We start from the raw sequence: 115,343 nt of genomic DNA on the forward strand, positions 1-115,343 counted from the left end.
CTCAGGAACTGCTGGCGCACGTGCGCGATCCGGCCACACAACCTCATAGCATTAACCTCACCCAACTCCCGGTTAGTGATGCGGATCGCCAGTTCCTCTCCCGCCTGTGTGGCGAAGGGAGTATTCAGATCCGTACCATCGGCTACGGCGAGAGCCAAATCGACGCCACGGCGCTGCGCCATGTCTGGCATCTGCGCTGTCTGGATACCCTGAAAGGGCTTCTGCTCGAGAGTTATGAGATCTGTCCATTACCGGAACTGGTACTGGCTGCTCCAGAGGATCTGCTCGACTCGCTCCAGCGCCTGGATGAAGTCTGTAGCTGGCTGGCATCCGGCCCGCCGGCCTGATCCCTTCTCCCGACCCGCATACTTTTCTGCTGCGGGTCTGGCGTTTTCTTCCTTATCTATTCACTCTCTAATGCCTGATGGAGTTCGCATGTGGGACGTCATTGACTTATCGCGCTGGCAGTTTGCGCTGACCGCGCTGTACCATTTTCTGTTTGTTCCCCTGACGCTGGGGCTGATTTTTTTGCTGGCCATCATGGAAACCCTGTTCGTGGTGACGGGCAAAACAGTCTACCGCGACATGACGCGTTTCTGGGGAAAGTTATTCGGTATTAACTTTGCGCTCGGTGTGGCGACCGGCCTGACCATGGAGTTTCAGTTCGGGACTAACTGGTCGCTCTATTCCAACTATGTGGGCGATATTTTCGGTGCTCCGCTGGCGATGGAAGCCTTGATGGCTTTCTTTCTTGAATCCACATTCGTGGGGCTGTTCTTCTTCGGCTGGCAGCACTTAAACAAGTACCAGCATTTATTGGTGACCTGGCTGGTAGCGTTTGGCTCCAATATCTCGGCCCTGTGGATCCTCAACGCCAACGGCTGGATGCAATATCCAACAGGCGCTCACTTTAATATTGATACCCTGCGCATGGAGATGAGCAGCTTTAGCGAGCTGGTTTTTAACCCCATCAGCCAGGTGAAATTTGTGCATACCGTGATGTCCGGTTATGTCACAGGCGCCATGTTTGTGATGTCCATCAGCGCCTGGTATCTGCTGCGTGGTCGCGCTCGCGAGTTCGCCCTGCGCTCCTTCGCGGTAGGTTCCGTCTTTGGCACACTGGCTATCCTCGGCACTGTGCAACTGGGAGATAGCTCAGCCTATGAGGTCGCCCAACGCCAACCGGTAAAACTGGCGGCAATGGAAGGGGAATGGCAAACCGAACCGGCACCTGCGCCCTTTCATGTGATAGCCTGGCCGCAGCAGGAGCAAGAGCGTAACGCCTTTTCCGTGAAGATACCGGCCCTGCTGGGTATCCTGGCGACTCACTCTTTAGATACGCCAGTTCCGGGGCTGAAGAACCTGATGGCAGACGCGCTACCCCGCCTGCAGCGGGGCCGGGAAGCATGGTTGCTGATGCAGGAAATCGCCAAAGGTAACCGCACGCCTCAGCTACTGCACGCTTTTCACGCCGTGGAAAAAGATCTGGGTTACGGCATCCTGTTGGCCAACTACGCCCCTGACATGAACCATGTCACGCCAGCGCAATATCAGGCCGCACAACGCGGCGCTATTCCGCAAGTCGCCCCCGTGTTCTGGAGCTTTCGCATCATGATTGGATGCGGTTCCCTTCTGCTGCTGGTGATGGCGATTGCGCTGATACAGACCTTACGCTGGCGTATCGACCAGCATCGCTGGGTACTGCACATAACGCTGTGGAGCCTGCCGCTACCGTGGATTGCCATTGAAGCAGGCTGGTTTATGACGGAGTTTGGCCGCCAGCCGTGGGCGATTCAGGATATTTTGCCGACCTGGTACGCCCACTCTGCGCTGAGCGCGGGCCAACTGGCCTTCTCCATGGGGCTAATCCTCACACTTTACACCCTGTTTTTAATTGCCGAAGTCTACCTGATGCAAAAATACGCGCGTCTTGGTCCAGATGCGATGCAACGTCAACAACCGGCACAACAACAGGAATAAAGGAGAGCATCATGTTGGATTATGAAACGTTGCGGCTCATTTGGTGGCTGCTGATTGGCATTATTCTGGTGGCCTTTATGGTCACTGACGGGTTTGATATGGGGGTCGGCTGCCTGTTACCGCTGATCGCGCACAACGATGATGAACGTCGGGTGTTAATCAATAGCGTAGGGGCGCACTGGGAAGGTAACCAGGTGTGGCTCATTCTGGCGGGCGGCGCATTATTCGCAGCCTGGCCGCGCGTCTATGCTGCCGCATTTTCGGGGTTTTATGTGGCGATGATTCTGGTGCTGTGCGCCCTTTTCTTTCGTCCGTTGGCCTTTGATTATCGCGGTAAAATAGCGAATGCACGCTGGCGCGCCATGTGGGACACCGGGTTGGTTATCGGCAGCCTGGTGCCACCGGTTATCTTCGGCGTCGCCTTCGGCAATCTGTTCCTGGGGGTGCCTTTTGTGTTCACACCACAATTACACGTGCAATATCTGGGCACTTTCTGGGATTTGCTCTCTCCTTTTGCCCTACTGTGCGGCGCATTAAGCCTGATGTTGGTCATTATGCAGGGGGGCGTTTGGCTCCAGTTGAAAACCGACGGCCTTCTTCACCTGCGCGCGCTGTCTGCCACCCGCCGCAGCGCGATGTTAGTGGTGCTCTGCTTCCTGTTAGCCGGGTACTGGCTGTGGACGGGGATCGACGGCTATGTGCTGCTTAGCCAGGATCCTAATGGTCCGTCCAACCCGCTATTAAAGGCAGTAACGACCGCACCGGGGGCGTGGATGGCGCACTTTGAAAATTCACCACTACTGTTGGTTATTCCGCTGTTGGGCATGATTTTTCCAATGCTCGCGATCTATGCCTGCGGGCAACGTCGGGCCGTGTGGGGATTTCTGTTTGCTTCATTGACCCAGACCTGCGTGATCTTCACCGCTGGAATCACCCTGTTTCCATTTGTGATGCCATCCAGCGCATATCCACTCTCTAGCCTGACGGTGTGGGACAGTACCTCCAGCCAGATGACGCTCAGTATCATGCTGGTTATCGTGCTGATTTTCCTACCGATAGTTCTGCTTTATACCTTGTGGAGTTATTACAAGATGCTGGGACGAATCAACGTAGAAACTATCCGCCGCCACAACCACGAACTTTATTAGGGAGGACTGTACGATGTGGTATCTGTTTTGGTTTGTCGGCATTCTGCTGATGTGCACGCTCTCCACGATGGCGCTGGTCTGGCTTGAGTCACGGCAGAAATAGCCCTGCTCGTGCGTTACGCTTCCTGGCTCCCTTGTTTATTCGGGGAATCTTTATTCGTTCACACAAAAGCAGCATGGCTGTACCCAACCCCTGGTTAGCACCAAGCTTATCTATAAACCGCAGAGTGGTGCTGCAATGGAAGGGTTCGAAGAGCGGAAAGGAAACGAGAGGTTATAGAATGCTAAACAAGTACGCGAGAAGAAAATCAGAGAGTTTTACTGAAGAGACTGGATTATAACTGCTTGAGAGATAATAGGAACATAACAAACCCTACATAACCATTGATAAATATACATATTTCTTTGTTTCATCTTTACAAATGCCCCCTTTTGTGCCCCCATCTTGTTTTTCATGGGACTCAATGAATCTTTCATCGAGTCGCCAATCTCACTAATTTCTTCACAGACTGTGCAAACCTTCTAGGCTCCTGGAGCCCTCCTCACTGCCGCGATCGGCTAAGAACAATATTACTTACTTCCCGATACGAACAACTGTTCATTAATCCGCATGCTCTCCTGGCATGAAGGATATCTGTCACGGTCAAATATGGCGCTTGTTCCTGTGAGGTAAATCCTGTGCGATCGAGACGTACTAACTCATACTTTTCCACCAGAAAGTTAACGGCATTAGCCAGAGTGATACCGGCATCGATATGTTCCTGTATAACGGTTTCATTACAGAACGGCGTATCGTTCAGGGTCAGGCCATAGCTGCCAAATTTACGAAGACCAAAGAAGAAGATGGGCAGGACTACAGGCCTTGGCCGCGCAACATGCGTGACTACCTTTCTCGAGAGATGAAGAACGAATATGGTTTACGCTACTTCATTTTGGATGAGGCTCAGCTCAAGACGGAGAGAGCCGGTGCGACCAGCACGCCTAAAGAGTTTATCGGTGATACTGAGCGCTCTGGGCACACCATAATCAACTCGCTTATTAAAGTAGATTTTCTTAGCGCGCAGCGCCATCTGAGCGATGGGAACGCTCAGGCCAGAACAGAAGACCTCTCGAAACGACTGAGCCGGTTTTACACTCGAAATCAGAAACAACGAGAAGATAATCACAGTGCTTTGAGAGCACTTGCCCTCTCTGAAGAAGAACTAACCAAACACTTTGCCGATGTATTCAGCGACACCTTTAAGTCGCTACGTAAACTTGGCTATCCGGGATTAGCAAACCCTGCACTCGAGATTCGAGCAGCACTCAATTTGGGACGCCTCATGGGCGACCAACAGGCGAAAGTACACTATCTTCTGGAAGAGGCGACTGCTGAAGTTGAAGCTCTTGCACTCCCTGATAGCTATAACGGGCTTGGCTTCAAGAACCTTATTTACATGGGCGTTGAACTACTAGATCTTCACTCGGCTTGGTCCACCACGGAGGAAGGTGAGGAGGAGAAGCGACAGCCGATCCACCTAGTATTCATCGAGGAGCCAGAGGCGCACATGCACGCCCAGCTCCAACAGGCATTTGTTCGTAAACTTACAGATTTGATCTCCCCCATGGGGGATAACGGCTTTATGACACAATTTGTGATCTCGACACACTCACCGCACATCCTTTATGAGCGGGGTTTCCAGCCCATTCGTTACTTCAGGCGCTCATCGGAAAGTGGTTCGAAGCAAAGCTCAACCGTATTCAATCTGTCGATTTTCTACGATAATAACGAGCCAGATCGAGATTTCCTCCAGCGCTATATGAAATTGACTCATTGCGACCTCTTTTTCGCAGATGCGGCCATTCTGGTTGAAGGAAACGTTGAGCGCCTCCTCCTCCCACTGATGATTGCACGAGGCTCCAAGAGGCTCAGCTCTTCCTATTTAAGTATTCTTGAAGTGGGTGGAGCTTTCGCCTTCCGCTTCCGTAAACTGATCGAGTTTCTCGGACTGCCTACACTGATCGTGACTGACCTTGACAGTGTGTATCCAGCATTACCTAAGAAAGACAATACCGCTACAGCTGAAGACAGCGCGACCGTCGAAGCGACGGAGGACTCTGATTATGAAGATGATCAAAGCGAAGACGAAGATGAAGACGAAGACAATGGGGGTCAAGATTCCGATGGTGTGAAGAAACCTAAACCAAGGTCAAAATGCCCCGCTAGCACCCCTGGAGCGATTTCTGCGAACCAGACCTTGTGTCAATGGCTTCCTGGCAAGTCATTGGTCGAAGAACTGCTAGCTGCATCAATAGAGGAGAAACTTCAGCAACCTACGGATGATGGTGGCGCACATGTGATGGTTACATATCAGTGTCCAATAAATGCCACATGGGGAACGGAAACACTCGAGCTTAAAAGCCGCACGCTTGAGGAAGCCTTCGCTTATGAGAATCTCGCATGGTGTCAAAAAAAGGACAACCGAGATGTTGGGCTACGCTGGTCCAAATCATCCACGATGTCACTTGAAACTCTTGCATCCAAAATCCACAAACGGGTTAAAGGCGAAGGTTTCAAGAAGACGAACTTCGCACTTGGGCTTCTTGCCAGCAGCGATAAAGACTGGCTTGTTCCAACCTATATCCTAGAGGGGTTAAATTGGCTAGCAACGCATGTCACTGTCGGTGATACCGAACCTGTAGATGCTATGCTTGAACATTCTCCTGATGCAGCTCTTACAGCTGTTGAGGAAAAAAATGACTAATCGAGCAGACAAACCGGATACACCGGCTGATATTGAACTTCGGGCTCTTCTCGACGATGATGCTACTACTGGATTTGTCATGGTTGCTGGTGCGGGGTCAGGGAAAACCACATCGATTGTCAAGGCACTAGATCACCTTCGTAAAACACGGGGGCTCTTTCTTCGTCAACGGGCAAAGAAGATTGCTTGTATTACTTACACAGAGGTCGCTGTTGGCGAGATATGGGGAGACGTCGGAAACGATCCTCTTTTTCATGTTTCAACCATTCACAGCTTTCTCTGGGCAGTTCTAAAACCTTTTCAGACGGACATTGCAAACTGGGTCGACCTACGGCTTGATCAAAAAATTACTGACACCGAAGCAAAAATCACTGCATTCTCAAGTCGCACACATCAAAAGACGCGGATTCAGGCTGATGCTGATATTGAGCGCTTCCGTAAGCAGAAATTGGAGGTCAGCAACGTTGTACGTTTTACCTACGGCGTTGGTAGTAATTACTCAAAAGGGATCTTGGGACATAACGATATAATTAGTTTATCCACTGAACTAATTCGCACTTCTCCTCTCATTGCTAAGGTCGTCGGACAGAAATTCCCATTCCTTTTCGTTGATGAAAGCCAAGACACGTCTCCTGATATAGTCACGGCGTTCAAAACAATTTCAGAAGTGCTAGGTTCTAAGTTCTGCTTAGGGTTTATAGGCGACCCAATGCAGAAAATTTACACTGCTGGTGCAGGTGCGATCGAACCGCTCACAGGATGGAGCAATATAGGGAAACCAGAAAATTTTCGGTGCCCTTCAGCGGTTCTAAACGTCATCAATAATATCAGGGCTGGTGGTGACGATCTGGTCCAAACCGGCGGAAAAACTGAATTCATTGATGGTGAAGGGAGAAAGCCCGTTCAGGGTACAGCAAAACTTCTCATTGTTCCCAAGGATGACCGAAGCAGTCGTTTAAGCGCTGCACGCCAATGGCTATCCGAAAAACATGCGGACCCTCTCTGGCTGAGCGACGAACCTGAAGCCGACGTAAAAGTATTAGTGATTGCTCACCGTATGGCCGCTAATCGTTTAGGCTTTGGCTGTATCTATGAGGCCTTCCACGACAAAACATCAGAAGTAATGAAGAGTTGTTTTGATGATGGCTCACATTGGTCTATGCAACCATTTTTGAAACTTCTAATGCCACTTGTTATCGCAAAAGAAATTGGTAATCAGTTTGAGGTAATGAATCTATTACGTCGGTTCGCACCTTCACTTCAACGTCAGCATGTTCGCACGAACGCATTACCATCAATCCTAAAGGACTTGGACATGCGTGTTAACGAAATGACCTCCTCGTGTGGTCCCTCCTCTACAGTTGTTGCTTACGAGGCCTTGACACATCTTCGGGATGGAGGGATGTACAAGTTGGATGATCGCCTTCTAACGGCTATGAACGAGTACAATTCATCCGGTTCACCGACTGAACATGGGGATGAAGCAACTTTGGGGCTATCGAACCTACATTGAGGAACTATCCCCCTTCGAGACTCATCAGGGTGTTAAGGGTGCTGAGTTTAGCCGCGTATTAATAGTTCTCGATGATGAGGAAGGCCGTCATAACCAGTTCTGTTATGGGAAACTCTTCGGTATTACGCCATTATCTGATACTGATGAAGACAATCGGAGTGGGGGGAAAGAGAGCATTCTAGACCGTACACGGCGCTTGCTGTACGTTTGCTGTTCTCGTGCAGGTAAGGATTTGGCAGTGGTTTTCTTCGCGGATGATCCAGTTACTGCGCATGCTGCTATAACAGGTCTTGGGTTGTTCCCGAACGAAGATGTACATAATCTGATGAGCTAGACATCATTTCATTAATATTTAAAAGTTAACGGAGACATAATGGCTCGCATTGCTTGTCTTGGGTGGGGTTCCCTAATTTGGGAGCCAAAGGACTTACCTGTACAGGGAAAGTGGTTCAATGAAGGTCCACTGATATCCGTTGAATTCGCAAGACAATCGAATAATGGACGGATTACACTTGTGCTGGTTGAAACCGAATGCTTGGTTCATTCCTTATGGGCATTAATGAAAACACAGGATCTCCCCTCTGCCATTGAAGCTTTAGTCGTACGTGAAGGAATCCCGCCAAAAAACGCGGACAAGCACATTGGTAGATGGTCAACTGGTCAACCGTCCCCAAAATTGATTCCAACCCTTTCGGAATGGGCACAAGCCAACAATTTGGATCATGTAATATGGACTGGTCTCCCTCCTAAATTCAATAAGATGGATATAATTCCTACAGCCGAACAAGTTGTCGAATACCTCAAAAAACTTTCTGGTGAATCTCGAAAGGTAGCCGAACAATACATTCGCCTTACCCCGCAGCAGATTGCTACCAGGTATAGACACTGCATTGAGTCATCACTCCACTGGTACCCAATGGACGTTGATTAGAAAGCAAGAATCCAAACGACCTGCTACACATTGATGAAGATGTTGCTAACAATAACATGCCTTTATCTTAATCAGACCCTTCCCCTAACGAACACATATTCAGGAGCAGGGTCAATTAAGCTGCAATTATAGGAACAAATTCATCGATGTCCACAAACGGCAATTTTATCAAACAAAGGACATCCATTCATGCATGTCGATTTATGACCACATGGACCACAACGATCTGAACTAAAATAATTGCGAAATGCTTGCATATTCAGAGAATTAGTCCAAATATCCAAAAGTGAAGATTTATTATCAAATAAATCCCCGGTGGCCAAACCACTCTGAAAAGAGCAAGGGTATACCTTAAGGTCCTCAGAAACATACATGGAGAATCGGCCTGCATCACACGCGTCTACCATTAAGGAGTTAGCATTTGTTCTTGCAAATACACCACTTACGCAACAAGCATCAAAACCAACCTTAAGTTTTCTCCGTGAAGATGTCGCTAATTTAAAAAACTCATCTAATCTCGAACTATTACGTAACATTCTTTTTTCAAATATTTTTCGGCCAGATGGTTTGTAATTTAAAAAAATAATAGCATTGATGTTAGAAAGAAATTCTGGTGGTTCGGTGAGCCATTCAATCGCAGTATTAATGCTTGTTGCGTCTAAAATAAAATGTACGTTGACTTTGATATTTTTTGCAACGAGTTTGGCGATCGTTTTAGCAGCTTCGTGATAGGGAGGATATGCTGAAACAGCTACCGCGCCACAGAACTTTCGCGTTGCCTCAAGTATTTCATCACTCAATCCACGTCCATTAGTTGTGAAGTTTGGGACAACTCCCTTGGATGCTGTATATTCGAGTATCTCGATGAAATCAGGGTGTTGATTTGGATTTCCTCCACCTAAAGCTACTTGAAAGGTTCCCATTGCTGCAGCCTGGTCAATTATCTTCTTGTAATCACAAACATCCATATGCTCACCACGAATAGTCGATGATTTATAACAAAAAGAGCATCCTTTATCGCACCAGTTGGTTATAGATATATCCATCAACTCTGGTCCGTGAGGAGACCAGAATGGCTCGGGTTTGCCCTTTTCAGGCACACGAGCAAAGAATCCAGTATCTGGATTAAAAAAAGTTGCATATCCCAATGATTTGTACTGAATGGCTTTTAGCATATGGCTACCAATAATTATTGTAAGCATTGATATAGAAATGGTCTGAATCGATCTCAAACATAGCCATGCATAGTACTGATTCCGCTAAAGAGCCATCACTGCTTAACGTTGAAGTGATGACGCGCTTTCCCTGATCAATTGCAACCTTCATTTTTTCAATAACTTCTGGGGTGAATTCGTGCGATCCTGAAAATTTATCAGCTGCAATTTTAGTCGTAATCTGCTCCCCATATTGTTGGAGCGACGTACTTATTTCGTAAAACATCTGACTAAATAAATCCCCCACAGGACCATCTCTATCTACACCTGCAGCGCGAAGAAAAACTTCTTCAGTCAATTCATCGTCCGAAATGTATACAAATGACGTTGATGAGCTATTCGAAACGAAGTCAAGTTTAAGCTTCACTTTGTTCTCCTCCTAATTTTGTAATACATTCAATTACAGCATCTAACTTGTTATCTTCATATGCCTTGTCAATGACCTGCGGAAGCCAAGTCACAATGAATATTCGGTCAGCGTCTATATCACGTTCGCTCAAAACTTCACCGTAACGAATTTCCACATATTCAGCTAAATGTGCATATTCTACAGAATAGTACCGATGGAACTCGTCTTTGATTTCAATAGATGATAGGAATAAAGCATCATAGACGGGGCCGAATAACTGTTCGCCAAGCCCGCCATTAGTCACTCCCAATGCTGAAAGGAAATCTTTTAGATCGGGCTTCCACGAAGTAGGAAGGACTAATTTTACCTCATCCTTCATAGCCTAACTCTCCTTTAAATATTTCTTTCAAACAGTTCTGTACTTTAACTGATACTGCATTTGTACACGTATTCATAGCAGCAATAATCTCTTTTTCATTTTTAAACCTCACGAAAAAATTAGTTACCGCCTCACTTTCAGACCAAAGTGCATATGGTAAGAAAAACAATACAAGTGACAGAGATGGAGCTCCCAATTGCAGTTTTTTTTCTTCACTTAGATTTAGAAAACCAGAGAGAAAACTGCTAACGCTACTTCGCCAACTTTCACTACTATAACCAAAAGAACCCGAGAATATTGATTTAATGAAAACCCCTGACTCTGATTCATTTAGCTTATTAAGGCAGTGAAGTAATATACTTACATTCAAACACTCAGATTCATCTCTTTTTTTGAAAAGAAACCAGAAAACCTGCCGAAGTTCTCTATCTGTAGACTCGCCCATTAACACAGCTTCCAACCGCGCTACATCCTGATGCGTCTGAATATCTGCCGATAGAAGATGAAGGTTATTTAAATAATGAGTTTTGAAATCATCAAATTTTTCACAAGCAGATTGAATACATTCATTTTTTTGCTTTCTTGCCAATAAATAGACATAACGGAAAAAACCTTCATAGATAGGCCAACCTGATACTTCCCCCATTATTTCATTTACTTTTTCTGCATGTGATACTGCCAACTCAGAAACAACATAGTAAGCCAATAAAAAATCCCGCAATTCATCATATGTAAACGAGATATTTTCAATCCCTATGGATGAGAGTCCGATGGAAGGGACTTCTCTGCGTAGAATAATGTCTTCCCCTATTAATTTTTCAACAATTTGTTTTTCCGATTCATCAAAGCGTTCTATCGATACCTGGGAAAAGTTTTTACTATTCAGCATTTGAGAGCAAATTTTATATATTGACCTTAAAGCTTTTTGCTGCGAAACATTTGGGAATTCTTTAAGCTTCATAATCAAATACTGCTCAAACATATCCCCTTTATAGATATCAGACACATAACCAATATTTTTCCCTTGGTTAATCTCGCAGAAAATTCGCAGTAAGATAAGATCGTTTTTCAAAAAATCTTTTGCATGACCGGAAAGTTTAGATTTAATTTTAAAATGTTCAATATAAGATTTTAGTAATCTCGACTTATTATTTTCTGACATTTCCTTTCGAAGATTTTTTACTCGATAAAGATACGTGGAAAATTGCGGTTCAAAAACATCAGAAAATTTGTGATCAAAAAATTCATTTCTACAAGTTATTAATATTTTTACAAAATCATACTGAACTAACGCTTCCAAAAATACTCTTAACTCAGCAACAAATCCGTTCAAATCCCCAATTTCATTTATTCCATCTATAGCTATTATAAATGGTTTTTTACACTCTTCAGCAACACTATTAAGCAAATTAAATAGATCGTGTATGTGTGAAATGCTTGGAGCGAATCTATTATTTGTTATGTATGACAAAATACGATTTGGTCCAGCATAGTCATTCAATGAGCGTGCAGGAATGAATATTGTGGGAATTTCAAATGCTCTAAACTGATGCTCAACTAAATCACAAATGAAGTTTGTTTTTCCTTGCCCTGCCATGCCGGTGATCAAAAAAATCTTTGCCTGAGCAATAATAATTTTTTTCAAGATATTTTCAAGCGCGCGATATATACCACTTCCGCCAGACTGGATTCCTAATCTAAACACCTCCCAATAATCACTTGAATCCTCACTTGATTCATACCTTTCAGCCTGTTCACCATACCATGAAAATGGGGATACAAATTTATGAATCTCATTAATTAAATCGTATTGCTCTAAAAAACGCGTCCTAATATCATATAGATCTGTGGGCTTTTTTAGGTTTGATATTTTATATAAATCATCGGTAATGGGCATTATTTTTGCCATTATCAACAATTCATTTAATTTAGTTAAGTTAATATTTCGAAGATCATCATCAATTTTTCTGTAAAAAAACATTGGATTTGCGAAATACCGCATTTCTTCCTTTGTTTCCGACGTTTCTACAAAGATCGAAGGTATATATTTTTTTGTTAATTTTTCATCTTCTATTTTTTTCTGGCTAACCTCCATAAATTCAACCAAATTGGCGTGAAATTTTAATTTTGAATCTGCTGTTCGGAATCCCTCTTCAAGATAGTCATTGATATTTTTAATTTTCTCGATAGTGAGTTCTTCAAATTTCTTCGCCAAGTCTCGAAAATCGAGAATGTTGTAAGATGTATCAAAATCAATTGAGAGTTTACTTACTAGTAATGCCAAGCTTTTAGAAGTGTACGAATTTTGCTTCTCAGAAATGACATACACGTAGAGTCTGTCGAAATCGTTATGGAGGTTGTGAGAATCAAATTTTTTCAGTGTTTCACACACCTTACTACTCGAGGGGTCTGATGTTATTTGAATTGATGTTCTGCTTGTTTTACAACCTAAGTCTACTGCTGGAAAATTCATTTGAATACGGTTTTGATTGCACAAATCAGGACAATCATAAGCCACTGAGAATACAGGAATTAGAAAATCTTCCGCGAGGGTGTTTATGTCAAATAAACCCATTGCATTTGAGACCTTCACCTCGTGAGCAAAACGCCCCAGTAGAGAGATGGTTCTTTGTAAAAGTTCTTGCCGTATCATATTTATGTCAATTCATTCAAGTTCTTAGTTTCGTTGTTTATATATGTTCATTTAAGAACACGCCAAAATTCTCACTGACATGCTAAAGAGGTGTTGGTGATCTTGCAACATCGCAATCGTTGTACTGCTGCCCTAGGCAGAAAAATTTACATTTGGCATAAATCATTATTATTTAATTGATTTAGATCAAACTTCTGATTATTCACCCTATTATTTTATTATCTAGTAGTTTCAATGGTTAAATGCGATGGAGTTTTATTAACATGGATAATCAGAATGTTAATTTATATTAAGTTAATCTTTATGTTAAATATCATTTCTTATCATACACATGAAATCATATATTAAGCCTTATCATAGCCTTCTATTCAATTTTGATATCATCATGTTTTACTCGTTGAGTTCTTGAGAGCATGTTATTGAAATCAATTGATCTTTCTTAAATTCATTGAATTGAGAAGCAGATGATTTTGATAGTAATACATTAACTACTTTTATATCACTAGAATCCGGTTTTAAGAATAAAAACACGTACCCTGATAAAACCATAAACAATGTCGTTATGACGTTCATTAACCATGCGATATTAAACTGACCAGCGGTATAACCCCATCCATTACTTCCTAGAAATAACAAAAGAAAACCACCTACAACGAATATACATATGCACATACGCAGCCAGGACTCATAAGCTTTCTTATTAAATATTAGTTTATTTTCACCGACATCAATAAAACGGATACATTTGAATATCGAATCATCGATATGTAACTCCTCTTTAGCCGACAGATGCATTAAATAGTAACATAGCGCTCTATATCTATCTTTTACACCGTTTGTTGCTAAAGATAATGCAGCCCCACGAAGTCGGTTGTTGATAATATCCATGTCATGAGAGCTTGAATTCCCTGATAACTCTAATAATAATTTAGCTTCTTTTAACTGCTCAGAATGATGGCGTTTAATTTTATGATAACAATCTATTACATCCTTAAATTTAAATACAAAAAAAACAAACCCTATAAATAAAATAAAATCTGGTTTAATTGATGATAACTTATCCCAGGCCTTAAAAAAATCTTCGAAACTCATCGAAACCCTCTTGGACTTAAATTGTTGATAGTACGGTTAGTATAATTTATCATGAGTAAAAGAACACCTCATAACTGGTTTAAATTTTAATTTAGTGATATGTAATGATTGTCTTAAATTATTAACCCAAAGCCTACACTTGGTGCTTGCTGACGATTCTATTTACATTTACAAATTATTAAAACACAACATCTTTTTGTTAAATTGTTTAGAAGAAAGAGGTTAAAAGTTAGAATCTATTTACATGAAGGCCGGGATAAAACCGGCCTATATCCCCTTAGACGCCTGACACTATTTTTGTCAGAATAGAAGTCGTACTATGTTCAAACCCATCCACATAATCTCCATACCACTGCATCATCTCCCTCCGCCCTTCCAGATACAACGCATGGTTGTACGTCCCACGAATCGCATTCTTATCAACATGCGCAAGCTGGGTTTCAATCCATGCCGTATTAAACCCTTCCTCATGCAAAATTGTTCTCATCGTGTGCCTAAAACCATGTCCAGTAACCTTCCCCGTATATCCAATCCGCTTAAACACCTGATTAATACTCGCTTCGCTCATCGTTTTGCGGGGATCATTCCGCCCTGGGAATACCAGAGGATATTGTCCAGACATCACTTTGAGCTGCTGTACAATTTCCAGCGCTTGGGTAGAGAGGGGGACAAGGTGAGGCCGTTTCATCTTCATTCGCTCTGCAGGTATTTCCCACGTAAGCGTGCAGTGAGAACCGTATTGACGAAGTGAAGCTGGTCAGGCAGGCAGAGTAACCCGCCACGGGAGCAGAGCACCCACCCGGTTCACAGGCCAGTCGGCGATGACATCAAGTACATAATGCAGATAGCGTTCCGGATCCACGCCGTTTAATTTGCACGTCCCGATAAGACTGTACAGTGACGCACCGCGCTCACCACCATGATCCGAGCCGAAGAACAGCCAGTTTTTTCTCCCCAGACTGACCCGTCGTAGGGCGTTTTCGGCAATGTTATTATCCACCTCCACCCAGCCATCTTCTGCATAGCGGATCAGCGCCGGCCACTGGTTCAGCGCATACCCGAACGCCTTCGCCAGTTCTGAGTGCCTTGAGAGGGTTTTCTGTTTCTCCCGCAGCCACCCCTCCAGTGACGCCAGCAGCGGCAGCACTTTTTGGTGCCGGACTGCCTGCCGTTCCTCTGCTCTTTTACCTCTGATCTCCGACTCGATGGCATACAGCTCGCCGATCCGTTTCAGCGCCTCCTCCGTCAGGACTGACGGGGTACGGACGTGAACATCGTGGATTTTTCGGCGGGCATGGGCCCAGCACGCGGCTTCCTTTATATGGCCGTCGCGGTAGAGCTCGTTGAACCCGGCGTAGGCATCAGCCTGCAGTACGCCACTGAAGCCTGCAAGATGGGTCTGAGGGTGGATACCTTTTCTGTCCGGGCTGTAAGCGAACCACACTGCGGGGGCCAGCGCTGATCCGGCGTTGCGGTCGTCTCGAACGTACGTCCATAAGCGCCCGGTCTTCGTCTTCTTATTGCCCGGCAACAGCACCGGGACAGGCGTATCGTCAGCATGGAGTTTGCCGTCGGTCAGGACATAGTGCTGAAGGGCTTCATCCAGCGGTGCCAGCAGACGACAACACGCATCCACCCAGCCCGACAGTACAGAACGACTCAACACTACACCCTGGCGGGCATAGATCTCCGACTGGCGATACAGCGGTGTGTGCTCTGCATACTTTGAGGTCAGCACTCGGGCCAGCAGCCCCGGTCCGGCGATCCCCCGTTCGATGGGGCGCGAAGGAGCCGGGGCCTGAACGATGCGATCGCACCGACGGCAGGCATGCTTTTCACGGACTGTCCGGATAACCCGGAAGGCGCTGCGCATCAGCTCCAGCTGTTCGGCGGCATCCTCACCCAGGTAACTCAGCGAACCACCGCACTCCGGGCAACACGGCTCAGTCGGCAGCAGCCGCTTCTCATCCCGTGGGAGTGACTCAGGGAACGGTTTGCGGGTGCGGGTCTGACGCAGCGGGCGCTGCACTGCCGGGTCATCCACCCGGCCGGTCAGCGTATCGCTTTCCTGCTGCAGCAGGTTCAGGTCAGCTTCCATTTGCGCGATACGGCGGGATACCTTTTCGGAACGACTGCCGAAGTTCATCCGGCGCAGCTTATCCAGTTGCGCCTGCAGATGGTCTATTTCGCGTTCCCGGTTGCTCAGCTTTTCCTGCAGGGCGTGGATCAACGCTTCCTGTTCGGCCAGGCGCTGTTTCAGCAGAAGGATGTCGTCAGAAGAGGTATCGTTCATAAGCCTGTATTTTACCAGGCTTATTCTGCGACAACCAGGATAAAGAGCGCTACAACATGGTCAGGGATGTCAGTAACCGCTTTGGCTGTCGCCAGTCGATACCTTCCATCAGCATCGCCAGTTGCGCCGGCGTCAGGAACACTTTGCCATCGCGGGCTGAGGGCCAGGCGAAGCGACCACGTTCCAGTCGCTTTGTCAGCAGGCACAGACCATCGCCGGTGGACCAGAGCAGTTTTACCTGACTGCCGCTGCGTCCCCGGAAGATGAAGACGTGGCCGGACATCGGGTCATCTTTCAGCGCGGTCTGCACCTTTGCGGCGAGGCCATTGAAGCCGTTGCGCATATCGGTGATACCGGCAACCAGCCAGATTTTTGTGCCTGCGGGAAGATTTATCATACCGGCCCCCGCATCAGTTCGCGCAGGACAGTGCTCATGAGTTCAGCAGAGGGATGAGTCAGTGTTATTTCTCCTCCCCGACATTTTATGTGGCAGGTAGCGGGAGGAGAGCAGGATGGTAGTTCGAAGGTTGGGAGAGAAGAGCCCGCCTGAAGCTGCACGGGTATCAGGGCAGGAAGCGACGATGAGTTTTTTCGGGGCCGACAGACCCGCCCTTCACGCTGCCAGAGCCTTATCCATTTAAAGAGCAGGTTATCATTGACGTCATGTTTCCGGGCCAGTGCGGCAATACTGCCTTCTTCTTCAAGAGCCAGCCTGACCAGTTCCATTTTGAATTCAGGGGAATAGTGTTTCCGGGGAAGTCTTTCTTTAGCGCGCATGAGGTGTCCACCTGCAAAATAAGTGGGTGCTTAAGTTACAGGATCCTGGATTCGGGACCAGACGGTACTCAGACGACGCTTACTTTCCCACACCGCTTTCTCAAGATCAAACTCACTCCAGAAAGCCCCCCGAAGCTCGCCGGTACGAACTCCCGTAAGGATTAGCAAGCGTGCGGCAAGAACAACTAACGGGCTTCCTGTATAGCTGGATAGGGCTTTAAAGAAGTCTGGTAACTCTTCAACAGTCAGGAAGGGGTAATGCTTCGATTCATGCCCTGACATCGCGCTAGTAAGATCCGCTGCAGGATTGTATTCCGCACGACCGGTAACTATGGCGTAACGAAAGACTTCGCTGCAGCGCTGGCGAACCTTCTTGGCCTTCTCTGTCGCGCCACGGCTTTCCATACGACGCAGCACATTAAGCAGAACCAGCGGTTTGATTTCATTCACCGGCTGTTGGCCAATATAGGGGAAAATATCTTTATTGAAGGCTTCGATAATGTCCGAGGCATAACCTTCTGACCAGCGGCTCACCTTCGTTCCGTGCCATTCAAGCGCCACTGCCTGAAACGTATTATTGAGCTGCACATCCCGAACCAGCTTTTCTTCTTTCTTGGCAAACGATGGATCGATACCTTCGGCCAGTTTTTTCTTGACTTCATCACGTAGTGCCCTCGCTTGTGCAAGAGACACTGCTGGATAAACACCGAAAGCCATACGCTTCTCTTTTCCATTGAAGCGATATTTCATCCGCCAGTATCGAGAACCAGAGGGAACGACTTCAAGATACAAACCAGCACCATCTGCCAGCTTATAGGCTTTCTCTCTGGGTTTAGCTGCATCTACCTGTCGCGCATTTAGCTTCATTGGGGGCATCTCCCTGGACCGAACACAGAATGCCCCCACTTATGCCCCCAACTGTGACTTGATTCTGGTTGAGTACAGTTGATAACAGGAGATAAGATACGGGCTAGGAACCTCAGTATACGGGCTTTTAATTGAGTTCGGTAGACCTGGGAGGAGTTTGAAATGGTGCCGATAATAGGAGTCGAACCTACGACCTTCGCATTACGAATGCGAAGTTTTTATATTTTAACTGCTTGAACAACCATCAGAAATCACAAATTTATCATTTTAAATCATAATATTAAAACAAAAAACCTGTTGATGTAAATTGATGAGTGTTGATGTTTATCCTTTCAATTTACTTACACCAGCCGTTACATTACTGTAAACCGTAATCCCCAACAGGAACCCTAAAAATGGCGCTTTCAAGACAAAAACTAACCTTCGAACGAATTCGAAGATTTACTTTACCTGAAGGGAAAAACCAAGTTTTCCTTTGGGATACGGACGTAACAAGCTTGGCATGTCGAGCAACTCGTGGAGCAAAAGCCTTTGTATTCCAAAGCCTGTATGCGGGAAAAACCCTTCGCATGACCATTGGCAACATTAACGATTGGAGGATTGATGATGCGAGGGCCGAAGCCAGGCGACTGCAAACATTAATCGATACTGGGATAGATCCGCGTATAGCTAAGGCGGAAAAAATTGCTGAAGCGGAATCACAGCAGGCTGAATCTCGTAAAACGAAGGCAACCTTTTCAAGCGCTTGGGAAGATTATCTTGATGAATTGAGAACCGGAATCAGCGCAAAAACTAAACGCCCCTACTCTGCACGCTACATTGCCGATCACGTTAACTTGTCCAGTCGTGGAGGCGAAAGTAAAAAAAGAGGCCGGGGCCCAACCTCACCTGGGCCACTGGCTAGCCTGCTCGACCGACCATTATCAGAACTAACACCAGAGAACATTGCCGAATGGCTAAGTACAGAGAGACAAAATCGGCCTACCGTCACTGCTCATGCCTACCGTCTGTTGCGTGCATTCATCAAATGGGCTAATTACCAGAAAAAATATCAGGGAATAATCGATGGCGATCTTGCACAAGATCATAACGTGAGAAAAATGGTTCCAATATCAGCGAGCAAAGCGGGAGATTGCTTACAAAAAGAACAGCTCAAAAGCTGGTTCAGTGCCGTGCGTAGCCTCAATAATCCCATTGCATCAGCCTATCTCCAAGTGCTTTTGCTCACCGGTGCACGGCGTGAAGAAATTTCCTCACTTCGCTGGTCTGACATAGATTTCAAATGGTCAAGCATGAGAATTAAAGACAAGATCGAAGGCGAGCGAATTATCCCCCTCACTCCCTATGTTTCTGACTTGTTACGCTCACTGATGGAGATCCCCAATCGTGGTACAAACGAGGAGAATTGGGTTTTCAGAAGTAACAGCAAAAGTGGCAAAATTATTGAACCGCGTTCAGCACATAATAGAGCATTAACTCGCGCGGAGTTACCACATATCAGCTTGCACGGATTGCGCCGTAGTTTTGGGACCCTCGCTGAATGGGTCGAAGTACCAACAGGTATTGTTGCGCAGATTATGGGCCATAAGCCTAGCGCTCTTGCTGAAAAGCACTATCGCCGCCGTCCATTAGATTTGCTAAGAAAATGGCATGAAAAAGTTGAATTATGGATCTTAGAAGAAGCAAAAATAAAAAACAACGTTGATAAGCGTTGATTTTATCAAATATCAACAACTTACATAAAATCACATGTGTTGACAGAAATTTTTTTTCAGTTATCTTTTATTACTGCTAACTACATTCACTCACTAAGCAGGAGATTAACTACAGTGACTAACCCAATAACTGTATCAAGAGAAGACCGAAGTGCGGAAATCAGAGCGAGATGGGGTTTACATCCGACTAAAAACAAAAGTTCTAATTTTTGGGAAACAACAATTCAGCGTTTTAATAATAGTAGTACTGACCGAATACTACCTCTTTGGCACCGTGTTTCAAAACTTTTAGTTGCTATTAGGAATGTAGTCAATACTATAACATGCCTTTTTCCACCAAAGGGGAATACTTCCCGCTCACGCCGAAGTTCAACAACGTCATCAAAAAACTCATCATCATCTTCATCGGATGGTAGTAGTAGCGACCCCGATCCCGATAGAGACCCCATATTCACCCCTTTTCATTTCATTCTTTCATCTCTGTTAAAAACAATGATCGTCTTATTTGCCCACATATCAAATGTTGGGGTGATGAAATGAGCGATATCAAACATCAAAAACCCTCTCAGTCACAACTAATTTCTACCCGCGAGTTAGCTAATATTATTGGCTATGAAGTACAAACTATTCGAGCTTGGCTTTGCAAAGACAAACTGCCTAATGGTTTACCGCGACCGAAGAAAATTAAAAACCGACACTATTGGTCACGTAAAGACATTGATAGATACCTATTAACCTTCTCAGTATATAGTAACTAATAGAGGCCTCCCCCGGCTATTCTAAAGAATAGCCGGGTTAGTTAATACAAACCTTCCATTAACAATGGGGGGAGATTAATACTATTTATCACATCTCACATTAACAAAATTCAAGGTCACATATGAAAAAACGCATCACTTTCAGCGTAAACAATAGTTCTACTATTGATGCAATTGACGACTATAGCAATGCAAAAGGATACTCCAGGTCAGAGGTGATATCATTTTTATTAAACGCCACAGTCCCAGCATTGAATAAAATAACATCGCAATATCATATAGCTCAAACTTTGGAGTCAACATTAGGCTGTATTTTTGAAGAGAAGGTCCCGTCAATAGCACGGGGGGAGCCAAAATTAACTTACGAAGAGTTTTTTCATTCCGTCTGGAACACTCACATTCGACACCGGAACGAGGTTGTCGATCAAGATTTTTATGCGCACAAAATACCTCATGATAAGATGGGTAAGAGCGAAAAAAAATTAATTCATGAAAAGCTCTCATACATTATAAAAAGTTTCAATGTAAAAAAAGCAATTTTTATTTACACAGATCGGCGCGTGAACCACAAACATCTCATTGCAGGAGGGTTATCTAATATCATACTGATAAAGGAAACAGTCTACGATGGTTGTTTTTTTGATTTGAGCAGCATTGTGATTATGCCAATCTTTGAACTTATTACATTTGGAGTTGAAGCAGTATTGAAAAGAAATAAAACTCCCCCTAAACAATCATGCTATTGCTGGATACCAATTTATTACACAAATGATCTAGCGGTAATGGTCCCTGTGATTGCCGAAGGCGATACACCTCAAAAGGCGATGAAAGGAGGAGATGCCATCATTATTAACCCCTTTAACGGTGAAGTAAGCCATACTTTCTGATACCAATGTTAAGCATAACCACTTAGTTGCATACATCTCGACAGTATGGAGTTAGTACCTAATAGCTTGATGAGGGTAAAAGATGCCTACTAACAAAGCAAAATCAAAGAAAATTCTAGGAAGGCCTGAAGGAAGTAAATATTCCCATTTAATTCAGAGTGAGAAGGCTAAGCATTACTCTCAATCCAAGGTGGCAAAGATCTTAGGAATAAGTATTTCCACGGTAAAAAGACACTGGGATAACGGCATCTTTGGGTGATTATAATTGCAGAGTTGCTTTTTAATTATTTTACTGCATGGGTAATGGGTTGATAACAAGTTTTATTGTTGGAAAGGTATTATATAACAGTCATTACTATTAATAGTTAATTAATATAACTAACCACAGACATTCAGCTATGTCTGATCATATTACTATATACGGCTATCCAAAGCCGTAGGGCTAACGACAGGATCGAAACATGGAATTATATCATGGTTCCCATGGTGAGCATGTGCTCGCCTATAAAAAACATATTGAACGAGTCGTCAATGATGCTATCAGTGAATTCCCCAGAACAATGGCGTTACGTGTTGATGTTCATTATCCACCCATTTTAGACAGAGGTGACACTGTTTGCTGTTTTCCTAATCTAGAGCCTGGTGCCATATCCCGTTTCCGTAATGCATTAAATGCCATGTTGGAGGCCAATGAGAGAACCAGAGCAGCTAACGGCAAAAGAATATATCCAAACCGTGTTCGTCATGTTTGGGCACGGGAGTTTTCCGAAGAAGGAAAATGTCACTTTCACCTTGGTCTTTTTTTTAATAAAGATGCTTATTACCATTTAGGTGATTATGAGGCTGAAAGAAATTTAAGGATGATGATTGTAAGAGCATGGTATAGCGCACTGGGATTGGAACTGGATGATTATCCGGGATTGGTTCACTACCCTGAAAATTGTCGTTATATTTTAGACGTCAATGATTTTAACTTTGAAGGAGAATACAATAAATTACTGAATCGTCTCGACTACCTAGCTAAACTCGATACAAAAGCATATGGAGATGGCGACCGTAGCTTCGGCTGCAGTCGCGGGTAATTTATTTTTTACAGCAATGGCCTTTCTTATGGATGGAAAGGCCAGACCTTATATATCAAGAAGATGGTGAGCGATAAAGTATTGTTTTCAAGTAATCATCTGTTGCAGTAAACTCAGGGAGTTGGCCACTCATGGCCTGTGTTAGTGGAATAATCTTTGTCCTGACTCCCATCCCCCTGAAATCAACGTAACCATAATCACGTAAGACTTCCATAATAATCGTATTGCGTGGTGATCGCTGACCTGTAACCATCTTTTCAATCGACATCGAATTATTCAGCGCCCCTGGGCTAATAACTTCAAATCGATTGCTATACAAGCCAATCTCTATCTCAACAAAGCGTGTCCAGTCACGATGAGCCAGTGCATTTACAACAGTTTCGCGAATAGCTTCCAGTGGATAATACCAGGTTGTTTCCCGACGTAGATGCGTATCGGGTAGAGGGGCCTCTGAAGTGATAAAGGGCATGATAGTTGACATCAAACGCTCAATCAATCCACCATCGATCAAAGCCTTTCCGGCTTCCTCAGTATCAAAACGCCCAACCATTGGACCATCCAGAATATCATCGAGTAACGGTTGGTACTCCTTATCCTCGCTGGCAAACGCAAAGACTCGGATATCTGGTCGATGCGAGAGTTCAACCATTTTGATTTTGAACTCAACGGGATAATTAGGGCTTTTTTTACGCACTGTGGTTAATGATTTCATGGATAGTGTCCACCATATTTGGTGTCCACTATCCTCTCAGGAATTTCAGGATCTGCCAGACGGTGCTGAGACGACGCTTACGAATGTTATACCCCCTGCTGCAGTGGAAAGACGTGGTGACAGATACCCCTTCCCCACATTCAGGCAGCAACTCTTTCATCAGTAGCAGGCGGGAATCAATATGAGCAGGATCGGTGTGGTTAAAACGATGAAGGAGCGATTTTGTCCGCAAAGAATCCGCTTTTATGGCGGGTTCAGCAGGGAAAAAGTAATCCCCATCTTTAAGACGGACACGTTCCACCCTGGTATCAGCGCAGGGCGGCAATTTATCATTCATTAATTCTGTTTCCTCCGTATGCAGCGTGGAGCCTTTCCTGTTACCGGTTTTATCCGGATGTATGCTGTCCCGTGAAGTGGCGGGCAAACTCACTTCTAAAAAATTACGGCCAGATCTTGTCATGCCTATCACAAAGTATCATAACCGAGCATTGTGTAAAGATGAAAACCGTCAAATTGAGCGCAATCGAGCTGCATGATATGATCAGAACCCTACTAAATCAGAAGTATTGGGTATGAGATTACTTTTGAGGAAGCACGTAAATGAAACGAGTGGTTCTGTTTTCATGTGGGAGCGCTTGTCGCTCCCTGAATAGTCCATGTGACAATGAAGATTAAACAGCATCATAACCAGCATGATGCCGTTGCATTTCTTGCATATCGGCAGACTACATCAGAACCCGGTAACCTTGGATGCTGGGATAATGGCAGAGAAGAGGCACTTACTGTATCTACGGTAAAAAGCGGTTTTGTCGATGAAGTTTTAAAGGAAACCCTCCAGAAACGCTGATGAAATTGCGCAGTTTCGCTGGCCTGATGCGACAACAACTCGCCAGTAGAATGGGTATTTCTTACAAATACCTGCGCAGCATAGAAGCAAACCCATCCAGAGCGAGCATTACTACACTTAACCATTATGCCAAGAAGTGTGGTGTTAAAAGCCCTTTGATTTATCTGTAAATAAGATAAAACATGATAATTTCATCAAGTTGCATGGTAATTTATCCAGGATCCATTTGTGTCCAGGACGTAAGTCTTCACAGCTGTCGAATCAATTCTATTTCGTAAGGCGGCTCACGTTTTTATGCCCTGAGCAGTGCTTTTCCGGCTGGAACTTTCCCCCACTCATTCACTGTGATTTAATATGCTAAACCGGTTTAATTAAGTTTAGCCTTGGAGGGTTTTAGCATGAAAGCAAAAGTTTGGGTTCTGGGCGACGCAGTGGTGGACCTGCTACCGGAGAGTGAAGGGCGCTTGCTACAGTGCCCTGGAGGCGCGCCGGCTAACGTGGCGGTAGGGGTTGCCCGCCTTGGCGGCAACAGCGGATTTATCGGCCGCGTCGGCGGTGACCCGTTTGGCCGCTACATGCGTCATACCCTGCAACAGGAGCAGGTCGACGTCAGCCATATGTATCTTGACGATCATCACCGCACGTCCACTGTGGTGGTCGACCTTGATGACCAAGGTGAACGCACCTTTACCTTTATGGTACGCCCCAGCGCTGACCTGTTCCTGGCTGAAGAAGACCTGCCACAGTTTGCCGCCGGACAGTGGTTGCACATCTGCTCCATCGCGCTCAGCGCCGAGCCCAGCCGCAGTGCTACCTTCGCGGCTATGGAGAACATCAAACGTGCCGGTGGCCGGGTGAGCTTTGACCCTAATATCCGCCTGGATCTCTGGCAAGATCAGAACCTGTTGCACGCCTGTCTCGACCGCGCCCTGCGTCTGGCGAACGTGGTGAAACTGTCCGAAGAAGAGCTGATACTCATCAGCGGGAGTAATGATATCGCGCAGGGGATCGCCAGCATCACTGAGCGTTATCAGCCTGAATTACTGCTGGTGACTCAGGGTAAAGCGGGCGTCATCGCCGCATTCCAGCAGCAGTTTATCCATTTCAGCGCTAAACCGGTTGTCAGCGTGGATACCACCGGTGCGGGCGATGCGTTTGTCGCCGGACTGCTTGCCAGCCTTGCTGCCAACGGGATGCCGGCGGATATCAATGCCCTGGAGCCAACGCTCGCTCTGGCGCAAACCTGCGGTGCCCTGGCAACCCTGGCGAAAGGCGCGATGACTGCCCTGCCATACCAGCGCGATCTACACCGCCAGATTTGATCCTAAATACCGTCGTACGCGGTCCACTTTGTTGCATCCATCACACTTATTAAACCGGTTTAGCAAAATCAATTTCAAAATGTTAAATGTCGTGCTTAACATTGCAACTAAACCGGTTTAGTAAAAACACACAATTTTTTATTTTCCTTTTGGGATGCAATCAATATGTTCAGAAAAAGCACACTCGCGGTTCTTATCGCTTTGCTAACCGGCGCCGCCTCAGCCCATGCACAAACGGATCTCAGCAGTATCGAAGCCCGTTTAATTGCGCTGGAAAAACGCTTACAGGATGCCGAAAACAGAGCGCAAACGGCAGAAACCCGCGCAGAGTCGGCAGAGAAGAAAGTACAGCAGCTCACGACACAGCAACAAAAAACCCAGGACAGCACTCAGGAAGTGGCTCAGCGTACCGCCAAACTGGAGAAAAAAGCCGATGAGAAAAGCGGGTTTGAGTTCCACGGCTACGCCCGCTCCGGCGTGATAATGAATGACTCCGGCGCCAGCACCAAATCCGGAGCCTACATGACGCCAGCAGGGGAAACCGGTGGGGCTATTGGCCGCCTGGGAAACCAGGCCGATACCTATGTTGAAATGAATCTTGAACATAAGCAGACCCTGGATAACGGGGCAACGACCCGCTTCAAAGTCATGGTCGCCGACGGTCAAACCACTTATAACGACTGGACGGCGAGCACCAGTGATTTGAACGTGCGTCAGGCCTTTGTTGAACTGGGCAACTTGCCCACCTTCGACGGGCCGTTTAAAGGCTCCACCCTGTGGGCCGGGAAACGCTTTGACCGGGATAACTTTGACATTCACTGGATCGACTCGGATGTCGTGTTCCTCGCCGGTACCGGCGGCGGTATTTACGATGTCAGGTGGAACGACAGCGTTCGCAGCAACTTCTCTCTTTACGGGCGTAACTTCGGCGATATTGCTGATACCAGCAACAGTGTGCAGAACTACATCGTCAGCATGAACAATTTCATCGGGCCGGTGCAGATGATGGTCAGCGGGATGCGGGCAAAAGACAACGACGAACGCCAGGATACCAACGGTAATCCGGTCAAAGGCGATGCGGCAAATACCGGTGTACATGCGCTGCTCGGGTTGCACAACGACAGTTTTTACGGCCTGCGTGAAGGTGCCAGCAAAACCGCCCTGCTCTACGGTCACGGACTGGGTGCCGAAGTTAAAGGTGTCGGCTCTGACGGCGCGTTACGCTCGGGGGCTAACACCTGGCGCTTCGCCAGCTACGGCACCACGCCACTGAGCAAGAACTGGTTTATCGCCCCGGCGATACTGGCACAAACCAGTAAAGACCGTTATGTCGATGGCGACAGCTACCAGTGGGCAACCCTCAACATGCGTCTGATCCAGGAGATCAATCAAAACTTCGCCCTCGCTTATGAAGGCAGTTACCAGTATATGGATCTCAAACCTGAAGGTTATAACGATCGCCATGCGGTAAACGGCAGCTTCTACAAGCTCACCTTCGCCCCGACCTTTAAGGTTGGCGACATCGGCGATTTCTTCAGCCGTCCTGAAATCCGTCTTTACACCTCGTGGATGGACTGGAGCAAAAAACTCAATAATTACGCCAGCGATGACGCGCTGGGCAGCAGTGGTTTTAAATCGGGCGGCGAATGGTCGTTCGGGATGCAGATGGAAACCTGGTTTTGATGGTTAACACCTGGCGACAGTAACCGCCGGGGCGACAAAATACGTTTCGTCGCCCCGGACACAATAACAACGAAGAGAATGCGCTCCGGCTACCACGGGACGACAACTCGAAAATCAATACGCATTCAGAGGGTACTATGGATTTTGAACAGATTTCCCGCTCGCTACTTCCGCTTCTGGGAGGCAAGGAAAATATCGCCAGCGCCGCGCACTGTGCCACACGCCTGCGCCTGGTGCTGGTCGATGACTCACTGGCCGATCAGCAGGCCATCGGCAAAATTGATGGGGTGAAGGGCTGTTTCCGTAACGCCGGACAGATGCAGATTATCTTCGGCACCGGGGTGGTGAACAAAGTCTACGCCGCCTTTATCCAGGCGGCAGGGATTGGCGAATCCAGCAAATCGGAAGCTGCCGACATTGCGGCGAAAAAACTGAATCCTTTCCAGCGCATTGCCCGCCTGTTGTCGAACATCTTTGTGCCGATCATCCCGGCTATCGTCGCCTCCGGCCTGTTGATGGGCCTTCTGGGGATGGTTAAAACGTACGGCTGGGTCGACCCGGGTAACGCCATCTACATCATGCTGGATATGTGCAGCTCAGCGGCGTTTATTATTCTGCCGATCCTGATTGGCTTCACCGCCGCCCGCGAGTTCGGTGGTAATCCTTATCTTGGCGCGACGCTTGGCGGCATCCTGACTCACCCGGCGCTCACCAACGCCTGGGGTGTGGCCGCCGGTTTCCACACCATGAACTTCTTCGGCCTTGAGATTGCCATGATCGGCTATCAGGGCACGGTGTTCCCGGTGCTGCTGGCGGTGTGGTTTATGAGCATCGTTGAGAAACAGCTGCGTCGCGTGATCCCCGATGCACTGGATCTGATCCTGACGCCGTTCCTGACGGTGATCATTTCCGGTTTTATCGCCCTGCTGATTATCGGCCCGGCTGGTCGCGCGCTTGGCGACGGTATTTCGTTTGTCCTTAGCACCCTGATTACCCACGCCGGTTGGCTGGCCGGACTGCTGTTTGGCGGTCTCTATTCGGTTATCGTCATTACCGGTATTCACCACAGCTTCCACGCCATCGAAGCGGGACTGCTGGGCAACCCATCCATCGGCGTCAACTTCCTGCTGCCGATTTGGGCGATGGCCAACGTCGCTCAGGGCGGTGCTTGTCTGGCGGTGTGGTTCAAAACGAAAGATGCCAAAATCAAAGCCATTACCCTGCCCTCGGCGTTTTCTGCCATGCTCGGCATCACCGAAGCGGCGATTTTTGGTATTAACTTACGCTTTGTAAAACCGTTTATCGCAGCCCTGATTGGCGGCGCGGTGGGCGGCGCGTGGGTGGTATCCATGCATGTTTACATGACCGCGGTGGGCCTGACGGCTATCCCTGGCATGGCTATCGTGCAGGCCAGCTCGCTGCTGAACTACATTATCGGGATGGTTATCGCCTTTGGCGTCGCCTTTGTCGTCTCCCTGGTACTGAAATACAAAACGGACGCTGAATAATGTCACATCCATCACGCCTGCCTGCGATTTTGCAGGCTGTTATGCAGGGCCAGCCGCGCGCGCTGGCCGACAGCCACTATCCCCGCTGGCACCATGCGCCGGTGACCGGGCTGATGAACGATCCCAACGGCTTTATTGAATTTGCCGGACGTTATCACCTGTTTTATCAGTGGAACCCGCTCGCCTGCGATCATAAGTTCAAGTGCTGGGGGCACTGGAGCTCTGCCGACCTGCTGCACTGGCAACATGAGCCGATCGCGCTCATGCCGGATGAAGAGTATGACCGCAACGGCTGCTACTCCGGAAGCGCCGTGGATAGTCAGGGCACGCTCACCCTGTGCTATACCGGCAACGTAAAATTTGACGACGGCAGCCGAACCGCGTGGCAGTGCCTGGCGACGGAAAATGCCGACGGCACGTTTACCAAACTCGGCCCGGTATTACCGCTGCCGGAGGGCTATACCGGCCACGTGCGTGACCCGAAAGTCTGGCAGCACGAAGGTCGCTGGTACATGGTGCTGGGCGCACAGGATTTGCAAAAGCGTGGCAAGGTGTTGTTATTCAGCTCAGCGGACCTTCATGAGTGGACGAGTCAGGGCGAAATCGCCGGTTATGGCATCAATGGCCTGGACGACGCGGGCTATATGTGGGAATGCCCGGACCTGTTTGCCCTCGGCGACCAGCATGTCCTGATTTGCTGCCCGCAGGGCGTGCCTCGTGAGAAAGAGCGCTATCTCAACACCTACCCGGCAGTGTGGATGAGCGGCGATTTCGACTACCACCGCGCGGCCTTCGAGCATGGCGAACTGCACGAATTGGACGCAGGGTTTGAGTTCTACGCCCCGCAAACCATGCTTACCAGTGATGGCCGCCGTCTGCTGGTCGGCTGGATGGGCGTGCCGGAGGGCGAAGAGATGCTTCAACCGACCCTCACCAACGGCTGGATCCATCAGATGACCTGCCTGCGTGAGCTGGAGTTTATCGATGGTCAGCTATACCAACGTCCTCTACGAGAGCTGAGCGCCCTGCGCGGCGAAGCGCACGGCTGGGCAGGGAACTCCCTGCCGCTGGCACCGATGGAAATCGTTCTACAAACCACTGGGGACGATATTTTGAGCCTCGATTTTGACGGCGCATTAATCCTTGAACGCGATGCCAGCGGGATCCGCCTGGCCCGACCCAGTCTGGCCAGCGACGAGAAGCATTATCGTTACTGGCGCGGAGACGTCCGCTCGCTGCATATTTTCATCGACCAGTCTAGCGTGGAGATTTTCATCAACGGCGGCGAAGGAGTGATGAGCTGCCGCTACTTCCCGGCCTGTTCAGGGCAGCTAATGTTCTCTGGCATCACACCGGACGCATTCTGCTACTGGCCGCTGCGAACTTGCATGGTAGAATAAGCGTTTTGCCTCAAGCTCATGGCGTCGTAATGAAAACTAAACGCGTAACCATTAAAGATATCGCCGAACAGGCTGGCGTCTCAAAAGCGACCGCCAGCCTAGTACTGAACGGTCGTGGTAAGGAGCTGCGTGTGGCGCAGGAAACGCGTGAGCGAGTACTGGCGATTGCCCGTGAGCAGCACTATCAGCCAAGCATTCACGCCCGCTCGCTGCGCGACAACCGCAGCCACACCATCGGACTGGTGGTGCCGGAGATCACCAACCACGGCTTTGCGGTCTTTTCACATGAGCTGGAAATGCTGTGCCGCGAAGCAGGCGTCCAGCTATTGATCTCTTGTACTGATGAAAACCCCGGTCAGGAGAGCGTGGTGGTCAATAACATGATTTCCCGCCAGGTTGACGGTCTGATCGTCGCTTCATGTATGCACAACGATGCCGACTATCTTAAGCTCAGCCAACAACTGCCAGTAGTGCTGTTTGACCGTTGTCCTAATGAAAGCCTGCTGCCGCTGGTGATGACTGATTCGATTACCCCAACGGCGGAACTGATTTCCCGCATTGCACCTAAGCATAGCGATGAGTTCTGGTTTTTAGGCGGTCAGTCGCGTCTGTCGCCTTCACGCGATCGTCTGACCGGCTTCACGCAGGGTTTGGCTCAGGCGGGTATTGCACTGCGCCCGGAATGGGTGATTAACGGTAACTACCACCCGAGCTCAGGCTATGAGATGTTCGCCGCACTCTGCGCGCGACTTGGGCGGCCGCCTAAGGCGCTGTTCACTGCCGCCTGTGGACTGCTCGAAGGGGTACTGCGCTATATGAGCCAGCACCATTTACTCGACTCAGATATCCATCTGACGAGCTTTGACGATCACTATCTTTATGATTCGCTGTCGCTGCGTATCGATACCGTACAGCAGGATAACCGCCAGTTGGCCTGGCACTGCTATGATCTGATAAGCCAATTGATCGAGGGCGATACGCCCGAAACGCTACAACGCTACCTGCCCGCAACGCTGCAGTTTAGGCATCAGTAATAACTGAGCATTTTTGAATACCCTACAGAGGTGAAATCTGGTGCGAATCCAACAATCAAAAATCAATATTTGTAGTGATGTGATGCGGAAAGGTCTTCACTGCATCAGTAATCACACCAATCGGGTTAAACGGCAAACTGAGTGGTGGTAAAGACTGACACCGGCATTATTACTGTCACTGTGGAACATCACTCCGGCGGGTTTACCGCAAGCTTCCCACGCAATTTCCAGCGCTTTGATGTCAGCTTGCTGTCCGGTGAGAATGACATTGCCCAACCCTCAGGTTTCCTTGCGAACAGATCGAGAACAACAGCAAGGTAAGCCCAACGCTTGCCTGTCCAGAGTAGAGTAAGAGGCAGGGCGTAGTCGGACTATTTCCCTGCCTCTCCTCCCCGAACCGGACGTGCACCTTTCAGCGCATCCGGCTCTCCATTTAAATGCTGGCGAACGCCATTGCCACTTCTGTAAAGCGCGATGTATACGTGTTTCTGGTCTCCGTCCTCAGATAGGGATTACCTTCGGGTAGCCGCCAGCGGAACAGCTTCTTGCCTTGCCCCACCAACCGGTACAGTATTTCGCCGCTGAGCTTGCCGTGATTGGTTTTACCAAATAAAACCCACGTTTTGCTCTGACCCGGTTTCGGTGATTTACACCACCACCTCATCAGGGAAGCGATACCTGTACGGTATTTGCGGGCCAGCCAGTGAGCCAGCTTCCAGAACACGACACGGTCGATATAACTGAAGACTTTGGCCTTAAAATCAACGAACTGATAGAACATGGCCCAGCCTTTCAGTTTTCGGTTGAGTTGTTCAGCCATATCGACTTTGCTTTCACTGTAGTTGCCTGATAACAGTGCTGTCAGCGATGCGGCGAAGTTTCTGGCTTTCTCCTGCGGGATCGTTGAGACCACTCGCATCTCGCCATAACGACTGCGTTTGCGAATGATCCTGTGCCCCAGAAAGATAAAGCCGTCATTAACATGGGTGATTTTAGTCTTATCCATGTTCAGCCTGAGTTTCAGACTGCCTTCGAGCACACCCCGACACTCCTCCCTGATGGCTTCCGCCTGTGCTTTGGTGCCTTTGACGATGAGGACAAAATCATCGGCATAGCGGCAGTACGCCACCGCGGGTTTCCACTGCCAGTTTTCTCTGACCGCCGTACTTCGGCCCCGTTGGATACTGTTATTCCAGTACCACCGATCTTTTCTGGCTTTCCCGCTCAGGTAGCGCTCATGCAGGTATTGATCGAACTCATTCAGCATGATGTTCGATAATAGCGGCGATATAACACCGCCCTGTGGCACACCTTCACTGGCCGCCCGAAAGAGACCGACATCGATATGTCCCGCCTTGATGGTTTTCCACAGCAGAGTCATGAAACGTGCGTCACTGATCCTGCGGCGTACAGCCTTCATCAGCAGTCGATGATGTACGGTGTCGAAGTAACTGGACAGGTCGCCTTCAATCACCCAGCGTCCCCGGGTTTCACCACAGTCTGTGAGCTGTAATTTCACCGTGCGGATCGCGTGGTGGACACTGCGCTCAGGCCGGAAGCCATATGAGAGCGTATGAAAATCACTCTCCCATATCGGCTCCATCGCCATCAGCATGGCCCGCTGAACAATACGATCCCGCAACGCGGGGATACCCAGTGGTCGCAGTTTGCCGTTGCTTTTAGGGATGTAAACCCGTCTGGCGGGCAAGGGCTGGTAGTGGCCTGAGAGTAATTCATCCCTGAGGATTTGCAGCTCAACAGCCAGTCTGGCCTGTAGCATTGTTTTGTTCACGCCATCAACGCCGGGGGTATGGGCCCCCTTTGATGAAAGCGTGATCCGCGCCGCTTCAGCCAGCCATTCTGGTTGTGTTATCAGACGCAGCAGCCGTTGAATCCGTAGGGACGGATCGGTGACTGCCCATGTGGCAAGCTTGCGTTGCATTTCGCTGATTATCAAAGGTCTTCACCTCGTTAGGTCAGTTAATTCACGTCGCAAACACATTCAAACTGCTTCCCTTCGCCATGTAATGGGCTTTCCCCATCGCGGACTACTACGGAAGCTCCGCCAGCCAGCGCGTCATCGGAGCCATGCCCCCTTAACATCCGTCGCTGACCTTCCCCGGTTTACCTGCCTGGACTCAGGCATACTGAGGAGGCTGCCCGTCGCACTCTTTATCCTTGCTTGCCGCAAGTTGGCAGAGGTCAGCAACGCAAGCGTGATAGACGCTGCTGCCCCGGTGTTTCGCATACATGTCAAAACACCTTCGACCGGCAGTGCTTACGTATCACTGCCAGTTCCTCCTGCACGGCCTGTCAGATCACGTAGGCCGTGGTGACGTTTTCAACCCACAGAGGCGGATTAACGGGTTCATGTTCTTCAGCCTTTCAGTACTTAACCTTGAGGATCATCTCGGCTTAGTGATCTCGCCTCAATCCCCGTTGTCAGCGGGTTACATCACCCTGCGGGCATGCCGCAGGTCACTGCCGCTCAGGTTCTCCACCGTCACACCCGGTGGGATTGTTGGGTTTCTCATCGTGAGTTACCGGTTCAATATTCCAGACAGACTCGCGGTTCATTTAAGCATCCATGCCCGCCCTGAACTCCGGGCACACTATAGGTCACATCACCGCACCACACCTGATTTGGCTCGGTCACGGCGAACTGCCGTTCAAGGTAGTTAGGGATAGCAACATGTTCATGACCACCACGTTTATACCGGTGAGTCGGCTGCTGACAGCTGACCAGCCCCAGCTCTTTCATGAGCCTGCCAGCAAGCCAGCGTCCCATCTGGTAGCCTCTCCGGGTTGCCATTGTGGCAATGCTTCTTCCTCCGGCCGAACCGTGGCTGATGCCATGTAGCTCAAGTACCTGACTGCGTAATACAGCCCGTCTGCCGTCTGGTTTTTCAGGACGGTTTTTCCAGTATCTGTAGCTGCTGCGATGAACCCCGAACACATGGCAGAGTGTGGCCACAGGATAATGCGCTCTGAGTTTCCCGATTATCGAGAACTGTTCAGGGAGTCTGACATCAAGAGCGCGGTTGTAGATTCAATCTGTCAATGCAACACCCCTTTCAATTATCTCTTTCGGTGTTTTGAACTTCAGTGTCTTTCTCGGTCTGTTGTTTAGCTGAGCAGCAACCAGATCTAGTTCATGTTGAGTATATTGGGCAAGACATGTCTTTTTAGGAAAGTACTGCCGAATTAGCCCATTTGTGTTCTCATTTGTTCCCCGCTGCCAAGGACTCTGAGGATCGCAGAAGTAAACTTTAACGCCGGTGCTGACAGTAAATTCTAGATGTCTGGCCAGTTCCATTCCTCTGTCCCATGTCAGTGATTTTCTGAGTTCTGACGGTAAACTCAGGAATTTGTCGGTAAGAGCCTGATTTACTGAGACAGAATCTTTGCCCCTGAGTCTGAGGATGATCGTATAACGTGATTTTCGGTCTACAAGTGTGGCTATATGAGAGTTTTTTGTACCTGAGACTAAATCGCCCTCCCAATGCCCCAGAGAGCGTCTGTTATCGATATTTCGGGAACGTTCGTGAATTGGTGTTCCGTTCACTATGTTAATCGTACCTCTTTCGCCTTTGCGGGTATGACGCCTGCCATGGCGAAGGCTATGCGACCGTCGCAGATGCTGTATATTCAGGTGGTGTAGCGCTTCACGGCTACGAAAGTACAGCGTTTTATAAATTGTCTCAGGTGATATTCGCAGCGTTTTTTGACGTGGTTTTGTTCGCCTTAACCATCCTGATATTTGCTCTGGAGACCATTTCATCTCCAGCTTTTCCAGAACAAGCTTTCGCAATGGTAAATTTTGATCCAGTAAGCACGGTTTTGGCCTTTTCGCCATTCTGTTGGCTCGGTTATTAGCATCAACAGCTTTGTAATAGCGTCTGCCCCGATTACGCTGAACTTCACGTGAGATCGTCGAAGGACTGCGATTCAGCGCAGTAGCTATCGCACGAATGCTCATTTTGGCTGACAAACCAGCTCGTATCTCCTCGCGCTCAGACAGTGTCAGGTGAGCTACAGCCCGCTTACGCTCATGGGGTTTTATGCCGCCAGTATCCCTTAACATAGTGAAGATCGTTCCGGGTTTTGAACCCAGGATATTCGCTATTTCACTGAAGCCTGTTCCGTTCTTCCATAGTTCAAAAACAGAGGCTTTTTCCTCTGCTGTAAATGTTCGTCTCATTCAAAAAACCTCCGCAACCCCATGTTTTCACATAACTGTTGCGTTGACCAATTGAATCTACAGTAGCCTTTTTTAATATCGTATTTTGCTCCTCCAGACGGCGAACCTGCTTTTCCAGCTCGCGGATACGTTGCTGGTCTGGAGTAATGGGTGTGGCAGAGGGCGTAATCCCCTGGCGCTCTCTCCTGAGCTGGCGTACCCAGCTCTCAAGCGTAGTAGAACCCACATTCATCGCTTCACTGGCCTGTCGATATGAGTAGCCCTTATCAACAATCAGCTGTGCACATTCCAGCCTGAACTCAGGGGTGAAACTACGTTTGGTTTTCTTGTTCATTAAGTCACCTGTTTTGTGTTGAGGTGAGAATATCACCTTTAATCAGGTGGCCAAATTTACTGTGCCACTACAAGCCACCTTATATTCACCAGCAGGTTTTTCATCAGTGAAATGGCGCGTCCCACAGAGAGAATTTCAATAAACAGGTTAAGGTCGTTTTGTTTCAGGTAGTTCAGGAAGTCTGGCTCACTGAGACTTTCCCCTGCCTCCTCGTAAAAGCAGGCAATCGCTTCCATGTTATTCATGTAGGTGCTGATTGCGGCGTACTCGTGTCCTTCCATCTGTTCAAGGATGACCCTGACAGACTGCATCCGGTCGGTCAGTTTCGCATGTATGTCTGCATATTTAGCCTGACGGGGATTTATTTCACTCATTATTACTGTCGCCTGTAAATAACCGGCACAGTGCGAACACCATGCCGGGAGATTATGGCTGACAAAACGGGAACGACAGGATCCCGCTGTTGTCGGGGGTCAGAAGGTTTCCCAGTTCTCGCTGGCGTGTTGTTCCGTTTCACGAACGGACTTTACCGCTTTAACCTTACTCTGCGGGCTGGTGTTGCTGATTGTCGGTACTATGGTATTTTTTCGTTCAGCATCGCGTTTTTTATTATCACGGAGACGAAATACGCTCACCTTCTCCTGCAGAATCCGTGACTGATTCTGCAACGAAGCGGCAGTGGCTGCAGACTGTTCCACCAGAGCTGCATTTTGTTGGGTGGTGCTGTCTATCTGGCCCATGGCGCTGTTAATCTGGGCAATACCATCTCCCTGCTCACGACTGGCCTTGGCTATTTCCTCAATCAGCCCTTCCATGCTCTGGACGTTACTGATGATATCCTCCATTTCCCTGTCTGCTTTTTCAACCAGGGTACGGCCGGATGCAATGCGGGAAACGGAGTCATCAATGAGCTCTTTTATTTCCCGCGCGGCAGAAGCACTGCGCTGAGCCAGATTACGAACCTCTCCGGCCACAACCGCAAATCCACGGCCGGACTCGCCGGCGCGTGCGGCTTCCACGGCAGCATTAAGCGCGAGAATGTTGGTCTGGAAGGCAATCCCGTCGATGACCTGGATGATGGCTGTCATTTCAGACGAGGTGTCGTAAATCTCCTGCATCCGGGAAGACACCTCACTCATGACCACTCCATTCTGTTTCACAATGGCCGTTGTTTCTGTCACAAACTGGTAAACCTGTGCTGTATTGCCGGCAGTATTGTTTATGGTGGCCGTCAGTTGTTCCAGAGTGGCCGCCGTCTGTTCCACACCGGCAGCCTGCTCTTCGGTGCGGGCTGACAGGTCTGTATTACCACTGCTGATTTCTGCTGCAGTCAGCGCAATATTGTCCGCTCCCTGACGTACTTCCCGGACGGTGTTACTCAGACTCCCGCACATATCACGCAGTGCCTGCATCAGTTGCCCCAGCTGGTCCTGTGAGTCCACTTTAATCTCCACACACAGGTTACCTTCCGCCACTTCCCGGGCAATCCGGACGGCTGAAATCAACGGACTGGTAATGCTTCTGGTGATCAGCCATGCCAGCACACCTCCCAGAAGAAGCGCCATACACCCAGTGATGATCAGTGTCAGTATGGCTGCCGTACCATTATCAGCGATAACTTCACCCGCTTTATCTATGCTTGTTTTTTCGTATTCCACCAGTGCCTGCAGACTGGCCATGTAGTCATTTATGATCGGTAATTGCTGTGACCGAATGAAGCGGTTCAGGGCTTCACGGTCCCCCTGCTCACTGATCTGAAGAGCTTTTACCAGGGTATCTGCATACACCTGACGCTTTTCACCAATGGTTTTCAGCAGCTTAATACCCTGCTCTGAAGTAAGCTCCCTGTTAAATTTATCCTGCAGTATATCCACGCGAGCACGGGTTTTCTCTATCCGCTGCTGTGCATATGTCCTGATATCCGGGTCCCCCGACGTCAGCAGAACCAGTCCAAGCGCACCGTTTGATTCAATACCGGTCTGCCATTCATTCGCCATACGCTCCTGCAGAAGATAATTATTCATCACGCGTTCGGTGGAAGTGAGCATAGAGTTCAGGTACCCCACTCCGGTCACTGTCATGATCATGATAAGAACCAGAATTAGGCTGAAGCTGCCAGCCAGCCTGATACCCACACTAAAGTCTTTGATTTTCATTTTATTACCCGTGAATGAAGCTGGTTATTTCGGACCCCGGTGTCCCTGACAAATAACTGGTGCCTCCAGACTTATTTATGAGGAATCATATTTTGATTAACGAGATCTGTTATCGGTATCAGTGTGCCTGAATGGAGTATGTCAGACACGACCACTTAATACCCCGAAGCGTCCTGCCAAAAAAGACCAGACGGTGAGGGCTGGTCTGAAATCTGACAATGTCTATGGGGTCTACCGTTGCGTAGATCACAACGTTAATAAGATTATCGGCAACAGTCCGGTAAACTTTAACGGCACTGTTGCAAATAGTCGGTGGTGATAAACTTATCATCCCCTTTTGCTGATGGAGCTGCACATGAACCCATTCAAAGGCCGGCATTTTCAGCGTGACATCATTCTGTGGGCCGTACGCTGGTACTGCAAATACGGCATCAGTTACCGTGAGCTGCAGGAGATGCTGGCTGAACGCGGAGTGAATGTCGATCACTCCACGATTTACCGCTGGGTTCAGCGTTATGCGCCTGAAATGGAAAAACGGCTGCGCTGGTACTGGCGTAACCCTTCCGATCTTTGCCCGTGGCACATGGATGAAACCTACGTGAAGGTCAATGGCCGCTGGGCGTATCTGTACCGGGCCGTCGACAGCCGGGGCCGCACTGTCGATTTTTATCTCTCCTCCCGTCGTAACAGCAAAGCTGCATACCGGTTTCTGGGTAAAATCCTCAACAACGTGAAGAAGTGGCAGATCCCGCGATTCATCAACACGGATAAAGCGCCCGCCTATGGTCGCGCGCTTGCTCTGCTCAAACGCGAAGGCCGGTGCCCGTCTGACGTTGAACACCGACAGATTAAGTACCGGAACAACGTGATTGAATGCGATCATGGCAAACTGAAACGGATAATCGGCGCCACGCTGGGATTTAAATCCATGAAGACGGCTTACGCCACCATCAAAGGTATTGAGGTGATGCGTGCACTACGCAAAGGCCAGGCCTCAGCATTTTATTATGGTGATCCCCTGGGCGAAATGCGCCTGGTAAGCAGAGTTTTTGAAATGTAAGGCCTTTGAATAAGACAAAAGGCTGCCTCATCGCTAACTTTGCAACAGTGCCCAGAGGATTTCTTCGCCATTCTCGGCATCCCGCTAAAACAGGTTTACCGGGAACGCGCCAGGCTGCTTAAGGCCAACCCGGAAGAAATCATATCCTCCGGGGATGTCCGGTTAATCGCTATCAAGGTTGAGAACTGGACGCGTAAGGCCGCTGCCGGGTTAGCCAGGATGAAAGCGAAGCGTGAAGTGGCTCGCCAGCGCAAACAGGAATACTACTCCCTAACCTTTGCCTGATCCCCGCCTACTACCGCCTTAGCTGGCGGGGATTCTGCACGTCTGCAATAAACCTCAGTACAAAAAACAGCCTTAACGAATGGAAGGGACTTCCCCTGGATATGCGCCTGATTAACTCTTGTGCAATCATGGGGTAAACATAGCCCCGGAGGGATTCGTTATGACCATCACGACTGTCGGTATCGCTCTTGCTAAAAATGTGTTCGCTGTTCACTGCGTTGACCAACACGGTAAAACTGTTCTGGTTAAACCCAAAGTATCGCGTGCTGCCCTTCCTGAGCTGATTGCCAGTTTACCTCCCTGTGTTATCGGGATGGAGGCATGCTCCGGGGCTCACTACTGGGCAAGGTTGTTTCGGCAATATGGTCATGAACCACGGCTGATGGCTGCTAAATTTGTATCTCCTTACCGCATGGCCGGTAAATCAGGCAAAAATGATGCAGCTGATGCTCAGGCTATCTGTGAAGCAGTTCGTCGCCCGCATATGCGGTTTGTACCAGTGAAGGATGAGAGCCAGCAGGCGATGCAATGCCTACACCGTATCAGACAGGGTTTTATCGAAGAGAAAACAGCAACATATAACCGATTGAGAGGTTTGATATCGGAATTCGGTGTCATCGCCCCACAAAGTACAGATGCCCTGCGTCACATGGTTTCTGAGCAGAAGAGTTCTTTGCCACTTCAGGTTCAACAATGTGTTAATGACCTGCTGGAACACATTGATCGTATTGAAGATAATATTACTGAATATGACCGGATTTTGTCCCGCATGGCAAAAACAGATCACCGCAGCCAGCGATTGATGGAACTGAAAGGGATTGGTCCCACAACGGCCTGTGCGCTGGTCGCCAGTATCGGTAATGCACACGATTTTAAAAATGGGCGACAACTGGCAGCCTGGCTGGGACTAACGCCATCGCAGTACAGCAGTGGTGGGAAATCAAAGCTTGGCAGGATAACTAAAGCTGGCGATTCGTATCTGCGAACGCTACTGGTTCAGGGGGCTCGTTCGGTTCTGATTGGTGCCGAGAAAAGGACTGATTTATTCAGTCGTTGGGTCTGTTCACTGGTCGATCGCAGAGGATACTGGCGTGCCGTTGTAGCCATCGCCGCCAAAAACGCAAGGCTGTGCTGGGCATCATTGCATTACGGTGATGATTTCAGGCTGTACTCAGCCAGCTAAAGCACGAAACAAAATAACCATCTGACCTGCAATTCGTTGATGATAAAGGGTTAGACCCCGTGAGGCCTATCTGGCTATTGTACAGGATATACGTATCCGCTTAACGAACAAGAACCTCACGCGCGTCTTTCATCAGGGTCCGAATCGATGACGATTCATCATGGCCGTTTATAGTACCGCAGTCTCTCCCCTTTATTTTTACTGAAGAGCAGACAGAAACCATAAACACCGGCGTTGACACGCCGGGGAAGCCCTTATAGTACAATAATTTTCGAAATCCAACCCATCCCGCCTACAGGAATGACGGATTTTTCGGCGGTTCCGGCGTAGACCCACCACAACTGCTGTATAGCTTGTGGGTAAGTGATAATGAAGTGCAAACGAGATGGCGCAAATACTCTTTTGGTTTATCTTTTAATTACTTACGTATTAAAAGATAAACCAAAAAAAATAAAAGACATTACTGTTATCCCCTTTAAAAAGTGGATAACCGAACAGCATCGGCGCGAGCGCCTCAAAAGTAGCTCCCCACGCTAAAGCGCGGGGCATTCAGAACGGAATCCCTCGATGGCTAACAGCTCGCCTGTTAGCCATCGAGGGATTGGACAAATCCGGCCACGCCGGATACGTCAGCAAATATCGCTGAAGAATTAGCTTACACGCTCGTAAGCGGCTCTTACGACCCGCTAACGAGGAGATACGCCCCAACTGCGGCTTCGCCTTGTTGTGACCACTCCGACCGCGCACAAAAGCCTCTGAGCCGCTTTTAGCGGAATATGGCTTTGCAGGGTGAAGGGATGGATAGGCGATCCCTTTCGATCCCTCACTGGTATCGGCGGCTAACCCTCGGTGCTACCTGTCATTTCATCCTGCCGCCTTACATGCGCTAACGCGCATAAATCCCCGTTCCTCAGTGGAACGAAAACTCACGCTAACAGGGTAGTGACCGGGTAGCCACGATAACTGCCAACAAAATTAGCTTATAGGTTAATTCTACCTTGTCTGAAATTAGCCTATAGGTTAATATTAATAGAAATGGGAGGTCACATGTTTAGCGTTGTTTATCACCCGGAAGCCAGGGAAGAAGCCACAGCATTACCCGTAAAAATCAGGGTGAAGTTTGACCGTCTCATCGGCAAACTGGAGTATGACGCCCGATTACTGCGGGAGCCGGACACGAAGCCCCTGGGCGATGGACTTTTTGAGATCCGCACGATGGGGACGGACATAGCCAGGGGAATCTGGGTATACCACAAAGGCAATACCATCATCATGCTCCGTGTTTTCATCAAGAAGTCACAGAAAACGCCAGCGAAAGAAATCGATCTCGCCAAAAAGCGGTTAGCGGAGGTACTTAATGAAACTGGTAAGCCATAAAGAACTGCATAACGAGTGGATGCAGGACGATGAATATCGCGCTGCATGGCAGGAAGAAGAACGTAAGGAAAAGCTCAGGGAGCTGCTTGCTGAATGGCGCAAGCATGACAACCTGACAAAAGCGCAGGTTGCTGAACGCATGGGGGTTACACCTCCGGTTATTTCTCGCCTGGAAAACAACATCACCAAAGCCAGCATCGACACACTGACCCGCTACGCTCACGCCTGCGGCATCAAGAAACCTGTCATTGCCCTGTACTGAATAGCCAGCCCTCCGGGGCTGGCCTTTTTGTTTCGGTCAGTCCCAAAATTTTGTTAAGGAAGGTGCGAACAAGTTCCTGATATGAGATCATCATATTCATCCGGAGCACATCCCAGATGGACATCATGAGCCATCAACTCACCTTCGCCGATAGTGAATTCAGCACTAAGCGCCGTCAGACCCGAAAAGAGATTTTCCTCTCCCGCATGGAGCAGATTCTGCCATGGCAGAATATGACCGCTGTCATCGAGCCGTTTTATCCCAAGGCGGGCAATGGCCGACGGCCCTATCCGCTGGAGACCATGCTGCGTATTCACCGCATGCAGCATTGGTACAACCTGAGCGACGGTGCCATGGAAGATGCCCTGTACGAAATCGCCTCCATGCGCCTGTTTGCCCGATTATCCCTGGATAGCGCCCTGCCGGATCGCACCACCATCATGAATTTCCGCCACCTGCTCGAGCTGCATCAACTGGCCCGTCAATTGTTCAAGACCATCAATCGCTGGCTGGCCGAAGCAGGCGTCATGATGACCCAAGGCACTTTGGTGGATGCCACCATCATTGAGGCACCCAGCTCTACCAAGAACAAAGAGCAGCAACGCGATCCGGAGATGCATCAGACCAAGAAAGGCAATCAGTGGCACTTTGGCATGAAGGCCCACATTGGTGTCGATGCCAAGAGTGGCCTGACCCACAGCCTAGTCACCACCGCGGCCAACGAGCATGACCTCAATCAGCTGGGTAATCTGCTTCATGGAGAGGAGCAATTTGTCTCAGCCGATGCCGGCTACCAAGGAGCGCCACAGCGCGAGGAGCTGGCCGAGGTGGATGTGGACTGGCTGATCGCCGAGCGTCCCGGCAGGGTAAAAACCTTGAAGCAGCATCCGCGCAATAACAAAACGGCCATCAACATCGAATACATGAAAGCCAGCATCCGTGCCAGGGTGGAGCACCCGTTTCGCATCATCAAGCGGCAGTTCGGCTTCGTGAAAGCCAGATACAAGGGGCTGCTGAAAAACGATAACCAACTGGCGATGTTATTCACGCTGGCCAACCTGTTTCGGGCGGACCAAATGATACGTCAGTGGGAGAGATCTCACTAAAAACTGGGGATAACGCCTTAAATGGCGAAGAAACGGTCTAAATAGGCTGATTCAAGGCATTTACGGGAGAAAAAATCGGCTCAAACATGAAGAAATGAAATGACTGAGTCAGCCGAGAAGAATTTCCCCGCTTATTCGCACCTTCCCTAAAAATATCCCCTTCCTGGCGGTGGATAACCCGGCGGATTCTGCTGTGGAAGCCGTACGTGCGCTACGAACCAGTCTGCATTTCGCTATGATGGAGACTGAGAATAACATTCTGATGATCACCGGTGCGACGCCAGACAGTGGTAAAACATTTGTCAGTTCAACTCTGGCAGCGGTGATCGCCCAGTCCGATCAAAAAGTGTTATTTATTGATGCCGACTTACGCCATGGTTATTCGCATAACCTGTTTACCGTGAGTAATGCACATGGCTTGTCGGAATATCTGGCAGGTAAAGATGAGCTCAACAAAGTGATCCAGCATTTTGGCAAAGGAGGCTTTGATGTGATTACTCGCGGTCAGATGCCACCTAACCCGTCTGAACTGCTGATGCGCGATCGGATGCGTCAATTACTGGAATGGGCGAACGACCATTACGATCTGGTGATTGTCGATACGCCGCCGATGCTGGCGGTGAGCGATGCTGCGGTCGTGGGGCGCTCTGTCGGCACCAGCCTGCTGGTTGCGCGTTTTGGCCTGAACACCGCCAAAGAGGTGAGCTTGTCAATGCAGCGTCTGGAACAGGCAGGCGTCAATATTAAAGGCGCTATCCTCAATGGTGTGATTAAACGCGCCAGCACCGCTTACAGTTACGGCTATAACTATTACGGTTATAGTTACTCCGAGAAAGAGTAAAACTGAAGGTAAAGTGACCGGATGCGGCGTGAACTCCTTTTCCGGTCTACGCATTAGACAGTTCTTCGTTTGTCATCAGCCTCAGAGCATTCAGGTAGCTGAATGCTCTTTTTTATGCATTACAAACTGCACGCCGGTATGCGTGCTTCATTCACGATTTGCGTAAAACCGGCCAACGAACACATGCCCTGCGCATTTCGCTCTTCACATCCTGCCAGGGTCAGTTTCACCTCTCCGGGCGGCGTATTTAATGACAGCGGCGTTTTATCACGCATCTGCTGTAAAGTCTGGAAGACCAGCGAAACCTGAATCCACTGGCTGTTATCGCTTAGCCGACGCCAGCGTTCAAACACCAGTTCACCACCTGGCGGCGTGTTATCCGGCTGACCTGGAAGCGTCCAGTTGAGCTCCAGTGCGCCGCCGAGATTTGCCAGATTAGTATCGTGTCCGGCGATAAACAGCACTGAAGTGGGTAATATCACACCATACGCCTGTTTTTGCGGTGGATGGGGCGTCAACGCTGTCATGATCAAATCCAACAACGGGGTGGCGCGGCTGCGGGCAACCTCCGGCGTGCGTTGTAGTAAATAAAATTGCGCGTTATGCAAACTTAGCAACGTGTTCCACTGGTGTGAATCAGTGATCCTTCCCCACCCCGGCTCCGGCATTCCCTGTGCCTGTTGCAGGAGAAATATCTCCGTCAGCATTGATGCGAGGCTTACCGCACCGGTTAATGAGACATTGTCGGCGCTCACCTTGAGTTCCGATGGTAATGCCTGCGTTAATGAACAGCTTTCGTCCTGTTTCTCACGGTTAAGGCACAAGTTTGATTGCGGAAAATTAAGCACCCGTTCCAGTTCGCGAAACGCCGTTTGCCGATGCCCGGTAAAGTCAGCAATTGACCCTCCTGCCCTGCTGAGGATCGCGTCAGTCACGTTCGCGTTATCCAGTTGGCAAACGCCAGTTTTTAGAGGATTAAATAACGGATCGGGACTGGACGTATCTGCCTGGGTATGTACGGTTATTGCACAGTCAGGTGCCAGCCCGGCGGCGAAGGCTTCGCCTGTTTTACGGGTACGCTCGTCGACATCAGCAATAATCGCGACCTGACCAGGCTGCGGGCAGCCCTTTTTCGTCAGCAATCCGTCGGCTACCAGACGCTGGCGTTGGTAATGTCCGAGATAAGCGATTAGCTCACCACCGCGCGGTGTCAGCCAACCCAGTTTTACCGGCCAGGTTGGCCATGCGTCTGGGGTGACATCCTGCATCAGTTGCGTGGCCTTAGTTGGGGCACGCACACCATGACGACTGACAATCACCACACTTTCCAGCTTCAGCTCCGGCTCACTCTGAGCGAATGCAGATTGCGGGGTTAACGGAATCAGAAGAGATAAAAATGGGATCAAGATCGCTTTCATCGATATGTTTCCGCTTTTCATATCCGACATTATTGATTGCCTGATACGACGCTAATGCGCCGCATCAGACTTACGTTCGTTAACTTTTCAATCGCGGGTCCAGCCATACCAACACAAGGGTGGAGAGCGAACACATCAACAAAATGCCGACGAACCAAAGTAAATACCACATTGTTCCTGCTCCTTAGTACAGCTCGTTTTCGTTACGGCGGAGAGTTTCTGTCGTCATGCGCCCCCACATTTTGTAGTAGCTCCAGAGAGTGTAGAGCAACACAATGGGCAAAAATATCAGCACGATTACCAACATAATACTCAGCGTCAGCTGACTGGAAGTGCTGTCCCACAACGTCAGGCTGGAGATTGGACTCACGCTTGACGGCATGACAAAGGGGAACAGCGTGATACCTGCCGTGAAAATCACGCCAAATTGCATCAATGATGCCATCAAAAATCCCCAACCCGGGCGACCACGATAAATCGCCATCACCGTCAGCAATGGGCAGAAGAACCCCAGTAGCGGGAAGATCAACAAAACGGGCGACTCGACAAAATTATTCATCCAGGCACCAGGTAGCACTGCCACCAGTTTCATTAACGGATTGGAAGGACCGTTAGCATCCTGGGCGAGCAGTACAAAGCCATCAATACCGACCCACAGCCAGTAACCCGCCAGCAAAAAGCACAGCATCACCAACAGTGCAGCGCGTTTAGTCGCCAGCTGTGAACGCAGATGAATCACACCAACAGTTTTCAGTTGTAACCAGACGCCACCTTGCAAAATCACCATCCCAAGGCTGAGCAATCCGCACAATAAAGGGAATGGCGTCAGCAGTTGCCAGAAGCTGTCGAGATACTCCACGCGTAATTGCGGTGTGAAGGCAAACGGCACGCCGAGCAACAAGTTGCCGAAGGCGATACCGAAGACTACCGGCGGCACCAGACTGCCGATGACCAGACCGGCATCCCACATTTTACGCCAGCGTGCATCGGCGATTTTTCCGCGATAATCAAAGGCCAGCGGGCGGAAGAACAGCGAGCACAGCACCAGGATCATCGCCACATAAAAGCCGGAAAACGCCGCTGCATACACTCTGGGCCAGGCGGCAAATAATGCCCCACCTGCGAGGATCAACCAGACCTGATTGCCTTCCCAGTGCGCACCAACGCTATTAATCACTATCCGGCGTTCATCATCATTACGCGCCACCAGCGGCAGCAAACAGCCGATCCCCATGTCAAATCCGTCGGAGATCATAAAGACCACCAGGATCACGCCAATCAGCAGCCACCAGATGAAGCGCAATGTTTCATAATCAAACATGATTTTCTCCTTTACCCCTGTTGCTGCGTCGGTTGTTCACTCTGCATCGCGCTCGGCCCCAGACGGGCATATTTCTGCATCAGGTAGACTTCGGCGATTAAGAACAGGGTGTAAAGCCCTACGATCATGATCAGTGAGAAAGCCAGTTGTCCTGTGGTTAAGGCGGAGTGCGCGGAGTATGTCGGTAAGATGTCCTGTATCGCCCACGGCTGACGACCAAACTCGGTCATAAACCACCCGGCTTCAATCGCAATCCACGGCAACGGCAAACTCCAGAGCGCCATTTTCAGCACCCAGCGATGCTGGTCGATTTTGCCACGCAGCGTCTGGACAAGCGCAATCAGCATCACCAGTAGCAGCAGGGAACCACAGCCCACCATGATGCGGAAACTCCAGAATACCGGCGCAACCTGAGGTATTGCACCACGCATCGCCGCCTGGTACTGTGCGGCTGTGACATGATTCATATCCGGCGCATAGCGGGAGAGCAACATGCCGTAGCCCAGGTCACCTTCCAGTTCCCGGAATGCCTGCAACACATGCGGCTCACGATTGCCTTGCGATATTTCCTGCATTAACAGCCAGACCATACGTCCGCGTTGCAAGCGTGGGTAGGTTTCAGCCATCAAATTCTTCAGACCCGGCACGGGTTTATCTAATGAGTGAGTGGCGAGGATCCCTAGCAGCGCGGGAATTTTGATGGCAAAGGCGTTACGCTCTTGATCCTGTTCCGGCCAGGCAACCACATGGAACGGTGCAGGTGCAGGTTCCGTTTGCCACTCCCCTTCCATCGCCGCCAGTTTTACCGGTTGTACTTGCGCGACTTCATACGCAGAACTGTCTCCGAGTTGCAGCGTGCCAATAATCGCCAGAGTACCGAAGACGGAACCGATGGCAAACGAGCGTAATGCGACATCGCGCTCCCGTCCGCGCAGTAAATACCAGGCGCTGATCGCCATAATAAACATGGCCGAGATTTTGTTGTTCTTTTAGAGCCTGAGGTTTAGCGTAAGCGGGAGCCAGCCTGTAAATACCATCACCATCGGGGACGATTCTGTCGCCCAGACGATTAAGATCACGATACAAAGTACGCTCACTGATGTTGAATTCGTCCATCATCTTCTTACGTGATACAAAACCGTACTGGTAAAGTTCTGCAATAATAGCGGTCATTCTTTGTACCATTACCTCATGCCCGCTCATGCGCGTTCTCCTTGTAATTTTTCCTTGAGATTACCAGTTGCTACTGACAGGGCATGTCAGTAGCGACTGGAGGATCATGTTTTCATATCGGCAAATTTCTCACATAACTTAAGGAGATTAAGTCGAAAAGTCAGTTAATGGATTTTGCGGTCAATAACATAATCAGTCTCCTGCAGGCAGTCGCGAGTAGCCACTCAGAGGTGAAAGAACAACTGACGTGTCAAGGCTTCAAAAGCGGAGTATGCTGAGATTCAGTCGATTAGAGCCAGGCTGAAAAAATCTTTATAGACTTAGTTTGTTTTGCCTCAGGACTGACTGCAGCCAAACGAGCGTTCATCTCGGCTGTATGATCTTACCCAGCAATAGTGGACACGCGGCTAAGTGAGTAAACTCTCAGTCAGAGGTGACTCACATGACAAAAACAGTATCAACCAGTAAAAAACCCCGTAAACAGCATTCGCCTGAATTTCGCAGTGAAGCCCTGAAGCTTGCTGAACGCATCGGTGTTACTGCCGCAGCCCGTGAACTCAGCCTGTATGAATCACAGCTCTACAACTGGCGCAGTAAACAGCAAAATCAGCAGACGTCTTCTGAACGTGAACTGGAGATGTCTACCGAGATTGCACGTCTCAAACGCCAGCTGGCAGAACGGGATGAAGAGCTGGCTATCCTCCAAAAGGCCGCGACATACTTCGCGAAGCGCCTGAAATGAAGTATGTCTTTATTGAAAAACATCAGGCTGAGTTCAGCATCAAAGCAATGTGCCGCGTGCTCCGGGTGGCCCGCAGCGGCTGGTATACGTGGTGTCAGCGGCGGACAAGGATAAGCACGCGTCAGCAGTTCCGCCAACACTGCGACAGCGTTGTCCTCGCGGCTTTTACCCGGTCAAAACAGCGTTACGGTGCCCCACGCCTGACGGATGAACTGCGTGCTCAGGGTTACCCCTTTAACGTAAAAACCGTGGCGGCAAGCCTGCGCCGTCAGGGACTGAGGGCAAAGGCCTCCCGGAAGTTCAGCCCGGTCAGCTACCGCGCACACGGCCTGCCTGTGTCAGAAAATCTGTTGGAGCAGGATTTTTACGCCAGTGGCCCGAACCAGAAGTGGGCAGGAGACATCACGTACTTACGTACAGATGAAGGCTGGCTGTATCTGGCAGTGGTCATTGACCTGTGGTCACGTGCCGTTATTGGCTGGTCAATGTCGCCACGCATGACGGCGCAACTGGCCTGCGATGCCCTGCAGATGGCGCTGTGGCGGCGTAAGAGGCCCCGGAACGTTATCGTTCACACGGACCGTGGAGGCCAGTACTGTTCAGCAGATTATCAGGCGCAACTGAAGCGGCATAATCTGCGTGGAAGTATGAGCGCAAAAGGTTGCTGCTACGATAATGCCTGCGTGGAAAGCTTCTTTCATTCGCTGAAAGTGGAATGTATCCATGGAGAACACTTTATCAGCCGGGAAATAATGCGGGCAACGGTGTTTAATTATATCGAATGTGATTACAATCGGTGGCGGCGGCACAGTTGGTGTGGCGGCCTCAGTCCGGAACAATTTGAAAACAAGAACCTCGCTTAGGCCTGTGTCCATATTACGTGGGTAGGATCAGTATGACTTGGTGCGCTCCTTCGCAAAGTAGCTCAGACGGAAAGTGAGCTTATCGTAAACCGCACGATAGTCTGTGGCGTTGGCATCCAGATAATACAGGGGATTATCTGGGATGTGGACCAACGTTCGGTATTCGGGGTAAGGGCCTAGTTGCAAAGCGCTCAGCCAGGCTTCACGTATCAGGCTGGCTAATCCCGTTCCCCCTTCTCCATAGCTCCCAAGTCCATTGAATGTGTCTTTGTTCACGAAAAGTACCATGTGGTAATGGGACTTCTCGTTTATTTCTCCCACTTCCCGAACCCAGGCGTAACGCAACTGGCATGGGTAGCTCCTGATGCCATTCTTTATTTTATTTCGGTACCGAGCATCGATTTTTGCATTAAGCGATTCAATGAAACGGGATATCAGACCACTATTCCTATTACAGTTGTCATCAGGCAGACGTAGATCGACACGGACAGCCATTGTCCTTGGGTGTTGTGCTATAGCGTTATCAATTACACCCAGCATCCGTTGCAAATACGTTGTATTGAATGGGGCATGACGTTGGTCAAGATAAATATCATTAAGCATAATAGATTCCTGTGATCTGAATATCGGGCAGGACGGAACCTTACCCGCGATGGTTGAGGTAATTAGGTGGTATCAAATCTGGCTTATTGAGTTTGTGTTGGATGTTAGTTGGGTGATGCTGACTAAATTGCTTGGTGTGTATTGCGTAGGTGTGTATTACTGGAATATTGGGGTTTATGTACTGATATATATTAACAATCCGTCACGTATTAATACTCAACATTCAGGCCAGATACGGTTTGATATTTCATTGTGTTAAATTATTTACTCCGAAGTTAATGTCGTCTGAAAAAAATGATTAAGGGGTGGCTATAACTTATTTCAATCACGGTGCATGATCAGAGTGTCATTTAAAATTAAGCAGCAAAAAGGGCATGGAATTTGATAAACACAGTCCAAAATATTTAATTTCTGGAATCATTAATTTTAGCCTGCAACCACTCCTCCAGGTCGCTTTTTAACCAGCGAGAAGCTCTACCCATCTTAATGGGTTTCGGAAATACCCCTTCCTGTATCAACTTATAGAACCATTTATCACTCAGGCCAGTAAGGCGTGTGATAAACTTCATATCGATGAACTCATCTTCCATTAGTGCAGGTTTAGTTTTCATGCTGAGTGTCCCATTGCGAGAAGAGCACCGGAGCAGGCGATAACTAATTGTTCACGCCTTCTCCTCCACATGAATGGGGTGTGACGTAAAAAAAGATCTGGAAGGAGCAGTTGAGCTACCCAACTAAGAATGCATAGATACGGAAAACCTCGTGTAACGCTGTTCTCTGACCGTTACAATTTGACGGATGTCGAAACTTTGTAGAGTGCAATCATGAAAATTATTCAGAGTGGTGAGTTGATCAGTACTCTCCCCCAATTTACCAGAGGCAGAAAAATCACAGGAGGCAACCAGCCATTAATCACTTACTAATCAGTTAGTAATCACTACTTTATCATTAAAAAATCAGCAAAAAACCGGCTTTGTTGAATAAATCAGATTTCGGGTAAGTCTCCCCCGTAGCGGGTTGTGTTTTCAGGCAATACGCACGCTTTCAGGCATACCTGCTTTCGTCATTTTGTTCAGCGCTCGTACCAGGGCCATAGCCTCTGCAACCTGACCATCGTAGTCACGCAGTGTCAGTGAACCCCCGAACAGCTGTTTTACCCGGTACATCGCCGTTTCCGCTATCGAGCGACGGTTGTAATCTGTTGTCCATTTCCACCGCGCATTACTCCCGGTCATTCGCTGATTAGCCACTGCACGGTTACGGTCTGCATATTCACCGGGCCAGTAACCCGCACCTTTTCGGGGAGGGATAAGCGCGCTGATTTTCTTACGCCGCAGTTCATCGTGACATAGCCGGGTATCGTAAGCGCCATCGGCGGCGGCTGACCTGATTTTCCGGTGGGTTTGCCGGATTAACCCGGGGAAGGCCTCTGAGTCCGTAACGTTGTTCAGCGACAGGTCAGCGCAGATGATTTCATGTGTTTTACTGTCAACGGCGAGATGCAGCTTACGCCAGATACGGCGGCGTTCCTGGCCATGCTTTTTGACTTTCCACTCGCCTTCACCGAAGACCTTCAGCCCGGTGGAATCAATTACCAGGTGTGCGATTTCACCCCGGGTGGGCGTTTTGAAACTGACATTAACCGACTTTGCCCGCCTGCTGACACAGCTGTAATCCGGGCAGCGTAGCGGAACGTTCATCAGAGAAAAAATGGAATCAATAAAGCCCTGCGCAGCGCGCAGGGTCAGCCTGAATACGCGTTTAATGACCAGCACAGTCGTGATGGCAAGGTCAGAATAGCGCTGAGGTCTGCCTCGTGAAGAAGGTGTTGCTGACTCATACCAGGCCTGAATAGCTTCATCATCCAGCCAGAAAGTTATGGAGCCACGGTTGATGAGGGCTTTATTGTAGGTGGGCCAGTTGGTGATTTTGAACTTTTGCTTTGCCACGGAACGGTCTGCGTTGTCGGGAAGATACGTGATCTGATCCTTCAACTCAGCAAAAGTTCGATTTATTCAACAAAGCCCAAAAAACCAGTCAACAGTCACCTTGCAGATGCCAAATCATCATGGTTCATTTATACTTTTGAAAGCATCGGACAGATGTGATATCACACTGGAGGGTACATGCTTAGGTATGACGAAGTGAGAGAGGAGTTCTTTTCCCTTTACGTTCTGAGTCTGTATTACAACGAAGATTACATTAAGCAGGCGAGTAATTTCGACACGCCTGAGGAATTTCAAAAACTCATTAATCATATATTGAACACTAAATTCCTATTCAATAATGAAGCAATACAAAGTGCGCGTACTTACTTGAAAAAACAGTTCCATTACAAAATCATTGACAAAGAGAAGTTCGATTGTTTCAAAGGTTCTGATAGAGGATCGTGGTTTGCCTTAATGTATATATATAACAACAGAATCAGTCCTGAAACCTCCTCGAGCGTGAATATCTTTGCACAAGATAATATTTACAACCCGAACTCAACTCCTGCATCCTTTTTTGAATTTGAAAACATTGATGAAATTAAAAATTTCTCACTTGATGAAGTACAAGCCGAAATGCAGATGGGAATCTCCCCTAGCAATAAAGAAAAAAATAGAGATACACCTGAAAAATACTCGCGTAGATTTTATTTAACATCTGGCGCAGATCCCGACAACTACAGCCCGAATACAACATCCGAACAAGAACGCATTTGTACTTTGATGAGGTTTATTGATTTAGCTCCTGTAAGTTTAAGTCAGAAAATTTCTTATTTTCGTAAGTGGATTGGCCCCTATATTTCCATACACTTTTTATCACTTAACCCATGACTGGTTCGTCGCCGCAGATATTCCCGTGGCGAACGATACCCCAGTGCACTATGCGGATGCCATTCGTTGTAATGTTCGAAGGCCTCCGCAAGGTTCTTTACCGCTGTTAACCCGTCGGGTTTCGGCATGATGCTGATGTAATCGCGCTTCATCGTTTTCACGAAGCTCTCTGCCATCCCGTTGCTTTCCGGGCTACGTACCGCCGTATGTTTAGGCTCCAGTCCTACCATTCTGGCGAACTGACGCGTCTGATAAGAACGGTAGGCTGAACCGTTGTCTGTCAGCCACTCAACTGGGGATGTCGGCAGGCTGTTACCGAAGCGACGCTCCACGGCACCCAGCATGACGTCCTGCACGGTTTCACTGTCATATCCACCGTTACTGGCCGCCCAGTAAAGTGCCTCGCGATCGCAACAGTCCAGAGCGAACGTGACCCGCAGTTTTTCACCGTTATCACAGCTGAACTCGAAGCCGTCAGAGCACCACCGCTGGTTACTTTCTCCAACGGCCACTTTCCCTGTATGCGCCCGCTTCGATGGCGGTATTTCCGGTTTACGCTCAAGCAGCAGCGCATTCTGACGCATGATGCGGTATACGCGTTTGGCATTGATCACCGCCATGTCGTCAGTTTCTGATTGTCTGCGCAGCAGTGCCCATACCCGACGATAACCATAGGTGGGCAGATCGCCGATAACGGTATGGATACGGGCCAGCGCGTCAGTATCATCAGGCTTGCGCTTGCACCGACGATCCTGCCAGTCCTTCGACCGACGGGCCATGGCATGCAGTTGCGCACGTGAGACCCGGAGGCAACGACTGACAAGGCTTATTCGCCATCCTCCGGCAACAAGGGCACGTGCGCTATCCACTTTTTTTGTCGGCCATATTCAACGGCTTCTTTTAGCAGCTCGTTTTCCATGGTTTTCTTGCCCAACAGGCGCTGCAGCTCTTTAATTTGCTTCATCGCAGATGCCAGCTCCGACGCGGGCACAACCTGTTCTCCTGCGGCAACGGCTGTAAGGCTGCCTTCCTGATACTGCTTACGCCACAGGAACAGCTGACTGGCAGCAACGCCATGCTGACGGGCGACCAGCGACACGGTCATTCCGGGCTCAAAACTCTGCTGAACAATGGCGATTTTTTCCTGAACACTTCGCCGTCTGCGCTTCTCTGGACCTAAAACATCAATCATTCGGACTCCAACGACTAGTCTAAAAACTAGTATTAAGACTATCACTAACTTAAGTGATACCAACTGTCTGGAGATTCAGGGGGCCAGTCTAGTAAGTTGCATGATAAATGGCTAGAGCAATATAATACATTCCTTACTGATTATGACTGGCTAGATAAAAAAGATGAAAAGCAAGCTATCTATTGCTGGGAGTATCTGAGAAATAAAAATATGACCCCCTTTTATTTAAAACCATATAACACTGCAATGAGAATACAGATGATCATTGCATGCATGGATAGTTGGGACACTGGAGTTGAAGAAAAATATTTCTTTATTCAGAAAATGAAGCATGCTTGGCAGCAGGCTGTTTCATCACGTAAAAAAGACAAAAAGTAGATCAAGTTAATAATTTTCAGATATATATCATCCCTTTGAACATACCAGATTAACGGTGAAATCTCACGATTCTGCCGTTTTTGTATTATTTTTCAGAGGAGTAGTAATGAACAATTCTGAAGGATTGAAGCCGTTTCAGCAATCGCTCGCTGGTCTGCCACAGTGGGTGTCTGAACGTATATTGCAGCAGATAAATCAGTTAACCCGCTACGAGCCAGTGATCGGCATTATGGGTAAAACCGGTGTTGGGAAGAGCAGTCTGTGCAATGCCCTGTTTGCCGGAGATATATCACCGGTCAGCGATGTGGCTGCATGTACCCGTGAGCCACTGCGCTTTCGCCTGCAAGTCGGCGACCGCTATATGACGCTGGTGGACCTGCCAGGCGTGGGCGAAAGTGGTGCTCGCGATACCGAGTATGCTGCGATGTACCGCGAACAACTCCCCCGGCTCGACCTGGTTCTGTGGCTGATTAAGGCCGATGACCGGGCGCTGGCGGTGGATGAACATTTTTATCATCAGGTGATTGGAGAGGTATACCGGCATAAGGTGCTGTTTGTTATCAGCCAGTCGGATAAGGCCGAACCCACCAGCGGTGGGGGACCGTTGTCCACGGCGCAGAAGCAGAATATCAGCCGTAAAATCTGTCTGCTGCATGAGCTGTTCCAGCCCGTACATCCGGTGTGTGCCGTGTCGGTCCGTCTTCAGTGGGGACTGCGGGTGATGGCCGAGCGAATGATTAAGTGCCTGCCACGTGAGGCCACCAGCCCGGTGGTGTCGCAACTCCAGTCTTCCTTTCGCACGACGGTAGTCCGGGAACAGGCTCGTAGCGATTTTGGTGAAACCGTCGGGGCCGTACTCGATAGCATCAGTGCCTTTCCCCTGATACCCGCCCCGGTACGGGCTGTCATTCAGGCCGTGCGCACCACCGTGGTCTCTGTGGCCCGCGCCGTCTGGGATTTCTTCTTCTGAGTATTTAATCCATCCCTGTTATTTCCCTGACCCTGTCGCCGATGCGACGGGGATCCCCTTTATTTGTTTTCCCGTTATGAGGAGTCTGCTTATGACCCGTCTGGCTTCGCGCTTTGGCGCTGCAAACATTATTCGTCGTGACCGTCCGTTAACCCGCGAGGAGCTGTTTCGCGTGGTGCCCAGTGTGTTCAGCGAGGACAAACACGAGTCCCGTAGTGAACGCTACACCTATATACCCACCATCTCCTTGCTGGACAGCCTGCAGCGAGAAGGCTTCCAGCCATTCTTTGCCTGTCAGACCCGTGTGCGTGATCCGGAGCGTCGCGAACACACCAAGCATATGCTGCGTCTACGGCGTGAGGGACAGATAACCGGTAAGCAGGTGCCGGAAATAATCCTGCTCAACTCTCACGATGGCAGCAGTTCGTACCAGATGCTGCCGGGACTATTTCGTGCGGTTTGTCAGAACGGGCTCGTCTGCGGTGAGTCGTTTGGCGAGGTGCGGGTGCCACACAAGGGGGACGTGGTGAGTCAGGTGATTGAAGGCGCGTATGAGGTGCTGGGGATTTTTGACCGGGTGGAGGAGAAACGGGATGCCATGCAGTCGTTGCTGTTGCCACCCCCGGCACAGCAGGCACTGGCAAAAGCCGCCCTCACATACCGCTTTGGTGAAGACCACCAGCCGGTGACTGAATCGCAGATCCTCTCCCCTCGCCGCTGGCAGGATGAGAGCAATGACCTGTGGACCACGTACCAGCGTATTCAGGAGAACCTGATTAAGGGCGGGCTCAGTGGCCGTAATGCCAAAGGAGGACGGTCACATACCCGTGCCGTTCGCGGTATCGACGGGGACGTGAAACTTAACCGGGCACTGTGGGTGATGGCGGAAGCGATGCTCACGCAACTGCAGTGACCGTTTAATGTTGCCGCCTTGTTAATATCGGACACCACCTGTCCGCATCGCACCGTGCTGGCGGTCCTCACTCACTGAGTGAATGGCCTGTAACCCCCGCTGCCTCTGGCTTTTGCAGAAATGAAAAATAGTTTCTGTGATGTCCATACCCTGTCCGACCCCCTCTTTAAAGTAATCACATCATTTTCAGTCAGTTAACTTTCACGGAGAACGTCTCATGACACAGGCAGAACGCCGCCATGACCGGCTGGCTGTCAGGCTGTCACTGATAATCAGCCGTCTGGTGGCAGGGGAAACACTGAGTGTGCGTAAGCTGGCCGCTGAGTTTGGTGTGTCGGTGCGCACGCTGCGGCGTGATTTTCGTGAGCGGCTGATGTATCTGGACCTGGAGTATCAGTCCGGATATTGCCGCTTACGTACTGCGGGCAGTGAGACGCAGATGGTGCCCGACGTGCTTATCTTTGCCCACCGCAGCGGGATGGCCGGTCTTTTCCCTGGCTTTGACCGTCGTCTGGTAAACGCACTGCTGATGTGCGATGAGTCTCCCTGCGTAATCGCACCCGCCAGTCCGGCTCCTTCGCCATCAGGCGCATTGTCTTTCTGGCGACTGATTCAGGCCATTACCGGGCGCAGGCGGGTGACGCTGATTGCCGAGGGGCAGCGCTGTGAGCGGCTGGCTCCCTGCCGGTTACTCATCCACCAGCAGGCCTGGTATCTGGTGGCAGAGCACGACGGACATATCGCCGTATTCACCCTGAATGAAATCCATCTGGTTCAGCCCCTGCAGGAGTCTTTTCGCCGCAACGACAGTCTGTGCAGTCTGGTTGAAGACCCGGTGTTTATTCAGGCCTTACCCCATTTTCGCTTTATCCAGCAGTCGCTGCTTGCGTTTGTTCCGGCCGACAGCCCACCGGAATAGTGCAGGTCTATCTCAACTCATCCGCAGGGAGAGCCTATGCCATTTATTGCCATTATCGCCATTGTTGTCATCGTCATCATTCTGAACAAAACCGGGGTGTCCGACAGCCTCACGGCCCTGACCCTTGCCACCGTTGCCGCACTGCTGACGGGCGGAGGGGCAGCCGGTGCGGCCAGTGTCGCACTGACACCGTTCGTCGGCGTGCCGGTGGGTATTTTCGTGGGCATTTATGTCTTTGCCAAAGTGGTTCGTCTGATTTCAGGAAAAAAATAATGAAACGTAAAACACTGCCTCTGCTGGCGCTGGTTGCCACCACTCTGTTTCTCATCGCATGCGATGACAGAAGTGATGACCTGAAGGCCATCAGTAAATTTAAGGACCTCACCCCACCGCGTTTCAGTGATGTGGTCAGCCACCAGGATGATGTCAGCGAAGAATGGTCACAGGTTGACTACTTATCCGGTCCCACCTTGCAGGTTTTACGTACCCGCCAGTCGCCCGATGGCTGCGAGGATGGCAGTTACTACTACCTCGTGGATATGCAGGAAAAAACCGTCCAGCCACTGATGAATGCGCTGTGTATTGCCGATAACATCAAACTGGAATACCAGGAGGTGACGGACCCGTATACCAAAGAAAAATACTTTGAGTACGCCCATGACGGCAAACTGATGGGGCGACTGCTGATACCCTCAAACCCTGAGAACCAGGAATAAAACAACGACAAAGGAGACAAGAATGACAATACTTTCACTAAGTCGGTTTATGCTGGCGGGTGTACTGCTCGCGAGCTTTAATGCCTCTGCTATCCCGGGGTTCTGGCAGCAGGGTTACGGTCAGGGCAATACGGAATACAGCGTGACCGAAGCCAGCGGAAAGACGTTTACCATCAACTGCACAGGGAACCCGGACCAGAATGGTTTCTATCAGCATTCAGTCTTTCTTACCCTTGCCGATGACAAGATGGTCAGTTCGCACGATGACGACACTACTATCACCGTAGTGATGGATCACCAGCAGTACATTATTCCGTCCAGCCTGGGCTGGCGTAACGGCGATAACGCCTGGTTTGACTTCATCAGCAATATCTCTGAGGCCGGGCAGTTCGACGTCTACGTCAATGACCACAAAGCAGGGACCTTCACTGCGGACCGGAAGAACGCTGAGAAAGTTCTGTCCACTCTCGGAGACTGCAGCAACGACTGATAGTAGTATCTTCCCCAGCAAATCCACCCCGACAGCTAGCAGGCTGCCGGGGTTTTCTTTTATCAGGAGCCCGAAAATGACCCAATCCGTGTTGCTGCCACCGGGGCCTTTCACCCGGAGACAAGCGCAAGCGGTCACTACCACGTACAGCAATATCACACTCGAAGACGACCAGGGCAGTCACTTCCGTCTGGTGGTTCGTGATACTGAAGGCCGGATGGTCTGGCGGGCATGGAACTTTGAGCCGGATGCCGGTGAAGGTCTTAACCGCTATATCCGCACCTCAGGCATCCGTACAGACACGGCCACCCGCTGATCGCGAAGCATTTACCCGCATTCACCTCCCCGAACACACTTTATATCCCCATACGCCAGCCATCGCCGCTGGCGTTTTTATTGACGGAGACATACCCATGACAACACAGACGCAGCACGACCTCGCACCCGCTAACCAACCCGAATTTGAACTGACCGTCACGCCGGTCCCCGATGAACAGCGTATCGATTTCTGGCCACAGTACTTTGGCGCTATCCCGCAGTGGCTACTCCTGGAGCCGCATATCTTCGCCTGGATGGACCGCTTCTGTGAGGGCTACAGCGGTGGTATCTGGTCGTTCTACACCCTCAGCAATGGCGGCGCATTTATGTCCCCCGAGCCTGACAACGATGAGACATGGCGTCTGTTTAACTGCCTGAACGGTAACGATGCCCAAATGAGTGCAGAAGCAGCAGGTATTGCTGTCTGCCTGATTGCGTATAGCCACCATGCCTGCCGTACAGAATGTGACGCGATGACCGCACACTATTACCGCCTGCGGGAGTATGCCATGCAACATCCAGAGGCTCACGCCATTCTGCGTATTATCGACTGACCGAAGGAGCAACAGATGAAACAGCTTTCCTTTTTACCCGGCGAGATGACGCCACAGGACCGGCGTCTCATTCAGCGAGCGCTCAGGGCTCTGGACCGCCACCTGCATGAGCCCGGCGTAGCCTTCACCTCTACCCACGCCGTACGTGAATGGCTGCGACTGCATATGGCCGCGCTTGAGCGGGAAGAGTTCCGGGTGTTGTATCTGGACAACCAGAATCAGTTGATTGCCCATGAAACGCTCTTCACCGGCACGATTAACCGCACCGAGGTGCATCCCCGGGAGGTGGTCAAACGTGCTCTGCACTTCAACGCGGCGGCGGTGATACTCGCGCATAACCATCCTTCCGGCGAGACGACACCTAGCCAGGCCGACAAAACCCTCACGCAGCGACTGGTTCAGGTGCTTCAGCTGGTGGATATCCGTGTCCCTGACCATCTGATTGTCGGTGGCAGGCAAATCTATTCGTTCGCAGAACACGGTCTGTTGTGAGGTATGACATGAAAATTATCAGTAAACGCCGGGCAATGACGATATACCGCCAGCATCCTGAGTCCCGGATCTTTCGCTACTGCACCGGCAAATACCAGTGGCACGGTAGCGTCTGTCATTACACCGGCAGGGACGTTCCGGATATCGCCGGAGTCCTCGCGGTATACGCCGAACGCCGCCAGGACCGCAATGGGCCCTATACCTGCCTGATGAGCATCACCCTGAACTGGCAATAGTGGAGAACTGTAATGAGCAACCCTACCAGGGGCCTGCAGCGGGCTATCACGCCGCGCCTGGGAGCCCGTCTGGTGCAGGAGGGTAACCGACTGCACTATCTGGCTGACAGGGCCAGCATCACCGGCAGGTTCAGTGACACCGAATGCCGGAAGCTGGATGAAACATGCCCGCACTTTATCCGCCATATGGAGTCGATGCTAACCACCGGTGAACTCAGTCCCCAACACGCCCACTGCGTCACCCTGTACCACAACGGTTTCACCTGCGAAGCCGATACTCTTGGCAGTTGCGGCTACGTATACATCGCCATTTACCCCACTCAGAGTTAATTACCTTCACGAGAGTAAACATGAAAACTTTACCTGCAACAACTCAGCGGGCGGCGAAGCCCTGCCTGTCACCCGTGGCTGTCTGGCAAATGTTACTGACACGTCTGCTGGAACAGCACTATGGTCTGACAATAAACGACACGCCATTCTGCAATGAGGCTGTGATTAAGGAACACATCGATGCCGGTATCACCCTAGCCGATGCCGTGAATTTTCTGGTGGAAAAATACGAACTGGTGCGTATCGACAGGAAGGGATTTAACTGGCAGGAACAATCCCCTTATCTCCGGGCTGTAGACATTCTGCGAGCACGGCAGGCAACTGGCTTGTTGCGGCAAAGCCGTAACAACGTAGTACGATGAACATTGCGTACAACCTTCCCGATTTACATTTCTGAACTTCCTCCCTTGTTTACCTATTGCGTAATGCGCCTGCTACTACCCGGCAGGCGCGTTATCTTTTTACGGACAAACAATCATGCAACCAGAAGTTGAAGTATTAACCGATCATAATGAGCTAATTTGTTCGAGCTTTATTGAACACATTGCCAACACATTAAATTTAGGAGTAGTGTACAACTAAACCTGCAGCCAAGGATGTATAGTGAGCGAAGCCCTATCAGGCCTTTTTGGTCAGTAGATAAGATTGATCTTCGTTGATAGAATTTACTTACACCAGCTGTTACATTAAGATAATTTTTTGGTGGGAGAATGATAAGATCTTACGTAACAATTTGATTTTAATGGTGCCGATAATAGGAGTCGAACCTACGACCTTCGCATTACGAATGCGCTGCTCTACCAACTGAGCTATATCGGCCCTGAAAAGGACATGTCCACGAATGTGAGCACGGGGTAGAAGGTTAAAACTAACCGGACGATGCGTCAATGGCCTTGCGAATCAAACGCCTATTTTTGCATCATCCGGTTTCAATTACGCACGAATCGTGTCGTTACAGGCATGCTTATACGCGGTCGGGTATTACTATAACCAGCGGCGAACGTGTTGTTCATAGCGCTCCCATTCCAGCCCGAAATGTTTTCGCAGTTGTTCCTCTTCAAAATCAATATGTAATCTGGCAACCGCCAGCATAAACACCGGTACAGCCAGTACTCCAGTCAGGCTACCGATGTAAAGAGCAAAGGCCAACTGGATTCCACTCATACCAAGGTAGATCGGGTTGCGGCTCCAGGCGTAACATCCGTCGGTAACAAGCGTGGTCGATTTATGTGCATGCAGCGGATTCAGGGTCGTACGTTTCATCCGCATCTGCCACGCGGTATGCAATATCACCAACAGACTGACGCCGGCCAGCAATGCGCATATCACGATATTCACCCCGCCGAATGTGAAGCGCGGACTCGCCGTCAGCACATCCGCAACGAGAAAAAGTACTAAGATAAGAGGCGGCGGAAACCAGACTCTTAATTTTGTCAGGAAATGACGCATGGCCAGGAACTCACCTCGGCATCGGTTTAATTAACGCTGATACCGCTATAAATACCCCGTATTAGATACATAAACAAACGATGCCTCACTCACAACAGGCTATCGACTTCACCAGACAGGCGGGAGTTGTCGTACTCACCTCGACAAAAATACCAGCATCAGAGGCATCCGCCCCTGATGTTCCCGAAAGGCTTTACGTTGAGAAAGTAGAATCCGACGCTGATTCAAAAAAATCTAAAGACTGCTTGTAATAACGCATAAAATCATCAAACGTCACTGGCGGTAAAAATTGATAACCCTGCAGGTAATCAACATTATTTTTCCCTAACCATTGCTGCTGATAGCCATATTCAACGCCCTCCGCCACCATGCGTAACCCCAGGAGTCCGGAAAGGTGAATGATTGACTCGAGCATAGGGATATGTTGCTCAACTTCTTTAATAGCTTTGATAAACGTTTTATCAATTTTTATAACATCCAGGTCTAACTCATTGAGATAACAAAGGTTAGCGTATCCCGTCCCAAAATCATCTAAAGCAAACAGAACCCCTCTGTTTCGCAACGATCGTATCAGCTCTTTGATTGCAGGAGTAATAGTGAGAGTCTGGTTTTCAGTTATTTCAATCATCAATTTTATCGGTAGCCTTTGCGTTATTTCCATAAAATTAAGACACTCCCAATAAAAGACGGGGTTACTTAAACCTGATGGGCTCACATTAAAGGAGACGAATAAAGTTTTATTGAAATCCTCGCTTCCGTCGACCAGATTACGCGCGACGGTGTTCATTAAATAGCTCGTTAACTCATTCATTAAACCACTTTTTTCAGCCAGCGGTATAAACTCACGCTGAGAAATAGCATAATTATGCCCCTGTGGCCAACGAGCCAAAACCTCAACACCACAGACGTCTCCGTTGATATTTACGATGGGTTGAAAATAAGGAATGATTTCTTCATTCCTTATTGCCATACTCAGTCGACCAGAATCTGAGAGATCATATGCTTCGCCGTATATTACATTTTCACCAGAATGACTATTCGTCGGGGAACTTTCATGCAATAGATTATTCCTGGTTAAAAAAATGATAGTTTCATTAAAATGAGTAAATCCCAGACGAGCGGTAATTCGTTCCCGATATCGATACACTGACTTAATTGTTATCGAGTTAGCAATACAAAAATCGTGCAGTTTTTCCTTTGTGAAAGATGCATACAGCATTTCCTCTTCAAACTCAGTCAAATGAAACGTAAAAACCGTTGAACCTTTAGTGACTTCCACAACCTCATTGGGTGCCATTAGATTGGCTCTCAACTGAGAAATCAGCTGATCCGATAGTTCCCGTCCATTAATAAATGCATACTCCTCGTACCCCCGATTAACAGAACGGGTTTCATTCATCCGAAGAACAATACAGTTTATATTGATAAACTGCGTGCTATTTCTCTGAAACCACTTCCTGACCAGGAATAAAGGTAACCGGTTATCGATCACCAGTAAACAGGATGGGTACCGTGGAATAATTGACTGTGAACCAGAAATAAATGTCCGCGCATCGACTAACACCAGATTTGGCAACCACGCTTTTATCCCTGAGAAAAGAAAAATATCACAACTGAGCAGAAAAACCTTTTTCGTATTCATAGTTACCACCAACTTAAATTTATGGCATAGCAGGTCCCTCGTTTTATACACGAGAGAATATACAACACCTTTAGCCTCCAACAATTACAATGCGGTCCGCGAATTAACTTTATCCGTAAGTCATATCACGTAGTTTCAGAATTTATAATCACGATTATCCATATGAGTATTACCATTAAATGTTAAGGCCATTTTAAATATTGAAAAAGGAAAACTCCTAATTCTTCACCAGTACAAATCCTTTTACTTATTTTCACTGCAAGACAAAACAAAAAACCACAAACACTTGCAACGACAAAATATACAGCCACTAAAACCATAAGAATAACACATTATAGCTTCTCAAGCTGCCCGACAAACCATTAGCGTACGTCGCAGATCTCTGATCGCATAAACATTTTCGGTGATATGGATGACCTTATAATAGAAAATATCCTGTCGCGACATGAGTTGTTCGGTAACTTCATCAGGAACATTGTCATTTTTATTTTTAACAATAGCTACACGACGAGTCTGTAGGTAACCATCACGATCTTTACCAATAAAATTCAGGACAACATTACGATCTACAGCATAATGTTTACCCTGAATATTGAGGCTTCCTACCTGAGATACCCGCCCTTCGGTAGCAGAAGAAATACGAAAAACCAGCAGAACTTCACCTTCAATTTTTACACCCTGAGTTTGCGCCTCCAGGTGCAGGTAATTTTTGGCTGAGCAGGTCAGCGTCTCAGGTTCTTGATGGCGATATAAAAAATATGCTGTTATCGCTGCAAGAAAGATTGCCCCACTAATAAACAAAATTTTCACATTCACGGGCAACCCCTCCTTTCTCTAAGGTACAAATCCCCAGGAAATTCTCTCTAAGATCATTGTCGGCTGATAAATTATTATCATCATAAAAAACAATTGTTTTCTTGCCATCATGACAAGCCGCATTTACTTTTCGCCACATATCAGAAGATAAAAATGCTTTCGTTTTACCAGCATTATTGTCATCGGCAGTATAAAGTTCACAATCACCTATTGCCCTGATATAAATGAAATTTTTGGAGCTTGAATTAAGAGCTAAAAATATAAAAATAGCGCTACCAAGAAATGCAAATAATAAAATGAACAGAATAATATTTTTACGTTTTGGTCTTACGGATGAGTTTACCGTCTCAGTTACCGAACGCACGGGTTCATCTACACAGGAAGATGAAGATTCATCGCTGATCGAAGCATGGAACAAAAATCCCTGCCGGGGCAGGGTTTCAATGGGATTACCCGCCCCCAGCTCACTAAATGCTTTTCGCAAAATACTGATACTTTTATTAAGGCTATGACCCGATGGGGCCATGCCATGCTTTTTCCACACTTCTTCAATGATAAACTCGCGGTGGACTTGTTGATTTTTATGGGCAATGAATAGCTCAAGTAGTCTCGCGGTAGACGCCGAAAGAATTATTGTAGTATCGCGATGTTTCAGGCTTTTTCTGGTGGAATCATACTCAACCTGATCATTAATTATACTTTTCATACTACCTGACTCTTAAATACCGTGATGTTGAGTACAAATGACCAAAGTTTCATCTGTGCCGAGCTGGATACTGCATTGTATAAAGACAGTTACAGTATAGGTTCGATATCTAACCATGACATATCGGATCAGACTTAATACTTACTATTGATTGAGTTTGAAGCACCCCTGACCTACTGGTATGTATTTCTGCAATGCAACGATAAATTTTCGGTTTTTTGATTTCAATTCGCTACTACGCCAGGTTTCACCCGGCAACACATAACGCATGGTGGCGTCATCATCGGTGGAGTTGCACCCCTGGTGTACGATGATTTTAAAAAAAGTATTCCCGGTGTTTTTCAGTGTTCCGTTTGCCTCATCAATGGTGTAGGCCAGATTCATTTTTCTCGGGCGAACAACCAATATGGTGTCCATAGCAATCACCGGGAGAGCCTGCCCACCTTTCCCTTGATTACGCTCGGTAAACAGCGTTATCGGCATTTCACGAAACAGAATTCGGTAATAGCGTTCTTTATCATCCTGCGGTCCACGGTAGAAAATCTTAAAAAACTCACTCGCCTGCGGAGCCAGTGAAAAATTCAGTGGCGTAAACAGAAGTTCGCCTTCAGCAATGGCACTTCTGTTTTCTCCTCCCGGTCCCGGCTTATCAATTTTTACTGCGCCAATACTGTACAAATTCTGTTTCTGGCTATCGTTATAGATCCGTTTGCTGATAAATGATTTATCCGATGGCATCTCATAAATGGTCGACTCCAGGTAGACAGCCTGTGCGGAGAATACAGTCAGCCCGGAAAGTAAGATAAATACCCATCTAAACACCAAACGGCAGCGGTTCATGGCGTCACTCCCACCCAATTCGCCGTGACTTTTATCTCTCCACTGGCACTGACGACACCTTCCCAATCTGTACCGGAAACAGTTAACATCGAACGTGAATCATTCATTGGGAAAAGCAATTTCAAATCAGTAGCATAATAGCTTCCATCATCATTGTTATTTGCGTCCCAGGGCATCTGTTGCCACTGCGCATCGCTCATATTAATTGCTGCTTCACTACAGCTATTTCGTTTCTGTACCACGCCCCCCGACTGACTGTTGTACTGCAGAAAGGCAGGGATTGGGACTGACAGCCCGCCTTGAGGGGAGGTAAACAGACAGTAAGGCACACTGTTTATCGTCGTACTTTCCCCGATAACTTGCGCGGTAATGCTATCAGCCTGACGAGGACCGGAGACTGTCACGGTGTAATCCATTTCTATAGGAGCGGCGTCGCCAATCGTGCCACTGCCGCTCGCAGAAGCGGTGTTGTCTGAAGAGACGATACTGATCCCATACTCCTTCGGCACAATATTGAGCTGTAGCGAAGGCGTAAACTGGTAGTGCCCTGACTCTGGTGTTAAGCCATTATAAAAACCGAAGGTAAACGGTTGACTGTTAGTAATGCTGATTCCTGAATCGACGAGATTTTTCAGGAATGCTTTTGACAGAAAAATATATATGTACTCTCCAGAGGTCGTGAAAACGTTGTAATAAGCAGTTGAAGTACCATAGTTATACCAGTTTGAACCATTCCCGGAGTATCTCACGGTGGCCGGTCCAGGCGTAAAACCAAGCATCGCCGTGTCGACATAAGCGCGAAACGTCAGGGAGGCGGTCAGATTGGCGGTTTGTTGCAGGTTATAACTCACCATTTTGCAAATCACGCCGTCAGCGCCGCCCACCACGCCAAGCTCACAATAACCAGAGTCTTTGGTGATGCTCGGCGTACCATCGCTGGCAACCCAAAGTTCCTGAAATGCATTAGTCGATACCAGTGACAGATGACCGCGTTTGGTTAACGTATAATTGACGTAATTCCATAATCCTGTTGATTGATCTTTGCAGCGTTGCCCGGAAGAATAATCATAATTCACGGAAGTATAACAACGGTTGAACACATAGGTTTCGCTGCTACCGGTAGGCACATTGCGAAAGTACTCATAGGCAGTATCCGTCAGGGAAGCGAATCCGTAGGCGCCACCAATAACGCCAGCGACAGATCCTACCTGCGCATGATAAAAACCGTTATTGTCAGTGCCTTGCCCGGCGATAAACCCAGTTGATGGACACTGGCTGCCGCTATAACAGCGAATCCCCCGAAAAGGGCCGTTAATCGGGGAATTATCAATCCACATGTCCTGATAATAATTTCCTGGCGCAGTCCAGCCGACAAAACCTAAATACCCGAGACTCACCTGAGAAGTACCGTATTTTATCCACGTGTTTGACCCGCTGAAACGCGGATCGAGTGCCGAGGGGGTAATAAAGTATTCACTATCAATGGCATTTTCAATAAACAAATAGTTATTACTGACTGAGCCGGAAGATATTGCATTCAAAGCCAACGCAGGCGCAGGCGCAAAACTCCCCACAGCACAGATTACAGTAGCTAATTTAATTAATACTTTCATTTTATTACCTCTGCGCCATCGTGGTTTGCGTGGCACATTTCACATCACCAACCCACGCTGCGCCGCGTGCTTTTTCCAAATCGAGATCGGCTTCGCATAGGCTGCCATTGGCTGAAATTAACGTGATGACCGGATATTTCTTATCGATATCGATAGCAAACTCCCCTTTTTCATCCGTACGCGTTTTACCGATGTGATTATGAATATCGGTGTTTGCAGCCAACTGCCCATCGGGATAACGAATGCGCCCGAATACGGTGACCATACTTTTCACTTCAGGGTTGATAACACCCACGTTACCCGGATATAGCGTCAGTTCCTGTTTGCGCCCTGAAACAATATCAAAGCTGTCTTCAGAGTTTTTATCATTGAGGATCTCCAGCTTGTACTGAGCATAAGGCGGCAGTGCAATGAAATTTGATTTACCGCTGAGAAGATAATTTCGGTTATTAATCTTCGCAGCCAGTTTCCCTTCGCCGGTCAAATCGGTTTTCACAATAATGCCTGACCTTTGCCTCTCTTTACTCAGACCGAAATCTTTTCCTGCCCACGCCAGGGAACCTTGAGAAGAGAAGTTCATATTGGTGGAGTTGTCCGCGGAACGCGTTACCGATACGGTGCCAGCGTTATATTTCGTGTCATAACTCAGATTGCCGTTTACCGAATAATTATTGTCGTAATACTGCTCGCCACTCAGGCGTGTCGAAGCCGATAATCCGACCGATTTAATGGGGCCTTCAGCATACTGCTTGCGCGCGCTGAGATTACCCTGAGTGCTGCCATAGCGATCCCGGGAGACGCCCATGCTCAACCAGGACGCCAACGGCAACGATAAATCCAGGCTGACATAACGTTCCTGTCGCCCATCGTCATTCCGGTTATTGTAGTAATAACGCTGAATACCTGCGCGCAGCCCAACCGTGGCATACCTGCCTGAATAAAGGGTCGTGCTGTAGTCCAGGTTACGGTATTTATTTCCCGAGTAGCGATTCTCCGTCTGACTCACGGTAAGCGAGCCGCCATGAGGAATAAACTTCCCGAGGTTAAGAGTGCCACCAATGGAATAATTGTCACGCTCCTGCATGGGCAGACGGTTGCCAATTTTACTGTCTTCACGAGATGCCCAAAGGGAACCATATCCCTCGGGGACATTGAGATTGATATTACTGATGTTTCGCCATGACGAATCATTCGCTACCAGCGTCTGATTGCCAATGCTTACGTATTCATTCACATTGAGCGTGACATCCGTTTCATTAACCGCATTGTTGCCAAAACCGTAGAGCGTAGATTTCAGGCCCAGCCCCGACAATATCGCCAGCGTCACCGATGCGGCACCGCCGGCAATCCAGGTCTGCTCATTGCCTAAATCCTGATAGTGGTTTCGCTTATAACTCACACGGTCATAATCCAGTGAGCCACCAAACAGTTGCCATGAGAGCTGATCAATTCCGGCTGCCTGTTGGCGGGCAAAGATTTTATTAACCCGACTGATACGACTATTAATTGTCCGGCCATTGACCACGATATCTACCGTGACATCATAAACACCATACGGAAAACGACTGGTATCAATTTCATAACTGCCCATATTAAAGTTCTGTACGCTGAGCAAACGCCCGTCCCTGAATACATGAACCTCGCCAGCGGCTGGCAAAAATACGGTAATTGGCGTGAGCGAAAGCGAGGTATTCTCAACAACCGTACTTCCTTTGTTTCCGTAGCTTACGCCGTAAATTTTCCCACCATTCAGCGCATTCAGGCTGGCAATAGACTGGACATTCCAGGTGTCGAGCATCCCGAGCGCCAGTCGATACCCGTCATAATCACGCTCATACATCGCGCGATAGAGTTTACTGGTGCTGTTGCTGTCGCCTATGCCGTAAAACGAACCGTTAATGTTGACATGGTGTTCACGCAGCGATGTTGTATTGTCCATCGTCAGATAGCTGCGGGTACTGCTGCCGTTATGATAATCGTTGTAGTAGGTGCCAAAGTTATAGTTCAGGACGTTAGAGAGAGTCTCCACGCTGGAAGGTCCAAGCAGGCTGCTGCGTGCGACAATCGCTTCAGTTAACGCATCTTTGCTGACAATCATCTCCAGGTGAAATGAGGAGACGTTGAGTTGCAGGCGTGCATCATCCGATAGCTCGATATTGGTGTTATCGTGAAACTTCACATCACGAATTTTTTCCACCAACGCGCGGGTTTTTCCAGATAACACGGCATTATTGGGCAATTCAGCAAGAGTCAGGGCTTTAACTGTAATATTGCCATCAACAAGGGAAATCACCGCATCGGCAACTTTTTGCTGACTTTTCTCGTCAGTCTCGTTGTAACGAATATATACCGGCACCGTCATTCCCTGCTCCAGTGAACGGGCGAAAGCGCTGGGAATAACGTAATTACCCACTTTTACTGGGGCTGCATGTGAAAATCCTGGTGTCAGCGCAAGAAAAAGACAAATGCTACCGCCGACAATATTTGTTGTTGTCATATGCATCCTTACATTCCGGTAATTTTATTTATCCCGTACAGATGGCTGCTATTGACCATCACTTCACTGTAATAAACTGCTTACCGTGCCAGATACCGATGCGTGAACGGCTATTACTAATGTCGGTAAACTGTAATTTTATTTTTGTACCCGGCATAATGTAATAACGTTCGCGACAGCCTCGTCCCCGCTCGCGAGCCTTATCTTTACAAGCCCCATAAGCGATCACACGAAATGAAACATTGCCGGTATTGGTAATAACATCGCCATTTCGGCTATATTCAAAACGTTCCTTGCGCGGCGCGACTACCAGAATAGTGCCAATTTCAGCCGACGCTGTTGCAACAGCCATTTTATTCGCCCGGGTTTCCGCGCTCTCGGTGACCGGCTCATCTATCCATTGCAGACGATAATAACGTTCGATATCATCTGCAGGTCCTTTATAAAAGAAACGAAAAACATCCTTCGCCTGGCCAGGAAGAATAAGATTGGCAGGTGTAGAGAGTAATTCTCCGGAATTAACGGGCTTTATTTCGACTCCCCCGGCCAAAGGTGATGACAATTGTTTTACCGAAACACTGACATAACGCGCCGCATCTGTCGTATTGATAATTTCTTTCGATAATGAACTCTCAGCAGAAGTCATGATCGATGTAATTTCACCAACATTAATTGCCCATCCGGGAAAAGATGCTACTAACCCTACCAACATCGCTGCCGGTAAATATTTTTTCATGACACCATTCCTGATAAATTCGGGAGAACAAATTCTCCCGAATTTTTTATTACTTAGGCAGACGGAGTCGTCCAGGTTGCATTGAACTGTACTTTTACATCGCCAGTCCAATAGCCGTCTGGCAGTGCAGAGTAATCTGCTACTGTCTGACTACCATCAGAAGTCGCTGACGCGATGGTGAATTTGAAGTTGGATTGATCGCTGACACGAGCGGCACCGTTATAAGCGCCATCTGCCATCAGGCTTTCAAGACCAGAAGTGGAGCTGGAGTTAACAAGGACAGTATCTGATGAATTAGTCAGCGCAGTGCCATTCCATGCCACCCCTACGTTCAGGGTAGAAGCATCACCACTGGCGTTGGTCAGAGTGTTGCTAATAATCTGAGCAGTCAGCTCAAAATCAGTTGCCGTCTCCTGACCCTGAATCGTCACATCAAAAGCACCGTCCTGAGAGTTGAAGGCATTCAGCCCTTCAGCATACTGGAAAGTTAAAGAGTTCAGCGGGGTGACAACCAACATGCTGGTGGTATCTTTTGTTGCCGTCGCATCCCACGAGGCAGTTGCAGAAGCAGTAACATCTGCCATTGCATTTGCTGTAACAAATACAGAAGCCAGAGAGGTTACTAATAATAATTTTTTCATTTTATCTTCTCCTAAGAACAAACTCACCACCGAGTCTTATTATTAAGTCACTCCAGCGGTTCCATTAATTGCGAGCCAGAATTGCCGCGCCAAAAAATTATCATTTGAATTAAGTAACATCTCAACAAACCCTGAAACGCAAAAATTACAAAAAACTAAGAATTTTCCCGCAAAAAACATTGTCTAAGAAGTTTCCTAAGACACAATCACTTAAAACATATCCATTTTCAGAATCATTACCCACCCAGATAAGCAAAATCAAACAATTCATCTTTTTTATGTTTTTGATAAATATCAAAAAGATCATACAAATAACATCAGAGCAAAACCCTTACAAAACATAAAGATAATTAACATCTCCATATTCTCTCTATAATGCTTATTATTTGTTGCAATTATGCTAATTTTTTAACTTCACAAGAAAATTCTCATGAAATATTTAGTTAAGGGGGAATATTCTTATAAAAATAGCGCTGACCTGTAGGATTATTATTCGAATTGATAATTATTTCACATAAATAAAACCAGGAATTTTCCATATAAAATGAATATTCCTGGAATATCAAGAGATAAATAACGCACGGCAAAGATAGCGTTAGCTGAAACCTTTTAACCCCAAGTAACTATTAATTGTTACCGTACGAACCCGATGTAAGCTAATCAACTTTTGTTGTTCGAGGGATTTTAATGAGCGGCTAACGGTTTCAATTTTAAGATCGAGATAACTGGCAATTTCCTCCCGCGAGAATGGCAAGCGAAGCGTCGTTTCTGGCCTGCCAATACGTAAATGCATTTCGTAAAACTCCACGAGGAAAGCAGCGATTCTGGCCTCAGCATGTTTATTGGCATAACGCCGTAGTTTTTCAACAATGAATCCATTGTCCCTGCAGAGAAACTTGATGACTGCCGCTGCAACCGACGGCTCCTTTTCTGCTGCCTTGAACAACCGCGCAATATCGATATGACATACCTCCGCAGCCGTTGCAGCCTTGATCGTTGTCAGATACGTTCCCCCTTCAACAGCATCCAGCGCCATGATGTCTCCCGGAAAATAAAAGCGACTGATAAAATCGTTATCACCACATTCCACGCTGGACGTGCAGTACCCCTCGTGAATCACAAAAAGCATGTCTGCGGCTTCATCCTGCCGGGCGAGTATCTCCCCCGCTTTAAACTTCCTTCTTTTGTCTATTAATCGGTATTGATTATCACGATCAATCGCCGCGCCCTTTGGACACAGTGAACAATGGCGGGGGGGAAACGGGTTGCCGAGCGGCACAACAGGAATGCTATGTTTGTGAATATCCGATTTCACGCAACAACTCCTCATAAAAATGAGACTGATTCTAATAGATCGAACCATGGGAACAATACGTGAGCTACAGACCCAGAAAATTCATGCTGGCAGGGAAAATTCTGTGATACGTCGTCTTTCAACGCCAGGGAGCGCATGGGTAAAAAACAGACTGATGCGGATGATGATAAAACGCAGGATAGAAAACAAATACGGTAGCGGGGTAAAGGGTAGAATTAACCGGGCAATGCCTTAATAGACTTTAAAATCATAGGCCTATTATGGCATCGCCCGTTTTCAATTACGCACGAATCGTGTCGTCACCGAAGCCAACCCACTTATAGGTGGTCAGTGCTTCCAGACCCATTGGGCCACGCGCGTGCAGTTTTTGCGTACTCACAGCCACTTCCGCCCCCAGTCCGAATTGGCCGCCATCGGTAAAACGAGTAGAGGCGTTAACGTACACGGCAGAAGAGTCCACTTCATTCACGAAACGATCGGCGTTACGCAGGGTGCGCGTCAGGATGGCATCGGAATGCTGGGTCCCATGCTCGCGAATGTGGGTGATAGCATCGTCCAGATCGGTAACGATTTTAACGTTCAGATCCAACGACAGAAACTCGTCGTCATACTCTTCGGCTTTCACCGCAACCACGTTAGCGGGCCCTGCCTGCAATGTGGCCAGCGCGGTGTCGTCGGCATGCAGCGTGACGCCGCTTTGTGCCATCTGCTGGCTCAGCGCAGGCAGAAAACGCGCAGCGATATCCTGATGCACCAGCAGGGTTTCTACGGTGTTACAGGTGCTCGGACGCTGGGTTTTGGCGTTGACGATAATCTTCAGCGCCGGGTCGATCTCCGCGCTATCATCAACATAAATATGACAAACCCCAATGCCGCCGGTGATGACCGGGATAGTCGACTGCTCACGGCACAGCTTATGCAGACCCGCGCCACCGCGAGGGATCAGCATATCAATGTACTTATCCATACGCAGCATTTCAGCGACCAGCGCTCGGTCCGGGTTATCTATCGACTGCACGGCTGCAGCGGGTAAACCACAGGCTTCCAGCGCCTTTTGGATAACCGCCACGGTTGCCGCATTCGTCCGGTACGTCTCTTTCCCACCGCGCAGGATCGCCGCATTACCGGTTTTCAGGCACAGGGAAGCCACGTCAACGGTGACATTTGGACGCGCTTCATAAATCACGCCAATCACGCCCAGCGGAACGCGACGACGTTCGAGACGCAGGCCGCTATCCAGCAGACCGCCGTCAATCACCTGCCCGACCGGGTCGGCGAGATTACATACCTGACGCACATCGTCGGCAATCGCTTTCAGACGCGCCGGAGTCAGCGCCAGGCGGTCGAGCATCGCTTCGCTCAGGCCGTTGGCTCGCGCTTGCTCAACATCTTGTACGTTCGCGCTGAGGATGCTTTCCGTTTGCGCTTCCAGCTCATCAGCAATCGTTTCCAGTACGCGGTTTTTTTCGCGACTGGAGAGCAGCGCCAGCTTGTATGACGCAGCTTTGGCAGCAATGCCCATTTGTTCCAGCATATGCCTGTTCCTTAACGGGTAATCATGTCGTCGCGATGGACAGCAACCGGACCGTATTCGTAGCCCAGGATGGTGTCGATCTGTTGTGAGTGATGTCCAGCAATACGGCGCAGCGCATCGCTGTTATAGCGGGTAACGCCGTGGGCAATATCGCGCCCTTCGAGATTGCAGATGCGGATCACTTCACCACGAGAGAAGTTGCCTGTCACGCTTTTAATGCCTTTTGGCAGTAATGAACTGCCACGCTCCAGAATCGCTGCGGTCGCACCCTCATCAACGGTAATTTCCCCGGCAGGCGGTGCGCCGAAGATCCAGCGTTTACGGTTCTCCAGCGGAGAGGCCTGTGCATGGAAACGCGTCCCAACGGAAACGCCTTCCATCACGTCGCCAATTACGCCCGGCTTGCTGCCTGCGGCAATAATGGTGTCAATCCCGGCGCGGCATGCAACATCAGCGGCCTGCAGTTTAGTCCCCATACCGCCGGTTCCCAGACCCGAGACGCTATCACCGGCAATGGCGCGCAGCGCATCATCAATACCGTGAACGTCTTTGATCAGCTCAGCCTGCGGGTTGGTGCGCGGATCGGCGGTAAACAGCCCTTGCTGATCGGTCAGCAGCAGCAGCTTATCGGCCCCGGCCAGAATCGCCGCCAGCGCTGAAAGGTTGTCGTTATCACCGACTTTAATTTCGGCGGTCGCTACGGCGTCGTTCTCATTAATGACAGGAACGATGTTGTTATCCAGCAGCGCGCGTAGCGTATCGCGGGCGTTAAGGAAGCGCTCTCTGTCTTCCATATCCGCACGCGTTAGCAGCATCTGTCCGATGTGAATACCGTAAATCGAGAACAACTGTTCCCACAGTTGAATCAATCGGCTCTGCCCTACCGCCGCCAACAGCTGTTTCGAGGCTATCGTTGCCGGGAGCTCAGGGTAACCCAGATGCTCACGTCCGGCGGCAATCGCGCCCGAGGTAACGATAACAATACGATGCCCTGCGGCATGGAGCTGCGCACACTGGCGAACCAGTTCTACGATGTGGGCGCGGTTCAGGCGGCGCGATCCGCCCGTTAACACACTGGTGCCAAGTTTTACCACCAGCGTCTGGCTGTCACTCATGATTCTCTGCCATTCAAAATTGGGGAAAATGATATCAAACGAACGTTTTAGCAGGACTGGCCCCGGTTGCCAACAACCAGCGCACAAAGCATGAAATTTTATTGCGCAGGATCAGCAAGCGTAGCGGCAGATTTTGACGCATTTATTACAGAAACAAAAAAACATCCTTTTTTAAAAATATTCTTACTTTGTCATAAAACGTTCATTACCAGACGTTAAAAACCCTCCTGTCTTTTAACGGGGATCACACCCAGTGAATATTAGCGCGTACTTTTAATCAGGAATGAAAATGAAAAAGAGCACTCTGGCATTAGTGGTGATGGGTATTACTGCGTCGGCATCCGTACAGGCAGCGGAAGTGTATAACAAGAACGGTAATAAACTGGACCTGTACGGCAAAGTAAAAGCCATGCATTACATGACGGATTATGACAGCAAAGACGGCGACCAGAGCTATATCCGTTTAGGTTTTAAAGGCGAAACGCAAATTAACGATGAACTGACGGGATATGGCCGCTGGGAAGCAGAGTTCGCCGGCAATAAAGCCGAAAGCGACTCTAACCAGCAAAAAACCCGTCTGGCCTTTGCCGGTCTGAAATTAAAAAACCTTGGCTCGTTTGATTACGGTCGTAACCTCGGCGCGCTGTACGACGTGGAAGCGTGGACCGATATGTTCCCGGAATTCGGCGGCGACTCCTCCGCGCAGACCGATAACTTTATGACCAAACGCGCCAGCGGCCTGGCGACCTACCGTAACACCGACTTCTTCGGCGTCGTGGATGGTCTGGATCTCACCCTGCAATACCAGGGGAAAAATCAGGACCGCGATGTGAAAAAACAAAACGGCGACGGTTTTGGTACTTCCGTTACCTATGATTTTGGCGGCAGCGATTTCGCGGTGAGCGGTGCGTATACCAACTCCGATCGTACCAACCAGCAGAATCTGCAAACGCGTGGGACTGGCGATAAAGCAGAAGCCTGGGCGACCGGTTTAAAATATGATGCTAACGATATTTATATTGCGACGTTCTATTCTGAAACGCGCAATATGACGCCAATTTCCGGTGGCTTCGCCAATAAAACACAGAACTTCGAAGCGGTAGTTCAGTACCAGTTTGACTTTGGTCTGCGTCCGTCACTGGGTTATGTGCTGTCAAAAGGGAAAGATATTGAAGGCGTAGGCAATGAGGATCTGGTCAATTATATCGACGTTGGCGCAACGTACTATTTCAACAAAAATATGTCCGCGTTTGTCGATTATAAAATCAACCAGCTCGATAGCGACAATAAACTGGGCATCAACAATGATGATATCGTTGCTGTCGGTATGGTTTATCAGTTCTGATTATACCCGTCATACTTCAAACTGCATGCGCGTTGGCTTGCCTGCAACTCGAGTTATTTAGGGTATAGCATAAAAAAATGCCGGATGGGGTTGCGCCGCCATCCGGCATTTTACTGTTCATTATGCCGTTAATTTAACCGGTTCATCGTTAAAATCGTCAGCAGGCTCCAGCGCCAGATTCAGCGACGTTAACAACCCACGTAATTTTTCATGAAATTCACGTAAGGTGTATTCCAGTCGCTCTACCACTTCAGTCTCTTTCACCGGCACCGCAGTCCAGTTCCCGTCTTTATCGAACAAGCCAAACTGGTAGCTGTACGTGAAGCGTTTTTCCTGCGCCTCCAGTTCCATCCACCAGCCCCAAAACTCGCGTTTCTCTGGGGCGGGTTTCACATTGACGCAAACAGCCAGACAATCGAAAAAAAACCGATTATCTTCGCACTGCCCTTCCCGGATGTACGGGCCAAGCGCGGTGAATTTCTTGATCAATCTACTTTTCGGATGCCCACTCGGTAACGTCATTACGATCTCCTTAGGTGAAGCACCTGTTTTACCAAATCGATAAAATTTAGCAAACTTTTAACACAATCTCTGATTGATCCAACCGGTTATTTCCTGCAGCCCTTTGTCAAAATTGCGATACACCGGGTTGAATGGAATCTCCAGCAGCTTACCGTCAGAAGATGAAGATGTGATTAAACGCGACTCCTCTTCCGGGCTAAACGGATCGTTTTTCCAGAACCCCGACAGCATTGGCGTCGGGCAGCGTCGGCCCAGCAGGCCCTGCACTTTTAATGAATAGCGATTAAGCTCAACGCGCAACGCTTCATCGGATGCGTCGTGCATCCCCAAACGACTGGCCAGAACGTCAAGGTACATTTCCGGGACGCTTGCCTGGCGCTGCGGGTCGCTAAGCAGCGCATGAACCACCGGCCCTAAACAGGCCACCGCCTTCAGACGTGATGATTCCAGATACGCAAGGCGTACCGCCACGTTGGCGCCAAAGCGGAAGCCGAAGGCCGCCACACGAGTGTGATCCACCCACGGAACATTCGGCAGCGCTTTTAATACGTGCTGGTGCAGCAGGCTGGAGTCCTGGGTCAGTTTCCATTTTGACGAGAACCCGACCGACGGCATATCCAGCGTCAGCATGGCAATACCGCGCGGGGCAAAGTAGCGCTCATACAGAGTGTAATAATCTGTTTGCATGGAATCGAGGCCACCGCACATCAGCACCGTCGGGAACGGACCGTCGCCTTTTGGCATATGCAGGAAGCCGGTAATCGGCGCGCCGCCGGTAACGGCAAATTCCATCTCACGCAGCGTGCCCGGCAGACGCTGTGCGGCCTCTTCATAGGCGCGATTGGCCAGAGCCTGCGCCTGCTCTGCCAGCTCATCGCCTTTTAAGTGCGGATAAGCAGCGATGTTGTAGAGCGTGGAAGCATGCAGCCAGTGGCGTCCGCTCACCTGCGGATCCTCTTCCATAGAGGCTTTCTGTTGCCAGTCCATCGCCTGCTTCGCCCACTCGTAAATCCAGTTTCCGCCGCGATAGCCGATAACCGTGTCGTAAAGCTCTTTATCGGTGCGTTCGGCTTCGCTCATGACGATACGCGCCTGCACTTCGAGGATTTCGCGCGGATCGACGCCACGCCAGATCCACATCAGGCGGTTCACCATGCGGTACCAGTGCGGGATGGTTTTGCCATCCAGGGTCGATTGTACGGACGGCTGCGCGCCGTGATTAAAACGACGAACCAGCGTTGACGTTTCAGGGTGTTTGAAGCGGGGTTTAAACAGGACTTCGCTGAGGTTAGCCTGTGACATGATTGCAGCCTCCATGAGTACTCACTAAGGCATAGTGTAACCTGACACAGCACAAAAAGAACAACGCCCGACAGTGCGGGCGTTGAAAACTTTTTAGATTAGCGACCCGAGATCGGCGGAACGAACACTACGCCCATATCCCACGGCTGCTCAATCCAGGTATCCTGAGGGATATCAACAACATAATCATTCACCAGCGGGCGACCTGCCGGCTTAGCGAAAATAGTGACGAAATGCGCTTTAGGGTACATTTCGCGGATCGCTACGGCGGTACCACCGGTGTCAACCAGGTCATCAATTACGATGAAACCTTCACCGTCGCCTTCGGCACGCTTCAGCACTTTCAGTTCGCGCTGGTTGTCGTGATCGTAGCTGGAGATGCATACGGTATCGACATGACGAATACCCAATTCACGCGCCAGCAATGCGCCCGGCACCAGACCACCACGGCTAACGGCAATAATGCCTTTCCATTGTTCAGAAGGCATCAGGCGGCTTGCCAGTTTACGTGCATGGATCTGCAACATGTCCCAGGTGACGACGTATTTTTCGCTCATGTGAAGTGTCCCAGCCTGTTTATCTACGGCTTAAAAAGTGTTCGAGGGGGAAATAGGTTGCGCGAGATTATAGAGATCTGACGCACTAAAAACCAGTGTTTCGCGGAATCCGCGCCTCTTTTTGCATGCTTTATGCTAGCCGTCAGCGGAGAAAGTGGTATTCTCAATCGCATCGCGCAAGCCTGACTTGTGATGTTTTTAATTCTGCTAACCCTGTGGCCTGCAAGCAAGTTTTGTAGGACATCGCCAAGGAGACTCAACGTGTCTGAACTGTCTCAGTTATCCCCGCAACCGCTGTGGGATATTTTTGCCAAAATCTGTTCTATTCCTCATCCGTCCTACCATGAAGAGCAGCTCGCTGAACACATTCTGAGCTGGGCCCAAGAGAAAGGTTTCCACGTCGAGCGCGATCAGGTCGGTAATATCCTGATTCGCAAACCCGCTACCGCAGGAATGGAAAACCGCAAGCCGGTCGTTCTGCAAGCGCACCTGGATATGGTCCCGCAGAAAAATAACGACACCGTGCATGACTTCACTAAAGATCCTATCCAGCCTTATATTGACGGCGAATGGGTAAAAGCCCGTGGCACCACGTTGGGTGCGGATAACGGCATCGGTATGGCGTCCGCACTGGCCGTTCTGGCTGATGACAACGTGGTACACGGTCCGCTCGAAGTGCTGCTGACCATGACCGAAGAAGCAGGTATGGATGGCGCGTTTGGTCTGCAGGCTAACTGGCTGCAGGCAGATATCCTGATCAACACCGACTCTGAAGAAGAAGGTGAGATCTATATGGGTTGCGCAGGCGGTATCGACTTTACCTCTAACCTGCCGCTGTCCCGTGAAGCAATCCCGGCTGGCTTCCAGAGCTTTAAGCTGACGTTGAAAGGCCTGAAAGGCGGTCACTCCGGTGGCGAAATCCACGTGGGTCTCGGTAACGCTAATAAGCTGCTGGTACGCTTCCTGGCGGGTCACGCTGAAGAGCTGGATCTGCGTCTGGTTGATTTCAACGGCGGTACGCTGCGCAACGCAATTCCGCGTGAAGCCTTTGCCACCCTCGCCGTGGCGGCAGATAAAGTTGATGCGTTAAAAGCGCTGGTCAACACCTACCAGGAAATCCTGAAAAACGAACTGGAAGCCAAAGAGAAGAACCTGGCTCTGCTGCTGGATGCCGTTACTCACGACAAAGCCGCGCTGACCACTCAGTCTCGCGACAGCTTCGTACGTCTGCTGAACGCCACCCCGAACGGTGTTATCCGCAATTCCGACGTAGCCAAAGGCGTGGTAGAAACCTCCCTGAACGTCGGCGTTGTAACCATGACTGACGACAACGTTGAAATTCACTGCCTGATCCGTTCCCTGATCGACAGCGGTAAAGACTACGTGGTAAGCATGCTGGATTCACTGGGTAAACTGGCTGGCGCGAAAACCCAGGCCAAAGGCGGATATCCTGGCTGGCAGCCGGATGCTAACTCTCCGGTTATGCACCTGGTTCGCGAAACCTACCAGCGTCTGTTCAACAAAACGCCAAACATCCAGATCATTCACGCCGGTCTGGAATGTGGCCTGTTCAAGAAACCGTATCCGGAAATGGACATGGTTTCCATCGGGCCAACCATCACCGGTCCGCACTCCCCGGATGAGCAGGTTCATATCGAAAGCGTTGGTCACTACTGGACGCTGCTGACTGAACTGCTGAAGTCGATTCCGGCGAAGTAAGATTCTGCGCTAAATGCCGGATAGCGCTACGCTTATCCGGCAATCCATCAGAGTCACAGCCCCAACAGCAGCTGTCTTTCCAGTTGGGGATCCAGTAGCGTAACGTGTAATCCCACCAGCCTCACGCCTCGCCCTCCCCGACGTTCTTCCCAGGTTTTACGCGCCGTCGCAATTAAGTCATCTTTATTTAAGCGCGGCCAGACGTGCTCCTGCGTGGTCTGCTGAAAATCATTAAACTTGAGTTTTATCCCCTGGCGAGCGATAAGGAGATCCGGCTTTACCTTGGCCAGACGCCGTTCCAGTTCGGGATAAAGCCGCTCAATAATCGTCTCGCATTCTGACCACTCATGAATATCTTCCGCCAGCGTGCGCTCCACGCCGACGGATTTGCGCAGTCTGTCGTTGTTAACGTCCCGCTCGTCAATGCCCTGGCTTCGCTCCCACAGCACGCGACCAAACTTACCAAAACGTTTGAGCAGCATTGCCAGGTCGTATTTTTGAACATCCTCGCAGGTACGCAATCCCATTGATTCCAGCTTCGCGGCGGAGACTTTGCCGACGCCGGGAATTTTGCCGAGCGGTAACATTTTGAGAAATTCAGGAACATCGGCAGGGGTAATCACATATTGCCCGTTGGGCTTGTTGAGATCGGAGGCTATTTTTGCCAGAAATTTAACCGGCGCAATCCCGGCGGAGGCGGTTAGCTGCAGCTCGTTAAAAATCGTCTGGCGGATCTCCTGGGCGATCAGCGTGGCAGAACCGTGGCAGTAGGTGCTGTCGGTTACATCCAGATAGGCTTCATCCAGCGACAGGGGTTCAATCAGCGAGGTATAGCGGGAGAAAATCGCCTGAATCTGGCGGGAGGCTTCTTTGTAGGCCTCGTAGCGACCGGGTAATAAGGTAAGATGCGGGCATAGCTTTAACGCCATTCCCGTTGGCATCGCGCTACGCACGCCAAATTTGCGCGCCGGGTAATTGGCTGTACTGATAACCCCCCGGCGCTCCCGGCTGCCGCCGATGGCAATGGGAATGTCACGCAGAGCGGGGTTATCGCGCATTTCCACCGCTGCGAAAAAGCAGTCCATATCAACATGTATGATTTTGCGCATCACTCGCCTCCCACAACACTGTTTAAGTATACAGTATTTTTATAGTGTGAGAAGTATGATTATTCCTTACGCCGGACCATTCATGACGAAGCGGGCATCGCACAGGTAACGCACAATATCCTTTTTCGTATGTTCTGCGGGATTACCCGCCGTACTGACAAACAGTTTATTCACTTTGCGAACATTTGCCCGCAGCAGTTTTTCGATTGTCATCAGGCGGAAGGCATCATTTTCAACGCAGAAAAGTTCGTAGTCGCCTAAACGTTCACCACAAATTTCACAGTGATTCATCCAGTAACGTAGCCCGGTGGTTTTACTTTTATCGAGGTAGTAATTGCTGGCTTTGATGTTCTTTTTTATCTCTTCAGGCAGAGAATTAATGTGGAACAAAAAGCTGTTACGCCTGACCGACTGCCAGCCCTGACCATCCTGATTTTTCTTAATAAAGCGGGTAAACATCACGCCATGGATGCGGGTAATTTGGTGGCAGCTCCAGCAGTGCATCTTCGAGGTAATCACCAGATAGTACGGCGCGACAATATTAAAATTGTCGGTGTCGTAGACATAGTCACGAAGCGCCCCGTTTAGCTCGTGGGGTTCGGTGTACCAGATACCTGAAACCTTGTCGAAATGCGCCCCCTGACAGGCTACATCGGTGACGTTATCAGTATGAATCTCCAATGGAATAATATGGGTTACATCTATCACATTGCCTTCCTGAGGAATAAATTGCCCCCACGTTGCGTGGGGGACGGGAACAGAATTAATGAGTGACGGGAGCAGATTGTTGACGTAAAGAAGTCACCTGCTTTTGCTTGTCCAGCTTATCCACCAGCGGTTGCACAACCTTCTCTCCCTGCTGGCCAAAATATTGATACAACGTATCGGAAGCGCTTTGCGTCAGCACCATGATCTCAATGCGACGGTTCCCGGCACTTTCCGGGTTTTTCGCATCCAGCAGCATTTGGTCCGCCATCGCGCTGACCTGCATGACTTTATTCTGCGGCATTCCGGCATCTTCCAGCACGCGTCGCGCCGACAAAGCGCGGTCGCCGGAGAGGTTCCAGTTGTTGTAAATGTTACTCTTATAGCTCATCGCGTCTGTATGCCCGGTGATGATTATCTTGTTATCCAGCGAGTCAAACACGGGGGTCAGTTCAACCAGCAGCGATTTAAAGAACGGCATAATCCTGGCGCTACCGCGTTCAAACATATTGCGATTCTGGTCATCTTTAATCAGTACGCGCAGCCCCTGAGGAACTATCTCCATTTCAAGGTTAGTTTCCATATGCGCATTGCGGGCAATAACGTTAATGTCGGTCGCCAGTTCGCCCAATTCGCGGGCTGATTTTTGTTTCAGCAGCACCGCTTTTTCATTCACATCCAGCGCCTTTTTCGCGTTCTCTTCCGTAATTTTCGCCGTCTCCTGCGGGTTGACGGTTTTATCGAGTTTGTTGCGCGTGACGTTTTTCTTCTGCGCTCCCGGCGCTATCGGTTGCTTGCCCAGCTTATTTAACGGCGCCATACCGCCACCGTTAAAGATTGACTGACCATGCAGCGCCGCCACGATATTTTCGCGGTCAGCTTTACTGACGCTGTTCACAATCCACAACGTCATAAACAACGCCATCATCGCCAGCGTAAAGTCAGCAAATGCCACCTTCCATGCTCCCCCATGATGACCTGCATGATTCTTTTTGATTTGTCGGCGGATAATGGTGGTTTTCGCGCCGCGATCGCGACGATTTGGCCCCTTCCTCATGCTTATTCTTGCTCCAGCATCGCATTCACCCACGCATCCAGATTGGCGAATGTGGGTTTGGAAGCCAGATGAAGAAGTTTACGTCCTGCATCAACCGCCAGCAGCGTCGGCTTACCGCCCGCCTGCGCCACCAGCACGGTACGTACACATTCGAGTAGCGAATGTTCCGCCCGCGCCTGCTGTTCCATGGCGTTTGCCAGCGGATCCATCACGCAATAACAGATGAAGACCCCTAAGAATGTCCCCACCAGCGCCGCCGCCACTTTCAGGCCGATAAGCGCAATGGAACCATCGATTGACTGCATGGTGATGATGATACCCAGCACCGCCGCGCAAATGCCGAAGCCAGGCATCGCCTCGGCGGTACGCTGCAGGGAACGCGAAGGGGTTAACAGCGATTCTTCCGCGGTATCCAGTTCCTGATCGAGGATCCCTTCCAGCTCATGGGCATCAATTTTCCCCATCGCCATCAGACGGAAATTATCGGCGATAAAGGTCACCAGTCGTTTCTGGGTCAGTACCAGCGGGTATTTCTGGAAAATGGTACTCTCTTCCGGCTGTTCGATATGCTGATCCAACATACGCAGACCGCCGTTCTGCACCATTTCCAGCAGTTCATACAGGCACATCAGCAACTGACGCTGGAACTCCGGCCCCATTTTCTTTTTGCTGACCACGCCTTTGATCTGGTGAGCAATCTCTTTAAGCACATGCATTGGGTTACCGATAATCATCGCCCCCAGACCGGCCCCCACGATAATAATAATTTCTGCCGGCTGCCAGATAGCAATTAACTGTCCGCCAGCCTCAAAGTAGCCACCAAATACGCAGCCTAAAACCACCAATAAACCAAAAATCTTTTGCATTACGTCCTCCGCATGTTGATTCGGAATTGTTAATCTGGATATAAACAATCACGAATCTTGTGCGTGATTTTTTTATTCATTTGACAAATTCGAGCTTCAGTCAGCCCTAATACCAGCGCGATTTCTTTTAAATTCATATCGTGCTGGTAATACATTGAGAGCACCAGTCTCTCCTTTTCGCTGAGTTGGCTCAGGGCATAACCCAGCATTTCCTGCGTGACGAATTGTTCTTCAAGCCCCCGCCCTTCGAGCGGCGCAATCGGTATATCGCCATTCAGTAATTCATCCAGGCTGGCCAGCGATTCAGCACCTTCCAGCTGTTGATATTCCTGATAATCTTCAGACGACAAACCCAACCGGGAAAGCTCTTCCCATGAGGGTTCATGCCCGAGCTGAGTACGCGCATCACGAATCAAATCTTTAATCTGATGGTATTTTTGTCGTAGCTGACGAGGCCGCCAGTCGAGGCTGCGCAGCTCATCGAGTATGGCTCCGCGGATACGATGGACGGCATAACCGGCAAAGCCCTCATCCGGTTGACCATAGCGGCGAATCGCATTCAGCAATCCCATCAGCGCCGTTTGCTCCATATCCTGCCTGTCCATAACGCAGGTACATTGCGGCGCAAGTTGACGCACCACTTTGCGCACCAAAGGAAGATAAGCCTGTAAATAATGGCTCTCTTGCTTTGGCGTTAGCACGGGCGTCGCATTAAAATCTTCTGACTCGTAAGCATCCTGGATCATGTTATTTCCTGGCTTGTCGCTTATTGAAACACGACTTTTTTCACCAATATGTCCTTATACGGTGTCGCCATTTTGCGTTTCGCTAATTCAATTTTCAGATTTTCAAAAACTTTCTTTCTGATATCGGAGATCTTCAGCGCCCGAATCTCTTCATATTTCATATTCGAGAGTTCATCTACCGTAATACTTTGATAGAGCGGTTCGTCTTTCTTAATTTTTTCAGCGTCTTTCTCTGAATCAACGACCATTACCAGCTCTGCCACCATGTATCGGTCTGTCCCTTCACTATCATGAAGCGTAACCACCGTTTCCGGCAGAGAGACAAAAATGCTGCTGCTCTCATCCTGATTTTCTTCGGGTATCTCAGCGGGTTTTGCTGCCTTAGCTGTCGCACCTTTATTCATAAAATGATAAATACCCCATCCAGCCCCACCAGCAATACCCAGAGCAACGACAGAGCTGATCACACACGCAATAACAATTTTCTTCATCTTGCTTTTACACTTTGATCAGAACGGATTCGTTCTGTTGAAATTGAGGTTCGTCGTTAAGCGTTAGCGCCGACGTCACCTCGTCCTGTTGATGACCTGACTGCTGTTGTTGCTGTTGCGATTGTCCCTCGGAAGAGACCTGAACATTCACTTCCATGAAGTTCTGCGCCGTGAGGTGCTGGCGTAAGTTCTCGCTAAATTGCTGCAACGAGCGGCAGACATCGCTCTGATTTGCGCCGATGTGCACCATCAGCTTTCCTGCGTCCAGCTGCACGGCAATTTCCAGTTTGCCCAGCGATGGCGGGTCTAGACGAATGGTCGACACCTGCTGTTGCTGACCCAACTGGAACTGAATTCTTTCTTTGAGCAGCGCGGTGAGCTTCTCGCCGAGCTCCTCTGTTGACAACGTGGTAGGCGCGGAAACTTGCGTCGACACCACGTTGTGGTCGCTCAGGGCATTTACCGGCTGAGTTCCCTGCGCCGCCGTATTGAGCAAACTTTGCGACGCAAGCGATGGGTTAACCGTTACGCTATCCGTTTTTCTCACCGCCATCGGGCGAGGAACGGCGTGATCCGCTGACTTCACCCGGGTGGAAATTTGCTGTGAGGTCGAAAGCGAGACAGGTTCAGGCGCGATCGCGCGCAGATCCTGGGCGGAGAATGTCGCCAGTTTGGCCTGCTGCTCCGGGGTTGCCTGGGGCAAATTCTCGGTGATCGATGCCAGTAACGTTTGCAGCTTTGGCGACAGTGACGATAAATCCGTGGCGTGCTGCTCAGCCGACGGCATGGATTGTTTTCCTTGCCCGGCCATCGCGCTCGCCAGTTGGCGCAAAAGCGCAGACCCCGCCCCCGTAGTTTGCGCCTGCGTCAGCATTTTCAGCATCTCACCGTCAGGCTGCTTCTGCGCCGCCGCAGGCGTTAACGGCTGTGCCGGTTGCGCCAGTAACATCGCCAGCAATGCCTGCATGGCCGCAGGATCTGCATCATCGCGTTGATGCTCAGGCAACGACGCCTGCTGTTGGTTTATTTTTGTGCCGATCAAACGTTCAGCCACCGCGTTAAGCCCGGCCTGCGGTAAAGAAAACGTGCTGCCGCTCGTTGACGTTGTTGGGGCCGAAATAGCCGCCTTTTCCGGTGTGGCCTCTGCCAACGCACTGGCCGAGGCCAGTAATACAGGATTCATGCCTTCTCCGAAATTAAATTAACCATTGAGTACGCCAACATTCCTTCCTGATTTTGCTGATGTTGATCCATGCGCGCTTTGAGTTCTTCCGCACGCTGCGTTCGTCGGGCAATCAGCACCTCAAACGCCGCATGCAGGGTGTCTTTGACCTCTCGCAACGCGGTGGCATCGGTTTCCCAGGCGGCATAGTCATGAAAAACGCGCATCACCTGCTGATGCAGGCCGGGTAATCGGCGCCAACGCTTTCGATCCAGCGCCTCGTTCATCTCTTTTACCAGGGCATAAAGCTGCTGTTGCTGACGCTCTCTTTCCATCGTCTTATCCCAGCTTTGCCGACAGACCTTCCCAGCCTGTGCGTAGATTGGTCAGGATGAGGATCACTTCATCAATTTTTTCCAGCGACAATTCGCCGCTGGCTTCATACAGGCGGTAGACGCAGTGGTCATACAGCCGGGACAAATTCACTACCAACTCGCCGCCCGTTTCAAACTCCAGCGAGCTGGTTAAGGCGTTGAGAATATCGATGCATTTGTTGATGCTTTGCGCCTTGCGCTCATAGCGTTTGTTCTCAATGTGGCTTTTGGCGCGTTCCAGCTCGTCCATCAGCCCCGAAAACAGCACCAGCACCAGCTCTAATGGCGATGCTGCTGCGGTACGCGCAGCAAGATCCATCTCTTTGTATTGCGAATAACCATCCTGCGTGTCGTACATTTAATTTTTAATCCTTCTGTTAAATCAGCCGGTTACATAAACGCGGCCATACTCATTTTCATGGAGTACGTTTCCACCAGCGTATTGGTGTACTCTTCCACATAGCGCTCGTAGTTGGTGTTATAGGTTTCAGTCAGCTGATCGCTTTCGTCCTGAATTTTGCTCTGCTGGTCATCAATGTTTTCCTGGCGCAGGGCGATGATGCCGTTGCTGGAATCCAGATAGCTTTCCATCAGGTCGTCCATCTGCGCGACCATGCTGTCCTCCCCGACAAAAATAGCGGTCAAACCGTCCGGGTTTTCTTCCATTGCTTCGCTGAACTGAGTGGAGTCAATTTGTAAGTGACCGTCGGAATCCAGCGTGATGCCATAATCAACAATCGACACGCCACCGTAAGACGCGTGAGCAATATCATCCATCTGATTTGCCAGCGAATTCATCCCGGCGTCACCCGCAAAAACCCCGGACGCCGTGTCGTCATCGCCATAGCTGGTCAGTGAATCGATGGTGTCAATCAAGGTGTTGTAGGCATCAACAAAGGTCTGCACTTTGGCCTGCGATCCGCTGGAGTCTTCCGCGACGGTAAAAGTGGTCACATCGTTAGGATCATCAGGATCGCTAACCTCAGAAAAAGTCATCGTCACGCCGGGGATCACATCATCGAAGGTATTGCTGCTGCTGGTGATCGCAGGACCATCCTCGTTACCGAGGTGAATAATGGCGTCCTGCGCTTGCGTTATCGGTTGTTCACTGGAGGATTCCGCCGTAGCCAGATCGGTGTTACCCGAAACGCTCACCGAAAAACCGCTTTGCTCACCGGTGGTATTAGAGGTCAACATGATGGTGGTCGTACCGTCGGTCTTAACCAATGCCGCCGACACGCCTGGGTTATCGTCCGAGTTATTAATCGCATCAACCAGTTCACTGGCATCAACACAGTTATCGCCATCCTCATCGACCGTAGACAGGTCAATATCCATGGTTGTGCCGTCATCCATGGTTATCTCAAATGAACCCGTCGCGGCGTAAGTATCGTCGCTCATGCTGAACGTGGTTTGTTGCGCCTGCGCTAACTGCGAAACATAAAATGAGTAGGTCCCCGCCTGTGCCTGCGAGTTTGCCGACACCGTATTCGACTCATTATTTGAGGTGGCGGAAAACGTCAGTGGGCCGTCGGTGTCGCTGTCCAGCGCATCGATTGCCGTCTGAAAATCAGTCAGCGCGCTACTGAGCGAGTCCAGACCGCTGCTCTCAGCATTCAACTCGTTCTGTTGGTTCTGCAAATTCGTCGCCTGGGTGGCAATATCGGCGTAGGCAAATTGTTGTGCTAATTTTTGGATCGGACTCGTAAAGCTCATTATCAATAACTCCATGCAACGTTATTTATGTAAAAGCAAAATGCATGCCAATAATTTTTATAATTAAAATTCAGTAAGTTAACTTAGAGTCGGAAATGAATTTTCCCTTCCCCAGGAAGGTTTCCAGGTAAAAGCCAGGTCGCTGAAAGCACAACACCGCCGGGTGGCGGTGTTGGAAATGACGTTAAGTCAGGAATTACTGCAGCAGGCTGGAAACCATGCTGGACATGCTGTTGGACTGCTTCAGCATGGTGATGCCGGTTTGCATCAGCACCTGTTGCTGGGTCATGTTGGACGCTTCCGTCGCGTAGTCGGTATCCATAATGTTACCGATCGCCACTTCAGTGTTGTCCTGCATGCTGGTCAGGTTAGCGGCGGTATCGTTCAGACGGTTGATAGATGCACCCAATTTGGACTGGATCTTAGACACGTCGTCCATTGCAGTCTGGATAGTAGTGATCATCTGGTTTGCAGAACCAGAAGCGGTCAGCTCAGTACCACCGGAAATGCCCGTGCTACCCGCAGTCTGGTCAGCAGAGAACGATTTGCTAACACCATCCAGCGCATTAACCAGATCGCCCAGTTGGCTGGAGATATCAACGGTCATGGTGTCAGAAGATTCAGCACCAACCTGGAAGGTTACCGCCCCCTGGAACAGACCGTCTTTGCCGGTGTTGCTGGTACCGGAAACACCGAACAGGTTGGTGCCGCCGTAAGTGGTGTTCTGCAGCATATCGGACATTTGCTGACCCAGTTCGTCGTATTCGTCCTGCATCGCCTGCAGATCTTCGTCGTTGTAGGTTCCGTTCGCTGCCTGAGTGGACAGGTCTTTCATACGGCCCAGTACATCGGTCATTTCGTCAAACATGCTGTCTGCAGTCTGCAGCATGGCAGTAGCATCGTTGATGTTGCTCAGCGCAACGCCCATACCGCTGGACTGCGCAGTCAGGCGGCTGGCAATCTGTTTGCCCGCAGCATCATCTGCAGAAGAGTTAATACGGTTACCTGTCGCCAGACGTTCCATAGAAGTAGACAGTGATGCGTTACTTTTGTTGATAGCATTAACAGCAGACATTGATGCGGTATTAGTATTAATCGATAACATGGTACTGCTCCTTGGGAATAATCGTTTTCGTTTCGATACTCTGTAAAAACGACCACCCCTTCGGAAAACTTAAAGCGCGACAGAAAAATTTTTTACGCCTTGTACAACATCGTTAACGCGAGAGATAAAACGTCTCTCACCTCTATTTTAGCTTTCCGTGCTCCGCCCCCAAACAATCAATGCATAAGGAAGATCTCAATCAAGATTTAATTAAAAGATTATTAGAAATATCTAATAACGACCCGATCGATTACGCACCTTCCATGTTAACATTATGATAAAGATAAGATTATACTTAGATTAAAATGTTTTAAAGCGACTGGTTATAACTTTATTTTACATTTGGTTGCAAATGCCCTGTATTTTTATATTGTGAGTCTCAGACACTTTCGCTACATTTCCAATCCTCTTTTGCACAGCATAAAAAACACTCAATACCGATTTACCTGCTGTTTCTCAGGCAGAAGACATCTCAATTTCTCCAGAATTTTAATGCACTGATTTTTAACGGTGTGACACCAGGGATATAAAAATCTTGCGCGGGTATAATAAACCATGAGTATTGTAGTCAACAATTGGCGGATGGACTCTTCGCTTAATGCGCTAATCCACTGTGAAACAGGTGAGATACGTCGCCTGGGCGAATACCATTTTATTCTGTTAGAGACATTAGCTAAAAATGCCGATGTTGTTTTATCTCGTTCATTTTTAATGACCGCTGTCTGGAAGAATCGCATCGTCGGTGGAAATAGTCTGCCGACAGCCGTTCATGCCCTGCGCGTCGCTATTGATGATGATGGTAAACAACAAGAAATTATAAAAACCATACCAAAAAAAGGGTATTTGTTTAATAAACTCTATCTAACTGAAATCATTGCTCCTAATGAAAATAAGGTTAATGACCGCGCCAGTGAGGTAACCGAAGAGAATGCTGAGGTAGTTGAAACCCTCGCATCTGAGGAGCAACTACCATCAACAATAGAAAAAATATCTTTAAATAACAGCTCATTACATGAAGTCAGCAAGAAAAAACTGGCAACCAAACATCATCCTTATCGGGCTGTTCTGATTACCTTGCCCGTTATCGTTGTCGCTCTGTCGCTGTTTGCACTGATCTCATATTTTAAAGCGCCGTCATCCACTAAAACGGAAGAAACCCCACAACTGGTTAAAGAAACGCTTGAAAATGCCAACCGTATTACGGTCTATCATCTTTACGATCCAGGTGAGAATAAGAAATCGTTATCGCTTGTTTCAAAACATATTCTTCCTGGTATAGAGCAAATCAATCAACTGTTGGTCGCGCATAGCGCCTCGATGACCCTTTATTATCGGGTCTCGTTGAACAAACTCGCACTTGATATTGTGATGAGCAATCAATGCAATGATAGCTGGCAGTTAGCACTAAGCTTTGATAACTGGCTAAATAAAGATAACGAAATGAATGGTATTTTAATTAAAGAAGTGGAGAAAATGTTAAATGAAATGCCAAAATGCAAATGATTACGCTTTTTATATCCTGGCTATTTCCTCCCTATTTTTTAGTTTTCTGGCCCATGCCCACATTGAGCACACGGTTATTGCCTATTATGATCTTAACGCCGGAAGGAATGCACATTACCAACTTATTCTGAGCCCACAACACAAGGATACGGCCCTTACGCTCATCCCTTTGGAACATAATAACCAGGTTCCTTCAGTATTCGAGATCTCCACTTGCCTTAATCGTTCTACAGAATCATCTCAACAAGGTGAGCTTCATTTTAGCGATGCGAAAGCGGATAATAACGATCTCCGCTTATCCAATTTCAGTTCCTTTATTGTTGAGCATAACCTTCATACGTGGTGGATTCATTTAAACCCGCAGCAAAATTTGCTCTTCACTCAGGATGTAGGAGGCCTGTTAATCACAGACCCCTCGGCATTTACCTTTTCGACAACATCTTGTCAGCAGAATTAACTTAATAAGCTACGGACAGTCTGGCTGGAAAGCCGGGCTTGTCCGTTGACCGCCTGGGCTAAAACCTGATAATTGTGATTAGCATGATCCAGTACCCCGCCCAGTGATTCAGATGCTTTAACCGCACTTTCTGCCTGTGGAAAACGCGCCATACCGTCAATCAGCTGCCGGGCCTTCTCCTGCTGCGCGGCCATTTGCGCGCGCTGATCGCCAATCGCATCTAGCGCCTGCTGTAACCCATCCTGAGTGCGGGAACTGCCCTTCGCGATATGTTGCAGAAGCTCATCTGAACGAGAGGGATCGGCAAATGTCTTTAGCAGAGTAAACGCCGAGGACTTCGCGTCAACATCACGTACGCTCAGGGTTTGTTGGATCTGCTGCCATTGCTTCTCCGTCGTGGAAAAGCTCAGCGCCCCCTGCTGATCGTGCACCTGTACACCGACACGGCGCAGCGCGTTGCTCATCATCATTTTGTATTGACCAGGATCCAGGTCCTCGCCTACCACCACCGCAGAGTGCTGCGTCTGCCGCCCGTCAGAAACACTGAACATGCGTGAACTTATCGCGTTTTTTTGCAGCATCTGCGCCAGTTCAGGCGAGTGAAAAGTTACGCGTGCCTCACCCTGTAAAACCGGACGCAACTGCCTGTCGACCGCATCACCGGACAATGTTGGCCGTTTTTCCAGCCACTGGGTAAGTTCTGCCCCCTTCTGCTGCAGCGCCTGTCCGCCGCGGCGAGAAGCGTGACGAAAGTCCAGCAAATGCTGCTCCAGTTGACCCAGGTAGTGGTCAGCCTGCTGCAGCGTGGTGAGCTGATCGTTAAGCTGCACGCTGTAGCGTTGAGGCCGGGTAGTAATAAGGGGTGAGGCCGGGTAATCACTCGCCGTTGCGGGTAACTTTTGACGGACAGGGGCATTCTGCGCAACGGTATGCTGCTGCACAGAAGGATTAAGCGCTCCGCTACCGGAGAGTGATGTTGTATTTAAACCGACCTGCATACTATTCCTGAGCTACTGCTAACTGTTAAATCACACTGAAAAGGTTTAACTCACTCACTTTGGAGTAGGTTTTTAAGGTGGCTTCCATCGCCATTTCCAGACCGGTAAAGGTAATGGAGGCTGGGCCATAATCCAGATCGCTCAACTGACTGATAAGCTGATCGTTGGAGGTAGTGATATCCGTCTGAGCACTGCTCAGCATGCTCATCGTATTCTGCGTTTCACCAATGGTGGCTATAGAGGCGTTGAGCGCGTCAGAGGCCACATCCACCGTATCAATGGCATTTTGAATATCGCTTTGCACCTGCGGATCGGCAGGGTCAACCGACGGATCCTGTAACTCTTTCGACAGCGACGTCAGAGTGTTCAGAACGTCGAGGCTATCGCCGAAGAAATCGCTGACTGCCACATTGGTATCAACCTCAACGCCATTGGACACCGTGGTCTGGCGATGATCGTCGTTACCCTGATAGGTATAACTGTCGGTCACCCCGTCACCGTCCGCATCTACCGCGACAATGGACGGTTGATCGTTCACCGTCCCGCCAAACACATAGTGACCGTCTTCATCCTGATAATTCAGCGCCGAGACCATCGCTTCGGTCATCGACTGAATATCCTGCCCCAGGCTGGATAACGACTCGGCGGTGTTGGTGCCGTTGGCGGCCTCCAGCAGATCGTCGCGAATCGCTAACAGATCGTTATTCACTCCATCCAGAATAGACTCCTGTTGGCTCATCCCCGCCGAGGCGGAATCAATATTAGTTTGATACTGATCGAGAGCCGATTGCTGGCGGTTAAGCTGGGTGATTCGTGTCGCAGCGATAGGATCGTCTGACGGCAGCAGAATACTTTTCCCTGTCGCCATCTGCGTGACAACGTGGGAAAGATCGCTGGAAAGGTCGTTAAAACTCTGCGTCATAGACACATAGGATTGTTGGGTAGACACGCGCATGATAATAGCCCTCCAGATTAACTACACATTTCCAGCACAGAGTCGAAAATATCTGCGCCCGTTGAGATAACTTTGAGGTTGGCCTCGTAAATTTGCTGGTAGGTAATGAGGTTCACCGCTTCTTCATCCATGCTGACGCCGCTGACGCTGCTCTGCTGGTTCTGTGCTTCGGAGTACACGTTCGCCGCCGCTTGCGCTTCCGTCTGGTTTTGCTGGCTGTAAATACCGATGTTACTGATGATTGATGAACAGGCTTCGCCTACGGTTACGCTACCAAGCCCCTCGATATCTAACGGTTCGGTTGAGAGGTTGATCAGCGCCTGCAGGTTATCGCTGTTGCCGCTTTCATCCGGCGAACTGGAAAACGCCAGCTCATCGGCGGTGATATCGGGGTTCACTTCCAGCGGGCCATCCGAGGAGTTTTCGTCATAAATAAACAGCGGCTCGCCGGGATTTCCGTTCAGGTCGTAGCCCTGCGCCAGTTGGGTGTTAACCGCATCGGCAAACTGCTCTGCCATGCTGTTAATCGTCCCCGTCAATGGCGTCAGTACCTCATTCTGATAATCAAACAGCGCGCCCAGCGAGCCGCCGGTATCAGTGTTCATGGATGACGTGGTTCCGGCGAACGTCAGCGACATGCTCTGCGTGCCGTCGGCGTTGGTTTCCAGTTCGAGGGTGGAACTCTCTTGCCCGCTCACCAACGGCTGACCGTTTTGCAGCGTGACGTTGTAGTTACCTTCATCATCAATATTGACCTGAACATCCATGATGCCGCTCAGTTCTTCCACCATCTGGTCGCGGGCATCGTAGAGCGCAGACGCGTTATCCCCGTTGGCTTCGGCTTCAGTGATCTGCTGGTTATAGCTGGCAATACCGCTGGTCAGCGTATTCACCTGCGCCACCATCGCCTGCTCCTGACTAACGATTTCACTGCTTTGCGAATCGATATAATCGAGGGTGTTATCCACGCGCAGCGCCAGCGCGCCGGACTCGCTGATCACCTGCTCACGCAGAGCAGAGTCATCCGGGCTGGTGGTGGCTTCGTTTAGCGCGGCAAAAAAGTTGTCAAATCCGCCGCTCAGGCTGCTGTTATCATCACTGAGCACGGTTTCCAGTTGAGTTAAATACGTCTGCTGGGTGTTGTAATAGCCGTAATCGCTGGCGGCATACCAGACCTGGTTCACCTGATACTGGTTGGATACCCGGCGAATACTGTCCACCTGCACACCGTTACCCGCACTGTTCGCCGAGCCTGAGCTGGCGCCAATGGTACTGGTGACGGCCACCTGCCGGGTATAACCGTCGGTCATGGCGTTCGCCGTGTTTTGCGCGGTTACGTTAAGCTCCACCTGCGCAGTAGATGCGCCGCTGTAGCCAATGTTAATCATGTCCATCAAAGAGTCCTCGCCGGTCAGTTCCCCGGTCTGTCGTTAACAACCTTGCCGATTAAAAGCGGCGAAAAAACCTCAGTTCTTAAGCCGCCGCGCAACCTTTATCCTTTGTGATGCGGGGAGAGCTGTTTAACGATCATCGCCGCAATCCCAATACCGTGCTGCTGGGCCAGGCTGTTACATAACTGATCGTCGTAAAACCCCTGCATCATGCGCACCGAGTCGCTGTTAAACGGGTTATCTTTGGAGTCGAAGATCTCATTGGTTTTACGCATCTCTTTCAGCATGTTGCGTAAGAAAATGGCTTCAAACTGCTGGGCGGCTTTCTGCAAATCGTTATCTTTAATTTTCGGGCCCATTAACGCATCGCTACCGTCAATGCCCCCGCTATGATTCACTTTGATATCGGCCATTAAATGACCTCCAAATCGGCATCCAGTGCCCCAGCTTCATGCAGGGCCTGTAAAATAGACATAATGTCGTCCGGCGTGGCCCCGAGGCTGTTGAGCGCATTAACCAGCGTTTTCAGACTGCTGGATTCAGGCAGCGTAATCATCCCCGGTCGGGCGTGATTCACCGAAATATTGCTCTGCGGCGTCACCGCCGTACGACCGCCGGCAAAGGCATTCGGCTGGCTGACGTTGCTGCTTTCATTGATGGAAACCGTCAGGCTGCCATGCGATACCGCCGCCGCGTGCAGGGCAATACCATCCCCCATCACCACCGTGCCGGTACGCGAGTTAAACACCACGCGGGCGCGTACTTTTTCTGCCTGAACCTGGACGTCATCTAACTGAGACATAAAGGCAACGCGCGCCCCTGGGCTGGTTGGCGCGCGGACGCTGACGTTGGTCGAGCTTTGTGCCGTAGCAATGCCGCCAAACGAGGCGTTGATCGCCGCCGCAATATTATTGGCATCTTTAAAGGAGGGACGTTTCAGATTAAGCGTAATGGTGTCACCCATCTGGAAGTCGCTGGGAATTTCACGTTCGACCGACGCGCCATTCGGTATCAGTCCGGCAGTGGGGGTATTCACGGTCACGCTGGAGCCGCTAGCCCCGGTCGCGTTCATCCCTCCCACCACCACGCTCCCTTGTGCGAGGGCATAAACCTCCCCATCTGCGCCATGTAGCTGGGTGAGCAATAACGTACCGCCGCGCAGGCTTTTGGCATCGCCAATCGACGAGACCGTGACATCAATGGTCTGCCCACGCGAGTACATTGGCGGCAGCATCGCGCTGACCGCTACCGCCGCGACGTTTTTCACCTTCGGATCGATTTTACCCGGCAGTTGTACCCCGAACTGGCGCAGCATGTTAGTAATAGTTTGGTTCGTGAATTTGACCTGGTTTTTATCCCCGGTTCCGTCCAGCCCCACCACCAGGCTGTAGCCAACAAGTTGGTTTTCCCTGATCCCCTGGACGTTGACCAGCGACTCCAGAGATTGCGCCTGCGTGGTGCCGGGCAGCACCAGGCTCAGGGCGATAACGATGCCGTTTAACGCCTTCATCCAGCGCCCGCTTATGTGTTGCATATTAAAATCCTGCATTAGATCGGGAAGAGAGGATGGTTAAACAGACGCGTCAGCCAGCCCGCCGCATTGGCATCGCTCAATGCGCCACGGCCCGCATAGGAGATACGCGCATCGGCAATGCGCTGCGATGAGACGGAGTTGTCGTTTTGAATATCATCAGCGCGCACCAGACCACTCAGGCGAATGTACTCATCCCCCTGGTTGAGGGTGAGCCATTTTTCACCGCGAATTTCCAGAATGCCGTTCGACTGTACCGAGTGCACCGACACCGTAATTTCGCCACGTAAACTGTTTTGCTGCTGCGAGGTCGCCGTCCCGTTGAAGTCGCGATTGGCGTCCACGGAAGCGGAAAGATTATCTTTGGTATGCCCAAAAAGAGTCGGTGCGCCGATATCAACGGTATTGTTCTTGCCGAAATTGGTTTTCGCCTGTTTGCTCGACTGGGTGGATTCTTCCAGCATCACGGTCAGGATGTCGCCCACCCGATAGGCGCGGCGGTCTGCCGTCAGCGACCACTTGTAACCCGTTTCGAACACTCCTCCCGCGCGACCATCCGCCGTTGGCGGCAACTCGGTTTTGGGAGGAGCAAAGAATTCGTCATTTTTTTTGACCAGGAGGGCCTGCGATTCGCACCCGCTTAACAGGGACAGCAGTACCACCAGCCAGAGATAATTTTTCACGTTCTGCCTGTTTACTTTAAATTTGCCGGATAAGGCGAAGCCGCTATCCGGCATTTCACATTCTTGAATTACAGCGTCTGACTAATAAACTGCAGCATATCGTCTGCCGCAGAGACCATTTTGGCGTTCATCTCATAGGCGCGCTGCACGTTAATCATCGCCACCATTTCGTTGACAATATCCACATTCGAGCCTTCCAGCGCGCTGTCCTGCAAGGTGCCCAGACCATCTTCCCCCGGAATACCTTCCGTCGGTTGACCGCTGGCTGCCGTTTCCAGATACAGGTTGTCGCCTTCGGCTGAAAGCCCCGCCGGGTTGGCGAAATTCACCAGCGTCAGTTGCCCCAGTTCGGTCGGATCGCTGTCGCCGGGCAGGATCGCCGTCACGGTGCCATCTTCGCCAAATGCCACGTTGGTCGCGCCTGCGGGAACATCAATTTCCGGTTGCAGAGGCAACCCCTGGGCGTTGGTTAGCACGCCGTCGGCGTTAATCTGCATATTGCCGTCACGGGTATACGCAATATCCCCGTTGGCCTTTTGCACCTGCCAGAACCCCTGCCCCATGATGGCCACGTTCATCGCATTGTCGGTGGTTTCCACATTCCCTTCGGTGAAGGTTTTTTGGGTTCCAACGATGCGCACACCGCTACCGAACTGCATTCCGGTCGGCATGATGTTGTTTTGATCGAGCATGGCGCCCGGCGCTTCCTGAGTCTGATAAAACAGATCCTGGAACATCACGCGGTCACGCTTAAAGCCCGTGGTGTTGACGTTGGCGATGTTGTTGGCAATCGCACTCATCTCAGCATCCTGCGCCGACAGGCCGGTTTTACTGATCCATAACGCTGCGTTCATAAAACTTTATCCCTGATTAAAGGCTACGACTCAGGAGCCGCGTAGCAGCCTGTTGCCGGAGTCGCTGAGATCTTCAGCGGTTTTCATCATCTTGATTTGCGCTTCAAACTGGCGGTTCATCGCAATGGACGACATCATTTCGCTCACCGCAGACACGTTACTGCCTTCCAGAAAGCCGCCGCTTACTTTGATGTTTTCATCGCGCTGGGCCGGTACGCCATCCGCCGTCACCAGCATTCCCTCGCTGTTTTTCGCCAGATTGGCGACCGGGATATCCACCAGCTTCAGCCGATCGATATCCATCGTGGCGGTAACATCACCGTCGTCAGGCGTAACCGAGAGCGTGCCGTCGCTGCCGAAAGAGGCAATCGCGTTCGGCGGCAAAATAATCGGGCCGTTATCTCCGAGCACCACGTTACCGTCGATGGTCAGCTGACCCTGATCGTCTTGCTGAATATTGCCGTTGCGGGTATAGACCTCGTTTCCGGCTTTATCCTGCACGGCGATATAGCCCGTCCCCTGAATGGCGACGTCCAGCGGGCGCTCGGTTTTTTCCGCCACGCCGGTGCTGTCATTGACGCCGCTGGGACTTTCCTTCGCCATAAAACGCGTATCAAAACCACCGCCCTTCACTTTGTCATTACTCGCCATCGCCATATCCGCGCGAAAACCATTGGTGTTGACGTTGGCGAGGTTGTTGGCGCTAATTTGCTGCTCTTGCAACGTCTGGGTGGCGCCGCTCAGCGCGGTATAAATCAACCGATCCATTTCTTAGCCTTACATCGCCTGGAAGAGAGCCTGATCCAACTGCGTACTGGTGGAAATCACCTTGGTGTTCGCCTGGTAGTTACGCTGGGCGGTCATGAGATTGACCAGTTCGTTGGTGATATCCACGTTAGAGCTTTCGAGCATGCCGGAGGAGAGCGTGCCGCAGGAGCCGGAGCCGGGCGTGCCTATCAGCGGCGTACCGGATTCGCCCGTCTGTACCCAGCCAGTACCGCTCACTGCTTCCAGTCCGTTCTCATCCGGGAAGGTGGCGAGTACAACCTGGCCCTGCAGCATGCGCTCACCGTTGCTGTAGGTGGCGTACACTTTACCGTCGTCATCCACCTGCACGCCGTTTTGTGTCGCAGAGGCATAACCGGTGGCGGCGTTGGTGGTGACCGAGAAATCAGAGCCGTACTGAGTACAATCGGAGTAGTCAATCGTCATTGAAATCGGTGCGGCTTCATCGGTGGTGAAGGTGATGGTTTGCGGCGTGGTTGGAGCCGTCAGCTTGCCGGTATTTGGGTCGAAGGTCAGCGTAGTCGGCGGTACACCGCTCTGCGCTTCACCATCAAAGGTGTATTGCACTTCCCAGGTGTTATCCGCCGTTTTAGTAAAGTACTGGCTAACCGAGTGCTCATTACCCAGCGAGTCATACACGGTGGTGGTGTAGCTGTCGGTGTAGGTATCGCTGTTGTTGGCATCAAACGGCACGGTTGCGCGATCGATCGTTTCATCACTGGCGTCAAAGTTTGCCGTGAAGGTCATGCTGTCCGTAGCCTGCGCCGGGATGTTGCCGGTTTTAATCTGGATATCGGTAACGGTGCCGGTTTGCAGCGTGCCGCTGTCATCAACCGGATAGCCTTGCAGGTAATCGCCGGACGCATTGACGATATAGCCGTTTTTGTCCGTCACGAAGGAACCCGCGCGGGTATAGGAGATGTTCCCGGCGCTATCGCACATAACAAAAAAACCATCGTCGTTGATCGCCAGATCCAGCGCATTACCGGTTGAAACCATAGAGCCGCCGGTGGAGATGCTTTGTGCCGAACCCGCCACGCTCACGCCCATCGCCTGCGTTCCGGCATACATGGCGGAGAACTGGGTGGTCATCGATTTATACCCGACCGTCCCGGAGTTTGCGATGTTGTTACTGATGCCATCAAGCTGTTCGTTGACGGCGTTCAGTCCCGTCGCTGCAATTTCATAACTCATTGTTTCTTCCTGTAATGTAAACGAGATCAGATCACGGTGTTGCTGTCGGCGTTATCGCCGCCGTCGTCAGTATCCGGCGGCGTGATGTCATCAGTGCTGTCCGGAACGCCAAACTGGGTGATCATGGTGAAAGGCACTTCGCCAACGCCGTCAACGTTGAGCACTGGCGTGCTGCCATCGAGCGGAATACGCACATCTTCCACCGTTCCCGTCACCTCAATCGGCACTTCCTCTTCCCCGGTATTGGTCACCACGGATACGCTGTAATCGCCCGGCGGGATGCCGTAATCCGCAGGATTGATGTCGAAATCAACCTGGCCGGGCCCGACGGAGGTTCCACCTTCCGGGATCAGCGACACGGTGTAGTCATTACCGGCTTCATCGGTAAAGTGCAGATCCACATCGGTACAACTGTCATCCAGCGTCACGCGTCCCTGGATCTCTTGGCTGTTGTCTTCGATATCCAGCGAGGTGGTTTGCACCATGATGTCGTCGCCGACCATATTCCCCAGCGCCATCACCTGAATGTTGCTCATCAGTACGGCATTGGTGTTCGCCTGGACGCTCATCTCTTCCATCATGGCAACCTGCGCCATGGAGGAGAGCTGATCGATATAGGCCGTAGGATCGGTTGGATCGGTCGGGTCCTGGTTTTCAATTTCAGCCACGAACAGCGTCAAAAACGTATCAACCGCGGACGTTTCGGTGGACGTTGTCGTGGTTGGAGTACCGCTTGTCCCGCTGGTATTCGTTGTTGACGACGTTGAGGAAGAACTGCTGTCTCCCAGATTGCTGCTTTGCGCCGTGGCGCCGACGTTATTTTCAGCCACCGCCGTATTCTCCGAAGAAGGAGCCTGCGCCTGAGATTGGGCATACAGAGTCAGGGTATTCATTACACTTCTCCCAGTTTGAGTAAGCTTTGCTGCATACTTTTGACGTTATTCAGCACATCAACGTCGGTTTCAAAATCACGTGAGGCGGACATCATGTCGGCCATTTGCTCGACCACATTGACATCCGGATACCAGACGAAACCGTTCTGGTCCGCCATAGGATGGTGTGGCTCATAACGCTTCACCGCCCCGCCGCTTTGCATGACGTCCTGTACCTGTACGCTGGCACCATCAATGGCATGGCGGTTATGCCCTCCCATCAGGCTATTGTGGTAAACCGCGGCAAAAACCGGGCTGCGCGCCTTATAGGCCTGCGCCTCGCTGCTGGCGGGAGATTCCGCATTCGCCATGTTGCTGGCGACGGTATTCAGACGGATGGTTTGCGCCGTCATCGCCGAGCCGGAAATCTGGTAAATATCAGTAAACGACATGGTTATTTCCCTTCGATGGCCTCTTTGATACCGCTAAGTTGCAGGTTCAAAAAGGTCAGACTGCTTTGATAATCCATACTATTTTGTGAAAACCGGGCCTGCTCGGTATTCAGCTCTACGGTATTGCCATCCTCTGAGGGCTGCATCGGCACACGGTATTTCACGTCAGCCTCGGGCAGCACATTTGTGCGACTTGCCCGTTGCATCTCAGCGGCAAAATCAATATCTTTAGCTTTGAAATTTGGTGTATCGACGTTTGCCAGATTCGCAGTCAGTAGCTCGGTCCTCTCAAGACGCAACTTCACTGCCTGCGGATGTACACCCAATGCCTGCTGAAAACTGATTCCCATTTCTTACATCACTCCTGCGTAGATATCGCTGTTATTAGCAATATGTATGCCAACTTTTAAGTGATTGATGAGAAATGACTTTATGAAATTCCCCTTCGACATAAGGAAGCCTTCTTTCCCCTTTGCCGCGGAAATAATGCTGGCGTTATGCTGTGTCTTACCCGTACATGCCGCCGTCCATCCCATTCAGCACAGCGCCCGGGAACAGATCAACGCGCGGGTCATAACTGCCGCCGGTCATGAAATTGACGCGCTGGCGAAAAAACAGCAGTGGCAGGACTATCGCTACACGTTCAACGTCTATATTCCCTCAACGGTGAGCACCAGCGCGCTATGCGCAACAGCGCCCCAGGTCACCTCCAGCACATCCCCAGGAATGGCCCTGACGCGAATGAACTTTGTGGTCAGTTGTCCGGGCAGCGCGGGCTGGCAATTTAACGTTGCGGTACGCCCCGACGTGTCGGTGCCGGTAGTGATGCCAAAGTCGTTGATTGCCCGGGATACGGTAATTACGGCCAACGACCTGCAGCTTAAAAAATTCAATATCAGCAACCAGCGGGAAGGGTTAATGACAAATATGGATGAGGCGATTGGTCTCACCAGCAAGCGCGCCCTGCAACCGGGCAAACCGATTACCCGGAGCGAACTGGTTCAACCGGTGCTGGTCAAACGCGACCAACCGGTGATGATCGTCTCCCATACGGCCGGAATTACCGCCTCGATGCCGGGCGTGGCGTTGAAGAACGGGCGCAAAGGGGATGTGATAAAAATTCGCAACAGCAGCAGCCAGCGGATCATTAGCGGGATGGTGGACGATATCGGCGTGGTCACCACACTGACGGCTGAGCAGTGAAGGGATTTTTTGTGATGGGATTAAAGTTTTCCTCTCTTACCGTCGCTTTTAGCCAATAACAGATAACCAACCCAACGAAATATGTACGAGGTTGCTATGAAAATTACCCCGACTCTGCCAGGCGATCGCCCTGCATCTACAACCGGGCAGACGCGTTCAGACAAGAGCAGCACGCAGACCACTACCTCCAGCGCCGCGACGCTTTCCGCTGACGATATTACTCAGGCGGGATTGCAAACGGCGCAGCAAACGCTGAACAGCGATCCGCAAAGCGACGTTGATTACGACAAAGTGGCGCAAATGCAGGCCATGCTGGCCGCAGGCGACATGCAGGTTGATACCCAGCAACTGGCTGGTGACATGCTCAGCTTTTTCCAGAAATAAGAGGCCAAAATTGTGAGTACCAGGCTACAGCAGGTGAAAACGCTGCTTCAGGGTATCCGGGAGGACGGGACGCGATATGACGCGCTCAGACACCAGTTGGAACAACAACGTCTGTGCATGATCCGTCGCGCCAGTGAAGAGCTGTTGGCGGTCAATGAGACGATTCAACAGCATTATGAGCAGTTGCAAAACAGCAGCCAGCAGCGCCGCTCAATCCTGCAATTGCTGGGCGTAAGCGTCGATCGTGCAGGGATGGAACAGGTATTTAGCTGGTTGCCGGGCTTACAGAAAAATGCCGCAAAGAGTTGGTGGCAGAGCCTTGAGCAAAAAGCGAAACGCTGCAAGACGTACAACGAAAAAAACGGCGAGTTGCTGATCCGCCAGTATGAATTTATTCAGACTTTTTTAGGCACCGAGCCGGATTTTATTTACCAGCGCTAAACCTTCCTTCCCTGACGCGGAAAACGACTTTCCGCGCATGCCCTAACTAATTGATATAAAGACAATAAAAATTCAGGCATGGATATTGCAGATGTAGCCAGATTATGAATTTAGGGATTGCTGAGAACACATTATGAGTATGATTGATTGTTATGAACCTGACTTTGTCCGGTTGTTTTTATCCCACCATCCGGATTCCGCTTTGCTGGCCGAAATGCGCTGGAAAACGGAAGTACGACAGAGTCTGGTATTAACCGATCCGGCCAGCTGTCAGGCTGCGTTAGGCGATCCCAACGCCTTTGTGCTGCATACCTCGCAATGTGCAGCCGATGCGGACAGCCCGGCGTTATCTCCACGCGATCAGGTACTTAATCAATCTGCTCTGCATACCATCACGCTCCCCGGTTTGTCGCCGGAACTGCGCTTGTATGCGCTGGGCATCATGCTCTCTTTTTCCGAGAAATGCCCTGGCGACAGCGATCCTATGCTTGATAAATTGGCCTCGCTGCCGCAGGTTCTGGCCGCCCATGCGCAAAGCGGAAAACTGCAGGAGCAGTTCGCGCAACTGCCCAGCCTGCCCCAGCTGCAGCGGGAGCTGATCACCCAAATGGGCAGTTGTGAGTTCAATTGGGATCTGTTGCCGGAAAGCACGCGCAAGCTGACCTTACCTCTGCAGGTAAGTCTGCTGATGCTCCAGGATGCAAACAGTGAAGCTATGCTTCAGCAGCAGTTGCAGGATCAGTGGTTAAATACCTATGAGCGCTACTTTGCCCATGACGCATGGATATTCAGTAACTATCTGATTTATCGCCTGTATCACGATACCTTCCCCCAGCACGAGAGTGAAAGCGCGCTGTTGCGCTTCTTCTGGCTGGTGGCTGACATCTTTATGCTTCGCACCCTATTTTGCCTGTGGACAATGGATGATTCCACGCTGAGCCATGACGAAATCTACGCCCTTTTCGCGCTGTTTGAAGCGTGGCGCAACAGCGAGAATGCCCGCTCGTTGCGTCAGCATATTCTGGATATGTTGCCGGGAGATCCTCTGCTCTCGGCGTTCTCCCTGATTACACGTTAGCGCCTGTTGGCCGGGTACATACCCGGTCCTTTTTCGAATCGCGAATACACATCACCATGTCTGAATCCTCCAAAGCACGTTCCGCCCTGACCGGCATCGTTAAAACGCTCGACACTGGTCGCGAAAAACCGTTTGTCAGCGTCATTACTCCCACGTGGAACCGCGGCGCTTTCTTACCCTATTTGCTGTATATGTTCCGCTATCAGGACTACCCTGCCGACCGCCGGGAGCTGGTGATCCTGGATGATTCCCCACAAAGCCATCAGTCAATCATTGACAGGCTGACGCAGAATCACCCGGAGAAATTCAATATTCGTTATATCTACCATGCGGAAAAACTGACGCTGGGAAAAAAGCGCAACATGCTCAATGCGCTGGCGTTAGGCGAATATATTCTCTGTATGGATGACGATGATTATTATCCGGCGGATAAGATCTCCTACACTATCGACATGATGCAGCGCCACCGGGCGTTGATTTCAGGTTCCGATCAGATCCCCATCTGGTATAGCCATATCAACCGCGTGTTCAAAAGCCGCAGCTTTGGCCCGCAGAACATTCTCAACGGCACCTTTTGCTACCACCGCAACTATTTAAAAAAGCACCGTTACGATGATGAATGTAACTTAGGCGAAGAGGAAGGATTCACTAATCAATTCACCGCGAACCCGCTGCAATTGCCGGGCGAGCGCACCATTATTTGTATCTCGCACAGCCAAAATACGTTCGATAAAGACTTTGTGCTGGGCAGCAGCGAGCCGCTGGAAACCTCGCTGGCACAGGCGATTACAGACCCGATGCTGAAAAACTGGTATCAAAGTCTGCATAACGCCACCCATCATCAGCCGATCCAGTGGGATTACATCGATCAGGTGGTGATCGTGAATCTGGACTCACGCCCGGATCGTTTAGCACACATCCAGCAAGAGCTGGCGTTTCTCAATTTCCCGGCGCAAAAGATCACCCGCCTTGCGGCGTCCGTTGCCACTAACGGCCAGGCTGGTCGCCGCCAGTCCCATCTGCAGGCGCTGCGACTGGCACAGCGTAACGGCTGGAAAAACTACCTGCTACTTGAAGACGATAGCGTGATCCTGAAGCAGGAAAAGCATATCCGGGTACTCAACTCGCTTCTGAACGCGTTGCCTGGCTTCCCATGGGAAGTGGTTATCCTCGGCGGAGAAATTAAACAAGGCCGTGAACTCAAAAGCCTCAATGGCATGATCCATGCCCGCGACTGCAATAAGGTTTGCGCCTATCTGGTCAACAGCAGCTATTACCCGGTGCTGGCTCAGCAGATGGAGCATGACCTCTCAGATACGCCCGAAGGGCAATGGCAGCCGCTGCTGCGTGAAGGGAAATGGCTCTCCTGTTATCCGAGCATCTGCTATCAGCGCGCGGGATACAGCGATATTGAGAATAAAGAAACCGATAACATCGGTTACTACTTCAACAAAATCAATAAGAAGCCCGCCACCGTCAGCACGCTGGTAAGCAACCCGCTTCCTACGGCATCCACGCAGATAGATGCCATTGGCTTCTATATGGAAACCTCGCTGCACTACGCGGTCTACCGCCCTATCATTACCTCGCTTCAGGCGATGGGCCATACCTGCTCGCTGCTGGTCAGTGACAAAATACCTAAATCGTTTCTGGATGAGATGACCGCGACGATTAAAGCCATCAACGACCCTGCGCTCGGCGGTACGCGTCTTTCAGCGGTCATTGAGAACCGTCAGCGCTTCCGGTGCCTGGTCAGCCCTTACTACACGCCACTGCTGAACGGGCTGGCGGATACCCATGTACGCACCCTGTATGGCCTGGCGAAAGAAGAGTGGAATCATGCCTGGTGGAACGCCTTTTATCACCGCATCCTGTGTTACAGCCACTATAGCCAGCACGCGCTTGATATCGGTGGCAGCGCCAAAGTGGTGGGCAATCCCCGTTTCGATGAGTGGCATAATCACACTTACGATACTGCGCTGCCAAAAAGCCTGAAGCTGAATGCGAAAAAGCAGACCATCCTGTATGCGCCAACCTATGGCGCGCTAAGCTCTCTCCCTCACTGGGCGGAACAGCTCAGCCGGTTAAGTCATGAATACAATGTCGTCACCAAACTACATCATGGCACCCTGCACAGACCGGAAGAAGCCACCTCTCTGGCGCTGGCGCAGCGCTATTTAAAAAACCGAATTGACGATCCACAGCATCTGCTGGCGCTTATCGCGCAGGCGGATTACGTCCTGACGGACAGCAGCGGCTTTATTTTTGACGCCATTCATATGAATAAACGCGTCATTTTACTGAGCTGGCCAGAGATGCCCTTGCTGCTGGATGGTCAACAAAGTTTCTCTAACCCTGACAGCGCTGATCAGCGTATTCGCGATGTTCTCCCGGTGGCACAGGATATACAGACGTTGCGCCACGCCCTGTCATCCGCATTTGACTGGGCTGGTCTGGAAGCGCCATTGGAGGAGATTCGCCACCATTATTGCGATGCGTTTAGGGATGGTCAGGCGGGGAAACGGGCGGCTCAGGAGATCGTAGAGCTCATCGATGCGTCGTCCCAACAGCAGAGCAATACGTTACTGCTTAGTCTGCAACAGAAGTTATTTAGTTGATAACACAATAATTTTCGCCAGAGATTACGCTATGCCAACGCCTTTAGTGAGTATTATCGTTACCAGTTATAACCACAGCGCTTTCCTCGAAGAGGCGCTGGATAGCGTCTTTAACCAGACATGGAAAAATACCGAAGTCATTATCGTTGATGATGCGTCTACCGACCGGTCCGTCGATATCATAAAAAAATACCAGCAGAAATATCATTGCAAAACGATCCTGCGGGAGACCAACTATTATTCGCAGAAGGATAAAACCGGCGACAAACCCATCATCGAAGCCATGAACATGGCTGCGGGAAAATATATTGCCGTGGTCGACTCGGATGATCTCATTGTTCCTACCAAAATCTCTCATCAGGTTAATGTTTTAGAGAAAAACCCACACTGTGTAATGTGCTATAGCGCCATTCAGGTCATCATGCCTGACGGTTCGCGTTTTCCCTACAGCGATCTATTTCTTGATGGCGACGTTTTTCATCATCTGCTGGTTTCCGGGAATCTTAGTCTCTATATCGGCTCGTTAATCCGCCGCGAGGCTTACCTAAAGATTGAGCGTTCCGATCCACATCTGGTGCAGGAAGACTGGGACATGTTTCTGAAACTTTCCCGGCAGGGGCATTTTATTTCAACTCGGCGTTTAGTGGCTTACTACCGTCGACATGACAATAACACCTGGTACAGAAGAGATAACAGCAAATTAATGTACCGAAACAGGATGATGATCCTGAATCAATGGAAACATGAAGACGCCTGGGTAGAAGCGATGAACAGCCGCTGGAAACAATATGCCCATCCCGATCATACGCTGGCCAAACAAGATATTGACGATCTGTTGATTGAAAGTCCAACCGACCCTTTGTTGCATTTCCAGGGGTTTATTGCGGCCATTCACAATAAAGAAGTCAACAAAGCGCAATATCATATTATGCAAGCCATCATCTATTGTGACGTTCGTCTGGAGATATTACCTCAATTGTATTTTGCGGCGTTAAAAAGCATTGCTGACAGCAAAATAAAAAGCACGCTTCTTACTAGTCTCAAGACCAGATTACCAGAACATTATCAACAGATTAGTGAACAATTCACTCAGGACCTTTAGCAATGAAACAAGCAGAACATAACCTTATCACTGTCACTAAACCCGTCCTGCCTCCGCTGGAAGAGTTTATGCCCTATCTGCAAGAGATCTGGTCAAGTAAGCAATTAACAAATAATGGCGTTATGCATCAATTATTAGAGGAAAAATTAGCATCTTATTTGAACGTTCCATATATCTCGTTGTTTTGTAATGCCACTATCGCTTTAATTGCCGCGATGCAAACACTGCGAATTAAGGGCGAGGTTATTACTACCCCCTATTCTTTTGTCGCTACTACGCACAGTATTCTCTGGAACCAGTTAACACCGGTATTTGTTGATATTGATCCACATAGCTTTAACATCAACCCGCACCTGATTGAATCGGCGATTACCGCCAAAACGGGATTGATCATGCCGGTACATGTCTACGGACAAACCTGCAATACCGCTGAAATTGAGAACATATCCAATAATTACGGTATTCCGGTTATTTACGATGCAGCACATGCTTTTGCAGTAGAAGATTGTAGCGGAAGCATTCTACGCCATGGCGATCTTTCCGTACTGAGCTTCCATGCCACCAAAGTGTTCAACACCTTTGAAGGCGGTGCCATCGTTAGCTACGATAAAAAAACAAAACAACGCATCGATTATCTGAAGAACTTTGGTATTGCTGACGAATTAACCGTTGTCGCGCCTGGCATCAATGGAAAAATGAATGAGGTTCAGTCCGCTTTTGGTCTCTTGCAATTAAAGTATGTGGATGAGGCGATAGCGAAACGCCAAAAAATCGATAAGTGTTATCGTGAGCAGTTAGCCAATACGCAAGGAATTTTCATTCCTGCAGGCAACGCTAATCATAAGAGTAACTACAGCTATTTCCCGATCCTCGTGGGTCCTGACTATAAAATGTCACGAGATGCGTTATACGATCATCTGAAAAGCCATAACATCTTAACGCGTCGTTATTTTTACCCCCTGCTCTCTAATCTCAACATGTACAAAAACATGTCTGGCGCCAATAAAGAGACGCTGCCTGTAGCAAACCAAATCGCTGAACAGGTGCTGTGCCTGCCGATTTATCCAGATATGACATCCGCTGAACTCAGCACCATTATTGAGCTCATTACCGCATGATCAATGTACTTATCTTCCCGGCGGGAACCGAGATTGGTCGCGAGATTTACCTGTCTCTGCGCAACGAGAAAAACATTAACCTGGTTTTGGCCGGTGCCGACTACGATAGCCATGCTCGCCATTATGCTTGCGGATACCATATCGTGCCTGACGTTTCGCATCAGGATGGGCTACCCGCCTTGCAGACATTACTGGTACAAGAAAGTATTGATTATATTTTTCCGGCTCATGATGAGGTTCTTCTTTTTCTGTCTGAAAACCGGGATGCTCTTTCCGCCACGGTACTCTGCCCGTCGCAGGAAGCATGCCGCATCACGCGGTTTAAAAGTAAAACCTACCAGGCACTTAAGGGGACAGTCCCTCTTCCCGTTATATTCAATGATCTCAGTGAGATAAGCCACTGGCCTGTATTTGCCAAACCCGACCGTGGGCAAGGGGCACAAGGAGCTTCGCGCGTTGATTCCCCGGAGAGACTGGCATCAATCCTGGCGGAGAGGGATGACCTGATTATTTGTGAATATTTAAACGGAGAAGAGTTTACCGTGGACTGTTTTTCCGATCGCACGCAGGGGTTGCTGTTTTGCCAACCACGCGTACGCTCGCGGATACGTGCCGGTATTGCGATGACCTCAACGTTAGTTAGCCTGCCGGAAGTTGAAACTTACGCACACGCTATTTCACAGCGATTACAGTTATACGGCGCATGGTTTTTTCAGTTAAAGCGTTCTACCTCGGGAATTTTGACCTTACTGGAAGTTGCTCCACGTATCGCTGGAACTATGGCGCTCAATCGCGTCAATGGTATCAATTTCGCCATGCTGACATTGTACGAAAGTATGCGCGTTAACGTCACGTTGCGCCCGCTCAGTGAAAACCTGCAAATTACCCGTAGTTTAACCAATCACTATACGCATCGTTTTACGTACCGGCATGTCTACATCGACTACGACGATACCGTAGTGCTCAAAGATAAACTCTGCGTACCGGTTTTTACCTTTCTCTGCCAGTGTCTGAATCACGGGATAAAAATCCATCTAATCACGCGTCATACCGGTGATATTTATACTGAACTGGCGAAACGGCGGATTAACAATTTCTTTGACACCATCACCCACTTGGGTAAAGACGATAAGAAAAGTGATTATATTCACGAGGCTGACGCCATATTTATCGATGACAGTTTTCGTGAAAGGCAAGAAGTTTACTCTGTTACTACTATTCCCGTATTCGACATCAGCATGCTCGAACTATTAATTTGTGAATAATATGAAGAAGAATATTATATTTTTGCACCTTGAAAGTCTGAACCACACGATTTTTAACCATCGCCAGTGGTTTCCTTTCACTAATAAGATCTATAACCAATCACTGCGATTCAATAATTTTATCTCTAGTGCAACCTCCTCACTGATGGCATTAAGCGACCTTTTACATGGGGACGACAATACGTTAGAGCATAACACCCATCTTGAGGAGAACATCTCCATCCATCGCCACAACCCTGCACTTTTCGATGTTTTAAAGCAGCACGGATACACCACTGCGGGCATGGGATACCCAAAAAACTGGGCAAATGTCGATGCTATCTGGAGTGAAACGGATACCTTTAACTGGTACGACACGTCGAAAAAAATGCTGGCAGAAATGCAGCAGGTCGTTTCCCGGCCGGAACCCTTTGCGCTCTATCTGTGGAACCTCAGTAGCCACCTTTGTTATTACGATGACATTAAAAAAGGTGGCGCTAACAGCCTCGAACGCTGGCAGCGTGGCTACCAAAGCATGGATTTTATGGTCGGACAGACCATTAAAATGCTGCTGGAAGCCAAAAAACTTGATAATACAATGATCGTCGCCTTTGGCGATCATGGCGATGACTTTTGGGGGCACGGATTTAATGGTGGCTATACGCATGGTATTGAACCCTACACGCCATTAGTACATACGCCTGCGTTTATTTTTTGTCCAGGAATGAAAGCCGTTGATTTAAACCATATGGTTAGCATGGTTGATATCTATAATACGGTACTGACCCTCCTTGATATAGCTGTGGCGAAAAAGACTGAACCCCACACTTTCGCATTAACGCCACAACGCCGTTTTTGTTATAGCCGCAATTTATTTGCCCAGCAGAAAAGTCAGCACGACGGAAGCCCCCTCAGGAAAGGGTATGCCATCACTTCCGAGCACTTCCATGTAATGAAAATTGATGATCAACTGAAGATGTTTTTATGGAAGGCTGACCCGACAAATCATTTTGATATATTACCGTTAATCAAATATAAAAAATCAGGGGAAGCATACCTTGATCTTGAGAAAGCGCACAGACAACGTACTGGCGGGATCCATCCACATATGCAACATTTTTTCTCAGCAGAAATGGTACCGCTTATCGCACAAAATCTACATGACATGAAAACGCAACTGGATACCTGGATAAAAAATAAAAGTCAGGTGCACCCGGCAAAATAACAAAATCCACTCACACTTCACTTGTATCCTTTCACCACCTCAATAATCGAGGTGGTGGATATCGATGGCGTTCTGGGAAAATAGACCACTTCGCACAGGTACGACAAACTATCAAAACGCCCTGCCCAGTCATCGCCCATCACCAGCGTATCGGCGTTAAACTGGCGAATATAGTCCGCTTTTTTCTCCAGCGACTCTTCGAGAAACACGCTGTCCACACATTTCAGCCCGGCAACAATCCCCATGCGATCGCTTTGGCTGTAAACCGGCATCCGGCCTTTTTTCTGCATATTTAGCGCATCTGAAGAGATACCGACGATCAGTCGCTCCCCCAACTGTCCGGCACGTTGCAGAATACGCAAATGCCCGATATGAAAAACATCAAAGGTGCCGAAAGTAATGATCGTTTTCATACTACTCCCAGCGTCTTCTGTCTTAGCCAGCATTGTGCGGCAATTTCATCTACGGCTTTTTGCTCTTTAACCAGTGCCTCATTGCTCAGTTCATCGCGCTTATCATCGAGCGTCATGGCGACAATTTTCTCTTCACATGCCGCTGACACCAGGTTTTTCTGAATACGCTGCTCTTTGATTTTAGCCAGCGTTTTCTCCTGCTCTTGCCAGGCAATAACCGTGCGCAGCGTGCCTTTGTATCCGGTCACATTTTTGAGTGATTCAACGCAAGGCACCTCCACGCCAGTGCCGGTTTTTTGAATCAGGTAGCCCAGCGCTTTGATGTTATTGTCAAAACCGATGCAAACTTGTTGCTGTTTAGCCAGCTGTACCGTCATGTCTTTGACTGATTTATCCCGCAGGCGCTGCAGTTGCGCCAGGGTATCGATAATTTGCCGCATGATTATTTACCTTCCGTTTTCTTTGCCTGCGGGAAAAGGGCCTGTAAGCGGCTTTGCACCAGCTCCAGAGAGGCCGGTTCACTGACTTCCTGGCGCAGAAAACGCTCAATGGCGGGGAACACTTTGACGGCCTTATCCACGCCGGGATCGGCTCCTGCAACATATCCGCCCAACGGGATCAGCGGCTTAATTTCCATATAGGCGGCATAGTTCTGTTTGAGCAGGCGGGCCGACTGCTGATGCGCCTGGGGCGTTACCTGGGTCATGCATCGACTGATCGACTGCCCGATATCAATAGCCGGATAATGTCCGGCCTCCGCCAGCTTACGGGTCAGAACGATGTGCCCGTCCAGCACCGCACGCGCGCAGTCGACGATCGGATCCTGCTGATCGTCTCCTTCCGCCAACACCGTATAAATGGCGGTCATTGACCCATCGCTTTCACTGTTGCCAGCGCTTTCCACAAGCTTTGGGATCATGCCAAACGCCGACGGTGGATAGCCTTTCGTCGCCGGAGGTTCACCCAGTGATAACGCAATCTCGCGCTGCGCCATGGCATAACGGGTTAACGAATCCACCAGCAGTAAAACGTGATGTCCGCGATCGCGAAACCAGGCGGCAATAGAGTGGCAAAGCTCGGTGGCTTTCAAACGCATTAACGGCGACTCATCCGCAGGCGCCGCCACGATAATTGATTTTGCCAACCCTTCCGCGCCCAGAGCGTGATCGATAAACTCCTTCACCTCGCGGCCACGCTCGCCAATTAACCCCACCACCACGATGTCGGCCTTGGTCTGGCGGGTGATCATCCCCAGCAGTACGCTTTTTCCCACGCCGCTGCCGGCCATCAAGCCCACGCGCTGGCCTTTGCCGATAGTTAGCAGACCGTTGATTGCTTTAACGCCAACATCCAGCGGTTGGTTCACCGACCGACGCGTGAGGGGGTTAATGGAAGGTGCCTGAGGCGGCAATACGTCATTGCCCGTCAGACGCCCTTTGGCATCCAGCGGTTCGCCCAGGCCATTGACTACCCGCCCCAGCCAGCTTTCGCTGATCAGGATCTCCTGGGTTTTTTCTTCGGGGAAAACGCGCGCACCCGCCATCAGTCCGACGGGATGCTTGAAGGGCATCAGGTAGGTGATATCGCGGTTAAACCCCACCGCCTGCGCGTCGATCAACGTATGGTCGGCGCTTTCGACGCGGCACAGCTGGCCGGTCGCCAGCGGACAGCCCACGCTCTCCAGCAAAATGCCGTTTACGCGCACCAGTCGCCCGGCAACCCGGGCTAAAGGGATCGACTCAATGGAACGCAGCGCGTTGTCAACGCTGGACAGGTCACTCACCCGTCGGCTCCGGCAGAAGCGACTCTTTGAGCGCCGACATACACTGGTCGAGTCGATGTTCGCAGCCAATATCCAGCTCGGATTTATCGGTAATCACCCGACACTCGCCCGCCTGCAGATCGGGTGATGGGGTCAGCCCCCATTCAGTGACCTTCTCCGGGGCTGCATCTTTAATGCGGTTAAATTCTTCATGACTTAGCAGGACCTGTAGCGACTCAGGCATCGCAGGAAAGGCCGAAATCGCCTCTTCAACCAGCGACAGTAACTGCGTCGGTTGCAGCGCCAACTCGCAACGAATCACCTGGCGAGTGACCTTTTCAACCAGTTGCAGCAGGTCTTCCCGCTGTTTACGCTGAATGTGCGCCAGGTAGTCGTTCACTTTGCCAGTGATGGCTTCCAGCGGTTGCGCTGCTTGCTCAAACTGCTTACGCCCTTCCTGTTGCCCGGCCAGGCTGCCTTCAGTGTATCCCTGACGACGGCCTTCATCGTGCCCCTTCTGATGACCTTCCTGAAAGCCCTGCTCCTGACCTTCCGTCATCCCCTGTTCAAAGCCTTTTTGCAGGCCTTCCTGGAAGCCGTCCATCAGTTGGCGCTGATAATCCGCAGGCGTGATCCCCGGCGTGAGCTGTTCAGCCTGCAAATGGCGCTGGCGAGGAGGAAAGCGGTGCAGTCGGTAACGACCACGAATGGTTTCAATCGCCATGTGTTACTCCGCCGTCTGTTCAGCAAACAGCTGAAGCTGAATTTCACCCGCTTCCTCAAGCTCGCGGGCAATCCCCATGATTTCTCGGCGGATCTGTTCAATACGGCTCACCGGAACCGGACCCAGGCGCGACGTTATCGCCTCCAGCTGTTGTACCTGACGCTTAGGCATCACGGCATAAATCGACCGGCGCAACAGCGCTTCGGTACCTTTCAGCGCCACAGCCCAGTCTTCCATCGGTACTTCATCAAGGAGACGACGGCGCACCTCATCACTTTGGCGGCTCAGGATAAAGAAGTCGTACATTTCGTCCTGCAACTGCTCAAGAACATCTTCATCGCGTTCACGCAGCTGATCGAGGATCACCTGTTGGTTACCCTGGAAGCGGTTAACGATATCCGCGGCCTGCTTGATTCCCTTCACTTTCGAACCATGTTCGGACAGCACCGACAGCCCACGTTCGATCAACCGATCCAGCTCATCCACAACATCGCGATTCACATCGTTGAGCTTGGCAACCCGATAGAGGATCTCG

General features: G+C 49.7%; 115 protein-coding genes, 1 tRNA gene and 9 pseudogenes (2 of these 125 only partly in view). 52 read left to right on the forward strand and 73 right to left on the reverse strand.

Annotation, left to right across the window (positions count from 1 at the left end):
* The 4 genes from HV314_RS19515 to cbdX (HV314_RS19530) all read left to right on the forward strand — a co-directional run.
* A protein-coding gene (locus tag HV314_RS19515) for a hydrogenase expression/formation protein (RefSeq protein WP_181546490.1) crosses the window boundary here: on the forward strand, window positions 1-347 show its final stretch. The gene continues 511 nt to the left of window position 1, outside the view; only the last 347 of its 858 coding nucleotides appear in the window; its start codon lies off the left edge, out of view; its stop codon occupies window positions 345-347.
* An 88-nt stretch (window positions 348-435) separates the two neighbouring features.
* The gene (gene appC, locus HV314_RS19520) at window positions 436-1,980 is read left to right on the forward strand and encodes a cytochrome bd-II oxidase subunit 1 (protein WP_181546492.1); all 1,545 of its coding nucleotides are present in this window, start codon (window positions 436-438) and stop codon (window positions 1,978-1,980) included.
* 11 nt (window positions 1,981-1,991) lie between these two features.
* Window positions 1,992-3,128, forward strand: a complete 1,137-nt coding sequence (appB, locus tag HV314_RS19525; RefSeq protein ID WP_181546494.1) for a cytochrome d ubiquinol oxidase subunit II — start codon at window positions 1,992-1,994, stop codon at window positions 3,126-3,128.
* Between the two features lie 13 nt (window positions 3,129-3,141).
* Window positions 3,142-3,231 carry a cytochrome bd-II oxidase subunit CbdX gene (gene cbdX, locus HV314_RS19530; protein WP_181546496.1) on the forward strand — a complete coding sequence of 30 codons (90 nt, stop codon included), beginning with the start codon at window positions 3,142-3,144 and terminating at the stop codon, window positions 3,229-3,231.
* Between the two features lie 439 nt (window positions 3,232-3,670).
* On the opposite strand, the gene HV314_RS19535 is transcribed toward cbdX (HV314_RS19530), so the two are convergent.
* Window positions 3,671-3,979: a TA system toxin CbtA family protein gene (locus HV314_RS19535; protein WP_423064585.1), complete on the reverse strand. Its 309-nt coding sequence runs from the start codon at window positions 3,977-3,979 to the stop codon at window positions 3,671-3,673.
* Here HV314_RS19535 and HV314_RS19540 point away from each other — a divergent pair.
* From HV314_RS19540 to HV314_RS19550, 4 genes are read left to right on the forward strand one after another with little or no spacing between them, the layout of a single operon-like run.
* Window positions 3,884-5,872 (forward strand): AAA family ATPase, encoded by a 1,989-nt coding sequence (locus HV314_RS19540; RefSeq protein WP_203457867.1) that lies wholly within the window; start codon window positions 3,884-3,886, stop codon window positions 5,870-5,872. The genes HV314_RS19535 and HV314_RS19540 overlap by 96 nt on opposite strands.
* A complete protein-coding gene (locus HV314_RS19545) occupies window positions 5,865-7,385 on the forward strand; it encodes a UvrD-helicase domain-containing protein (RefSeq protein WP_203457866.1) in 1,521 nt (506 codons plus the stop codon). The genes HV314_RS19540 and HV314_RS19545 overlap by 8 nt, the downstream gene beginning before the upstream one ends.
* A complete protein-coding gene (locus HV314_RS27200; protein ID WP_203457865.1) occupies window positions 7,351-7,719 on the forward strand; it encodes a hypothetical protein in 369 nt (122 codons plus the stop codon). The genes HV314_RS19545 and HV314_RS27200 overlap by 35 nt, the downstream gene beginning before the upstream one ends.
* A gap of 39 nt (window positions 7,720-7,758) precedes the next feature.
* Window positions 7,759-8,316, forward strand: coding sequence for a hypothetical protein (locus tag HV314_RS19550; protein WP_181546498.1), 558 nt, complete (start codon window positions 7,759-7,761; stop codon window positions 8,314-8,316).
* 140 nt (window positions 8,317-8,456) lie between these two features.
* On the opposite strand, the gene HV314_RS19555 is transcribed toward HV314_RS19550, so the two are convergent.
* The 10 genes and pseudogenes from HV314_RS19555 to HV314_RS19600 form a co-directional block, all read right to left on the reverse strand.
* Complete coding sequence (locus HV314_RS19555; protein WP_181546500.1) at window positions 8,457-9,491, reverse strand: radical SAM/SPASM domain-containing protein; 1,035 nt, start codon at window positions 9,489-9,491, stop codon at window positions 8,457-8,459.
* A gap of 4 nt (window positions 9,492-9,495) precedes the next feature.
* Window positions 9,496-9,897, reverse strand: coding sequence for a hypothetical protein (locus tag HV314_RS19560; protein WP_181546502.1), 402 nt, complete (start codon window positions 9,895-9,897; stop codon window positions 9,496-9,498).
* A complete protein-coding gene (locus tag HV314_RS19565; protein WP_181546504.1) occupies window positions 9,887-10,258 on the reverse strand; it encodes a hypothetical protein in 372 nt (123 codons plus the stop codon). Before HV314_RS19565 ends, HV314_RS19560 begins: the two co-directional genes overlap by 11 nt.
* Window positions 10,248-12,833, reverse strand: a complete 2,586-nt coding sequence (locus tag HV314_RS19570; RefSeq protein ID WP_239008178.1) for an SMEK domain-containing protein — start codon at window positions 12,831-12,833, stop codon at window positions 10,248-10,250. Before HV314_RS19570 ends, HV314_RS19565 begins: the two co-directional genes overlap by 11 nt.
* 468 nt (window positions 12,834-13,301) lie before the next feature.
* Window positions 13,302-14,003 carry a hypothetical protein gene (locus HV314_RS19575; protein WP_181546508.1) on the reverse strand — a complete coding sequence of 234 codons (702 nt, stop codon included), beginning with the start codon at window positions 14,001-14,003 and terminating at the stop codon, window positions 13,302-13,304.
* A gap of 277 nt (window positions 14,004-14,280) precedes the next feature.
* Window positions 14,281-14,718, reverse strand: a pseudogene (locus tag HV314_RS19580) (tyrosine-type recombinase/integrase); the annotation flags it as partial.
* 42 nt (window positions 14,719-14,760) lie between these two features.
* Window positions 14,761-16,296: an IS66 family transposase gene (gene tnpC, locus HV314_RS19585; protein WP_001000409.1), complete on the reverse strand. Its 1,536-nt coding sequence runs from the start codon at window positions 16,294-16,296 to the stop codon at window positions 14,761-14,763.
* Between the two features lie 49 nt (window positions 16,297-16,345).
* Window positions 16,346-16,693, reverse strand: a complete 348-nt coding sequence (tnpB, locus tag HV314_RS19590; RefSeq protein ID WP_000609174.1) for an IS66 family insertion sequence element accessory protein TnpB — start codon at window positions 16,691-16,693, stop codon at window positions 16,346-16,348.
* Complete coding sequence (gene tnpA, locus HV314_RS19595) at window positions 16,690-17,073, reverse strand: IS66-like element accessory protein TnpA (RefSeq protein WP_001201739.1); 384 nt, start codon at window positions 17,071-17,073, stop codon at window positions 16,690-16,692. The genes tnpB and tnpA overlap by 4 nt, the downstream gene beginning before the upstream one ends.
* Window positions 17,074-17,157: 84 nt before the next feature.
* A pseudogene (locus HV314_RS19600) lies at window positions 17,158-17,940 on the reverse strand (tyrosine-type recombinase/integrase); the annotation flags it as partial.
* 320 nt (window positions 17,941-18,260) lie between these two features.
* Between HV314_RS19600 and HV314_RS19605 the strand changes: the two are divergent.
* The 3 genes and pseudogenes from HV314_RS19605 to HV314_RS19615 all read left to right on the forward strand — a co-directional run bounded on the left by HV314_RS19605 (window position 18,261) and on the right by HV314_RS19615 (window position 22,382).
* Window positions 18,261-19,655: pseudogene (locus HV314_RS19605) on the forward strand (tyrosine-type recombinase/integrase).
* Between the two features lie 880 nt (window positions 19,656-20,535).
* On the forward strand, window positions 20,536-21,300 hold the full coding sequence (locus tag HV314_RS19610; RefSeq protein ID WP_008321066.1) for a hypothetical protein: 765 nt from the start codon (window positions 20,536-20,538) through the stop codon (window positions 21,298-21,300).
* 461 nt (window positions 21,301-21,761) lie between these two features.
* Window positions 21,762-22,382 (forward strand): inovirus Gp2 family protein, encoded by a 621-nt coding sequence (locus tag HV314_RS19615; RefSeq protein ID WP_008321072.1) that lies wholly within the window; start codon window positions 21,762-21,764, stop codon window positions 22,380-22,382.
* Between the two features lie 55 nt (window positions 22,383-22,437).
* On the opposite strand, the gene HV314_RS19620 is transcribed toward HV314_RS19615, so the two are convergent.
* Window positions 22,438-23,094: an ATP-binding protein gene (locus HV314_RS19620; RefSeq protein WP_003029581.1), complete on the reverse strand. Its 657-nt coding sequence runs from the start codon at window positions 23,092-23,094 to the stop codon at window positions 22,438-22,440.
* Between the two features lie 28 nt (window positions 23,095-23,122).
* Window positions 23,123-23,431 (reverse strand): maltose acetyltransferase domain-containing protein, encoded by a 309-nt coding sequence (locus HV314_RS19625; RefSeq protein ID WP_003029582.1) that lies wholly within the window; start codon window positions 23,429-23,431, stop codon window positions 23,123-23,125.
* A gap of 536 nt (window positions 23,432-23,967) precedes the next feature.
* Between HV314_RS19625 and HV314_RS27660 the strand changes: the two genes are divergently transcribed.
* The 6 genes from HV314_RS27660 (at window position 23,968) to HV314_RS19655 (ending at window position 30,888) form a co-directional block, all read left to right on the forward strand.
* Complete coding sequence (locus tag HV314_RS27660; RefSeq protein ID WP_223870241.1) at window positions 23,968-24,111, forward strand: helix-turn-helix domain-containing protein; 144 nt, start codon at window positions 23,968-23,970, stop codon at window positions 24,109-24,111.
* A 228-nt stretch (window positions 24,112-24,339) separates the two neighbouring features.
* A complete protein-coding gene (locus HV314_RS19635; RefSeq protein ID WP_003029584.1) occupies window positions 24,340-25,263 on the forward strand; it encodes an aminoimidazole riboside kinase in 924 nt (307 codons plus the stop codon).
* A gap of 165 nt (window positions 25,264-25,428) precedes the next feature.
* Window positions 25,429-26,946, forward strand: a complete 1,518-nt coding sequence (locus HV314_RS19640; RefSeq protein WP_003029587.1) for a carbohydrate porin — start codon at window positions 25,429-25,431, stop codon at window positions 26,944-26,946.
* Between the two features lie 137 nt (window positions 26,947-27,083).
* The gene (locus HV314_RS19645) at window positions 27,084-28,454 is read left to right on the forward strand and encodes a sucrose-specific PTS transporter subunit IIBC (RefSeq protein WP_000345204.1); all 1,371 of its coding nucleotides are present in this window, start codon (window positions 27,084-27,086) and stop codon (window positions 28,452-28,454) included.
* Entirely contained in the window at window positions 28,454-29,854 is a 1,401-nt protein-coding gene (locus HV314_RS19650; RefSeq protein WP_003029589.1) for a sucrose-6-phosphate hydrolase, read from the forward strand. Before HV314_RS19645 ends, HV314_RS19650 begins: the two co-directional genes overlap by 1 nt.
* Before the next feature lie 29 nt (window positions 29,855-29,883).
* Window positions 29,884-30,888 (forward strand): LacI family DNA-binding transcriptional regulator, encoded by a 1,005-nt coding sequence (locus HV314_RS19655; protein WP_003029591.1) that lies wholly within the window; start codon window positions 29,884-29,886, stop codon window positions 30,886-30,888.
* 165 nt (window positions 30,889-31,053) lie between these two features.
* Here HV314_RS19655 and HV314_RS27435 read toward each other — a convergent pair.
* From HV314_RS27435 to HV314_RS19690, 7 genes and pseudogenes are all read right to left on the reverse strand, one after another.
* Window positions 31,054-31,241 (reverse strand): annotated as a pseudogene (locus HV314_RS27435) (DDE-type integrase/transposase/recombinase); the annotation flags it as partial.
* An 80-nt stretch (window positions 31,242-31,321) separates the two neighbouring features.
* A complete protein-coding gene (ltrA, locus tag HV314_RS19665; protein ID WP_001189123.1) occupies window positions 31,322-32,830 on the reverse strand; it encodes a group II intron reverse transcriptase/maturase in 1,509 nt (502 codons plus the stop codon).
* Window positions 32,831-33,502: 672 nt separating this feature from the next.
* A pseudogene (locus HV314_RS19670) lies at window positions 33,503-33,928 on the reverse strand (IS3 family transposase); the annotation flags it as partial.
* A 9-nt stretch (window positions 33,929-33,937) separates the two neighbouring features.
* Entirely contained in the window at window positions 33,938-35,089 is a 1,152-nt protein-coding gene (locus HV314_RS19675; RefSeq protein ID WP_001254932.1) for an IS30-like element IS30 family transposase, read from the reverse strand.
* A 67-nt stretch (window positions 35,090-35,156) separates the two neighbouring features.
* Window positions 35,157-35,459, reverse strand: a pseudogene (locus HV314_RS19680) (transposase); the annotation flags it as partial.
* 20 nt (window positions 35,460-35,479) lie between these two features.
* On the reverse strand, window positions 35,480-35,797 hold the full coding sequence (locus HV314_RS19685) for a hypothetical protein (RefSeq protein ID WP_086550888.1): 318 nt from the start codon (window positions 35,795-35,797) through the stop codon (window positions 35,480-35,482).
* Window positions 35,798-35,896: 99 nt separating this feature from the next.
* Window positions 35,897-37,579, reverse strand: a complete 1,683-nt coding sequence (locus HV314_RS19690) for a methyl-accepting chemotaxis protein (protein ID WP_103283513.1) — start codon at window positions 37,577-37,579, stop codon at window positions 35,897-35,899.
* A gap of 355 nt (window positions 37,580-37,934) precedes the next feature.
* Between HV314_RS19690 and HV314_RS19695 the strand changes: the two genes are divergently transcribed.
* The 7 genes and pseudogenes from HV314_RS19695 to HV314_RS19725 all read left to right on the forward strand — a co-directional run.
* A complete protein-coding gene (locus HV314_RS19695; RefSeq protein WP_001067855.1) occupies window positions 37,935-38,639 on the forward strand; it encodes an IS6-like element IS26 family transposase in 705 nt (234 codons plus the stop codon).
* Between the two features lie 39 nt (window positions 38,640-38,678).
* On the forward strand, window positions 38,679-38,924 hold the full coding sequence (locus HV314_RS19700) for a hypothetical protein (RefSeq protein WP_255467584.1): 246 nt from the start codon (window positions 38,679-38,681) through the stop codon (window positions 38,922-38,924).
* Window positions 38,925-39,084: 160 nt separating this feature from the next.
* On the forward strand, window positions 39,085-40,107 hold the full coding sequence (locus HV314_RS19705) for an IS110 family transposase (RefSeq protein WP_103283512.1): 1,023 nt from the start codon (window positions 39,085-39,087) through the stop codon (window positions 40,105-40,107).
* Between the two features lie 1,047 nt (window positions 40,108-41,154).
* Window positions 41,155-41,484, forward strand: a complete 330-nt coding sequence (locus HV314_RS19710; protein ID WP_000493286.1) for a type II toxin-antitoxin system RelE/ParE family toxin — start codon at window positions 41,155-41,157, stop codon at window positions 41,482-41,484.
* Entirely contained in the window at window positions 41,465-41,746 is a 282-nt protein-coding gene (locus HV314_RS19715) for a helix-turn-helix domain-containing protein (protein WP_000780222.1), read from the forward strand. The genes HV314_RS19710 and HV314_RS19715 overlap by 20 nt, the downstream gene beginning before the upstream one ends.
* Window positions 41,747-41,871: 125 nt before the next feature.
* Window positions 41,872-42,852 carry an IS5-like element ISKpn26 family transposase gene (locus HV314_RS19720; RefSeq protein ID WP_032655735.1) on the forward strand — a complete coding sequence of 327 codons (981 nt, stop codon included), beginning with the start codon at window positions 41,872-41,874 and terminating at the stop codon, window positions 42,850-42,852.
* Window positions 42,853-43,000: 148 nt separating this feature from the next.
* A pseudogene (locus HV314_RS19725) lies at window positions 43,001-43,693 on the forward strand (polysaccharide biosynthesis tyrosine autokinase); the annotation flags it as partial.
* Window positions 43,694-43,812: 119 nt separating this feature from the next.
* Here HV314_RS19725 and appA read toward each other — a convergent pair.
* The 5 genes and pseudogenes from appA to HV314_RS27665 form a co-directional block, all read right to left on the reverse strand.
* Window positions 43,813-45,111 carry a bifunctional acid phosphatase/4-phytase gene (gene appA / locus HV314_RS19730; protein ID WP_016239723.1) on the reverse strand — a complete coding sequence of 433 codons (1,299 nt, stop codon included), beginning with the start codon at window positions 45,109-45,111 and terminating at the stop codon, window positions 43,813-43,815.
* Window positions 45,112-45,190: 79 nt separating this feature from the next.
* Entirely contained in the window at window positions 45,191-45,283 is a 93-nt protein-coding gene (gene cbdX, locus HV314_RS19735) for a cytochrome bd-II oxidase subunit CbdX (RefSeq protein WP_000270305.1), read from the reverse strand.
* 12 nt (window positions 45,284-45,295) lie between these two features.
* Entirely contained in the window at window positions 45,296-46,432 is a 1,137-nt protein-coding gene (appB, locus tag HV314_RS19740; protein WP_032654819.1) for a cytochrome d ubiquinol oxidase subunit II, read from the reverse strand.
* Between the two features lie 11 nt (window positions 46,433-46,443).
* A pseudogene (locus HV314_RS19745) lies at window positions 46,444-47,403 on the reverse strand (cytochrome ubiquinol oxidase subunit I); the annotation flags it as partial.
* Window positions 47,404-47,548: 145 nt separating this feature from the next.
* Window positions 47,549-47,635, reverse strand: a pseudogene (locus HV314_RS27665) (hypothetical protein); the annotation flags it as partial.
* Between the two features lie 412 nt (window positions 47,636-48,047).
* Between HV314_RS27665 and HV314_RS19750 the strand changes: the two are divergent.
* Window positions 48,048-49,210 (forward strand): IS3-like element IS3 family transposase gene (locus HV314_RS19750; RefSeq protein WP_085947771.1). Its coding sequence is split into 2 segments (ribosomal slippage): window positions 48,048-48,309 and window positions 48,309-49,210, totalling 1,164 coding nucleotides; the frame shifts between segments, so codons are not numbered across the junction.
* 27 nt (window positions 49,211-49,237) lie between these two features.
* Here HV314_RS19750 and HV314_RS19755 read toward each other — a convergent pair.
* The 3 genes from HV314_RS19755 to HV314_RS19765 form a co-directional block, all read right to left on the reverse strand.
* Window positions 49,238-49,813, reverse strand: a complete 576-nt coding sequence (locus HV314_RS19755) for an inovirus Gp2 family protein (RefSeq protein ID WP_181546510.1) — start codon at window positions 49,811-49,813, stop codon at window positions 49,238-49,240.
* A gap of 404 nt (window positions 49,814-50,217) precedes the next feature.
* Window positions 50,218-50,424, reverse strand: a complete 207-nt coding sequence (locus HV314_RS19760) for a helix-turn-helix transcriptional regulator (RefSeq protein ID WP_032654816.1) — start codon at window positions 50,422-50,424, stop codon at window positions 50,218-50,220.
* Between the two features lie 414 nt (window positions 50,425-50,838).
* On the reverse strand, window positions 50,839-51,762 hold the full coding sequence (locus HV314_RS19765; protein WP_001118619.1) for an IS5-like element IS903B family transposase: 924 nt from the start codon (window positions 51,760-51,762) through the stop codon (window positions 50,839-50,841).
* Window positions 51,763-51,939: 177 nt separating this feature from the next.
* On the opposite strand from HV314_RS19765, the gene HV314_RS19770 reads away from it, so the two are divergent.
* Window positions 51,940-52,632 (forward strand): hypothetical protein, encoded by a 693-nt coding sequence (locus HV314_RS19770; RefSeq protein WP_239006977.1) that lies wholly within the window; start codon window positions 51,940-51,942, stop codon window positions 52,630-52,632.
* On the opposite strand, the gene HV314_RS19775 is transcribed toward HV314_RS19770, so the two are convergent.
* A protein-coding gene (locus HV314_RS19775) for an IS3-like element ISEc36 family transposase (RefSeq protein WP_110129298.1) occupies window positions 52,596-53,824 on the reverse strand; the annotation gives its coding sequence in 2 pieces (ribosomal slippage) (window positions 52,596-53,509 and window positions 53,509-53,824; 1,230 coding nt in all). The two genes, HV314_RS19770 and HV314_RS19775, sit on opposite strands and share 37 nt — an antisense overlap.
* Before the next feature lie 96 nt (window positions 53,825-53,920).
* Here HV314_RS19775 and HV314_RS19780 point away from each other — a divergent pair.
* From HV314_RS19780 to ykfI, 13 genes are all read left to right on the forward strand, one after another.
* A complete protein-coding gene (locus tag HV314_RS19780; protein WP_239006966.1) occupies window positions 53,921-54,202 on the forward strand; it encodes a hypothetical protein in 282 nt (93 codons plus the stop codon).
* Window positions 54,203-54,308: 106 nt separating this feature from the next.
* Window positions 54,309-55,172 (forward strand): GTPase family protein, encoded by an 864-nt coding sequence (locus HV314_RS19785; RefSeq protein ID WP_001548935.1) that lies wholly within the window; start codon window positions 54,309-54,311, stop codon window positions 55,170-55,172.
* A 91-nt stretch (window positions 55,173-55,263) separates the two neighbouring features.
* On the forward strand, window positions 55,264-56,085 hold the full coding sequence (locus tag HV314_RS19790) for a DUF932 domain-containing protein (RefSeq protein WP_032654809.1): 822 nt from the start codon (window positions 55,264-55,266) through the stop codon (window positions 56,083-56,085).
* A gap of 217 nt (window positions 56,086-56,302) precedes the next feature.
* A complete protein-coding gene (locus HV314_RS19795; protein WP_008324530.1) occupies window positions 56,303-57,004 on the forward strand; it encodes a DeoR family transcriptional regulator in 702 nt (233 codons plus the stop codon).
* A gap of 36 nt (window positions 57,005-57,040) precedes the next feature.
* A complete protein-coding gene (gene ypjK, locus HV314_RS19800; protein ID WP_001115854.1) occupies window positions 57,041-57,277 on the forward strand; it encodes a protein YpjK in 237 nt (78 codons plus the stop codon).
* Window positions 57,277-57,720: a YfjS/YafY family lipoprotein gene (locus tag HV314_RS19805; protein ID WP_001547764.1), complete on the forward strand. Its 444-nt coding sequence runs from the start codon at window positions 57,277-57,279 to the stop codon at window positions 57,718-57,720. Before ypjK ends, HV314_RS19805 begins: the two co-directional genes overlap by 1 nt.
* A gap of 22 nt (window positions 57,721-57,742) precedes the next feature.
* Window positions 57,743-58,210 carry a protein YkfB gene (gene ykfB / locus HV314_RS19810; RefSeq protein ID WP_001547765.1) on the forward strand — a complete coding sequence of 156 codons (468 nt, stop codon included), beginning with the start codon at window positions 57,743-57,745 and terminating at the stop codon, window positions 58,208-58,210.
* A 76-nt stretch (window positions 58,211-58,286) separates the two neighbouring features.
* The gene (locus HV314_RS19815) at window positions 58,287-58,526 is read left to right on the forward strand and encodes a DUF905 domain-containing protein (RefSeq protein WP_000194654.1); all 240 of its coding nucleotides are present in this window, start codon (window positions 58,287-58,289) and stop codon (window positions 58,524-58,526) included.
* A 97-nt stretch (window positions 58,527-58,623) separates the two neighbouring features.
* Window positions 58,624-59,082, forward strand: coding sequence for an antirestriction protein (locus HV314_RS19820; RefSeq protein ID WP_000211838.1), 459 nt, complete (start codon window positions 58,624-58,626; stop codon window positions 59,080-59,082).
* Between the two features lie 15 nt (window positions 59,083-59,097).
* On the forward strand, window positions 59,098-59,574 hold the full coding sequence (locus HV314_RS19825) for a JAB domain-containing protein (protein WP_000811693.1): 477 nt from the start codon (window positions 59,098-59,100) through the stop codon (window positions 59,572-59,574).
* A gap of 8 nt (window positions 59,575-59,582) precedes the next feature.
* The gene (locus tag HV314_RS19830; protein WP_008324517.1) at window positions 59,583-59,810 is read left to right on the forward strand and encodes a DUF987 domain-containing protein; all 228 of its coding nucleotides are present in this window, start codon (window positions 59,583-59,585) and stop codon (window positions 59,808-59,810) included.
* Between the two features lie 12 nt (window positions 59,811-59,822).
* Complete coding sequence (locus HV314_RS19835; protein ID WP_008324516.1) at window positions 59,823-60,140, forward strand: type IV toxin-antitoxin system YeeU family antitoxin; 318 nt, start codon at window positions 59,823-59,825, stop codon at window positions 60,138-60,140.
* A gap of 20 nt (window positions 60,141-60,160) precedes the next feature.
* Complete coding sequence (ykfI, locus tag HV314_RS19840) at window positions 60,161-60,502, forward strand: type IV toxin-antitoxin system toxin YkfI (RefSeq protein ID WP_008324514.1); 342 nt, start codon at window positions 60,161-60,163, stop codon at window positions 60,500-60,502.
* Window positions 60,503-60,883: 381 nt separating this feature from the next.
* Here ykfI and HV314_RS19845 read toward each other — a convergent pair.
* The 13 genes from HV314_RS19845 to proB all read right to left on the reverse strand — a co-directional run bounded on the left by HV314_RS19845 (window position 60,884) and on the right by proB (window position 75,044).
* Window positions 60,884-60,959: transfer RNA gene (locus HV314_RS19845), tRNA-Thr, on the reverse strand.
* Window positions 60,960-61,124: 165 nt separating this feature from the next.
* The gene (locus tag HV314_RS19850; protein ID WP_137367227.1) at window positions 61,125-61,589 is read right to left on the reverse strand and encodes a methyltransferase family protein; all 465 of its coding nucleotides are present in this window, start codon (window positions 61,587-61,589) and stop codon (window positions 61,125-61,127) included.
* A gap of 193 nt (window positions 61,590-61,782) precedes the next feature.
* A complete protein-coding gene (locus HV314_RS19855) occupies window positions 61,783-63,231 on the reverse strand; it encodes an EAL domain-containing protein (protein ID WP_181546512.1) in 1,449 nt (482 codons plus the stop codon).
* A gap of 342 nt (window positions 63,232-63,573) precedes the next feature.
* Window positions 63,574-64,047 carry a hypothetical protein gene (locus HV314_RS19860; RefSeq protein ID WP_016155774.1) on the reverse strand — a complete coding sequence of 158 codons (474 nt, stop codon included), beginning with the start codon at window positions 64,045-64,047 and terminating at the stop codon, window positions 63,574-63,576.
* On the reverse strand, window positions 64,022-64,753 hold the full coding sequence (locus HV314_RS19865) for a winged helix-turn-helix domain-containing protein (protein ID WP_137367224.1): 732 nt from the start codon (window positions 64,751-64,753) through the stop codon (window positions 64,022-64,024). Before HV314_RS19865 ends, HV314_RS19860 begins: the two co-directional genes overlap by 26 nt.
* A 144-nt stretch (window positions 64,754-64,897) precedes the next feature.
* Complete coding sequence (locus tag HV314_RS19870; RefSeq protein ID WP_181546514.1) at window positions 64,898-65,593, reverse strand: fimbria/pilus periplasmic chaperone; 696 nt, start codon at window positions 65,591-65,593, stop codon at window positions 64,898-64,900.
* Complete coding sequence (locus tag HV314_RS19875) at window positions 65,590-67,206, reverse strand: fimbrial protein (protein WP_181546516.1); 1,617 nt, start codon at window positions 67,204-67,206, stop codon at window positions 65,590-65,592. Before HV314_RS19875 ends, HV314_RS19870 begins: the two co-directional genes overlap by 4 nt.
* Window positions 67,207-67,210: 4 nt before the next feature.
* Window positions 67,211-69,703, reverse strand: a complete 2,493-nt coding sequence (locus HV314_RS19880; protein ID WP_181546518.1) for a CS1-pili formation C-terminal domain-containing protein — start codon at window positions 69,701-69,703, stop codon at window positions 67,211-67,213.
* 58 nt (window positions 69,704-69,761) lie between these two features.
* Window positions 69,762-70,439, reverse strand: a complete 678-nt coding sequence (locus tag HV314_RS19885) for a hypothetical protein (protein WP_137379436.1) — start codon at window positions 70,437-70,439, stop codon at window positions 69,762-69,764.
* Between the two features lie 53 nt (window positions 70,440-70,492).
* Window positions 70,493-71,080 carry a common pilus major fimbrillin subunit EcpA gene (gene ecpA, locus HV314_RS19890; protein ID WP_181546520.1) on the reverse strand — a complete coding sequence of 196 codons (588 nt, stop codon included), beginning with the start codon at window positions 71,078-71,080 and terminating at the stop codon, window positions 70,493-70,495.
* 595 nt (window positions 71,081-71,675) lie between these two features.
* On the reverse strand, window positions 71,676-72,395 hold the full coding sequence (locus tag HV314_RS19895) for a Crp/Fnr family transcriptional regulator (protein WP_094761452.1): 720 nt from the start codon (window positions 72,393-72,395) through the stop codon (window positions 71,676-71,678).
* A gap of 280 nt (window positions 72,396-72,675) precedes the next feature.
* Complete coding sequence (gene proA, locus HV314_RS19900) at window positions 72,676-73,929, reverse strand: glutamate-5-semialdehyde dehydrogenase (RefSeq protein WP_016151868.1); 1,254 nt, start codon at window positions 73,927-73,929, stop codon at window positions 72,676-72,678.
* Between the two features lie 11 nt (window positions 73,930-73,940).
* Entirely contained in the window at window positions 73,941-75,044 is a 1,104-nt protein-coding gene (proB, locus tag HV314_RS19905; protein ID WP_003031373.1) for a glutamate 5-kinase, read from the reverse strand.
* 289 nt (window positions 75,045-75,333) lie between these two features.
* Here proB and phoE point away from each other — a divergent pair, with 289 nt between their 5' ends.
* Entirely contained in the window at window positions 75,334-76,389 is a 1,056-nt protein-coding gene (gene phoE / locus HV314_RS19910; RefSeq protein ID WP_016151867.1) for a phosphoporin PhoE, read from the forward strand.
* 120 nt (window positions 76,390-76,509) lie between these two features.
* Here phoE and crl read toward each other — a convergent pair whose 3' ends face one another.
* The 3 genes from crl to gpt form a co-directional block, all read right to left on the reverse strand.
* Window positions 76,510-76,911: a sigma factor-binding protein Crl gene (gene crl, locus HV314_RS19915; protein WP_016151866.1), complete on the reverse strand. Its 402-nt coding sequence runs from the start codon at window positions 76,909-76,911 to the stop codon at window positions 76,510-76,512.
* 57 nt (window positions 76,912-76,968) lie between these two features.
* A complete protein-coding gene (frsA, locus tag HV314_RS19920; protein WP_016155767.1) occupies window positions 76,969-78,213 on the reverse strand; it encodes an esterase FrsA in 1,245 nt (414 codons plus the stop codon).
* Window positions 78,214-78,311: 98 nt separating this feature from the next.
* Window positions 78,312-78,770, reverse strand: a complete 459-nt coding sequence (gpt, locus tag HV314_RS19925; protein ID WP_003031380.1) for a xanthine phosphoribosyltransferase — start codon at window positions 78,768-78,770, stop codon at window positions 78,312-78,314.
* Window positions 78,771-79,031: 261 nt separating this feature from the next.
* Between gpt and pepD the strand changes: the two genes are divergently transcribed.
* On the forward strand, window positions 79,032-80,489 hold the full coding sequence (gene pepD / locus HV314_RS19930) for a cytosol nonspecific dipeptidase (protein ID WP_016151863.1): 1,458 nt from the start codon (window positions 79,032-79,034) through the stop codon (window positions 80,487-80,489).
* A 53-nt stretch (window positions 80,490-80,542) separates the two neighbouring features.
* Here pepD and dinB read toward each other — a convergent pair whose 3' ends face one another.
* From dinB to lafA, 11 genes are all read right to left on the reverse strand, one after another.
* Window positions 80,543-81,598 carry a DNA polymerase IV gene (gene dinB / locus HV314_RS19935; RefSeq protein WP_181546521.1) on the reverse strand — a complete coding sequence of 352 codons (1,056 nt, stop codon included), beginning with the start codon at window positions 81,596-81,598 and terminating at the stop codon, window positions 80,543-80,545.
* 66 nt (window positions 81,599-81,664) lie between these two features.
* Window positions 81,665-82,306 (reverse strand): hypothetical protein, encoded by a 642-nt coding sequence (locus tag HV314_RS19940; RefSeq protein ID WP_016151861.1) that lies wholly within the window; start codon window positions 82,304-82,306, stop codon window positions 81,665-81,667.
* 55 nt (window positions 82,307-82,361) lie between these two features.
* Window positions 82,362-83,360, reverse strand: a complete 999-nt coding sequence (gene lafU, locus HV314_RS19945; RefSeq protein WP_016151860.1) for a putative lateral flagellar export/assembly protein LafU — start codon at window positions 83,358-83,360, stop codon at window positions 82,362-82,364.
* Window positions 83,361-83,362: 2 nt separating this feature from the next.
* Complete coding sequence (gene motA / locus HV314_RS19950) at window positions 83,363-84,226, reverse strand: flagellar motor stator protein MotA (protein WP_016151859.1); 864 nt, start codon at window positions 84,224-84,226, stop codon at window positions 83,363-83,365.
* Window positions 84,227-84,255: 29 nt separating this feature from the next.
* Entirely contained in the window at window positions 84,256-84,972 is a 717-nt protein-coding gene (locus tag HV314_RS19955; RefSeq protein ID WP_181546523.1) for a FliA/WhiG family RNA polymerase sigma factor, read from the reverse strand.
* A 20-nt stretch (window positions 84,973-84,992) separates the two neighbouring features.
* Window positions 84,993-85,463 carry a flagellar basal body-associated FliL family protein gene (locus HV314_RS19960; protein ID WP_047357630.1) on the reverse strand — a complete coding sequence of 157 codons (471 nt, stop codon included), beginning with the start codon at window positions 85,461-85,463 and terminating at the stop codon, window positions 84,993-84,995.
* A 7-nt stretch (window positions 85,464-85,470) separates the two neighbouring features.
* Window positions 85,471-86,646: a flagellar hook-length control protein FliK gene (locus HV314_RS19965; protein ID WP_181546525.1), complete on the reverse strand. Its 1,176-nt coding sequence runs from the start codon at window positions 86,644-86,646 to the stop codon at window positions 85,471-85,473.
* Window positions 86,643-86,960, reverse strand: a complete 318-nt coding sequence (locus tag HV314_RS19970; protein WP_016151855.1) for a hypothetical protein — start codon at window positions 86,958-86,960, stop codon at window positions 86,643-86,645. The genes HV314_RS19965 and HV314_RS19970 overlap by 4 nt, the downstream gene beginning before the upstream one ends.
* 4 nt (window positions 86,961-86,964) lie before the next feature.
* Window positions 86,965-87,357 (reverse strand): flagellar export chaperone FliS, encoded by a 393-nt coding sequence (fliS, locus tag HV314_RS19975; protein WP_003843794.1) that lies wholly within the window; start codon window positions 87,355-87,357, stop codon window positions 86,965-86,967.
* A gap of 32 nt (window positions 87,358-87,389) precedes the next feature.
* Window positions 87,390-88,715, reverse strand: a complete 1,326-nt coding sequence (gene fliD, locus HV314_RS19980; RefSeq protein WP_181546527.1) for a flagellar filament capping protein FliD — start codon at window positions 88,713-88,715, stop codon at window positions 87,390-87,392.
* A 196-nt stretch (window positions 88,716-88,911) separates the two neighbouring features.
* Entirely contained in the window at window positions 88,912-89,820 is a 909-nt protein-coding gene (lafA, locus tag HV314_RS19985; RefSeq protein WP_131347773.1) for a lateral flagellin LafA, read from the reverse strand.
* Window positions 89,821-90,375: 555 nt separating this feature from the next.
* Between lafA and HV314_RS19990 the strand changes: the two genes are divergently transcribed.
* Window positions 90,376-91,323 carry a transcriptional regulator gene (locus HV314_RS19990; RefSeq protein WP_181546529.1) on the forward strand — a complete coding sequence of 316 codons (948 nt, stop codon included), beginning with the start codon at window positions 90,376-90,378 and terminating at the stop codon, window positions 91,321-91,323.
* On the forward strand, window positions 91,301-91,780 hold the full coding sequence (locus HV314_RS19995) for a hypothetical protein (protein ID WP_181546530.1): 480 nt from the start codon (window positions 91,301-91,303) through the stop codon (window positions 91,778-91,780). The genes HV314_RS19990 and HV314_RS19995 overlap by 23 nt, the downstream gene beginning before the upstream one ends.
* On the opposite strand, the gene HV314_RS20000 is transcribed toward HV314_RS19995, so the two are convergent.
* The 12 genes from HV314_RS20000 to flgB form a co-directional block, all read right to left on the reverse strand.
* Window positions 91,777-92,778, reverse strand: a complete 1,002-nt coding sequence (locus tag HV314_RS20000) for a flagellar hook-associated protein (protein ID WP_181546532.1) — start codon at window positions 92,776-92,778, stop codon at window positions 91,777-91,779. The two genes, HV314_RS19995 and HV314_RS20000, sit on opposite strands and share 4 nt — an antisense overlap.
* Window positions 92,779-92,803: 25 nt before the next feature.
* Entirely contained in the window at window positions 92,804-93,733 is a 930-nt protein-coding gene (gene flgL / locus HV314_RS20005) for a flagellar hook-associated protein FlgL (protein WP_181546535.1), read from the reverse strand.
* Between the two features lie 17 nt (window positions 93,734-93,750).
* Window positions 93,751-95,127 (reverse strand): flagellar hook-associated protein FlgK, encoded by a 1,377-nt coding sequence (flgK, locus tag HV314_RS20010; RefSeq protein WP_047498449.1) that lies wholly within the window; start codon window positions 95,125-95,127, stop codon window positions 93,751-93,753.
* 98 nt (window positions 95,128-95,225) lie between these two features.
* A complete protein-coding gene (locus HV314_RS20015; RefSeq protein WP_029139422.1) occupies window positions 95,226-95,528 on the reverse strand; it encodes a rod-binding protein in 303 nt (100 codons plus the stop codon).
* Window positions 95,529-95,536: 8 nt separating this feature from the next.
* Window positions 95,537-96,658 carry a flagellar basal body P-ring protein FlgI gene (locus HV314_RS20020; RefSeq protein ID WP_016151847.1) on the reverse strand — a complete coding sequence of 374 codons (1,122 nt, stop codon included), beginning with the start codon at window positions 96,656-96,658 and terminating at the stop codon, window positions 95,537-95,539.
* 14 nt (window positions 96,659-96,672) lie between these two features.
* Window positions 96,673-97,338 carry a flagellar basal body L-ring protein FlgH gene (gene flgH / locus HV314_RS20025; protein WP_049040809.1) on the reverse strand — a complete coding sequence of 222 codons (666 nt, stop codon included), beginning with the start codon at window positions 97,336-97,338 and terminating at the stop codon, window positions 96,673-96,675.
* Window positions 97,339-97,406: 68 nt separating this feature from the next.
* Complete coding sequence (gene flgG / locus HV314_RS20030) at window positions 97,407-98,192, reverse strand: flagellar basal-body rod protein FlgG (RefSeq protein WP_019076088.1); 786 nt, start codon at window positions 98,190-98,192, stop codon at window positions 97,407-97,409.
* Window positions 98,193-98,222: 30 nt separating this feature from the next.
* On the reverse strand, window positions 98,223-98,960 hold the full coding sequence (locus HV314_RS20035; RefSeq protein WP_016151844.1) for a flagellar basal body rod protein FlgF: 738 nt from the start codon (window positions 98,958-98,960) through the stop codon (window positions 98,223-98,225).
* Window positions 98,961-98,969: 9 nt separating this feature from the next.
* Entirely contained in the window at window positions 98,970-100,172 is a 1,203-nt protein-coding gene (flgE, locus tag HV314_RS20040) for a flagellar hook protein FlgE (protein ID WP_016151843.1), read from the reverse strand.
* A gap of 26 nt (window positions 100,173-100,198) precedes the next feature.
* A complete protein-coding gene (locus tag HV314_RS20045) occupies window positions 100,199-101,065 on the reverse strand; it encodes a flagellar hook capping FlgD N-terminal domain-containing protein (protein ID WP_181546537.1) in 867 nt (288 codons plus the stop codon).
* Window positions 101,065-101,496 (reverse strand): flagellar basal body rod protein FlgC, encoded by a 432-nt coding sequence (gene flgC, locus HV314_RS20050; RefSeq protein ID WP_016151841.1) that lies wholly within the window; start codon window positions 101,494-101,496, stop codon window positions 101,065-101,067. The genes HV314_RS20045 and flgC overlap by 1 nt, the downstream gene beginning before the upstream one ends.
* 2 nt (window positions 101,497-101,498) lie before the next feature.
* A complete protein-coding gene (gene flgB, locus HV314_RS20055; RefSeq protein ID WP_016151840.1) occupies window positions 101,499-101,846 on the reverse strand; it encodes a flagellar basal body rod protein FlgB in 348 nt (115 codons plus the stop codon).
* Window positions 101,847-101,928: 82 nt separating this feature from the next.
* Here flgB and flgA point away from each other — a divergent pair, with 82 nt between their 5' ends.
* From flgA to HV314_RS20100, 9 genes are all read left to right on the forward strand, one after another.
* On the forward strand, window positions 101,929-102,699 hold the full coding sequence (gene flgA, locus HV314_RS20060) for a flagellar basal body P-ring formation chaperone FlgA (protein WP_181546538.1): 771 nt from the start codon (window positions 101,929-101,931) through the stop codon (window positions 102,697-102,699).
* 96 nt (window positions 102,700-102,795) lie between these two features.
* Window positions 102,796-103,083, forward strand: a complete 288-nt coding sequence (gene flgM, locus HV314_RS20065; protein WP_016151838.1) for a flagellar biosynthesis anti-sigma factor FlgM — start codon at window positions 102,796-102,798, stop codon at window positions 103,081-103,083.
* Between the two features lie 12 nt (window positions 103,084-103,095).
* A complete protein-coding gene (gene flgN, locus HV314_RS20070) occupies window positions 103,096-103,524 on the forward strand; it encodes a flagellar protein FlgN (protein WP_181546540.1) in 429 nt (142 codons plus the stop codon).
* A 133-nt stretch (window positions 103,525-103,657) separates the two neighbouring features.
* Window positions 103,658-104,602: a lysine-N-methylase gene (locus HV314_RS20075; protein ID WP_181546542.1), complete on the forward strand. Its 945-nt coding sequence runs from the start codon at window positions 103,658-103,660 to the stop codon at window positions 104,600-104,602.
* Window positions 104,603-104,658: 56 nt separating this feature from the next.
* A complete protein-coding gene (locus tag HV314_RS20080) occupies window positions 104,659-107,220 on the forward strand; it encodes a glycosyltransferase (RefSeq protein WP_181546544.1) in 2,562 nt (853 codons plus the stop codon).
* The gene (locus tag HV314_RS20085) at window positions 107,156-108,322 is read left to right on the forward strand and encodes a glycosyltransferase family 2 protein (protein WP_142417615.1); all 1,167 of its coding nucleotides are present in this window, start codon (window positions 107,156-107,158) and stop codon (window positions 108,320-108,322) included. Before HV314_RS20080 ends, HV314_RS20085 begins: the two co-directional genes overlap by 65 nt.
* A 68-nt stretch (window positions 108,323-108,390) precedes the next feature.
* A complete protein-coding gene (locus tag HV314_RS20090) occupies window positions 108,391-109,440 on the forward strand; it encodes a DegT/DnrJ/EryC1/StrS family aminotransferase (RefSeq protein WP_275405682.1) in 1,050 nt (349 codons plus the stop codon).
* Entirely contained in the window at window positions 109,437-110,705 is a 1,269-nt protein-coding gene (locus HV314_RS20095; protein WP_181546546.1) for an ATP-grasp domain-containing protein, read from the forward strand. Before HV314_RS20090 ends, HV314_RS20095 begins: the two co-directional genes overlap by 4 nt.
* A gap of 1 nt (window position 110,706) precedes the next feature.
* Entirely contained in the window at window positions 110,707-111,909 is a 1,203-nt protein-coding gene (locus HV314_RS20100; RefSeq protein WP_181546548.1) for a sulfatase-like hydrolase/transferase, read from the forward strand.
* Between the two features lie 17 nt (window positions 111,910-111,926).
* On the opposite strand, the gene HV314_RS20105 is transcribed toward HV314_RS20100, so the two are convergent.
* The 5 genes in view from HV314_RS20105 to HV314_RS20125 are tightly spaced (at most 3 nt apart) and all read right to left on the reverse strand, a layout consistent with a single transcriptional unit that may run on beyond the window.
* Window positions 111,927-112,322, reverse strand: a complete 396-nt coding sequence (locus tag HV314_RS20105) for an adenylyltransferase/cytidyltransferase family protein (protein WP_047498478.1) — start codon at window positions 112,320-112,322, stop codon at window positions 111,927-111,929.
* Entirely contained in the window at window positions 112,319-112,762 is a 444-nt protein-coding gene (locus HV314_RS20110; RefSeq protein WP_019076076.1) for a flagellar FliJ family protein, read from the reverse strand. The genes HV314_RS20105 and HV314_RS20110 overlap by 4 nt, the downstream gene beginning before the upstream one ends.
* 2 nt (window positions 112,763-112,764) lie before the next feature.
* Window positions 112,765-114,105, reverse strand: coding sequence for a flagellar protein export ATPase FliI (gene fliI / locus HV314_RS20115; RefSeq protein WP_103283497.1), 1,341 nt, complete (start codon window positions 114,103-114,105; stop codon window positions 112,765-112,767).
* Window positions 114,098-114,808, reverse strand: coding sequence for a flagellar assembly protein FliH (fliH, locus tag HV314_RS20120; RefSeq protein ID WP_049281675.1), 711 nt, complete (start codon window positions 114,806-114,808; stop codon window positions 114,098-114,100). The genes fliI and fliH overlap by 8 nt, the downstream gene beginning before the upstream one ends.
* Before the next feature lie 3 nt (window positions 114,809-114,811).
* Window positions 114,812-115,343: the 3' portion of a flagellar motor switch protein FliG gene (locus tag HV314_RS20125; RefSeq protein WP_003838846.1), read on the reverse strand. It continues 485 nt past the right edge of the window; 532 of the gene's 1,017 nt are visible here — the last part of the coding sequence; its start codon lies beyond the right edge, outside the window; its stop codon occupies window positions 114,812-114,814.

This window comes from Citrobacter sp. RHBSTW-00887, assembly GCF_013728095.1.
Classification (GTDB): Bacteria; Pseudomonadota; Gammaproteobacteria; order Enterobacterales; family Enterobacteriaceae; genus Citrobacter; species Citrobacter braakii.

Coding starts and splice junctions, on each gene's coding strand:
- appC (WP_181546492.1), top strand. CDS start 436: ATGTGGGACGTCATTGACTTATCGCGCTGGCAGTTTGCGCTGACCGCG.
- appB (WP_181546494.1), top strand. CDS start 1,992: ATGTTGGATTATGAAACGTTGCGGCTCATTTGGTGGCTGCTGATTGGC.
- cbdX (WP_181546496.1), top strand. CDS start 3,142: ATGTGGTATCTGTTTTGGTTTGTCGGCATTCTGCTGATGTGCACGCTC.
- HV314_RS19540 (WP_203457867.1), top strand. CDS start 3,884: ATGTTCCTGTATAACGGTTTCATTACAGAACGGCGTATCGTTCAGGGT.
- HV314_RS19545 (WP_203457866.1), top strand. CDS start 5,865: ATGACTAATCGAGCAGACAAACCGGATACACCGGCTGATATTGAACTT.
- HV314_RS27200 (WP_203457865.1), top strand. CDS start 7,351: ATGAAGCAACTTTGGGGCTATCGAACCTACATTGAGGAACTATCCCCC.
- HV314_RS19550 (WP_181546498.1), top strand. CDS start 7,759: ATGGCTCGCATTGCTTGTCTTGGGTGGGGTTCCCTAATTTGGGAGCCA.
- HV314_RS19555 (WP_181546500.1), bottom strand. CDS start 9,491: ATGCTAAAAGCCATTCAGTACAAATCATTGGGATATGCAACTTTTTTT.
- HV314_RS19565 (WP_181546504.1), bottom strand. CDS start 10,258: ATGAAGGATGAGGTAAAATTAGTCCTTCCTACTTCGTGGAAGCCCGAT.
- HV314_RS19570 (WP_239008178.1), bottom strand. CDS start 12,833: ATGGGTTTATTTGACATAAACACCCTCGCGGAAGATTTTCTAATTCCT.
- HV314_RS19575 (WP_181546508.1), bottom strand. CDS start 14,003: ATGAGTTTCGAAGATTTTTTTAAGGCCTGGGATAAGTTATCATCAATT.
- tnpC (WP_001000409.1), bottom strand. CDS start 16,296: ATGAACGATACCTCTTCTGACGACATCCTTCTGCTGAAACAGCGCCTG.
- tnpB (WP_000609174.1), bottom strand. CDS start 16,693: ATGATAAATCTTCCCGCAGGCACAAAAATCTGGCTGGTTGCCGGTATC.
- tnpA (WP_001201739.1), bottom strand. CDS start 17,073: ATGCGCGCTAAAGAAAGACTTCCCCGGAAACACTATTCCCCTGAATTC.
- HV314_RS19610 (WP_008321066.1), top strand. CDS start 20,536: ATGAAAAAACGCATCACTTTCAGCGTAAACAATAGTTCTACTATTGAT.
- HV314_RS19615 (WP_008321072.1), top strand. CDS start 21,762: ATGGAATTATATCATGGTTCCCATGGTGAGCATGTGCTCGCCTATAAA.
- HV314_RS19620 (WP_003029581.1), bottom strand. CDS start 23,094: ATGAAATCATTAACCACAGTGCGTAAAAAAAGCCCTAATTATCCCGTT.
- HV314_RS19625 (WP_003029582.1), bottom strand. CDS start 23,431: ATGAATGATAAATTGCCGCCCTGCGCTGATACCAGGGTGGAACGTGTC.
- HV314_RS27660 (WP_223870241.1), top strand. CDS start 23,968: ATGCGACAACAACTCGCCAGTAGAATGGGTATTTCTTACAAATACCTG.
- HV314_RS19635 (WP_003029584.1), top strand. CDS start 24,340: ATGAAAGCAAAAGTTTGGGTTCTGGGCGACGCAGTGGTGGACCTGCTA.
- HV314_RS19640 (WP_003029587.1), top strand. CDS start 25,429: ATGTTCAGAAAAAGCACACTCGCGGTTCTTATCGCTTTGCTAACCGGC.
- HV314_RS19645 (WP_000345204.1), top strand. CDS start 27,084: ATGGATTTTGAACAGATTTCCCGCTCGCTACTTCCGCTTCTGGGAGGC.
- HV314_RS19650 (WP_003029589.1), top strand. CDS start 28,454: ATGTCACATCCATCACGCCTGCCTGCGATTTTGCAGGCTGTTATGCAG.
- HV314_RS19655 (WP_003029591.1), top strand. CDS start 29,884: ATGAAAACTAAACGCGTAACCATTAAAGATATCGCCGAACAGGCTGGC.
- ltrA (WP_001189123.1), bottom strand. CDS start 32,830: ATGCAACGCAAGCTTGCCACATGGGCAGTCACCGATCCGTCCCTACGG.
- HV314_RS19675 (WP_001254932.1), bottom strand. CDS start 35,089: ATGAGACGAACATTTACAGCAGAGGAAAAAGCCTCTGTTTTTGAACTA.
- HV314_RS19685 (WP_086550888.1), bottom strand. CDS start 35,797: ATGAGTGAAATAAATCCCCGTCAGGCTAAATATGCAGACATACATGCG.
- HV314_RS19690 (WP_103283513.1), bottom strand. CDS start 37,579: ATGAAAATCAAAGACTTTAGTGTGGGTATCAGGCTGGCTGGCAGCTTC.
- HV314_RS19695 (WP_001067855.1), top strand. CDS start 37,935: ATGAACCCATTCAAAGGCCGGCATTTTCAGCGTGACATCATTCTGTGG.
- HV314_RS19705 (WP_103283512.1), top strand. CDS start 39,085: ATGACCATCACGACTGTCGGTATCGCTCTTGCTAAAAATGTGTTCGCT.
- HV314_RS19710 (WP_000493286.1), top strand. CDS start 41,155: ATGTTTAGCGTTGTTTATCACCCGGAAGCCAGGGAAGAAGCCACAGCA.
- HV314_RS19715 (WP_000780222.1), top strand. CDS start 41,465: ATGAAACTGGTAAGCCATAAAGAACTGCATAACGAGTGGATGCAGGAC.
- HV314_RS19720 (WP_032655735.1), top strand. CDS start 41,872: ATGAGCCATCAACTCACCTTCGCCGATAGTGAATTCAGCACTAAGCGC.
- appA (WP_016239723.1), bottom strand. CDS start 45,111: ATGAAAGCGATCTTGATCCCATTTTTATCTCTTCTGATTCCGTTAACC.
- cbdX (WP_000270305.1), bottom strand. CDS start 45,283: ATGTGGTATTTACTTTGGTTCGTCGGCATTTTGTTGATGTGTTCGCTC.
- appB (WP_032654819.1), bottom strand. CDS start 46,432: ATGTTTGATTATGAAACATTGCGCTTCATCTGGTGGCTGCTGATTGGC.
- HV314_RS19755 (WP_181546510.1), bottom strand. CDS start 49,813: ATGCTTAATGATATTTATCTTGACCAACGTCATGCCCCATTCAATACA.
- HV314_RS19760 (WP_032654816.1), bottom strand. CDS start 50,424: ATGAAAACTAAACCTGCACTAATGGAAGATGAGTTCATCGATATGAAG.
- HV314_RS19770 (WP_239006977.1), top strand. CDS start 51,940: ATGCTTAGGTATGACGAAGTGAGAGAGGAGTTCTTTTCCCTTTACGTT.
- HV314_RS19785 (WP_001548935.1), top strand. CDS start 54,309: ATGAACAATTCTGAAGGATTGAAGCCGTTTCAGCAATCGCTCGCTGGT.
- HV314_RS19790 (WP_032654809.1), top strand. CDS start 55,264: ATGACCCGTCTGGCTTCGCGCTTTGGCGCTGCAAACATTATTCGTCGT.
- HV314_RS19795 (WP_008324530.1), top strand. CDS start 56,303: ATGACACAGGCAGAACGCCGCCATGACCGGCTGGCTGTCAGGCTGTCA.
- ypjK (WP_001115854.1), top strand. CDS start 57,041: ATGCCATTTATTGCCATTATCGCCATTGTTGTCATCGTCATCATTCTG.
- HV314_RS19805 (WP_001547764.1), top strand. CDS start 57,277: ATGAAACGTAAAACACTGCCTCTGCTGGCGCTGGTTGCCACCACTCTG.
- ykfB (WP_001547765.1), top strand. CDS start 57,743: ATGACAATACTTTCACTAAGTCGGTTTATGCTGGCGGGTGTACTGCTC.
- HV314_RS19815 (WP_000194654.1), top strand. CDS start 58,287: ATGACCCAATCCGTGTTGCTGCCACCGGGGCCTTTCACCCGGAGACAA.
- HV314_RS19820 (WP_000211838.1), top strand. CDS start 58,624: ATGACAACACAGACGCAGCACGACCTCGCACCCGCTAACCAACCCGAA.
- HV314_RS19825 (WP_000811693.1), top strand. CDS start 59,098: ATGAAACAGCTTTCCTTTTTACCCGGCGAGATGACGCCACAGGACCGG.
- HV314_RS19830 (WP_008324517.1), top strand. CDS start 59,583: ATGAAAATTATCAGTAAACGCCGGGCAATGACGATATACCGCCAGCAT.
- HV314_RS19835 (WP_008324516.1), top strand. CDS start 59,823: ATGAGCAACCCTACCAGGGGCCTGCAGCGGGCTATCACGCCGCGCCTG.
- ykfI (WP_008324514.1), top strand. CDS start 60,161: ATGAAAACTTTACCTGCAACAACTCAGCGGGCGGCGAAGCCCTGCCTG.
- HV314_RS19850 (WP_137367227.1), bottom strand. CDS start 61,589: ATGCGTCATTTCCTGACAAAATTAAGAGTCTGGTTTCCGCCGCCTCTT.
- HV314_RS19855 (WP_181546512.1), bottom strand. CDS start 63,231: ATGAATACGAAAAAGGTTTTTCTGCTCAGTTGTGATATTTTTCTTTTC.
- HV314_RS19865 (WP_137367224.1), bottom strand. CDS start 64,753: ATGAAAAGTATAATTAATGATCAGGTTGAGTATGATTCCACCAGAAAA.
- HV314_RS19870 (WP_181546514.1), bottom strand. CDS start 65,593: ATGAACCGCTGCCGTTTGGTGTTTAGATGGGTATTTATCTTACTTTCC.
- HV314_RS19875 (WP_181546516.1), bottom strand. CDS start 67,206: ATGAAAGTATTAATTAAATTAGCTACTGTAATCTGTGCTGTGGGGAGT.
- HV314_RS19880 (WP_181546518.1), bottom strand. CDS start 69,703: ATGACAACAACAAATATTGTCGGCGGTAGCATTTGTCTTTTTCTTGCG.
- HV314_RS19885 (WP_137379436.1), bottom strand. CDS start 70,439: ATGAAAAAATATTTACCGGCAGCGATGTTGGTAGGGTTAGTAGCATCT.
- ecpA (WP_181546520.1), bottom strand. CDS start 71,080: ATGAAAAAATTATTATTAGTAACCTCTCTGGCTTCTGTATTTGTTACA.
- proA (WP_016151868.1), bottom strand. CDS start 73,929: ATGCTGGAACAAATGGGCATTGCTGCCAAAGCTGCGTCATACAAGCTG.
- proB (WP_003031373.1), bottom strand. CDS start 75,044: ATGAGTGACAGCCAGACGCTGGTGGTAAAACTTGGCACCAGTGTGTTA.
- phoE (WP_016151867.1), top strand. CDS start 75,334: ATGAAAAAGAGCACTCTGGCATTAGTGGTGATGGGTATTACTGCGTCG.
- crl (WP_016151866.1), bottom strand. CDS start 76,911: ATGACGTTACCGAGTGGGCATCCGAAAAGTAGATTGATCAAGAAATTC.
- frsA (WP_016155767.1), bottom strand. CDS start 78,213: ATGTCACAGGCTAACCTCAGCGAAGTCCTGTTTAAACCCCGCTTCAAA.
- gpt (WP_003031380.1), bottom strand. CDS start 78,770: ATGAGCGAAAAATACGTCGTCACCTGGGACATGTTGCAGATCCATGCA.
- dinB (WP_181546521.1), bottom strand. CDS start 81,598: ATGCGCAAAATCATACATGTTGATATGGACTGCTTTTTCGCAGCGGTG.
- lafU (WP_016151860.1), bottom strand. CDS start 83,360: ATGAGGAAGGGGCCAAATCGTCGCGATCGCGGCGCGAAAACCACCATT.
- motA (WP_016151859.1), bottom strand. CDS start 84,226: ATGCAAAAGATTTTTGGTTTATTGGTGGTTTTAGGCTGCGTATTTGGT.
- HV314_RS19955 (WP_181546523.1), bottom strand. CDS start 84,972: ATGATCCAGGATGCTTACGAGTCAGAAGATTTTAATGCGACGCCCGTG.
- HV314_RS19960 (WP_047357630.1), bottom strand. CDS start 85,463: ATGAAGAAAATTGTTATTGCGTGTGTGATCAGCTCTGTCGTTGCTCTG.
- HV314_RS19965 (WP_181546525.1), bottom strand. CDS start 86,646: ATGAATCCTGTATTACTGGCCTCGGCCAGTGCGTTGGCAGAGGCCACA.
- HV314_RS19970 (WP_016151855.1), bottom strand. CDS start 86,960: ATGGAAAGAGAGCGTCAGCAACAGCAGCTTTATGCCCTGGTAAAAGAG.
- fliS (WP_003843794.1), bottom strand. CDS start 87,357: ATGTACGACACGCAGGATGGTTATTCGCAATACAAAGAGATGGATCTT.
- fliD (WP_181546527.1), bottom strand. CDS start 88,715: ATGAGCTTTACGAGTCCGATCCAAAAATTAGCACAACAATTTGCCTAC.
- lafA (WP_131347773.1), bottom strand. CDS start 89,820: ATGTTATCGATTAATACTAATACCGCATCAATGTCTGCTGTTAATGCT.
- HV314_RS19990 (WP_181546529.1), top strand. CDS start 90,376: ATGAGTATTGTAGTCAACAATTGGCGGATGGACTCTTCGCTTAATGCG.
- HV314_RS19995 (WP_181546530.1), top strand. CDS start 91,301: ATGAAATGCCAAAATGCAAATGATTACGCTTTTTATATCCTGGCTATT.
- HV314_RS20000 (WP_181546532.1), bottom strand. CDS start 92,778: ATGCAGGTCGGTTTAAATACAACATCACTCTCCGGTAGCGGAGCGCTT.
- flgL (WP_181546535.1), bottom strand. CDS start 93,733: ATGCGCGTGTCTACCCAACAATCCTATGTGTCTATGACGCAGAGTTTT.
- flgK (WP_047498449.1), bottom strand. CDS start 95,127: ATGGACATGATTAACATTGGCTACAGCGGCGCATCTACTGCGCAGGTG.
- HV314_RS20020 (WP_016151847.1), bottom strand. CDS start 96,658: ATGCAACACATAAGCGGGCGCTGGATGAAGGCGTTAAACGGCATCGTT.
- flgG (WP_019076088.1), bottom strand. CDS start 98,192: ATGAACGCAGCGTTATGGATCAGTAAAACCGGCCTGTCGGCGCAGGAT.
- HV314_RS20035 (WP_016151844.1), bottom strand. CDS start 98,960: ATGGATCGGTTGATTTATACCGCGCTGAGCGGCGCCACCCAGACGTTG.
- flgE (WP_016151843.1), bottom strand. CDS start 100,172: ATGAGTTATGAAATTGCAGCGACGGGACTGAACGCCGTCAACGAACAG.
- HV314_RS20045 (WP_181546537.1), bottom strand. CDS start 101,065: ATGAATACCCTGACTCTGTATGCCCAATCTCAGGCGCAGGCTCCTTCT.
- flgC (WP_016151841.1), bottom strand. CDS start 101,496: ATGTCGTTTACTGATATTTACCAGATTTCCGGCTCGGCGATGACGGCG.
- flgB (WP_016151840.1), bottom strand. CDS start 101,846: ATGGGAATCAGTTTTCAGCAGGCATTGGGTGTACATCCGCAGGCAGTG.
- flgA (WP_181546538.1), top strand. CDS start 101,929: ATGAAATTCCCCTTCGACATAAGGAAGCCTTCTTTCCCCTTTGCCGCG.
- flgM (WP_016151838.1), top strand. CDS start 102,796: ATGAAAATTACCCCGACTCTGCCAGGCGATCGCCCTGCATCTACAACC.
- HV314_RS20075 (WP_181546542.1), top strand. CDS start 103,658: ATGAGTATGATTGATTGTTATGAACCTGACTTTGTCCGGTTGTTTTTA.
- HV314_RS20080 (WP_181546544.1), top strand. CDS start 104,659: ATGTCTGAATCCTCCAAAGCACGTTCCGCCCTGACCGGCATCGTTAAA.
- HV314_RS20085 (WP_142417615.1), top strand. CDS start 107,156: ATGCGTCGTCCCAACAGCAGAGCAATACGTTACTGCTTAGTCTGCAAC.
- HV314_RS20090 (WP_275405682.1), top strand. CDS start 108,391: ATGCCCTATCTGCAAGAGATCTGGTCAAGTAAGCAATTAACAAATAAT.
- HV314_RS20095 (WP_181546546.1), top strand. CDS start 109,437: ATGATCAATGTACTTATCTTCCCGGCGGGAACCGAGATTGGTCGCGAG.
- HV314_RS20100 (WP_181546548.1), top strand. CDS start 110,707: ATGAAGAAGAATATTATATTTTTGCACCTTGAAAGTCTGAACCACACG.
- HV314_RS20105 (WP_047498478.1), bottom strand. CDS start 112,322: ATGAAAACGATCATTACTTTCGGCACCTTTGATGTTTTTCATATCGGG.
- HV314_RS20110 (WP_019076076.1), bottom strand. CDS start 112,762: ATGCGGCAAATTATCGATACCCTGGCGCAACTGCAGCGCCTGCGGGAT.
- fliH (WP_049281675.1), bottom strand. CDS start 114,808: ATGGCGATTGAAACCATTCGTGGTCGTTACCGACTGCACCGCTTTCCT.